Source organism: Bacteroides sp. D20 (genome assembly GCF_003436255.1).
GTDB lineage: Bacteria > Bacteroidota > Bacteroidia > Bacteroidales > Bacteroidaceae > Bacteroides > Bacteroides uniformis.
Window position 1 is genome coordinate 1 of sequence record NZ_QSOO01000001.1, and the last position, 115,343, is coordinate 115,343.

General features: G+C 42.5%; 100 protein-coding genes and 3 pseudogenes. 62 read left to right on the forward strand and 41 right to left on the reverse strand.

All coding sequences use genetic code 11. The features are described 5' to 3' along the window. Positions 1 to 45 precede the first annotated feature (45 nt). The 5 genes from DXD78_RS00005 to DXD78_RS00030 all read right to left on the reverse strand — a co-directional run bounded on the left by DXD78_RS00005 (position 46) and on the right by DXD78_RS00030 (position 3,419). Positions 46 to 903, reverse strand: a complete 858-nt coding sequence (locus DXD78_RS00005) for a DUF5712 family protein (RefSeq protein WP_220392994.1) — start codon at positions 901 to 903, stop codon at positions 46 to 48. A 4-nt stretch (positions 904 to 907) separates the two neighbouring features. Beyond that, on the reverse strand, positions 908 to 1,492 hold the full coding sequence (locus tag DXD78_RS00010; RefSeq protein WP_009037221.1) for a BfmA/BtgA family mobilization protein: 585 nt from the start codon (positions 1,490 to 1,492) through the stop codon (positions 908 to 910). A gap of 284 nt (positions 1,493 to 1,776) precedes the next feature. Continuing rightward, positions 1,777 to 2,109 carry a helix-turn-helix domain-containing protein gene (locus DXD78_RS00020; RefSeq protein ID WP_004293690.1) on the reverse strand — a complete coding sequence of 111 codons (333 nt, stop codon included), beginning with the start codon at positions 2,107 to 2,109 and terminating at the stop codon, positions 1,777 to 1,779. 146 nt (positions 2,110 to 2,255) lie between these two features. Then, positions 2,256 to 2,897 carry an RteC domain-containing protein gene (locus DXD78_RS00025; protein ID WP_009037220.1) on the reverse strand — a complete coding sequence of 214 codons (642 nt, stop codon included), beginning with the start codon at positions 2,895 to 2,897 and terminating at the stop codon, positions 2,256 to 2,258. Between the two features lie 30 nt (positions 2,898 to 2,927). Continuing rightward, complete coding sequence (locus DXD78_RS00030) at positions 2,928 to 3,419, reverse strand: hypothetical protein (protein WP_009037219.1); 492 nt, start codon at positions 3,417 to 3,419, stop codon at positions 2,928 to 2,930. Positions 3,420 to 3,586: 167 nt separating this feature from the next. Here DXD78_RS00030 and DXD78_RS00035 point away from each other — a divergent pair, with 167 nt between their 5' ends. The 4 genes from DXD78_RS00035 to DXD78_RS00050 all read left to right on the forward strand — a co-directional run bounded on the left by DXD78_RS00035 (position 3,587) and on the right by DXD78_RS00050 (position 5,626). Then, a complete protein-coding gene (locus DXD78_RS00035; RefSeq protein ID WP_009037218.1) occupies positions 3,587 to 4,372 on the forward strand; it encodes a LuxR C-terminal-related transcriptional regulator in 786 nt (261 codons plus the stop codon). Between the two features lie 316 nt (positions 4,373 to 4,688). Continuing rightward, positions 4,689 to 5,003: a helix-turn-helix domain-containing protein gene (locus DXD78_RS00040; protein ID WP_009037217.1), complete on the forward strand. Its 315-nt coding sequence runs from the start codon at positions 4,689 to 4,691 to the stop codon at positions 5,001 to 5,003. Beyond that, entirely contained in the window at positions 4,990 to 5,283 is a 294-nt protein-coding gene (locus DXD78_RS00045) for a DUF3876 domain-containing protein (protein ID WP_034528874.1), read from the forward strand. Before DXD78_RS00040 ends, DXD78_RS00045 begins: the two co-directional genes overlap by 14 nt. A gap of 49 nt (positions 5,284 to 5,332) precedes the next feature. Next, complete coding sequence (locus DXD78_RS00050) at positions 5,333 to 5,626, forward strand: helix-turn-helix domain-containing protein (protein WP_009037215.1); 294 nt, start codon at positions 5,333 to 5,335, stop codon at positions 5,624 to 5,626. A gap of 280 nt (positions 5,627 to 5,906) precedes the next feature. On the opposite strand, the gene DXD78_RS00055 is transcribed toward DXD78_RS00050, so the two are convergent. The 3 genes from DXD78_RS00055 to DXD78_RS00065 all read right to left on the reverse strand — a co-directional run bounded on the left by DXD78_RS00055 (position 5,907) and on the right by DXD78_RS00065 (position 8,133). Next, positions 5,907 to 7,127: a site-specific integrase gene (locus DXD78_RS00055; protein ID WP_009037214.1), complete on the reverse strand. Its 1,221-nt coding sequence runs from the start codon at positions 7,125 to 7,127 to the stop codon at positions 5,907 to 5,909. Between the two features lie 434 nt (positions 7,128 to 7,561). Further along, a complete protein-coding gene (locus DXD78_RS00060) occupies positions 7,562 to 7,855 on the reverse strand; it encodes a helix-turn-helix domain-containing protein (protein WP_005776824.1) in 294 nt (97 codons plus the stop codon). After that, positions 7,852 to 8,133 (reverse strand): helix-turn-helix domain-containing protein, encoded by a 282-nt coding sequence (locus tag DXD78_RS00065; protein ID WP_004326371.1) that lies wholly within the window; start codon positions 8,131 to 8,133, stop codon positions 7,852 to 7,854. Before DXD78_RS00065 ends, DXD78_RS00060 begins: the two co-directional genes overlap by 4 nt. Positions 8,134 to 8,451: 318 nt before the next feature. Between DXD78_RS00065 and DXD78_RS00070 the strand changes: the two genes are divergently transcribed. Further along, complete coding sequence (locus DXD78_RS00070; RefSeq protein ID WP_117652411.1) at positions 8,452 to 8,757, forward strand: helix-turn-helix domain-containing protein; 306 nt, start codon at positions 8,452 to 8,454, stop codon at positions 8,755 to 8,757. 54 nt (positions 8,758 to 8,811) lie between these two features. Here DXD78_RS00070 and DXD78_RS00075 read toward each other — a convergent pair whose 3' ends face one another. From DXD78_RS00075 to DXD78_RS00115, 10 genes are all read right to left on the reverse strand, one after another. Beyond that, the gene (locus DXD78_RS00075) at positions 8,812 to 9,594 is read right to left on the reverse strand and encodes a PRTRC system ThiF family protein (RefSeq protein ID WP_117652412.1); all 783 of its coding nucleotides are present in this window, start codon (positions 9,592 to 9,594) and stop codon (positions 8,812 to 8,814) included. After that, a complete protein-coding gene (locus tag DXD78_RS00080) occupies positions 9,591 to 10,292 on the reverse strand; it encodes a prokaryotic E2 ligase family D protein (protein WP_117652413.1) in 702 nt (233 codons plus the stop codon). Before DXD78_RS00080 ends, DXD78_RS00075 begins: the two co-directional genes overlap by 4 nt. Positions 10,293 to 10,297: 5 nt before the next feature. Next, positions 10,298 to 11,407, reverse strand: a complete 1,110-nt coding sequence (locus DXD78_RS00085; RefSeq protein WP_117652414.1) for a peptidase — start codon at positions 11,405 to 11,407, stop codon at positions 10,298 to 10,300. A 36-nt stretch (positions 11,408 to 11,443) separates the two neighbouring features. Next, entirely contained in the window at positions 11,444 to 11,665 is a 222-nt protein-coding gene (locus tag DXD78_RS00090; RefSeq protein WP_117652415.1) for a PRTRC system protein C, read from the reverse strand. 45 nt (positions 11,666 to 11,710) lie between these two features. After that, positions 11,711 to 12,772, reverse strand: coding sequence for a PRTRC system protein E (locus tag DXD78_RS00095; RefSeq protein WP_117652416.1), 1,062 nt, complete (start codon positions 12,770 to 12,772; stop codon positions 11,711 to 11,713). Positions 12,773 to 12,790: 18 nt separating this feature from the next. Further along, positions 12,791 to 13,000, reverse strand: a complete 210-nt coding sequence (locus DXD78_RS20945) for a hypothetical protein (protein WP_147327999.1) — start codon at positions 12,998 to 13,000, stop codon at positions 12,791 to 12,793. A 22-nt stretch (positions 13,001 to 13,022) separates the two neighbouring features. Next, positions 13,023 to 13,238 (reverse strand): hypothetical protein, encoded by a 216-nt coding sequence (locus DXD78_RS00100; RefSeq protein WP_117652417.1) that lies wholly within the window; start codon positions 13,236 to 13,238, stop codon positions 13,023 to 13,025. 292 nt (positions 13,239 to 13,530) lie between these two features. Continuing rightward, complete coding sequence (locus tag DXD78_RS00105) at positions 13,531 to 15,300, reverse strand: DNA topoisomerase (protein WP_007560996.1); 1,770 nt, start codon at positions 15,298 to 15,300, stop codon at positions 13,531 to 13,533. A gap of 75 nt (positions 15,301 to 15,375) precedes the next feature. Beyond that, positions 15,376 to 15,636, reverse strand: coding sequence for a DUF4099 domain-containing protein (locus DXD78_RS00110; RefSeq protein WP_007560994.1), 261 nt, complete (start codon positions 15,634 to 15,636; stop codon positions 15,376 to 15,378). 53 nt (positions 15,637 to 15,689) lie between these two features. Next, complete coding sequence (locus tag DXD78_RS00115; RefSeq protein ID WP_007560992.1) at positions 15,690 to 17,507, reverse strand: DUF3945 domain-containing protein; 1,818 nt, start codon at positions 17,505 to 17,507, stop codon at positions 15,690 to 15,692. 799 nt (positions 17,508 to 18,306) lie between these two features. Between DXD78_RS00115 and DXD78_RS00125 the strand changes: the two genes are divergently transcribed. From DXD78_RS00125 to DXD78_RS00135, 3 genes are all read left to right on the forward strand, one after another. Beyond that, positions 18,307 to 21,567: a glycoside hydrolase family 2 TIM barrel-domain containing protein gene (locus tag DXD78_RS00125; protein WP_007560987.1), complete on the forward strand. Its 3,261-nt coding sequence runs from the start codon at positions 18,307 to 18,309 to the stop codon at positions 21,565 to 21,567. 238 nt (positions 21,568 to 21,805) lie between these two features. After that, positions 21,806 to 24,868 (forward strand): TonB-dependent receptor, encoded by a 3,063-nt coding sequence (locus DXD78_RS00130; RefSeq protein WP_081458114.1) that lies wholly within the window; start codon positions 21,806 to 21,808, stop codon positions 24,866 to 24,868. 11 nt (positions 24,869 to 24,879) lie between these two features. Continuing rightward, positions 24,880 to 26,511: a RagB/SusD family nutrient uptake outer membrane protein gene (locus DXD78_RS00135; RefSeq protein ID WP_007560982.1), complete on the forward strand. Its 1,632-nt coding sequence runs from the start codon at positions 24,880 to 24,882 to the stop codon at positions 26,509 to 26,511. A gap of 103 nt (positions 26,512 to 26,614) precedes the next feature. On the opposite strand, the gene DXD78_RS00140 is transcribed toward DXD78_RS00135, so the two are convergent. Continuing rightward, complete coding sequence (locus tag DXD78_RS00140; protein WP_007560980.1) at positions 26,615 to 27,517, reverse strand: family 16 glycosylhydrolase; 903 nt, start codon at positions 27,515 to 27,517, stop codon at positions 26,615 to 26,617. A 295-nt stretch (positions 27,518 to 27,812) separates the two neighbouring features. Between DXD78_RS00140 and DXD78_RS00145 the strand changes: the two genes are divergently transcribed. The 33 genes from DXD78_RS00145 to DXD78_RS00300 all read left to right on the forward strand — a co-directional run bounded on the left by DXD78_RS00145 (position 27,813) and on the right by DXD78_RS00300 (position 78,587). Beyond that, entirely contained in the window at positions 27,813 to 29,606 is a 1,794-nt protein-coding gene (locus DXD78_RS00145) for an alpha-L-fucosidase (RefSeq protein ID WP_007560978.1), read from the forward strand. Continuing rightward, entirely contained in the window at positions 29,584 to 31,194 is a 1,611-nt protein-coding gene (locus DXD78_RS00150) for a sulfatase (protein ID WP_007560976.1), read from the forward strand. The genes DXD78_RS00145 and DXD78_RS00150 overlap by 23 nt, the downstream gene beginning before the upstream one ends. Before the next feature lie 24 nt (positions 31,195 to 31,218). Beyond that, positions 31,219 to 32,391 carry an iron-containing alcohol dehydrogenase gene (locus DXD78_RS00155; RefSeq protein WP_007560974.1) on the forward strand — a complete coding sequence of 391 codons (1,173 nt, stop codon included), beginning with the start codon at positions 31,219 to 31,221 and terminating at the stop codon, positions 32,389 to 32,391. A gap of 264 nt (positions 32,392 to 32,655) precedes the next feature. Continuing rightward, positions 32,656 to 36,627: an ATP-binding protein gene (locus DXD78_RS00160; RefSeq protein ID WP_117652421.1), complete on the forward strand. Its 3,972-nt coding sequence runs from the start codon at positions 32,656 to 32,658 to the stop codon at positions 36,625 to 36,627. Positions 36,628 to 36,831: 204 nt separating this feature from the next. Continuing rightward, a complete protein-coding gene (locus DXD78_RS00165; protein ID WP_233534004.1) occupies positions 36,832 to 39,858 on the forward strand; it encodes a TonB-dependent receptor in 3,027 nt (1,008 codons plus the stop codon). A gap of 19 nt (positions 39,859 to 39,877) precedes the next feature. Continuing rightward, entirely contained in the window at positions 39,878 to 41,914 is a 2,037-nt protein-coding gene (locus DXD78_RS00170; RefSeq protein ID WP_007560968.1) for a RagB/SusD family nutrient uptake outer membrane protein, read from the forward strand. Positions 41,915 to 42,090: 176 nt separating this feature from the next. After that, positions 42,091 to 43,644 (forward strand): hypothetical protein, encoded by a 1,554-nt coding sequence (locus tag DXD78_RS00175; protein ID WP_117652422.1) that lies wholly within the window; start codon positions 42,091 to 42,093, stop codon positions 43,642 to 43,644. A gap of 15 nt (positions 43,645 to 43,659) precedes the next feature. After that, complete coding sequence (locus DXD78_RS00180) at positions 43,660 to 44,214, forward strand: hypothetical protein (RefSeq protein WP_007560964.1); 555 nt, start codon at positions 43,660 to 43,662, stop codon at positions 44,212 to 44,214. Between the two features lie 95 nt (positions 44,215 to 44,309). After that, positions 44,310 to 46,133, forward strand: a complete 1,824-nt coding sequence (locus tag DXD78_RS00185; RefSeq protein ID WP_117892265.1) for a beta-porphyranase A — start codon at positions 44,310 to 44,312, stop codon at positions 46,131 to 46,133. Between the two features lie 50 nt (positions 46,134 to 46,183). Continuing rightward, positions 46,184 to 48,370 carry a carbohydrate binding domain-containing protein gene (locus DXD78_RS00190; protein ID WP_117652423.1) on the forward strand — a complete coding sequence of 729 codons (2,187 nt, stop codon included), beginning with the start codon at positions 46,184 to 46,186 and terminating at the stop codon, positions 48,368 to 48,370. A 5-nt stretch (positions 48,371 to 48,375) separates the two neighbouring features. Next, the gene (locus DXD78_RS00195; RefSeq protein WP_007560957.1) at positions 48,376 to 49,686 is read left to right on the forward strand and encodes a hypothetical protein; all 1,311 of its coding nucleotides are present in this window, start codon (positions 48,376 to 48,378) and stop codon (positions 49,684 to 49,686) included. 410 nt (positions 49,687 to 50,096) lie between these two features. Then, positions 50,097 to 50,291 carry a hypothetical protein gene (locus DXD78_RS20950; RefSeq protein WP_007560953.1) on the forward strand — a complete coding sequence of 65 codons (195 nt, stop codon included), beginning with the start codon at positions 50,097 to 50,099 and terminating at the stop codon, positions 50,289 to 50,291. 401 nt (positions 50,292 to 50,692) lie between these two features. Continuing rightward, positions 50,693 to 51,658: a family 16 glycosylhydrolase gene (locus DXD78_RS00205; RefSeq protein ID WP_007560951.1), complete on the forward strand. Its 966-nt coding sequence runs from the start codon at positions 50,693 to 50,695 to the stop codon at positions 51,656 to 51,658. Positions 51,659 to 51,704: 46 nt separating this feature from the next. Continuing rightward, a complete protein-coding gene (locus DXD78_RS00210) occupies positions 51,705 to 52,196 on the forward strand; it encodes a carbohydrate binding domain-containing protein (RefSeq protein ID WP_007560950.1) in 492 nt (163 codons plus the stop codon). A 237-nt stretch (positions 52,197 to 52,433) separates the two neighbouring features. Next, positions 52,434 to 52,946 (forward strand): hypothetical protein, encoded by a 513-nt coding sequence (locus DXD78_RS00215; RefSeq protein WP_007560946.1) that lies wholly within the window; start codon positions 52,434 to 52,436, stop codon positions 52,944 to 52,946. Between the two features lie 63 nt (positions 52,947 to 53,009). Continuing rightward, positions 53,010 to 54,740 (forward strand): fimbrillin family protein, encoded by a 1,731-nt coding sequence (locus DXD78_RS00220; protein ID WP_007560944.1) that lies wholly within the window; start codon positions 53,010 to 53,012, stop codon positions 54,738 to 54,740. A 111-nt stretch (positions 54,741 to 54,851) separates the two neighbouring features. Further along, entirely contained in the window at positions 54,852 to 57,140 is a 2,289-nt protein-coding gene (locus DXD78_RS00225) for a DUF2264 domain-containing protein (protein WP_007560942.1), read from the forward strand. Positions 57,141 to 57,160: 20 nt separating this feature from the next. After that, complete coding sequence (locus tag DXD78_RS00230; protein WP_007560940.1) at positions 57,161 to 58,732, forward strand: hypothetical protein; 1,572 nt, start codon at positions 57,161 to 57,163, stop codon at positions 58,730 to 58,732. Positions 58,733 to 58,895: 163 nt separating this feature from the next. After that, a complete protein-coding gene (locus DXD78_RS00235) occupies positions 58,896 to 59,324 on the forward strand; it encodes a hypothetical protein (RefSeq protein WP_117899356.1) in 429 nt (142 codons plus the stop codon). A gap of 62 nt (positions 59,325 to 59,386) precedes the next feature. Continuing rightward, entirely contained in the window at positions 59,387 to 59,560 is a 174-nt protein-coding gene (locus DXD78_RS20980; RefSeq protein ID WP_007560936.1) for a hypothetical protein, read from the forward strand. A gap of 193 nt (positions 59,561 to 59,753) precedes the next feature. Further along, positions 59,754 to 60,137, forward strand: coding sequence for an L-rhamnose mutarotase (locus tag DXD78_RS00240; protein ID WP_007560934.1), 384 nt, complete (start codon positions 59,754 to 59,756; stop codon positions 60,135 to 60,137). Between the two features lie 40 nt (positions 60,138 to 60,177). Then, on the forward strand, positions 60,178 to 61,110 hold the full coding sequence (locus tag DXD78_RS00245) for an aldo/keto reductase (protein ID WP_007560932.1): 933 nt from the start codon (positions 60,178 to 60,180) through the stop codon (positions 61,108 to 61,110). Between the two features lie 11 nt (positions 61,111 to 61,121). Beyond that, positions 61,122 to 62,045, forward strand: a complete 924-nt coding sequence (locus DXD78_RS00250; protein ID WP_025018820.1) for an amidohydrolase — start codon at positions 61,122 to 61,124, stop codon at positions 62,043 to 62,045. Next, positions 62,042 to 63,295, forward strand: a complete 1,254-nt coding sequence (fucP, locus tag DXD78_RS00255; protein WP_007560929.1) for an L-fucose:H+ symporter permease — start codon at positions 62,042 to 62,044, stop codon at positions 63,293 to 63,295. The genes DXD78_RS00250 and fucP overlap by 4 nt, the downstream gene beginning before the upstream one ends. A gap of 37 nt (positions 63,296 to 63,332) precedes the next feature. Further along, entirely contained in the window at positions 63,333 to 64,349 is a 1,017-nt protein-coding gene (locus tag DXD78_RS00260; RefSeq protein WP_007560927.1) for a zinc-binding alcohol dehydrogenase family protein, read from the forward strand. Positions 64,350 to 64,378: 29 nt separating this feature from the next. Continuing rightward, a complete protein-coding gene (locus DXD78_RS00265) occupies positions 64,379 to 65,821 on the forward strand; it encodes a tagaturonate reductase (RefSeq protein WP_007560925.1) in 1,443 nt (480 codons plus the stop codon). 42 nt (positions 65,822 to 65,863) lie between these two features. Next, positions 65,864 to 67,351: a UxaA family hydrolase gene (locus DXD78_RS00270; RefSeq protein ID WP_117652425.1), complete on the forward strand. Its 1,488-nt coding sequence runs from the start codon at positions 65,864 to 65,866 to the stop codon at positions 67,349 to 67,351. A 120-nt stretch (positions 67,352 to 67,471) separates the two neighbouring features. Then, complete coding sequence (locus DXD78_RS00275) at positions 67,472 to 70,027, forward strand: glycoside hydrolase family 2 TIM barrel-domain containing protein (RefSeq protein WP_007560921.1); 2,556 nt, start codon at positions 67,472 to 67,474, stop codon at positions 70,025 to 70,027. A 71-nt stretch (positions 70,028 to 70,098) separates the two neighbouring features. Continuing rightward, positions 70,099 to 72,621: a glycoside hydrolase family 2 gene (locus tag DXD78_RS00280; protein WP_040312738.1), complete on the forward strand. Its 2,523-nt coding sequence runs from the start codon at positions 70,099 to 70,101 to the stop codon at positions 72,619 to 72,621. An 8-nt stretch (positions 72,622 to 72,629) separates the two neighbouring features. Further along, positions 72,630 to 73,838 carry a family 43 glycosylhydrolase gene (locus tag DXD78_RS00285; protein WP_007560917.1) on the forward strand — a complete coding sequence of 403 codons (1,209 nt, stop codon included), beginning with the start codon at positions 72,630 to 72,632 and terminating at the stop codon, positions 73,836 to 73,838. A 26-nt stretch (positions 73,839 to 73,864) separates the two neighbouring features. Next, on the forward strand, positions 73,865 to 74,815 hold the full coding sequence (locus DXD78_RS00290; RefSeq protein WP_007560915.1) for a family 16 glycosylhydrolase: 951 nt from the start codon (positions 73,865 to 73,867) through the stop codon (positions 74,813 to 74,815). Between the two features lie 189 nt (positions 74,816 to 75,004). Beyond that, positions 75,005 to 77,323, forward strand: a complete 2,319-nt coding sequence (locus tag DXD78_RS00295) for a hybrid sensor histidine kinase/response regulator (RefSeq protein WP_229038314.1) — start codon at positions 75,005 to 75,007, stop codon at positions 77,321 to 77,323. Beyond that, the gene (locus tag DXD78_RS00300) at positions 77,304 to 78,587 is read left to right on the forward strand and encodes a sigma-54 dependent transcriptional regulator (RefSeq protein WP_007560909.1); all 1,284 of its coding nucleotides are present in this window, start codon (positions 77,304 to 77,306) and stop codon (positions 78,585 to 78,587) included. The genes DXD78_RS00295 and DXD78_RS00300 overlap by 20 nt, the downstream gene beginning before the upstream one ends. 3 nt (positions 78,588 to 78,590) lie before the next feature. Here DXD78_RS00300 and DXD78_RS00305 read toward each other — a convergent pair whose 3' ends face one another. From DXD78_RS00305 to mobA, 6 genes and pseudogenes are all read right to left on the reverse strand, one after another. Next, positions 78,591 to 79,004, reverse strand: coding sequence for a hypothetical protein (locus DXD78_RS00305; RefSeq protein ID WP_025018816.1), 414 nt, complete (start codon positions 79,002 to 79,004; stop codon positions 78,591 to 78,593). A 294-nt stretch (positions 79,005 to 79,298) separates the two neighbouring features. Beyond that, positions 79,299 to 80,534 (reverse strand): TraM recognition domain-containing protein, encoded by a 1,236-nt coding sequence (locus DXD78_RS00310; RefSeq protein ID WP_007560906.1) that lies wholly within the window; start codon positions 80,532 to 80,534, stop codon positions 79,299 to 79,301. 4 nt (positions 80,535 to 80,538) lie between these two features. After that, positions 80,539 to 82,191 (reverse strand): group II intron reverse transcriptase/maturase, encoded by a 1,653-nt coding sequence (ltrA, locus tag DXD78_RS00315; protein WP_007560904.1) that lies wholly within the window; start codon positions 82,189 to 82,191, stop codon positions 80,539 to 80,541. Between the two features lie 639 nt (positions 82,192 to 82,830). Beyond that, positions 82,831 to 83,751: pseudogene (locus DXD78_RS00320) on the reverse strand (YWFCY domain-containing protein); the annotation flags it as partial. Between the two features lie 62 nt (positions 83,752 to 83,813). Beyond that, positions 83,814 to 85,076 carry a conjugal transfer protein MobB gene (gene mobB, locus DXD78_RS00325; protein WP_007560899.1) on the reverse strand — a complete coding sequence of 421 codons (1,263 nt, stop codon included), beginning with the start codon at positions 85,074 to 85,076 and terminating at the stop codon, positions 83,814 to 83,816. Beyond that, positions 85,061 to 85,483: a conjugal transfer protein MobA gene (gene mobA, locus DXD78_RS00330; protein WP_040312737.1), complete on the reverse strand. Its 423-nt coding sequence runs from the start codon at positions 85,481 to 85,483 to the stop codon at positions 85,061 to 85,063. The genes mobB and mobA overlap by 16 nt, the downstream gene beginning before the upstream one ends. A gap of 96 nt (positions 85,484 to 85,579) precedes the next feature. Between mobA and DXD78_RS20985 the strand changes: the two genes are divergently transcribed. The 18 genes and pseudogenes from DXD78_RS20985 (at position 85,580) to DXD78_RS00420 (ending at position 100,651) form a co-directional block, all read left to right on the forward strand. Then, positions 85,580 to 85,738, forward strand: a complete 159-nt coding sequence (locus tag DXD78_RS20985; RefSeq protein ID WP_158561364.1) for a hypothetical protein — start codon at positions 85,580 to 85,582, stop codon at positions 85,736 to 85,738. Between the two features lie 485 nt (positions 85,739 to 86,223). Further along, entirely contained in the window at positions 86,224 to 86,976 is a 753-nt protein-coding gene (locus tag DXD78_RS00335; protein WP_004326326.1) for a ParA family protein, read from the forward strand. Positions 86,977 to 86,981: 5 nt separating this feature from the next. Then, positions 86,982 to 87,419, forward strand: a complete 438-nt coding sequence (locus tag DXD78_RS00340) for a DUF3408 domain-containing protein (RefSeq protein WP_117652470.1) — start codon at positions 86,982 to 86,984, stop codon at positions 87,417 to 87,419. A gap of 2 nt (positions 87,420 to 87,421) precedes the next feature. Continuing rightward, positions 87,422 to 87,796 (forward strand): DUF3408 domain-containing protein, encoded by a 375-nt coding sequence (locus DXD78_RS00345; RefSeq protein ID WP_117652427.1) that lies wholly within the window; start codon positions 87,422 to 87,424, stop codon positions 87,794 to 87,796. Further along, a complete protein-coding gene (locus DXD78_RS00350; protein ID WP_117652428.1) occupies positions 87,784 to 88,443 on the forward strand; it encodes a DUF4122 family protein in 660 nt (219 codons plus the stop codon). Before DXD78_RS00345 ends, DXD78_RS00350 begins: the two co-directional genes overlap by 13 nt. A gap of 184 nt (positions 88,444 to 88,627) precedes the next feature. After that, complete coding sequence (locus tag DXD78_RS00355) at positions 88,628 to 88,924, forward strand: DUF4134 domain-containing protein (protein WP_007843736.1); 297 nt, start codon at positions 88,628 to 88,630, stop codon at positions 88,922 to 88,924. Between the two features lie 3 nt (positions 88,925 to 88,927). Beyond that, positions 88,928 to 89,251, forward strand: coding sequence for a DUF4133 domain-containing protein (locus tag DXD78_RS00360; RefSeq protein ID WP_117652429.1), 324 nt, complete (start codon positions 88,928 to 88,930; stop codon positions 89,249 to 89,251). Further along, positions 89,248 to 91,332, forward strand: a pseudogene (locus DXD78_RS00365) (TraG family conjugative transposon ATPase); the annotation flags it as partial. The gene DXD78_RS00360 and the pseudogene DXD78_RS00365, both read left to right, overlap by 4 nt. Before the next feature lie 559 nt (positions 91,333 to 91,891). Next, complete coding sequence (locus DXD78_RS00370; RefSeq protein ID WP_117652430.1) at positions 91,892 to 93,706, forward strand: reverse transcriptase/maturase family protein; 1,815 nt, start codon at positions 91,892 to 91,894, stop codon at positions 93,704 to 93,706. Between the two features lie 101 nt (positions 93,707 to 93,807). Then, positions 93,808 to 94,260 (forward strand): annotated as a pseudogene (locus DXD78_RS00375) (conjugal transfer protein TraG); the annotation flags it as partial. 5 nt (positions 94,261 to 94,265) lie between these two features. Beyond that, a complete protein-coding gene (locus DXD78_RS00380) occupies positions 94,266 to 94,880 on the forward strand; it encodes a hypothetical protein (RefSeq protein ID WP_181986296.1) in 615 nt (204 codons plus the stop codon). Between the two features lie 43 nt (positions 94,881 to 94,923). Further along, positions 94,924 to 95,283, forward strand: a complete 360-nt coding sequence (locus tag DXD78_RS00385) for a DUF3876 domain-containing protein (protein WP_004294975.1) — start codon at positions 94,924 to 94,926, stop codon at positions 95,281 to 95,283. Further along, a complete protein-coding gene (locus DXD78_RS00390; RefSeq protein WP_009121388.1) occupies positions 95,280 to 95,909 on the forward strand; it encodes a DUF4141 domain-containing protein in 630 nt (209 codons plus the stop codon). The genes DXD78_RS00385 and DXD78_RS00390 overlap by 4 nt, the downstream gene beginning before the upstream one ends. 3 nt (positions 95,910 to 95,912) lie before the next feature. After that, entirely contained in the window at positions 95,913 to 96,926 is a 1,014-nt protein-coding gene (traJ, locus tag DXD78_RS00395; protein WP_117652432.1) for a conjugative transposon protein TraJ, read from the forward strand. A gap of 32 nt (positions 96,927 to 96,958) precedes the next feature. Beyond that, positions 96,959 to 97,582, forward strand: coding sequence for a conjugative transposon protein TraK (traK, locus tag DXD78_RS00400; RefSeq protein ID WP_117652433.1), 624 nt, complete (start codon positions 96,959 to 96,961; stop codon positions 97,580 to 97,582). Positions 97,583 to 97,807: 225 nt separating this feature from the next. Next, positions 97,808 to 99,139 carry a conjugative transposon protein TraM gene (gene traM / locus DXD78_RS00410; RefSeq protein WP_370448299.1) on the forward strand — a complete coding sequence of 444 codons (1,332 nt, stop codon included), beginning with the start codon at positions 97,808 to 97,810 and terminating at the stop codon, positions 99,137 to 99,139. A 46-nt stretch (positions 99,140 to 99,185) separates the two neighbouring features. After that, the gene (traN, locus tag DXD78_RS00415) at positions 99,186 to 100,100 is read left to right on the forward strand and encodes a conjugative transposon protein TraN (protein ID WP_117652471.1); all 915 of its coding nucleotides are present in this window, start codon (positions 99,186 to 99,188) and stop codon (positions 100,098 to 100,100) included. Beyond that, positions 100,097 to 100,651: a conjugal transfer protein TraO gene (locus DXD78_RS00420; protein ID WP_117652436.1), complete on the forward strand. Its 555-nt coding sequence runs from the start codon at positions 100,097 to 100,099 to the stop codon at positions 100,649 to 100,651. Before traN ends, DXD78_RS00420 begins: the two co-directional genes overlap by 4 nt. 93 nt (positions 100,652 to 100,744) lie before the next feature. Here DXD78_RS00420 and DXD78_RS00425 read toward each other — a convergent pair whose 3' ends face one another. The 3 genes from DXD78_RS00425 to DXD78_RS00435 are packed head-to-tail and all read right to left on the reverse strand — an operon-like array spanning position 100,745 to position 104,271. Next, positions 100,745 to 101,746: a tyrosine-type recombinase/integrase gene (locus tag DXD78_RS00425; RefSeq protein WP_117652437.1), complete on the reverse strand. Its 1,002-nt coding sequence runs from the start codon at positions 101,744 to 101,746 to the stop codon at positions 100,745 to 100,747. A gap of 6 nt (positions 101,747 to 101,752) precedes the next feature. Beyond that, positions 101,753 to 102,691, reverse strand: coding sequence for a tyrosine-type recombinase/integrase (locus DXD78_RS00430; protein ID WP_117652438.1), 939 nt, complete (start codon positions 102,689 to 102,691; stop codon positions 101,753 to 101,755). Then, positions 102,688 to 104,271 (reverse strand): tyrosine-type recombinase/integrase, encoded by a 1,584-nt coding sequence (locus tag DXD78_RS00435; RefSeq protein ID WP_158561365.1) that lies wholly within the window; start codon positions 104,269 to 104,271, stop codon positions 102,688 to 102,690. Before DXD78_RS00435 ends, DXD78_RS00430 begins: the two co-directional genes overlap by 4 nt. A 160-nt stretch (positions 104,272 to 104,431) precedes the next feature. Between DXD78_RS00435 and DXD78_RS00440 the strand changes: the two genes are divergently transcribed. From DXD78_RS00440 to DXD78_RS00450, 3 genes are read left to right on the forward strand one after another with little or no spacing between them, the layout of a single operon-like run. Further along, positions 104,432 to 105,292, forward strand: a complete 861-nt coding sequence (locus tag DXD78_RS00440) for a toprim domain-containing protein (protein ID WP_117652440.1) — start codon at positions 104,432 to 104,434, stop codon at positions 105,290 to 105,292. Continuing rightward, complete coding sequence (locus DXD78_RS00445) at positions 105,289 to 105,792, forward strand: DUF3872 domain-containing protein (protein ID WP_117652441.1); 504 nt, start codon at positions 105,289 to 105,291, stop codon at positions 105,790 to 105,792. The genes DXD78_RS00440 and DXD78_RS00445 overlap by 4 nt, the downstream gene beginning before the upstream one ends. A 47-nt stretch (positions 105,793 to 105,839) precedes the next feature. Continuing rightward, a complete protein-coding gene (locus DXD78_RS00450) occupies positions 105,840 to 106,295 on the forward strand; it encodes a glycoside hydrolase (protein WP_117652472.1) in 456 nt (151 codons plus the stop codon). 44 nt (positions 106,296 to 106,339) lie between these two features. Here DXD78_RS00450 and DXD78_RS00455 read toward each other — a convergent pair whose 3' ends face one another. The 13 genes from DXD78_RS00455 to DXD78_RS00520 all read right to left on the reverse strand — a co-directional run bounded on the left by DXD78_RS00455 (position 106,340) and on the right by DXD78_RS00520 (position 115,312). After that, a complete protein-coding gene (locus DXD78_RS00455) occupies positions 106,340 to 106,687 on the reverse strand; it encodes a hypothetical protein (protein WP_007560866.1) in 348 nt (115 codons plus the stop codon). Further along, positions 106,687 to 106,992: a helix-turn-helix domain-containing protein gene (locus tag DXD78_RS00460; RefSeq protein WP_004326306.1), complete on the reverse strand. Its 306-nt coding sequence runs from the start codon at positions 106,990 to 106,992 to the stop codon at positions 106,687 to 106,689. Before DXD78_RS00460 ends, DXD78_RS00455 begins: the two co-directional genes overlap by 1 nt. Then, complete coding sequence (locus DXD78_RS00465) at positions 106,976 to 107,311, reverse strand: type II toxin-antitoxin system RelE/ParE family toxin (protein WP_007560861.1); 336 nt, start codon at positions 107,309 to 107,311, stop codon at positions 106,976 to 106,978. Before DXD78_RS00465 ends, DXD78_RS00460 begins: the two co-directional genes overlap by 17 nt. 56 nt (positions 107,312 to 107,367) lie before the next feature. Further along, the gene (locus tag DXD78_RS00470; RefSeq protein ID WP_117652442.1) at positions 107,368 to 108,126 is read right to left on the reverse strand and encodes a hypothetical protein; all 759 of its coding nucleotides are present in this window, start codon (positions 108,124 to 108,126) and stop codon (positions 107,368 to 107,370) included. A 2-nt stretch (positions 108,127 to 108,128) separates the two neighbouring features. Next, positions 108,129 to 110,063: a hypothetical protein gene (locus DXD78_RS00475; protein ID WP_117652443.1), complete on the reverse strand. Its 1,935-nt coding sequence runs from the start codon at positions 110,061 to 110,063 to the stop codon at positions 108,129 to 108,131. Further along, on the reverse strand, positions 110,060 to 110,653 hold the full coding sequence (locus DXD78_RS00480) for a hypothetical protein (protein ID WP_004326298.1): 594 nt from the start codon (positions 110,651 to 110,653) through the stop codon (positions 110,060 to 110,062). The genes DXD78_RS00475 and DXD78_RS00480 overlap by 4 nt, the downstream gene beginning before the upstream one ends. Before the next feature lie 42 nt (positions 110,654 to 110,695). Further along, entirely contained in the window at positions 110,696 to 110,962 is a 267-nt protein-coding gene (locus DXD78_RS00485) for a hypothetical protein (RefSeq protein WP_117652444.1), read from the reverse strand. An 86-nt stretch (positions 110,963 to 111,048) separates the two neighbouring features. After that, positions 111,049 to 111,939 (reverse strand): hypothetical protein, encoded by an 891-nt coding sequence (locus DXD78_RS00490; protein WP_004326295.1) that lies wholly within the window; start codon positions 111,937 to 111,939, stop codon positions 111,049 to 111,051. A gap of 25 nt (positions 111,940 to 111,964) precedes the next feature. Next, the gene (locus tag DXD78_RS00495; protein ID WP_117652445.1) at positions 111,965 to 112,684 is read right to left on the reverse strand and encodes an N-6 DNA methylase; all 720 of its coding nucleotides are present in this window, start codon (positions 112,682 to 112,684) and stop codon (positions 111,965 to 111,967) included. Between the two features lie 21 nt (positions 112,685 to 112,705). Then, complete coding sequence (locus DXD78_RS00500; protein ID WP_117652446.1) at positions 112,706 to 113,518, reverse strand: DUF4121 family protein; 813 nt, start codon at positions 113,516 to 113,518, stop codon at positions 112,706 to 112,708. Then, positions 113,515 to 113,784 (reverse strand): hypothetical protein, encoded by a 270-nt coding sequence (locus tag DXD78_RS00505; RefSeq protein WP_004294953.1) that lies wholly within the window; start codon positions 113,782 to 113,784, stop codon positions 113,515 to 113,517. The genes DXD78_RS00500 and DXD78_RS00505 overlap by 4 nt, the downstream gene beginning before the upstream one ends. Then, a complete protein-coding gene (locus DXD78_RS00510) occupies positions 113,781 to 114,719 on the reverse strand; it encodes a hypothetical protein (RefSeq protein WP_117652447.1) in 939 nt (312 codons plus the stop codon). The genes DXD78_RS00505 and DXD78_RS00510 overlap by 4 nt, the downstream gene beginning before the upstream one ends. Before the next feature lie 299 nt (positions 114,720 to 115,018). Continuing rightward, positions 115,019 to 115,312: a DUF4120 family protein gene (locus tag DXD78_RS00520; protein WP_004326290.1), complete on the reverse strand. Its 294-nt coding sequence runs from the start codon at positions 115,310 to 115,312 to the stop codon at positions 115,019 to 115,021. Positions 115,313 to 115,343: the final 31 nt, after the last annotated feature.

Genomic DNA, 115,343 nt, shown 5'->3' on the forward strand with positions numbered 1-115,343 from the left:
TGAGTTTTCTAGAGATAAATAATGCGTGACACAGTTTATTTTACACTACCTTTCTTGATTATTAGATCGGTGGGTGGGAATTCGATTATCTTTTTCTTTATCAATATTATTGCCTGTATTGCAAGATGTATGGTCTATTTCCTTGCTTTCAAGCTTGATAGAAAATAAGTTTTCTTGATTGCTATCTTGATCGATTGCTGTTTTTTTATCATTGGATTGAAGTTCTTGTCCTTGCAAATTGAGCCTTTCAAATATAGTGCCGTTCTTCATAGTGTTGCAATAGTCGAATGATTCTACTAGTTGACGTTTATAATCAAACAGTTTATCAAAGCCCTGTTCCGCCTGTTGGAATAGGTTCACACGGTCAAAACCTCCTGTTACTGTTCCTTTCTTGGTATTCTTATGATTGGTGAGCGGTGATAGCTTCTTTTTGTTAGCTTGGTCTTTCCGGCTCACAATCAAATGACAGTGGATATTCAGCTTGTTGTCGGAACGACTACGGTCGAAATGAATCTTGCCGTAAAACTTTATATCTGCTTCGGATAGCCCTTTGTTGAAATTATTGGCATATTCAGGAATGAATACTTCCCTGATATACCGCTTCATCGCTTCGGCTTTCTCTTGCTCGGTGTTCCCCATTGCCCGAAGTTCACTTTCCGATGGGCTGATATGGATAGCGTAAAACTTAGCATCCGTTTTTAGGAGTTGCCCGATATTGCCGTCTATATCCTTAATAACCTTTGATTTATAGATATTATCATCCATCAGGTTGAAAAAGCCATCGGTATAGATTCCTTTCTCCATCCGCTCCAAATCCTCATGCTCCATGTAAGAGACTAATTGTCGGCTACTTCCTGCATTGTTATATGTTCCACCCGATGGCGGGGCAAAATCTATATGCATGGCTCTATGTGTTTATCAGATTGCTGATTTCAGACTTTAGGTTCTCTTTCTTCTTACTATCCATCACACCGCAAGCAGATAGTTCTGAATGGAGTTGTATCAGTTGAAGTAACCTTTTATAATCTCGTTGATGTATCTGGTAGAGTGCGTTAATCTTTTTGGATTGGTTGTTTATTACATCAGCATGATTGCCGAACTGCTCACTTAGCTTTTTAAGCACGGCTGTTTGTCTCTCCTGACTGGCTTCCAATTGGGAGAGAATTAGAGTTTCCAAAGTTTTGCCAATAGCATCGAAACGCAAAGCAATAGAATTTGTAACCCGTATCATGGGATTCAGTTGTTCTTCCTCGTAGTGACGGATGAACCGGATAATATCATCCTGTCTCTTATTTATTTTCGCCAGTTCTGATTTTACGGATTCAGGTGTTTCGGATGGGTTGATATGCGCCTTATCTATATACCCGAACGCCAGTTTTACAACTTCACTCTTTTTCAGTGAATAGCGTTTGCATATCTTCTCTACCAAAGCTGCCGTTTCCTTGTCTATGGAAATGGTAGTGAATATCGTTTTTCGACTGCTGTTTGGCATGGTAATTACTTTTTTATGGAAATATGAATAGATAAATACCTGATAATAAGCATTGCAAAGAAAATGCTTATTACAGGTGTCATTACAGCGTGTTCTTGTAACACGCTAAAGCCGAAGGCTTTGCCCCGCAGGGCGAGAGGGAAGAACAGGACTTGTCCAGTTCCCTCTTGCTCAATTTAGCGAAACGGGCTGAACCGATAGGTGAGGCAGTTTGTGCTAAATCGGGGTGATGGCACAAAGGAATAGCCTGAACACAGGCTTCTTTCCTCTGCTACTTTTTGCTATCAAGGTTGATTATCCAACTGATTGGCTTTTTCAAACTGCTTGTAGGTTTGAGAATCGGCACGTTCACGAACAAAAGCTCGAATATCTACAGCCCGATAATAGGTTTTCCTTCCGATAGTGAAATAGGGAAGTTGTTTATTTACTCTGTAGCGTTGAAGAGTTCGGAAAGATACTTTCAGGAGAAAAGCTAAATCTTGATTATCGAGAATCTTCTCATTATCATCTAGTACCGTATCAGTATTGATGAGTGATTTCAAGTCTTGTCCGATTTCGGTGAGTTTCTTGGATAGTTTTTCCATCCACCTCTCGAAGTTTTCGTTATCTATATACATTTTGCTTAATTTTTAAGTTCAACATTCTTGTTTTCAATCGATTGATGAAGCAAAGTTCGGCAAATGATTGCAAATAAGTTAGAGGAATACCAGTGGTACTCCCCCATAAATTGCATGTATATAATTGATTTTCAGATCAAATTACTTTATGAATGATAGTAACCTTCTTCTTTACTCTTCTGGATAATGGCGGCTTTCAACCTATCGAGAAATTCAGTTGTTTTCATTGGCTTTCGTTTGATTACTGCACTTTCTTTCTTATAAATATCACCAAAATTTATATTAAACATCTTTTCAAAGATACGAGCTACATCACTAAGAAAGATTTCCTTATGATCTATGCGAATAACACCATCCGATATATAGAAAATGCCACAAACTAGCTCCATCATATCTACGAGTTTTATTACTTCATTATTTAGATAAAATGGTGATTTCCATTCAGATTCAATATTAATAAAGAATTTGGGGTATTCCATCTGTCGATAAATTAATTCCTGTTCCATATTTATCAACGATAACAACTTATCTAGAAAAACTAATTTCAACTTACTGTTTTCTGTAGGACATGATTCTTCCAACGCTTTAAGTGTTCCAAAGTCAATATAGCTCATATTAAGCTGTCTAATACGTATTTTATTGTCACCTATTCTATTCAGGTAATCAAAGAGTTCCTCCACAAATTCCAAATAAGCAGAAGCCATATCTTCAACAACAGACTTATCTAATTGGTATGGATGTCTTAGCAATTTATATATACGTTTTTCAGTTAAATCCCAATCTGACATGGCTTTCTGTTTTTATCGCTCTATATGAATTTATAAACTCTTAGCTATCTTTTGCCATTTACGTTGTCTATGCTTATAGAATTTTAAAGTCCACCATGCAGTAATAGACGTTAAACAACCTGCATATAAATCCACAGTGTCAGTATATCGGGTTACTTGTTGGCTTATTTCTTCCATCTTAATATAGTGATTCCAAATGACTACAGTATTATCATATTCTTTTGTATCTATTTCTCGTGACGTTTTATCCATCTTGACAACATTAATTGTATGCCTACCTACTGGCAAAAAGCCATGCAAGTACATTTTGAAAACAAAAGTTTTGCCTTCTTTCCACTGTATAGGAGAATCATCACAAGCAATAAAACTAGCTTTAGGTTTACAAATTTCTCTCAAAGTATCAATATCTTGAATTTTATCCCATATATTCTCTATGTTAGAATGAAAATCCGAAGTAACAGTAACTCGGTAGCCCATAACTTTTTTACCTTCACGTGTTATTAACTTAACTTTCTGAATCATAATTGATAGTTTTTAATTGTTTATTATTGGCATGAATAACTATATGTAACCCTACACATGTTATTCATTATTAATTTATTAACTTTGTGCAAAGTTACAGGCAAGCCTTAACTGTTACAATAGTCATTTATAATGAGGAAAGACTTAATGGACTGAAAATGTGAGGTATGAAAAATGAATCAATAGATAAAATAGAAAAAGCAGTCGAAAATATTCTGCCAACATCAAGTGCTTTTATCAACGAGTTGGATTACTCTGTTATAGAACGGAAAAAAGCAGATTGGCTCAAATTGTCGGAATTAACTCATAGTATTGTGCTGGTCTTTGATTGCTGTACTAAAAAATTCGTTTTTGTATCAAATAATATCCCTCAATCATACGGAATTGACTCTGAAAGGTTATTTATCAATGGACATGAACCAGTCTTAGAAATTATTCATCCGGGTGATATATATTACGGCTTGCTTGTTAGAAAGAAAATCTACTCTTTATTAAGTAGTCTTTCCGCAGAAGAAAAAATGAAGCACAAGATGGTACATGAGATGAGAGTAAAAAATGTACGTGGTGAATATATCCGTATTATTGAACAGGAGCAAGCAATAGAATTGGATAAATCTGGTAATATTTGGCTTATGCTTTCGGTTATTGATGTTGATGCAAGTCATGAATCAGAAATAACCAAAAGCCACCTATATAATTTTGAAACAGGAGAACAGATATTTATTGATTTGTCAGATACCTTAGAAGAACCATTGACCAATAGGGAGTTGAGCGTCTTGCAATTAATGAAACAAGGCTTATTAAGCAAAGAAATTGCAAACTCTTTAAATGTTAGTATCAATACAATAAACACTCATAGGCAAAACATACTATTAAAATTAAAAGCAAACAATTCTATTGAAGCTGTTAATATTGCTCAAAGGTTGGGCTTATTAAACAGCTCGATTCAATAAAATATTTTTTCTGAGACGGATTAATAACATTAACTCTATCAGTGTATTATCCAGTTTGTGCAAGTTTTAAACTAGAATATAACCCGAAGCATAGCGCAGGTGTGGAGACTTAAAATCTACTTTTGATATTAATCTAGTATTTCCTAATAACAAAGCATATTTCAATTATATATCTGGCTTTTAAATTTTTGGAAGAAGCCATATATAGTCACATTCTACCACTTCCAGACAGTTTTGAAAACGGTTCTTAATTCTTCTTTCATTTGCCGATGAAAATAGAATCAATACGTTTTATGAAACATTTTAAATTAAAAGTATGGAAGTAGTAACCATTGAAAAGAGAACCTTTTCGTATGTCTGCGAACGGTTCACCGAGTTTGCCAAACGAATAGAAAGTTTGTGCAGCACTCACAACCAGAAAGTAGAAAACTGGCTGGATAGTCAGGAAGTGTGCCTGTTGTTAGGCTTTAGTAAACGAACGCTGCAATATTATAGAAGTAGCGGGCGGCTGGCTTATTCTCAAATCGGCAGCAAGATTTATTACAAATCTGCTGATATTGAAAAGATTATTTCAGACTGTGAAATACAGAATCAATCACCTAAACAAATCACGTCTTATGAAAAGAATTAGAAAAGATTATCCGTCTTTTAACCTGTTTTCCATTGTTGGCACATGGGAAAGCATTAATCTGAATCCTACGGTTATCATCTATCGGAGCGACAAAGAGTATCTCCTTTCTATTATATATGTATCGGAAACTACCAAACAGGCTTCACCCACTACTTATGAGATACAGCAAGATGGTAGCCAGTATTTTATTGCCACTGCATCCAAACGGCTTTATATAGATTATGATCTGGCAAAAGATGTACTTAGCATTTCATCACTGGGTGACTATCTGCGTAATTAGCTATCTAGCAATCTTGAAATCAATATTTTAATAAAACAATCTTTCAATTATGGAACTAATAAATAGAGATACACCGCAAGTCAAGGAATTTATTTCTTCTCTTGATTCAATGCTAAACGGTATTGAATCCATTGTCAAGCATTACAAACCCCACCTGAACGGGGAACGTTTTCTTTCCAACCATGAGGTTTCTAAGAAGCTGAATGTCAGTTTGCGAACCTTGCAAGAATGGAGAGATACAGGGCTAATCCCTTTTATTCAGATAAAAGGCAAAATTATCTATCGACAAAGTGATATTGATAAGTTGCTTCAAAAACACTACTTTGACAGTTGGAAAGAATAACCTGCCACCCTCGAAAACATTGTTTTTCGGAATTTAATTTGAATCATTGACTTTTCCAGTGAAGTATTTAGTCTGTGCAAGTCTTTAGATAAAAATACGCTCGAATGTAATGAGAGGAAGATTTTTATCTAAACCGAAGGCTTGGACTTGAACAGGCTAAATACGGAACTTACCTTTGTCAATGCTTCATATTGAGTTCTGGAAAACTTACCTTAAAAAAGGATTGAGAAAATGAAATTCATTCTTCCCAATCCTTTTTCTATATTAACTATTGTCTTTATTATATAGCCAATTCCGACAAACAGCTATTCACTTTCTGCATATCCTTTAGGATATTCTGATCCAGTACCCGTGCATAGTGTTTTGTTACACTGGTATCTGCATGACCTAACATCTTGGCAACATTCTCCATACTCACGCCATTTGCAAGGCAAATGCTTGTGGCATAGCTGTGACGGGCTGAATGTGTACACAGATTTTTCTGCAACCCGCATACATCGGCAATCTCTTTCAAATAACTGTTCATGCGCTGATTGCTTAATACAGGCAAAAGTTTCCCGGTACATTCTGCCACATTTTTATACTTTTCAAGTATAGAAGCTGCCACAGGTAACACAGGAATATTACACATAATTTTTGTCTTTTGGCGGTTCTTCCTTATCCAAAGTTCCCCTTTGTTGTCTTTTACCAAGTGTTCAGGTGATAAATCTTTCACATCGCTGAACGCCAAACCTGTAAAAATGCAAAAGACAAAAACATCCCGTACCTGTTCTACTCGTTTAATTGTGAACTCTTTAGCGAGAATGATTTTAATCTCGTCCATTGTCAGAAATTCAGGATCGGTTTCTTCCAGTTTGAAGCGGTAGTAAGCAAACGGATCTTTCTTTATCCAGTCGTTTTCCAAAGCAATACGGATAATCTTCTTCAAATTCTTCAATCGGGTGATAGCTGAATTCTGCGCACAACCTTTTTCAATCTTCAAAAAAGCATCGAACTTAGAAATGAAGTTGACTTCCAAGTTATTTAGGGCAATATCCGATAACTGATATTCTTTCTTAATGAATTCTTCCAAATATCGGGTAGTGGTTTCATACCGTTGAACGGTCTTACTTACGAAGTCCTTACCGATTAGCTTACGGCTTTGTTCGTTATGCTCTCTGAATACCTGCAATAGTGTTTTGTTATCTTCGTCCACACCATAAAACAACTTTCTCACAAGATCAACAGTGATAACCTTGCCGGAAGTTTCCAGTTCTCTATAAATTTGGTGTACGTGGGAGCGTGTGATTTCTAAGTAGTGATTCAGTTCCACCGACATACGGTCTTTGCCTTTTGAATTCTCTTTAGCCTGATTCCATAGGTTTACGGGACAGCTTCTTTTGATAGAAATATCTACCATACAGCCGTTTACAGTGATTCTCATGCACACGGGTGCTTCTCCGTTCTTTAATAATTTGCCTTTCTTGATGAAGAACAAAACAGAAAATGATTTACGAGCCATTTTTACATCGTTTTTAGAGTTACAAAACTATGTATTCTCTTCCAAAGTAAGTCTATGCAAAAAGCTATGAATCAGTGAGAAAGATCCAAATTCGTGGGACTTTTTTGAACTAAATTTTAGTCCCACGATTTATCCACCGATAATATGCTTGAAACGGCTATTTTCTGCTACCTGCTAGAAAAAAAGAAGTCCCTGATAATGTCTGATTATCAGGGATTTGCTTGATTTTTCTTTTGTTTTCAGTGATCCGCTTGGGGGCGGAACCTTATATTTTTTATCGCTAATAATCAGCTACTTATCTTGCTGTTTATCATTTAGTCCACCTATTTCACCTTGATTGAACTTCTTTGTTCTGCACTGATATACAACTCTTTGTCAGTACTGCAAAGATACGAATTTTTGCTTTGATAATCAACGAAAATTCCAAGAAATGTTTAACGGAATGCTTCCTGTCTGTTTTTCTCAAGAAGTTCTTCTATATCAGATTCCCGATATAAAATTTTACCTCCAATCTGATAATAGGATAAGATTCCATTATTTCTATATTCTTGTAAAGTGCGTCTTGATACTTTAAGGTAATTTGCCAATTCTGCATCATTCATATATCTATGCCCATTAAGTGTTGGGTTGTTGTTCTTCAGAATATCTTCGAGTCTTGTTAGTGTATCTTTTAACCTATTGTATATCTGAATAACTTGCTCATTATCTTGGGTAATTACTTTGCTCATAATTTTCTGTTGTGTTTTTCAATGAACTTCTGAATATCTTCTTTTTTATAATAAATCTTTTTTCCAATTTGAGAATAAGAGATTTGGTCTGTATCTCTAAGATTCTGTAATGTTCTGGGAGAAATTTTGAGGATCAGGCAAACTTCTTGGTTATCCAACCATTCCCCTATTGTTTTCTGTGAAGAAGCTGTTATCAATTTATCAATGGTATCAAGGAAGTTTTCAATTTCCTTTAATGTCTTTTCATATGTAGCTGTTTCAATTCCAATGATTTCCATATCCAAAAAAGTTGAGTTTGTACAAATGTATTTTGAATATTTATATGATACAAAATGTTGTCATTAGGTGTCGTCAGGTAGCATCAGATGTCATTGTTGGTGGCTGTGTTAACCGGTTTCCAATTCTTTATTATATAGTTTACACTTTTAGTTTACACTAAATATTAAGTAAAGAATTTTATACACCTGATTATCAGCGGTTAGCAAACTTATTAATCTTTATCTCAGATTTAGGCATACTATTTTCACTACTATAAGTATATACTCTTGAGTGCGCACGAAAAGAGTATCGATTTATTCACTTATAATATTGGAATTATGTCATATATAGATAATGAGATACTCGAAAGACTGATAGGAACTATGATAGAGGGATTTGCCCGCATTGAAAAGAAACTGGATCAGATGAACCGTCTGAAAGAATGTATGAATGGGGATAAACTGCTTGATAATGTGGATCTGGCAGAACTCCTTGGTGTGTCACAAAGAACTCTAGCACGTTACAGGCAAGAGGGCAAGATTAAATATTACTCGGTTGAAAAGAACGGGAAATCATTCTATCTCGCCTCAGAGATACAGAGTTTCCTGCTCCAGCGAGGTAAGAACGTAGTAAATAATAAGTAGCAAATAGACTAAGTGACCGTATTCTGATGGAAAGATGATACGGTCACTTATGCATTATACCTGGATTGCGGTCACTTTCAATGTCTCCAGATTGACATAGGCACCGCGATACAGTGTTTTTCCTTCCTTAAACATTCTCCATAATATGTCACATCCGATATGTGCCAGTGTGGAGTTAATGAACAGATCCTGTTTTTCCAAAGCTTCCGCGAGAGAACAGCTCGGTCCCGATTCTTTTTCCTTGATTTTTGCATAGTCCACTTCCTCGGTGATGACATTCATTTTAGGCATGGGAATATATTCCTGTGAAGAAGGCTGGAGAACTTTCTCACGTACCGTTCCGATGATGACCTGTCCTTTTGTCTGGCTGTTTCCGAAATCTATCCAGTATATGGGAGCGGAATGGTCACTGAAGTTTTCTTTGCGGACTTTCTTCAGGAACTTCCAAAGTGTAAGACGTGAACGTATATTGTCCGTACAGGTAATGATGATATTTGCTGTGCTTTCTCCAGAAAAGTTCCTGGTGGGGAAGCATTGCGGTTCGGCAGTCCATGCGTATCCGAAGAAACGGTTGATGCGTGTGACAAGTGATACGGCTTTGTTCAGTCCCAGTTCCGTCTCACTGAAAAGCTGACGTCCTATATTGGCCTGGCTTACTGTGTCGGGATCGAATACGGTGACATGCAGTCCGGGATGGCCCAATGCCTGAAGTGCCATGTTCATGCGTGCAAGATTGGTTATCACTTGTGAGCCGGTACCTCCTGCTCCGATGACGAATACCGTTACCGGATGACGCGGATTGAGCAGGTAGCGGTCGGTAAAATGTATCTTTTTCATGGAAGTATGTCTTTAAGTTTTTTATTCATGGGCTTGAGTTCGTTCATGTCGAACGGATTGTTTCTTATGTTCTCGGTAACGATGACAAGATTTGAAACGGTAGGATTCACATTTCCTCCCAGATGGGAGAATTCAGTCAGCCAGAACCGTTTTTCCCAGTATTCCAGCAGGGAAAGGAAAGTCGGGTTCTGTGGCTTTTCCAAAGAACTGCTGCCAAGGCAGACACTTGATCCGGTCACGTTGAAGAACGGGGCACGGAACAGCGGAGTCGTCTCCACCGGACGTTTTCCCTTGAAGGCGAATACGTCCATGCTTCCGTTTTTTACATGGTAGACAATTCCCGGCAGATTGAACATGCCGTCCTGTATATTGAGATCCTTGTGAAAGAACATCTGTCTCTTTCCGGGCGGATTGTACCAGATATATTCTTCCTGTCCTTTTCTTGGATTGCAGGCCAGCATGTTTTCGGGGACTCTGCCTGCCGGTATCCCGCTCATTTCCTCCGTATAGGATTCCAGCAGGGTATTCATGAATTCGTATGTGACGGGGATACCTGCTCCCATCTGTCCGTTTTTTCCGATGGGACGCAATTCTATGAAGTACCTGGTATCAAAATTTCTTCTGTCTTCATATTTGTAGGCTATGATAGCCGCCTTCGGTACCATCATTTTCTGTATGTTTTTTGTCAGTTCATTCATGATGTTTATAAATTATAGGTAACATGTTCTACAAATTTCTCAAACCAACTGGAGAACCGTTCCGGATAGTTGTCCGGCTTGAACAGTTCCTCTGTTTCCGGTGTGATGAAGGTAAATGATACGGGAGTCTGGTTATATGTCTCCTGACAATCGGTACTGAAACAGCTTTCCATGTCCTTGGTAACCGTATCCGTGATGGAATACGTAAGCAGAATCTGATATTCGAGCGGTGGCGGTTCGAAATCCCTTTCCTTTTCACTTGCATAATCATAGTCATAATTCAAGATATGAGGGCTGTCCTTTGCAATCAGGGACAGCCCTTCGGTAATCAGTTCCATAAGTCTTCTTTCTTTGTCGCTGGAAGGATTACAGTTGCGGATATGTTCTTCCAGATTCCTGCAGAAAGCCCTGGAGTGCATCCGGCACAGCTTCCTGTGGATTCTCTCTTTCTCATATGACCTGAAGAGCTTTTCCTTTCTGTACAAATCCTTTTTCTCTTCCTCATCAAGCTGTCCAAAGTCCACATAATCGATACAGACTTCCGACATCTCAAAATAAGGTGTATCGGTTATATCCATCATCCTGTGATATTTGATGAACCGTCTGATGAACTCCAGTGTGATCCTTTTGATTTCACCTTTCAGTCTTTCCGTAAAATCTATCGGTATCAGGAATAGGGTGTAATCAGGCCATTCATGGAAATGATAGATACAGAACTGGAGCCTGTCACCGACAAGTTCCAGATTTACATGATGAGATACTATGGAATCCAGCGCATTGTATAGCAGGCATATTTTTTCTCTTATGGAAGTCCTTCCTGTAGGATGGTATGGCAGCTCCACATCCAGGAGCTGCGCATACTTCATGGCTGAACGGTACAGGAAATCAAGATTCTCTTTGGTGGTGACATTTACCGTTACATCCCTGTCATTCTCAACATACAGATCGGGAGCGATGGAAGGTATTCTCGTGTTCAGAAAACCATAAGGCTTTCTGCGGAAGGGAGTCTTCTTTTCTTTCTGTTCCTGATACCCCGGCTTATGTCCGTATTTTCGAGTTCTGATATGATAAGTCTGGCTAAATTTTCCAAAGCCCGTTCCGTAAGTTGTGTACATGGTTTCTTATTTTTACGTTGTCCTTTTTTCATGTCCTTACCCTTTCACTCCGATGGTTGTCTTGAATTCATATACCGCCCGGTCGTCTTCGATTTTCGGTCCGTGTACGGTCGCGGTGGTCAGTTCCGGATAGTTCATGGAATAGAAGTCCATCACTTCAGCCGGAGACATGTTTACGTTCGGATCATCCAGTACGATTTCCTTACTGTTCTTCCTCATTTTGAAGACTCTTTTCATACCTTTAATTTCCAGTGCCATATTGCTTATTGTTTATTGGTTTTATAAGTCATTTATTTTTATATATCAGCAGTATACCATTTCTACCTGCGCCTCGTCCTTCATCCGGTACTCAGCCGGAAAATCCGGATATTCCGCATACGGGTCCTCTCTTAGAAGTTCCCTGTCATTTTCGTCTTCCGGATCGAAGCAGAATGTCTCATGGGTAGCCGGTGCAGTCTGATATTCCCGTCCGTTTCCGTTCTGTACCTGTGCCGTTCCGTTCGGTATATGGCCGTTTGTCGGCTGCCGTACCTGTTGTTGTGGATAAGGAGCCGCCTCAGGCTGGTAAGCCGGCTGCTGCGGATAGGGCTGCATTGTAGCTCCTTGTGGCATACCTGTTCCTTGCATTACGGGGCGGTTTGGAGCAGGTTGGATATATGCTCCGTTCGTTCCATATACCGGTTGAGGCATTTCCTGTGGAATCTGTTGTGGAGCAGGCTGCATGACAGGTTCAGGATTCATAGTATGGGTCTGCTGCTCCGGGAATATGCTTGTTTGCATACCGGGCTGTGGCTGACCGTTCATGCTGCCTTGTGGTTGGGGAATTACCGGTGCCGGTTCCTCTGCCATACCGAACAGACTTCCTGCACTGGCCTGTTTCTGTACTTCCTGCATCTTTTCGTCAATCTCCTTCTGTTTTTCTGAAGGAGCCAGTACCCGTGCCTGTTTCAGCCATGTCATTGCTTCGGAAAATCTTTTTGCGGCAGTTGCATCATCAGCCTTCTTTAGGAGTTTTTCCATCTTTTCCCGTTTTTCCCTGGCTTCCTTTGATTCGGCCGGTATTGTTGGAGCCTTTGATGATTTGGCCTGTGATGTAGCCTTTTCTGCCTGTTTCTCGAAATTTTCCGCATTGACAAGCAGTCCCTGTACCTTCTGTATCGGTTGGAGTATGGTCTGCAGGAAGCCCATATCCAGTTCTGCCGGTGTTCCGTTCACTACCAGCGGTACCATGTTCTGCCGTGTATCCTCTTTCAGGCTGTTCCGCCTTGGCATGACTGCCACACTCAGGCTGTTGTCCACTCTACGGATATTGATATTCAGATCCGTACCTGTTGTAATCATCTGATAAATTGATTGAAAAAACATAATTGAAAAATTTTATGGTTATACATAAGTTTCCTTGAAGAATTCTTTCAGAATATTCTCTCTGTTCGGATTGCTGGAAATATCACGTAACGTTTCCAGATAGTAGCCGATGTTTTTAGGCTCATCAACTGTATTGGGCAGACGTCTTTTAACCGGTCTGATATGTTCGCTCTGTGGCCATGCAGTCGGCATGACAGGAGCTTGTGAGGTTATAGCAATTGTTTCCATATATGTATATTTATATTTTAGGTTATGCGACAAATAATCCTACAATGAACAGAAGAATAAGAATCTTGAAAATCATGACCAGTATTCTGAACAGGAAACCGAAGAATCCTCCTGCAAGCAACAGCAGCGTAATCATCCCGGTGGGGACAATCCCTTTGCTTGTCAGCAGACATATTCCGGTAATCAGGAATATCGCTGTTGCATGTCTGCCGATCTTTCTGATAATCTGTAGTTTCATAATCCTTAATTTTATGAATGAATAATCCCATCGGGATGTGTTTTCCCGATTTTATAGGCCTCCGGCCTCTTGGATTGCCTTTTTGCGCAAGGCCTGGCAGGAAAAAATACCGGAGCGCAGCGAGGATGATTTTTTCCTGTCCAGCCAAGCCCTTGAGGGCAGCCTTGCGGCAAAAGGCAGGCAATCCAAGACCTTTGCCGCTTAAAAGCGGAAAAACATATTCTTTTCTGTACGGATACAAAAAAATGCAGACCTTCAGGCCTGCATTCTCTTGGTTGATTAGGTATAGATGTTATTCTTCTTTTGTGGAATAGGTGTTGAAAATGTCATCAGTCATTTCCTTGGCGAGAGTCCTGATCCTGTTCAGGAAGTCCTGTCCGGTTATCATTCCGCTTTCAAGTCCGGCCAGCTGTTTTTCCCAGTCTGCGGTGAGTGAAGTATCCGCAATTTTCTTTCCACGGATGGTTTCGTAGGTGAACATGCCTTTCGGGGTCGGAACGATATATTTCCCTGAATAACGGATATACTTACGGTTAACCAGTGTACGGATGATATTGGTACGTGAGGATACTGTACCCAGTCCGTTCTGTTCCATGTATTCCACCAGTTCTGCATCCGTGAACGGATTTACCGGCAGCTGTTTCTTGTGTACCATGTTGCATCCGCATACATTCAGAGTATCACTTTTCTCCACTTCGGGGAGTTCATTGACAGAATATCCTGATTTTGGAACCATGTCGGAACGCATAAACACATCATGCCAGCCGGCTTCAATGATTCTTGTTTGTTCGGCCTTGAAATGCTGTGCCGCACAAACCGCTTCAACATTTGTCGTTTCTATGCGGCATGGAGCCATGAATGTTTCAAGCATCCTTCCGGCTACAAGTCTGTAAACCTGCATTTCCTTTTCGGACATATTTCCGGGACGGATACCTGTAATGATGATGGCATGATGTACATTGGCTTTTTCTGCGTTTATTACGTGGCGGGACAAACTGGATATGTCAATACCTCCAGTTCCTTTAGCGGCAGGGAACAGCTCCCATGATAGCAGACGCGCCATGATTGGTGAAAGCGAGTCAAGCACATCCTCCGTCAGATAACGGCTGGAAGTCCGCGGATAGGAAATCAGTTTCTTTTCATAAAGAGACTGGGCGATGTCATACACCTCTGATGCGGTAAAACCATAGCGGATGTTCGCTTCCTTCTGAAGCTGTGTCAGGTCAAGCAGATCCGGTGGAAGTATTTCCTTTACGCTGTGACTGATACCTGTAATCTGTGCCTGATGTGCCAGCTTGCAGTCCTGAAAAAACATTGTTGCGGATTCTTTGTCGGGAAGATCCTGTGTGCGGCGCATCTTGAAGAGGATGCCGTCCTTTTGCAGGCTGATGTAGATGGGCCAGCTGTCCGATGAAATATGGTTCTCCCTTTCACGGTAGCGTCTGCTGATGGCAGCCAGTACCGGTGTCTGCACCCGTCCGAGGGAATTGTTGCCAAGGCCAGTCGCCTTACACATGGCATAGCTGGCGTTGATTCCGAGAATCCAGTCCGCCTTGTTGCGGCTGTCGGCAGAAAGGAACAGGCTGTCGTAGCAACTGTCCGGCTTCAGGTTTTCCATGCCTTTACGCACAGACTCGTCGGTAAGAGAGGAAATCCACAGACGGAAGCAAGGCAGTGTACAGTTCAGGTATTGATAGACATAGCGGAATGTCATTTCCCCGTCACGGCTGGCATCGGTAGCCGCAATGATGGTATCGCATGCCTGAAACACTCTCTCGATTACTTTAAGCTGGAGCACGGCATCAATGTCCGGTATCCATCCGTTCTCGGTGCGTGTATGCCGTACCATCAGTTCGAATTCGGACGGGATGAAAGGAAAGTCATTCCGTTCCAGCTTCTGGGTTCCGTAGTCCTTCGGCATGGCCAGTGACAGCATGTTCCCGAAAGTCCATGTAACCATGTAGCCGTTTCCTTCCACATATCCGTTTCTTACTTTGGTTGCACCGATGATTCTTCCGATTTCTTTTCCTACACTTGGTTTGTCTGTTAATATGGCAATCATGATAAATTCTGTTTTTATCTCTTTCCATACGGTAAGTCCGTATGGAAAGAGAGATGATACATTATGGTTTCTTATTTATTCACCTGAAGGGTTGATACCGTTTACGCTGATGACCGGATTTCCATTCTCGTCTTCAATCAGACTGAGTGTGGCGTCCATGGTCAGTGAAAATACAGGAGTCTTGATTTTAATGGACATGACATTGGTTTCCTCTCCCTGAAGGAGCAGGTCCATGTTTCCGTCCTTTTCAATTTGCGATCTGCTGATACCTACCGATTCCAGTTTCTCCCAGTCGATTTGTTCAGTCTTGTAGATATGATGATTGGTCTTGTTCATGTTCTTTCCTTTTTTAGTAATTGATGATTTGAATGATTTGAATCCCGTTCAGGTCAGACAGCCTGTTTTGCTCCCTTCTTCTGTTCCTGCTGCTGGGTATTGTCAGTCTGTGAAGCACGCTGTGAAGTATTGCGGCGCACATCCGGATTTTCCTGGAAATATTGCAGCTGTCCGGTGTTTGCGTTTACTTTCAGATAGGAATCGAACGGTTTGCCGTTGGGACCTTTCATACCCGTTACGAGGATAGCCTTTCCGTCCTGAAGATTAGCTCTTTCCTGTGCCGAAAGCAGGTGTCCGTAAACCTCAGCCGGGATGGCTGGTGCCTGTCGTTCGTTGAAACCGTCCGGAGTTCTGGAATACTGTGGTCTTCCGCTTGCCAGGTCCAGCTTGACGAATGACGAGAATTCCTCACCTTTACGGTTGATCATGTTCTCAAGATAGATGGGCTGCCCTTTGCGTAACGCTTCCTTGTCCTCCGGTGTGAGCTGTACCGAACAGATTTCCTTTGGTATGTAGATTTCTCCCGTTTCCGGATTGTGGCGCGTATATTGGAGCCCGCCTGTAACCTTGTCCATGGTAACAAAGGAAGAAAACAGTTCGCCGTTCTTTCGTTTCATATCCTCTACAAGGATGGTGTGTCCTTCGTTCAACGCTTTGAGCTGCATGGGGGAAAGCGGCACACCGCCGAGTGTCTGCTGGTTGAAGGCCTGGTCTTTCGGGAAGATAAATTCGATGCCTCTTCTTTCCGCACTATATTGCAGATTGGCATTAAACTCTTTACCTTGATTGGACTTCATTCCCTCTACGAATATCTGTTCTCCGTTTTTCAGTTTCTGGATTTCGTCCGGAGTCAAGGTTATCCCTTTGATTTCATTCGGGATATAGACATGCTCCTGCCGTACGGCTACCAGTTCGTTGGTATTCTTGTCAATGGAAATCAGACACGGCTCTGTCGTGTTGCCACGCAGGTTAAGGTCAGCCACGCGTCCCATGTTTCCACTTTCACGCAGGTTTTTCTTGTCCTCTTCCGTGAAGATATGTCCGAAATAAGGACGGTCCAGTTCAGGTTCCTTTCTGATACCGTGGATGCCCAGCATGACCTGCCCGCCGTTGGATATGAACGAAAGGCGTGCATCGAGCTTTGCGGTCAGTACCCCAGGAATGTTGAGTGTCAGCGGCATGGTTCTGTTGGTCTTGTATCCTTTCAACATGCTGTCAAGCTGTCCGGACTGCTCCAGCATTTCTTTGGATATGCCGAACTTACCCAGTTCCTCCCAATTAATCATGTTCTCGTTGTAGCGGTACGTGGGTGTCTGCTGACCTTGTGGTTCCTGCTGTTCGCGCCCCTGTGCGGCAGCTTCCACCTGTGATACCTGTTCAGGCTGAGCCTGTGTTGTCTGTTCCTGTTTCTTTGCCATTGTTGTTTCCTCCTCTTTTGTTTGACTGTTTTTCTGATTGTTTGCCTTCGGTACGATTTCATAGCGTTTCAGAAATTCCTTTACCGCGTCTGTCTTCTTGCCTTCGGCCAGGTCCTTGAGAGCCTGTTTGTTCTGCTTGTAATCGTTGAAGGTCATGCGGATAAGCCTGAAATGCGTAGGCTCCTTCAGCTGGCTCCAGAAGTTCTTGATGAAGTTTTCGAGAATACTCGAATTCTTGTCGAATTTCAAAAATGAGTTCTCGTTCTTCTCTTCCGGTGTAACCGTCTGATAATTGCCTTTCTCGTCCATCTTACTGATTACTCTCAAACCCTCCTTTGGGTCATTCTTGTTATGTACCAGCAGAAGTTCGTCAATTTGTTCCACATAAGGCTTTTCCGGTTTCTTAGTCCGGCCTTGCCTTTTTTCCTTGTCAGGACTGTTTTCTTGTGCCATAATCTTTTGTTTTGAGTGACTACTTGATTTGTTTCACAGTCCAAATGTAAAGTGATAAATTGAGTAAACAATTGATTTACAAATAGATGACATTAGATGTCATCAGGTGTCATCAAATGTCATACGAAGAATAGGAAAGAATGTAGAAACAGTAGAAAAAGAATGAAAAGAAGTAGGAAGAGTTGGAATAAAAGCATAGCAAAGCCACAGGACTATGCAGATCGGAGGGAGCTGAAATCCCTGTCTTATTTCGGGATTTGATAAACAGACTATGTTTTGTTATTTGGGAAAGTGGGTTTTCACAGTATTTGTGAGGCTATATATAGAATATAAGGATAGCCGCCTTTGATTCACGACTATGCGTCACGTCGGTCGCAGTTAATCCCTGTAATCTTTTCTTTAATGCCAATCCGTTTGCCGCCGCATTCTTTTTCAGGTGAATTTTCATGGCGATAGCCATAAAGAAAATTCTCCTGAAAAAAGAAATAAATGCGGCTGGCAAAGCTGGATTGGGATTTATCTTTGATGTAAGGGATAGGATGAGAATATATAAAAATTGTTTGAAAAGGCTTGTGACTTGGGAATATATAATATTTTCATATAGAGTGCTACATAGCATAGTATTCCGGACGATGTTCTGTAAAGTCTAAGCTCATATTTAAAAATACCACTCTATATAGATAGAAATACCCCCTATTCATTGTTCGTTATACTTATATATTTGCATAGAAACTTAAAATGCGAATTTATGAACTTGAACTTAAAATCTATTTTTTCATTTTCTGTGTTATTTTTCTTTATGCAATCTCTGTCTGCATCGGACAATGGTGCCAATCAGTGGAGAAACAATCAGAATGTATGGCAGGACCAGACCATAAACGGAATTAACCGTTTACCTTCCCGCAGTACTACTTATTCTTTCCGGAGAGTGGATTGGGCTTTGGATGGAGACAGAGAGAAATCGGAGTATATGTCGTTGAACGGCCAATGGAAGTTTAACTTTTCCGAGGATATGGCATTGGCTCCCGCCGGTTTTTATAAAGTGGAGTACAATTCATCATCATGGAAAACTATTCCTGTTCCTTCATGTTGGGAGATGCAGGGATATGGCTATCCTATATATACAAATACTATTTATCCTTTCCCTGATCGTCCGCCATATATTGACAGGAATAATCAGACGGGGTGTTATATCAAGGAGTTTGTTGTTCCTGACAAGTGGAAGAACGACAGGATTATACTCCATTTCGGAGGCGTCTATTCGGGATTTAATGTATGGATAAACGGACAGAAGGTGGGATATTCCGAAGACAGTTGTCTGCCTACTGAATTTGATATTACCGAATACGTTAAGAAGGGGGAGAATAAACTGGCGGTGCAAGTGTATAAGTGGACCGACGGAAGTTATATGGAAGATGCCGACCACTGGCGAATGGCTGGTATCCATCGTGAAGTATATATCATGTCCATTCCGCAGGTGGCAATATATGATTATGGAGTAAGGACACGCATCGATTTCCGGAAGAATATTGCACGGTTACAGATCCGTCCGGAAATAACAAATCAGAATATGGATGATTTGAAGGGATGGAATCTGTCAGCCCAATTATATGATGCCGATGGGAAACCGGTGTTTGGAAAAGATATTACCGTTACTGCCGATTATGTGGTGAACGAACCTTATCCTCAGCGCGATAATGTTTATTACGGAATGATGGAGGGAATCGTTTCCAAGCCGGAGTTATGGAATTCTGAACACCCTTATCTATATACTCTGGTTCTAAAGCTCACAGACAATAAGGGCAATGTGGTGGATGCGAGAAGTAGTAAGGTAGGCTTCAGGGATATTAAAATAAAAGGCAATCAGATTCTGGTGAATGACACTCCTATTAAACTCATTGGCGTAAACCGCCATGACCATAGCGAGACAGGAGGAAAGACTGTCACCCGCGAGGAGATGCTCGAAGACGTTCTGCTTATGAAACGTTATAACTTCAATACAGTCCGCACATCGCATTATCCTAACGACCCTTATTTCTATGAACTGTGCGATAAGTATGGTATATACGTAATGGATGAGGCTAATCTTGAAACTCATCATCAAAGGGGGTATCTGTCCAATAGGCCTGAGTGGGCTAACTCGTTCATGGAGAGAGTGGTAAGAATGGCTGTGAGAGACAGGAACCATCCTTCTGTGTTTATGTGGTCGTTGGGCAACGAGTCTGGATGCGGCCCTAATCATGCAGCTCTGTCAGGATGGCTGAAAGATTATGACCCAACCCGTCCTGTTCATTACGAGGGGGCGCAAGGACAGCCGGAAAATCCTTTATACAAACCTATCGGACGTAAGGAAGCGTCAATCGTTACTAGTGAGATAGATTTTAATGTGAACGAAGATGTCAAACCGGCAAAGAAAGAGCTTTGTGTGTATGCCAATCCCGATGATCCTTTATACGTCGATGTCATTAGCCGTATGTATCCTATGGTCGATGAGCTTATAGCAATGACTAAGAATCCGGTCATGAACCGTCCGATAATAATGTGTGAATATGCACATTCTATGGGAAACTCTACCGGCGGGCTGAAAGAATACTGGGATGCAATACGTTCTCATGATGCGCTTGCCGGCGGATATATTTGGGACTGGATAGACCAGGGATTGCTGGATAATGAACGGAAATATAATAAGAAATCATGGAATTATGGTGGTGACTATGAGAAAGGGGAGCACAACGACCAAAACTTCTGTATAAATGGTGTTATCAGTGCCGACCGCTCCATTAAACCTGCTACTGAGGAATGCAAGTACGTGTTTGCTCCTGTATCATTTACAACTGATAATGTCTATAGTGGAGAGATAACTGTAAAAAACAGAAACTTCTTCCTTTCAACAGATGAGTATCGTTATTTTTGGCAATTGAAGGACGAAGACAGTGTATTGCAGGAAGGTGAGATTATTGTGCCGACAACACCAGCTGGTGAGAGCTGTAAACTAAAACTTCCTATTCAGAATTTCAAGGCCGATGACGGTGCGGAATATTGGTTATGCCTGAGTGCCAGGCTCAAGAATGACAATCTGTATGCCAAAGCTGGATACGAGGTTGCCTGGGAACAGTTTAAGTATCTTTCTTTACCAAAGATAGTAGAATGCGTTGATACTACATTGGATATGGAAATCGATTCAGATAACAAGAAAGACATCAGCGTGAAGGGAAAGAACTTTTATCTGAATATCAGTGATGGTTATATCAGTCAGTATAAGATAGATAATGAAAGTATCATCACATCTGCTCTGAAACCAAACTTCTGGAGAGCGTCAACAGACAATGACTGGCGAGGATGGAAGGTCGATAGACTGTTTGCATTCTGGAAAGATGCTCCATTAAAGCTAAAGACAGTTTCTATAGATGTACGCAAATCGGAAGGCAATCTTGAGGTTAAGGTGCTAAAGGCTATAGATGAAAGACTGAGACTTACCTTGAATTATAAAGTAAAAGCAGACGGAACAATAGGCGTTCATTATTCAATGATGAAGTCTCCTGAAATATCAGAAATGTTGCGCGTAGGATTGCAATGCGAATGTACCAATCGTTTGTCGGATGTGACATATTATGGACGTGGCCCATGGGAAAACTATTCCGACAGAAAAGCCTCTGCAATGGTGTCTATATATAACTGCAAGGTGTCCGCTCTGGGATTTGACTATGTAATGCCGCAGGAAAACGGAAACCGTTGTGACGTGAGATGGTTTGCCTTGCAGTCGGATAAGGCAGGTGTGATGATTGTCGGCGATGAACCCCTATCTGTTTCAGTGTGGGAGATGTCGCAGAATGCGATTGATAAGGCTAAACATATAAATGAACTTGAAAAGGACTTGTATTCTAATACTCTTAATATCGACCTGGTTCAGGCTGGAGTGGGCGGAACAGATAGCTGGAGTCTGAAAGCCCGTCCTTCAATAGACAAGCGTCTTCTGAAGGGAAGCTATTCATACGGATTTACTTTTGTTCCACTGGGCAGGGATGCAAATCTTAAGGAAATGGGCAGAAAAATATATTGATTAACAGGCGATTGTTAGTGATAAAATGGCTGTTGGAGTCTGGGAATGGATTCTAACAGCCATTTTTCCTTAAAATATTTAGTTAATCTATTTCCCCCCCCCCCTATTTAAATGAAATTTTCCCCCTTTGGTTATATTACATAGTATATATATTTGCAAGTGTCAGTAAGTAGCGCGCAACTGATAGAACAAAACTTTTTATTTTAAGAAAAACACTAATTACAAAAAACTCTAGATTATGAACAGAACACTATCATTAATGTGTATGCTGATTCTTATAATGTTCAGCTTACCATTAAAAGCACAGAACGGGAGAGTTTCTGGTTGTATAACAGATTCCGATGGCTTACCTGTGATAGGTGCAAGCATTTTAGTTAAGGGTACAACAAACGGTATTATTTCGGATTTGGACGGAATTTATGTTTTGGAAAATGTACCAATGGAATCGACATTGATTTATAGCTTCGTAGGATATGATACACAGAATATTGTGTATAAAGGTCAGTCTACAATAGACGTTCAATTAAAAACCTCCGCCATTGCACTCGATGAAGTTGTAGCAATAGGATATGAGGTTAAGAAAAAAAGTGTTGTTACAGGTGCCATCAGCAGCATCGATTCCGATGATTTATTGCAATCCAAGCCTGCAAATGCCGTAAATGCATTGAGCGGTAGGGTTAGTGGTGTGAACGTTGTGACAAATTCAGGTCAGCCGGGATCAGCGCCCAAGCTGGTAATTCGTGGTGTCGGTACAAATGGAAACTCTAATCCTCTTTTTGTAATTGACGGACTGCCTATGGACGACATGAACAGTGTAAATCCCAACGACATTGAAAGCATGGAAGTCTTGAAGGATGCAACTTCAGCTGCTATTTATGGTGCCAGAGCCGCTAATGGTGTAGTCCTTATAACCACAAAGAAAGGAAAGAAAGGAAAGACATCGCTTGCTTATGATGGTTACTATGGTTTCTCTACAGTAGCAAAGAAACCAACCATGCTGAATGATGAACAGTACATTATGCTGATGAAAGAGTTTGCCGACAATGATGATATGCCGCTTGCCGGTGGTGTACCTACTGCTCCAACAGGTTATAATACAGACTGGTTTAATGAAATATTGAATACAGCTCCTGTTACTGAGCATAACATTACTGCTAACTTTGGCAGTGATAAGGGTTCAAGCTTGCTTTCATTGAATTATCTAGACCAGAATGGTATTATCGGTGAAGATGCGTCATTTTACAAACGATTCAGCACAAGGCTGAACAGTTCCTATTCTATAAATGATTTCTTAAGTGTAGGTGCAAACGTCAACTATGCATATATAGAGAATAGTGGAGTGGCAACCGGTATCAATGGTTATAATCCGATATCATACGCCTATAATATTGATCCTACTACTCCGGTTTATGATGAGAATAGCAACGATACTTTCGGATATGGAGTCTCTCCTGTACCTTATAGCCGTATGTGGAACCCTATTGCATTTATGGATGAGGCACCTAAGAATAAAAATATTACCCAGCAATTTTTTGGTAATGTTTATGCTGAGATCACTTTTATTAAAGACCTTGTTTTCCGCACAGATTTTGGTATTAATCATCGGAATTTCCGTGGAAGAATGTTTGCACCAAAGTTTTTTCATTCTGCAGAATGTAAAGAAGATAATTCTAGGGTAGAACAAAGTACAAATGCTAATAGTAGTTGGCAGTGGGAGAATACATTGCGATATAAAAAATCTTTTGGTGAACATTCTACATCTGTCCTGTTAGGTACTTCTGCATCAAGAGATGTTTATGAGTTTATGACCGGAACACGAAATAAATATCCAAATGAAGCAATGACCAATGAGAATTACTGGTATCTTAATGCTGGTGATGTTATGACATCAGCTAATAGTGGCGGTGCTAATCCTAGACATAGTATGTTCTCATATTTTGCTCGTCTAAGCTATAATTATGCTGAAAAATATATGGCGGAAGTTGTGGTCAGACGCGATGGGTCTTCAAATTTCGGTCCCAATAACAGATATGCTACTTTCCCGGGCGTTTCATTAGGTTGGAATGTTTCAAATGAGAAATTCTGGAAAATTAAGAACTTTGATGTCTTCAAACTTAGATTCTCTTGGGGACAGAACGGAAATGAGCGAATTTCTCCATTCTCCTATACTTCTATTATTGGCAATAATTATAATTACACGTTTGGTAATGCCATCACTGTGGGATCTGCTCCTAATAACCTTGTTAATCCAGACGTGAAATGGGAAACTTCTGAACAATTTAATGTTGGTGCCGATATGACATTCTATAATGGTATGATTAGAGCAAGTTTCGACTGGTTTAAAAAAAGTACTAAGGATTTGTTGTTCCAGCCAACAGTTGAAGCCATTAGAGGTAATAATGCAGCTTTTAGAAACCTTGGTAATATAACAAACCAGGGTGTGGAAATGCAGATGACATTTAATAAAAATTGGAACGAAATCAACTTCTCTATTTCCGCAAATGCCTCATATCTTAAAAATGAGGTTGTAAAGATAGGAAATGCAAATGGATATACTGATGGTGGTAGCTGGAGAACATCTGTTAATGTAACGCGTATGGAGGAAGGTCATGCTATGGGTTATTTCCGCCTTTATAAGAACTTAGGAATATTCCAAAATGAAGAGCAGATACAGAACTATAAATCAAAAGACGGTAAAGTGATACAACCTGATGCCGTTCCGGGTGACTTTATATGGCAAGATACAAATAACGATGGGCAGATTACAGATGAAGATAGAACCGATTGTGGCAATCCTTGGCCAAAATGGACATTCGGTTTGAATTTAGGTGCCGACTGGAGAGGTATTGATATGACAATCTTCTTAACAGGAAAAGCTGGATATAAAGTCTTCTCTGATATTTACCGACAGGAAGCATACGGACGCAGCAACCTTCCATCATTCTATCTTGACAGATGGCGGAAAGAAGGTGATGATAATGGAGTGCCTCGTCTTTCATCCAAAGATCCTAATGGAAACTTTGGCAAACCATCCGATTTTTATCTTTATGATGGTTCGCATTTAAAGATTTCTTCACTTGAGGTAGGCTATTCATTCCCAACTAAATTAATAAACAAGTTGATGCTGAATAAAGCAAGAATTTATGCAGCAATTGATAATCTTGCCACTTTCACCAGCTATCCGTTTATGGATCCTGAAGTAGGAAATATGGCAGGTGGCAATATTCTTAGCACAGGTATTGACTATGGTACTTACCCTCAGGCCCGTACATTCAGATTTGGTTTAAGTCTTAATTTCTAAAATTGAAAATTATGAAGTCGAAAATACATAATAATATTCTTGTCCTCATGTTTGCTGCTATTGCATCATCATCTTGCAGCGACAGTTTCCTGGATACAGCTCCTATAATGTCCGAAACAGAAAGTTCTTTTTATAGGACCGATGAACAGATGTTCAAAGCGCTTACTGCTTGTTATGATCCGTTAGCTCACATAGGTGGTGCTTCGGGTAATGCACTTGCTTCCATTGTACCTATGGGTGAAATCCGTTCGGATAATGCTCGTACTGGTGGTGGCTCTGATCAGGATCAGCCTTACATGCAGGCTATAGAGGATTATTCAAATACGAGTGTCAATTCTATTTCCGATAATTTGTGGAAAACTCGTTACCGTGGTATATATAGATGTAATCTTGTAATAAATTCAGAGTATGACAGTCCGGAAGCTAAAGTTTATAAAGCTGAAGCTAAGTTCTTACGTGCTTGGTATCATTTTGAATTGTTGAGATATTATGGTCCATGCTTTATCAGTCTTGAGACTCTTTATCCTGAAGGATTCAAGTTTACGAGAGATACTCGCGAAAATGTAAATAAAGCAATAGAGAAAGATCTTCTTGAAGCTATCCCTTCTCTAAAGGATAATTTCCCGGACACAATGAAAGGACGTATTACCAAGACTGCGGCTCAAGCCCTGTTGGCCAAGGTCTATCTTTATTGGGCTGACTGGAGCAACGATGATGCTAAGATTTTTGACAAAGCGAAACCTTTATTGGAGGATGTAATTTCAAGTGGTAATTATACTCTGACGGATGATTATTCTAAATTGTTTGCGGCTCATCAGGAGAATAACGAGGAATCTATATTTGAAATACAGACCTCTACCAAATCTGGTAATACAAACTGGGGTAATATTGATGCAGGCGAAGGTGCTATGTGGGTGACTTTCTGCGGACCGAGACAGTTGAAAAATAGTCCTGATTATGATAATGGATATGGCTTTTGTCTGCCTACTAAGGAATTGTATGATTATTTCCTTCCGGATGACCATGTGCGTCGTGATGCGGCGATATTTACTTACGATGAACTTGTAACCAAACCTAATGCCAATATTCAGGATGAATCAAAAAAAGTTGTTTGGGAGACAGGCTCTTACGGGCCTGATTTCCAGGGATATGCCCAGAAGAAATATCCTCCTTTCAAAAATTACGATATGATAGGAAACCCCAATCTAAACAAGCCTGGAAACGTAAGGGTCATCAGATATGGTGAAGTGTATCTGATGCTTGCCGAAGCATATCTCAGAGGTACTAATCCTGATGAAGCAAAAGCGAAGTATTACATAAATGAACTCAGAAAGAAGCATGTTCATGCAGACGACGGAAGTTATATTGATGTTGACAAGCTAATGCAGATGTATCCTGACAGATTTAAAAGCGTAATTGATGTTCTATGGTATGAGCGTCGTTGTGAACTGGCATGCGAGGGTGACAGATGGTTTGACCTCGTCCGCTCAGGACGTGCCGAGGAGGTCATGATGCCTATTCTTAGAAGAGATTATGGTATCTCTGCATGGAGCAAGAAGTTCAATTATCTTCCTATCGGCTCTATTGAAATAAGCAATTCGGGAAACTCGCTTACAGAGTATCCGGATGAAGTAAATGAGTGATAGGGCAGATTAAAATCTTTATCTTCTTGTTAAAAAGGCAGACTTTATCATCAGCATACTGATAATGAAGACTGCCTTTTATAATTTCAGATTATGTTATTTCTTATTTCTTGTACCACACCCTTACATAATCTATCAGATATTCAGAATCCATATTGTTGTCGTCCGGCAAGGCTCCGAACCATTTGTTCGATTCGTTGTTAAGATTGATGCGTAATGGCTGGTGCCAGTACTTGTTCTCTATTTCTCTGTACAGTACTCCGTCTATATATAGTCGGATATATTCCTTGCTCCAGTCAAGTCCCCATACGTGAAAGTCTTTCTGCAATTCGAATGGTATATAGTATTTGGCAGGGAAGTTGATATGTTTCTTTATATCACCCTTATCTGCTGGAGCTTTAAATACATGCACGTTCGAGTTCAGGTCATGTCTGTTGGCAGGATTGCCGGGGCAGTTCTCGCAAATGTCTATTTCAGTCCACCAGTTTCTTTCATTGTTCGACATCCAGAAACCGAAAACCCATGGCGAGTCGTTTGGTCTCAGTCTTGCTTCGAAATATCCGTAAAGGAAAAGTTCTTTGCTTACCAGGAAACCGGCAGTGTGAGTATATCCTTCGGGCAGTGATCCTGCTTCCGGCTTGTAAGTTCTCATCACGCAACAGCCGTCTTCAAATGTAGTATTCTCCTTTGCAAAGAAAGTAGGTTGTCTTCCTTTCCATTTAGGGTTGTTCGGGAACCATCTTTCCTCATTCAGCTTCTTTCCTTTGAACTCGTCAGAGGCCTTTTTGTTTAGAACCCATCCGCCTTCGTTCTTCTGGTCGGAAAGAGGGTACTTGTTGTTAAGTCTTTTCGGAGCATTGCTGAAATCAATGCTGTCCTTGTAGAACTTTTTCGGAATTGTAAGTTCTGTGGTTTCATTACCTGTTTTTGTACTGACTTGAGCATTTAGGTCTGCTACAGTTGTACACGATACTGCTGCGAGTAAGTAAATCAAATAGTTTTTCATAAATTTGTTTTTACAGTTTGTTATATTGGCAAATTTACTCTATATATATTTTATTCTTAGGGTGAAATTGTTGTGTAATAATAGGCTAAACCTTTTTTGTTGAAATATATATTTACTTGTAATTCGATATTGGCAGTTTATTATCATATATGAGAGGGGGTAAATTTGTTCAATAATAGGTGGTAAATATTTTACCCCTTACTATAGTAATTAAATTATTTATTGTAAATGGAACTCAAGTGTATCTTTGCTTACAGAAAAAATTAATGTCATTATTTAATGTAATAAGATTATTATGAATAAGAAATCCATGAAAACGGTTTTAGGAGTTGCGGCATTAAGCCTGTTGGCGTCGTGCAATTCTACATACGCTCCTAATGTAGATTCTACTGTATCTTTAAAAGGTACTGATGTGTTCAAGGCCGATTCGGCATCGATTGCTCAAAATTACACTATTCCTGAATGGTTTAAGGATGCCAAGTTCGGTATCTTTATCCACTGGGGAGTTTATTCCGTTCCTGCATACGGCAGTGAATGGTATTCCCGCTGGATGTACAAGGAAGGTCATCCTATTAATAAGTATCACGTACAGACTTACGGTCCTTTGACCAAATTCGGATATAAGGATTTCATCCCTATGTTCAAAGCCGAAAATTTCAATGCCGACGAGTGGCTGGCAGTGGTAAAATCATCTGGAGCACAATACATTGTTCCGGTGGCCGAGCATCACGACGGATTTGCCATGTACAGCAGTACTTTCAATAAGTGGAATGCTGTGGATATGGGACCGAAAAGGGATATAATCGGCGAATTGAAGGAAGCTACCAAGAAAGCCGGTCTGCGTTTCGGACTTTCTTCTCACAGATGCGAGAATGCATGGTTCTATGAATATGGAATGGAAACTCCTTCTGATGTTCAGGACACTACAATCACTCTGTATGGCGAAAGACTGCATGAGCCCGAAGGTCAGGGTATGACACCTTATTGTGGTAAGTATGAAGGCTCGAACGAACGTTCACGCCGTCAGTTCCTTATGCATACATACGAGCTTATCGACAAATATCAGCCTGAATTGATATGGTTCGACTGGACTGTGGGAAAATATCCGTTCCAGCCTACTTTCTATAAATTCATGGCTTATTATTACAATTCGGCTCTTGATTGGAATAAAGAAGTTGTGGTTAACACTAAATTCGGATATGGCGACAATATCCAGGTGTTCGATATAGAAAGAGGTAAGAGCGACAGAATCCGTGAATATCCATGGCAGACTGATACTTCTGTAGGCAAGAAATCGTGGAGCTATTGTGTGGGCGAGGAAAACAAGAGTCCTGACCATATCATCGACGACTTTGTTGATATTGTCAGCAAGAACGGTAACTTATTGCTGAATATAGGTCCTAAGGCCGACGGTACTATTACAGACGAACAGAAGAACGTACTTGCCGAGATAGGTAAATGGTTGAAGACTAACGGTGAGGCTATTTATGGCTCACGACCATGGGTGATTGCTTCCGAAGGACATAACGCAGGCACCGCAGGTTATATGACAGACAATACAAAAACTGAATATACAGCGGACGACATTCGCTTTACTACATGCGACAATAACCTCTATGCCGTGTCTCTGGCTTGGACAGATGGTAGTGTTACTATCAAGTCATTGGCTACTAAGTATTGCCGGAACGTAGAAATTGAGTCGGTTGAAATGCTTGGAAGCTCAGAGAAGATTGACTATAAGATGACTGACGAGGGTCTTGTAGTAAACTTCCCTAAGAACAAACCTACTGAATATGCACATGTGTTCAAGATTAAGCTTAAAGGGGTGGTGGTTTCCAAACCGCTATACGATAAGGTTGATAACGGATGCCTTATCACTGTACGTGTGGCAAACCATAATGCAGAGGATGCAAATGTCACTCTTAAAAGTGTAGTCGACGGTAATGAGGTTTCAACTCAGGTAGCTGTCAAGGCTAAATCAGAACAATGGGTTAAAATGCAGAATAAGGACGTAAAATCATTCGATGATATGTCTTGCAAGTTCTATTTCAATGATAATCTGACTTATGAAAACGAATTTAAAAAATAATATAATGAAGGGAATGGCTGTTATGCCATTCCTGTCTGTATGTGTTGGTGTCGCAGCACAGCAGAAACAGATGAATGTCATCTACATCATGTCGGACGACCATACTTCGCAGGCTATCGGCGCATACGGAAGTCGTCTTGCAGTACTGAACCCTACTCCTACAATTGATGAACTGGCAAGGGACGGTATGCTCTTCGAGAACTGTTTCTGTACAAACTCCATCAGTACCCCAAGCCGTGCATGTATCATGACCGGACAGTATTCCCATCGTAACAAGGTGCTCACTTTGGATGAAGTGCTTCAGCCGGACCAGGAATATCTGGTTGATGAGTTCCATAATATGGGATATCAGACTGCCATGATCGGTAAATGGCATTTGGGATGCGAACCGTCGCACTTCGACTATTATTCTGTATTCAACGGTCATGGCGGACAGGGCGAATACTTCGACCCTACTTTCCTTACAAGTGACGTAACTGACAAGAAATGGCCTAATAACCAGATAAAGAAAATGGGTTACTCCTCGGATATCGTGACCAACCTTGCTATTGACTGGTTGAAGAACAGACGCGACAAGTCCAAACCTTTCTTCATGATGCATCATTACAAGGCACCGCACGATATGTTCGAGTACGCACCGCGCTATGAATATTATCTTGACGATGTGGAAGTGCCTGTTCCATTGTCATTGTTCGATACAGACAAATGGGGCTCCGAAGGCACAAGAGGCAAGAACGATTCACTTCGTCACTTCATCGGAACTTCTGTCTCAAGCCGTCATGAAATCCGCAATTATGTAATGGAATATAAGTGCAATACAGGTGATGAAATGGAGAATACATACCTTGCCTACCAGCATTACCTGAAATCGTATCTGCGTTGCGTAAAGGGTGTGGATGACAACCTGAAACGTCTTTTCGACTATCTCAAGAAGGAAGGACTCTGGGAAAATACCATTATCGTATATACAGGCGACCAGGGTATGATGCTTGGCGAACACGACCTGCAGGACAAGAGATGGATGTATGAAGAATCTCAGAGAATGCCTTTCATAGTCCGCGACCCGAGATGTCCTTACAAGGGAGCCAAGTCGGACCTGATGATTAACAACATTGATTTTGCTCCAACTCTTATAGAGATGGTCGGTGGCAAAGAACCTTCATACATGGATGGAAAGAGCTTTGCCTCTGTGTTCGAAGGCAAAAAGCCAGAAAACTGGAAGGATGCTGTTTACTACAGATACTGGATGCACATGATTCATCACGACGTTCCGGCACACATAGGTATCCGCACGGAAAACTATAAGCTGATACTTTTCTATGGCCGTCATTACGACGACAAACGTTACGGACAGAAATCAATGTCATGGTTGAAGAACAGCCACAAGATTGTTCCTACTCTGGTTTCTTTCGAACTCTACGATGTGAAGAACGACCCTTACGAAATGGTAAACCTGGCTGATAATCCTAAATACGCCAAAGTTCTTAAGGACATGAAAAAGAAACTGCGTGAGTTGAGAAAACAGGTGGGCGATACAGATGAGGCTTATCCTGAACTCAAGAAAGTGATTGATAAGGCTTTAAGATAGTAAGTTGACTGACTGATAATATTTATGGACAATAATTTTGTTTTTGGTTATAATATTCCGACGAAGATTCTCTTCGGATGTGGCGAACTTAAACGTCTTTCAACAGAGACATTGCCCGGCAAAAAGGCTTTGATAGTCATTTCATCCGGAACATCAATGCGTAAATATGGTTATCTGGATAAGGTGATTGGTCTGCTGAAAGAAAATAATGTTGATGCCGTGGTGTACGACAAGATATTGCCTAACCCAATAAAAGACCATGTAATGGAAGGTGCGGCAATCTGTCGTGAGGAAAATTGCGATATGATTATAGGTTTGGGAGGCGGAAGTTCGATAGATACAGCCAAATCCATTGCAATCATGGCATGTAATGATGGCGATTATTGGGAATATGTTGAAGGAGGTATCGGCAAGGGGCTTCCTTACAGCAAAGCATTGCCCATCATAGCCATTCCTACAACAGCCGGAACCGGAACCGAGGCTGACCCATGGACTGTCATAACCAATCTGGAAACAAACGAAAAGATAGGTATCGGCTCCACTTTAACTTTCCCATGTCTGTCGATAATCGACCCGGAACTGATGGTTTCAGTTCCGCCACATCTGACTGCCTATCAGGGATTCGACGCATTCTTTCATGCAGCCGAAGGCTATATTGCCAATTGTGCAACCCCAATAAGTGATATTTTCGCTCTTGAGGCCATCAGACTGCTGTATAAATATTTACCTGTTGCGGTGAAGGATGGAAATAACCTGAAAGCGAGGGCAAAGGTGGCTTGGGCAAGTACGCTGGCGGGAATGGTTGAATCCACATCCAGTTGTACTTCCGAACATTCTCTCGAGCACGCTCTCAGCGCATACTATCCCGCTCTTCCTCATGGTGCTGGCCTGATAGCTATAAGCGAGGCCTATTTCTCTACTTTTATTTATGACAGGACAAAGAGATATATGCGCATGGCAGATGTTATGACCGGACGCAAGAACCTTAATCCCGAACATTTTATAGATGCTTTGGTGAGAATGCAGAAGGAATGCAATGTCCGCGATTTGAAGCTTAGCGACTGGGGAATAGTAAAGGAAGATTTCCCTAAGATGATTGATAATGCGCGAACTGCTATGGGTGCATTGTTCAGTCTGGACCCTCATGAACTGTCGGATACCGAAATACTCGACATATATATAAAGTCATACAGATAAGTCTTTTTAAGAACAATCCCAATACAGTCTGTTACTGTAATTTCTTTCGGGCATCGTATCTATTATTGAGTGTAATGGTACGATGCTTTTTTGTTTTATACTATGAAATGAAGTTAAAGATTTATTTTTTTCTTGATTGATTTTGATACGCATTCTAAAGTGGAAAATATCTATAATTATCTATTAACTACTGTAAATACTTGATGTTTTAGATAAAATCAATAACTTTGTAATCTTGATGAAATATAAAGAATACATAGTTATATGTTTAGATTAATCTTAAGTTTAATATCAGTTCTGATTATAGTTTGCAAATCCTTTGCATCCAATGAGTTTGTCACAAGAAAGTACACTACTCTTGATGGACTTTCCCAAAATGATGTGCAATGTATTTATCAAGACTCTAAAGGCTTTATATGGTTGGCCACGAACGACGGACTGAACAGGTTTGACGGATATGAATTTAAGGTTTACGGATATCAGTCAAACGGTTTTAACAGTAATCTGATAGTATGTATTGACGAAGATTCACATGGAAATCTGTGGATAGGTACAGCCGATAGAGGAGTGTTCCTGTTCAATTCTGTAAAGAACGAATTCGTTTCATTAAATCTTGGTCACAGCGGTATTGATAAAAATTTCACTTGCGATAAGATTCTTGTCGACTCTAAAGACAGAGTCTGGTTTCATTCCTCTGATGAGAGTATATACCTTGTAAATTATGATTTTCAAAATGGCAAAATAAATACTGTCTTAAGATCAACATTAAAATTACCATACATTTCCGACATCATAGAAATAGATAATACGATAATGCTCTCCTCCGAAGACGGCCTGTACGAATGTAACGTCGATGGAGATGAATTACTGCTTAACAAACTATTGGGATGCCCTATAGCTTCAGCCATAGTCATCTCATCTTCTCAAATATTGTACTCAAATCTGGAAAATCATCAATTATGTTTATACGACAAGCATACCTGCAAGGTAAGTACCCTGTTGGAAAACTGCGATATACGAAAAATGGTATATAAAAACAAAAGATTATTTTATGCCACTACAAGCACTGTGAATGTGTTGACTTTTGATGTATTGCATGCCATCGAGTCAAAACCACAGGTTATTGCTACATATTCTTACAGCTATCCGCAAACTGTAGTTCTTGATAAAAACGATATTCTTTGGATAGGATTTTTCAAGAGTGGCTTTATGAGTATACGCGAAAATAATAAACCTATAGATTTATTCAGAGGAATAGGAAATGACCATATATCGTCCGTTTATACATTTGCCAAATCCGATATATATTTAGGTACAGAAGGCTCAGGGCTATATCATTTTAATTCCATTACCGGTAATGCCAGACTTATTCCTTTCACGGCAAACAGGATAGTATACTCAACAGCATACTCAAACTACACCGACTGCATGTATGTGTCTCTGATGTACGATGGTATTTACAGTTTCACTTCTGATAATGATTATAAAAAGATCTCAGGCTTGAGAAATGTGCGCGCAATGCTTGCCGATGGAAAATATTTGTGGATTGGCACATATAATAAAGGTCTTTTTAGATATGATTTGTCCACAGGTGTGATGAAGGAAATCAAAACATCTGACAATAAAGAACTTAAGATAGTAAGAAACATCGTTAAAGATCATAAGGGTAATATATGGGTAGCTTCCAGCTTCGGTCTTAAAGTATTGGAATCTGCAGATTTGTATATAGATAATCCTGTTTTGAACTCAGTCAAGGGACTTGATGAACTCGACTATATAGTGCCTGTATGTGAAGACTTGAATCATAATATCTGGTATGGAACACTTGGACGCGGGTTAAGGAAAATCGTGGATTTGGATGAAAACCATAATGCCTGCGTTGAAAATTTTAGCTCTGCAGACGGGTTGAGCAGCAATACAATAAAATCAATTGTTAATGGCACGGATGGAACATTATGGATTTCTACCAATAAAGGAATTAATTCGTTGAATATCAACACACAGAGAATAAGATCTTATGATATTTTCGATGGTCTTCAGGATTATGAATTTATGGAACTTTCTGCTGGAGTAATGACGAATGGAACAATGATATTCGGTGGCGTAAACGGAATTAACGTCTTCAGACCTGACGACTTTGATGTGATAGATTTCAACGGTAGTCCTACACTCGTTGATTTTAAAATCTTCAATCACAGCGTTGAGGCAGATTCCACATATTCAGCTTATTTCGACAAAAGTGTAAGTTTTACAGAGCACATTGAATTGCCTTATAATTTAAACACTTTCTCATTCCAGTTCAGCTCCCTGGATTACAGAAGTCCTTATAAGGTTGGTTACGAATATATGCTCGAAGGCGTAGATGATTCATGGATTTCCACCTCCGCTTTTCATCGTGAGGCTTTCTACACAAAGCTTCCTTCAGGCGAATATATGTTCAGACTGAGGGTCAGGAATAGCGATGGAGTCTACAGTTTGAATGAACTTTCCATACCTGTCATTATTAACCCTCCTTTCTGGCGTACATGGTATGCCTATACACTCTATTTTATATCGCTTGTCTTGTCTTTATACCGGTTCAAGGTGTATTATACCTCACGGGTGCAGCGCAGAAATGCTCTATATATAGCAAACATGGAAAAACGCAAGACTGAAGAACTTCTTGAAAAGGAGACTACATTTTTTACCAACATATCGCATGAATTGAGGACACCACTCACACTTATTCATTCTCCACTTAGTATGATTATTGAATCGGGCAAGTATTCGTCCGACAAGTATCTTGCCGGCATGCTGCAGACAATGGAGCATAACAGTAAGTTCCTGTTAAGTCTTGTCAACCAGCTGATGAACTTCTCAAAGAGCGAGAAAGGAATGCTTAGTCTGAATCTCAAATATGGCAACTTCTCGTCTTTCTCAAAAGAAGTATTTCAGCAGTTCACGTATTGGGCAAAACAGAAAGGTGTAGGGCTGGAATATTCTGTCTCACGCAGTGATATAAGCTTTCTGTTCGACCCTCATCTTATGGAACAGATAATCTATAATCTCGTATCGAATGCCATTAAGCATACTCCTGCCGGAGGATTTGTATCGTTTACTGTCAATGAACAGGATAACAAAATAAACATCTCTGTGGCAGACTCGGGAAACGGAATATCCGACAACCTGAAAACACACCTCTTCGAGCGTTTCTACAGTCAGAATAAAAACTCTGCTGAAGGAGGTACCGGTATAGGTCTGTTTCTGACCAAGCGGCTTGTAGAGATACATAATGGAAATATTACGTTTGTATCAGAGGAAGGTAAAGGCACTGTTTTCCATGTTGTAATTCCTATGATAACTGAGGGGGACATGGTTACGGAGAATATCTCTGCCAACAGTGGGGAGGATGAAAAGTTTGCTGATGTGTTAAGAAGTGAATCGTGCGAGCATGAAGAGATGATAGACATAGAAGTGGACGGAGAATCTCCGGCTATATTGATTGTTGATGACAATAAGGATATATGTAATATGTTGTCATTACTGTTGTCGGATAAGTATAAGATAATGATAGCCCATGATGGGGAGATGGCATGGAACATGATTCCAGATTTGCAACCGGATCTTGTTTTATCCGATATAATGATGCCGGGCATGAATGGTCTGGAACTGTGTGAGAGAATCAAGCAGGATGTAAGGACATCTCATATTCCTGTAGTATTGCTTTCAGCCAAGACTACATTGCAGGATTATTTCATCGGATATAAATTCCATGCAGATGCTTATTGCCCTAAACCTTTCGACAACAAGATAATGAAAGAGCTGCTTAATTCCATTATAACCAACAGGAAGCGGATTCTTCAACACAAGAAAGTTCCGGCAATAAAGATTTCCGAGGTAAGCACTACATCTACCGACGATAAGTTCCTTGAGAAACTTGTAAAGATAATAGAGGACAACATTACAGACTCTTCGTTCCAGATAGAGGATATATGTAAAGGTCTTGGCGTGACGGCCTTGGTTCTGAACAAGAAGCTGAAAGCACTTATGGGAGTAACAGCCAATGCTTTTGTACGTTCAATAAGAATGAAGAGAGCGGCAGAACTGTTGAAGACAGGACGGTATTCTGTATCAGAGGTGACATACGATGTAGGGTTCAATGATTTGAAGTATTTCAGAGAATGTTTCAAGAAAGAATTCGGTGTATTGCCGCAACAGTACAAAGAACAGAGTATACAGACCGATTTGGATTCTTAATATAAGTGGGGGTAAAATTTTACCCCCTTTTTAAATATATAATTCTCCCCTTTTGTACCATTATAAATAAATAATTTAGCGTCAGTTATAAAAGGAATTTCATAACCTATTGCTAAATTAAAATTTTTACAAATGAGAAATCAGAAAAAATGGTACCATGGCAGGTACATGTTGTTCGTGATGCTTATCTTCTATACATTGTCTATGTATTCACAGAAGATAACAGTTAAAGGAAAGGTGATTGATGCTGCCAATAACCTTGAAGTTATAGGCGCAGCTGTTCAAGTTGAAGGTACTTCTCTTGGAACTATTACTGATATGGATGGTAATTTCGTTCTTCAAGGGGTACCGACTAAAGGTAACTTAGTGTTCAGTTTTGTTGGGTATAAAACTGTAAAAGCTGCAATCAAGAATGGTCAGATTTATAATATCAAGCTTCAGGAAGACACAAAAGTGTTGGATGAAGTGGTTGTTGTAGGTTATGGCTCAATGCGTAAAAAAGAGGTGACAGGTGCAGTGGCACGTGTAAACTCAGATGAGATTACTAAGATCAGTACTTCCGACTTGGGTACAGCTCTTCAGGGTATGGTTGCCGGAGTTAACGTTCAGGCAAGTTCTGGTGAGCCTGGAGCCAAATCCAACATCCAGATTCGTGGTTTAAGTTCTATCTCAGGCGACAGTTCTCCTTTATATGTTGTCGATGGTGTCCCGTTCGAGGGCGACCCGGGATTGAGTAGTAGCGAAATAGCAAGTATAGATATTCTTAAGGATGCTGCTTCGGCTGCCATTTATGGTACTCGCGGTGCTTCCGGTGTTATCCTTATTACCACAAAGAAGGGTAAGGAAGGAGAAATGAAGATAGCTGTCGACGGATATTATGGTGTACAGCACATTACTTCGAATATTCATTTGCTTGATGCCAACGAGAGTATATTTGTAAAAGTGATGTCTAACAGAATGATGGAAGGAAACCAGAATACAGACGACCTGGCCTGGTCTAATCTGAAAACATATCCTGTGAATTTCTTCAACAACTCTAGTTTATATGAATATGTAGTCAATAATAACGCGCCAATACAGAATTATTCTGTTACTGCGAATGGCGGCAAGAAAGATTTGACATATAACCTTACCGCGAACTATTTCGACCAGAAAGGTGTGTTGATAAATTCCGATTACAAAAGATATAATATTCGTTCGAATACACATTTTCAGCGCGGAAAATGGACTATCAACACTAACATCGCTATGAAGATAGAAAACCAGTTATCTCCGGCTTGGGGGTTATTGAACGAATGTTATGACTACTCGCCTACTCGTTCTCAGATTTATCCACAGGCAAGTATAGTAAATGCAGCTGGCGATCCTGCAGATTTACAGGGCGTAAGTTATACATTGGGAAGATTGAAAGAGGAAAATCATAAGGACACAGAATCATTTAACGGTAATTTTTATCTTGCTTATAATGTAATTCCCGGACTGAATGTTTCCACACGTTTGGGCTTTGGATATAACAATCAGAAAGCTGTCTCAATTCGACCTGAGTTTGAGGTATATAATCAGAAAGGCGAAAAGGTAACCAGCTCTAATTACCGTTCGCAATTAAAAGATACTCATTCAAAGAATACCAGTCTCACTTGGGAAACAATGGTAAATTATAATAAGAAGATAAAAAAGCATGATATTAAATTTACCGGAGTTTTCAGTATGGAGAAATATACATACGAGATGTTCTATGCCAGTATAATGGATTTGGTTACTAACGAGATTCCGAACCTAAATGCGGGAACATCCGATATGACTGTGGGTACAGGCAGTGGCCAGTGGGGACAGGACCGTATCAGTACAATGGTTGGTATGTTGGGTCGTCTACAATATAGCTATGCAGACAAATACATGGCAAGTGCCAGTATCAGGCGCGACGGTTCATCTAAGTTCTCCGAAGAAAATCGTTGGGGATTGTTCCCGTCATTGTCTGTAGGATGGAATATTTCTGAGGAATCATTCTTCGACAGATTCAGGTGGCTAGTAAATTCGTTAAAATTAAGATTCAGCTATGGTACTACCGGTAATCAGAACTTCCCTGATTATTCATACGCACCAGCTATATACAAAAACTACGACTATACTTTTGGTACCGGAACTTCCGAAATTCTTGCAAATGGTTTTACCCAATTGGGATTTGCCAATCCGAATGTGAAATGGGAAACAACCCAGCAGCTTAATGCCGGTATCGACATGGCTTTATATAATAACAAGCTTATCTTAGGTCTTGATTTGTACAAGAGTAACAAGAAGAATATGCTTTTCCCGATGGTCGTGCCACCGTCAAATGGAGGGGGCCAGAGTTCAACTGTTACATTGAATGCCGGAGATATGGAAAACCGTGGTGTTGAGTTTTCACTTACTCACCGCAACAAAATACGTGGTGTTAATTACAGCTTGACTGGTACATTTACCAAAAACGTGAATGAGATTGTGTCTATGGCAGGAAAAAATGAGTTATATTTCTTCCCCGACGGTAAACCTGTTTCATCAGGAAGTGATTATGTAACTGCAATCAAGAAAGGATATGAAGCCGGTGCTTTCTTTGTTATGCCAACCGCAGGGGTAATCAATACTGAACAGAAGCTTGCAGAATATCAGAAATTACAGTCAAGTGCCCGTATGGGTGACCTTATGTATATCGATACCAATAATGATGGTGTTCTTAATGATGACGACCGTGTTTATGCCGGTAGTGGTATGCCGGATTATGAACTTGGTTTGAACTTCTCGGCCGACTATAGAGGCTTCGATTTCTCTATGAACTGGTATGCTTCAGTTGGAAATGAAATAATAAACGGTACGAAGATATATACATATCAAAGAAGAACCAATAAGGAACTGATATACATGTGGACCCCTACCAACTATACCTCTACCATTCCTTCTTATCGTACAGAGGGTCATAACAACTATCGTGCTCATACTGATATGTGGATTGAGGACGGTTCATTTGTCAGACTTAAAAATATTATGTTAGGATATTCATTCCCCAAGAGTTGGGTATCAAAGCTTGGATTGGGCAAGTTCCGTTTATACGTTGCAGCCGATAATCTTCTTACACTGACAAAATACGACGGATACGACCCTGAGGTCGGTAGTAATGGATTGTCACGTCGTGGTTTGGACTATGGAACATATCCTATAAGTATCCAGATGCGTGGCGGATTCCAGATTAATTTCTAACTTTTAATAATATAAATATATGAACTTCAGATATAAAACAATAGTATTCAGTCTGTTGATGTCGGGCATGACATTGGTTTCATGCGACGATTTCCTTACGCAGGAAAACATACATCAGCTGACAACACAGAATTTTTATAAAACAATAGGCGACTGCGAGAAAGGACTGGCTGCTGTATATAATGCTTTGAAAAATACCAATATTTATCATCCGCTCGATGAGAACCGTAGAAGTGATATAGCAGTTGAAGGTAATAAGGACAGAAAGCAGTTTGATAACGAAGCCTATAAGCAAACCTTTAATGATTCATACGGAACAGTCCGTGGTAAATGGTCTGCACTGTATACTGGTGTGTTCCGTGCGAATCAGGTTCTGGCCAGTATAGAGAAAATCCGTCCAAATGTTACAGATGAACCTCAAATAACCAAGCTTGCTCAGATTGAGGCACAGGCATATTCTTTGCGTGGCTTGTTTTATTTTTATCTCAATAATTCATTCAATAATGGTAATGTTCCTTATATTAATGAAATTGCAGAGGTAGAAGAAGATTACTATAAAAAGGTTACACCAAGTGATGAAATCAAGAAATATTACAGAGAAGATTTACAGAAAGCTCTTGACCTTGGCTTGAATGACAAATGGGAGAAAACCGATTTGGGACGTATCACCTCTTGGGCTGTAAAGGCAATATTAGGCAAAAGCTACCTTTATGATAAAGAGTATAATAAAGCTGCCGAATATTTTAAGGATATTATTGATAATGGAGGTTTTGCTTTGGTTGATGACATAGTCGATAATTTTACTGCTGCCAATGAATTCAATTCGGAATCTATTCTCGAGGTTTCCTATTCTACACAGTATAATACAGAATTCGGTACATGGTCGGAGTCTACCTTATATAATATATGGGGAATGAATGTAAATGGCTTGGGCGATGCCTGGCTTAACACTGTTCCTGCTTTTTGGCTTGTTGAAGCATTCGAAACAGAGCCGGTGGACAGACTTGATGAACGTAACTGGATAAAAATGCAGTCCGACAATTATGGTGATCCTGAACATAGGGATATTATATACGACCAGTTGGGAACAACTTTCAGCTCGCAGGTGGACCGTCAGGGTGTCGTATATAACAGAACGTACGTTTATACGTGGGATGCAACAGCAGGAAAATATGTTGGAGTACGCGAACGACTCGTCTCAACTGTCGGAGATAATAAAGTTTTATACAATAAGATTACCGGCTACGATGACATAGTTCCGGAATTTAAATGGGAAGACGGTCAGGCATATCGCCTCAGAAGCTATTCCATGCGTGCATCTGCCTCTCTTGCAATAAACGGCGATGAAAGTCTGATATATTATCAGTCTCTCCCACAACAGGTATCAAAATTCAACCGTGGCTCTTCAGCGTATTTCAGAAAATTATCAAATTGGGATACACGTAAGAGTGAAACTGAATTTAAGCCTGCTATGGCCTCAGGAATAAACTATCGTCTTATCCGTTTGGCAGATATATATCTGATGTATGCAGAATGTCTGATTAAAGGCGGTGCAAGCGATGGAAATGTTCAGTCAGCTATCAATGCCATCAACAAGGTACGTCACCGTGCTGGAGTTGTGCTTATCGGAAAATCGGAACAGGGAGAATTCAAGAGATATACATACGATGAGAAGGAATATGCTGCAAGTGATGTAATGAATCATCTGATGTATGTGGAACGTCCTCTTGAACTGTGTATGGAAGGACATGCCATACGTGTCATTGATTTGAGACGCTGGAATATAACTAAGGAAAGGTTTGATCAGTTGGCATCCGACGAATATAAGTACTGTATGATTCAGACCAAATATCTTAAGCCTAATCCTGATGACCCTAATGCTTTGGTATCAGCATTCAACTTTGGAAAGCAGTACAGATTTTATGAGCTGCCGCCAGAAAAGAGAGGAAACGCTTTTGTGGATTATTTCCAAGCATCATTGAACTACGGTCCGCAAGTGGCATACTGGCCTATTCCAAATATAGAAATTACATCAAATCCTGATATTAATAAATAAATACGATGAAAAATAGATTTTTATATATTGCTCTTTCATTAATCTCGGTTCTGACATCTTGTAAGGATGATGAGTTTGAACCGTTGAATAACGTGGCTGAATGTACCTGGCATGTGAGTACAGATCAGGAAAACGTTTCACCTATTCAGCTGAATCTTAATAACTATATAAGTATAATGGACTTATCCCAAGGCATGTTGTCGCATCAGTGGGTTGTGTCGGATGATGGTACAAAGTTCCTTAATGGTAAGATGGAGTGGGGACAGACAGACTATACAAACCTGATTGATGAATCCATCCCTCATACCAACGATTTGAAAACCATACATGTGTATTTCACTAAACCCGGTGACCATACGGTACGTTTGTGCAATACTTTCCGCAGACAGGTTGTATATCCATATTCGGTGTATGACGACAATACCGGAGGATATATCAAAAAATATTGTTATGCTAAGCAGGAGGGTGATGTATATGTGATGGATACAACTTTCCATATCCGCGTGTATGATCCTAACCTCGTACCGGCCGTAAAGGTATACAGTGATCCGGAGTGTACACAGGAAATAAAGACCGGAATAGTCGGTGGAACTGAGGAAGCTCCCGAATACGAAAAATACGAACTTGAATATGGTAAGTCTGTCTATATTAAGGACGATTCATACGGATTGCCTAACAAATGGACTTTCAAATGTGCGGATACTGGCGTAAATGACGAATTAACCAGTTTTGACACTCCATACCAGTTCACTGCAAAGAAATTCAGCGATAAGCCATTGCTTCTTTCCATGACAATAGAAAGAACTTCTGCCAGTGAGGGTAAAGGTAAGTACACTCCAAAAGCTTCGCCAAAAACTCTTGTTGTGCCTTTGGCTATTACAGTAGTACCTAGTGATGATCCTATTACTTATAACATCCGTCAGATTGACCAAACACACATTGCTATAGATTTGGATAATTCTGAGTTTGGATATAAAGAGATAAATCCATCATCTCTAAAGCTTACTTACTCCAACTCGTATAACAGACCGTCAGCTGTCAGGGGTAGCGTAAACATCACAGCAGCAGAAGTAAACAAGCAAAGCAGATATGAACTGATTCTTACTTTGGTTGAGAAAATCTATAACACAGATGAACTGACCCTTACAGGAACTTTAACTGAAGCGTTGGTTGGAAATCAGAACCTTGAGATAAAGGCTACAGCTCCAAACGTAGCGACTACTTTTGGTGCGTTCCTGGATGAAGATTTTGAAAATCCTGACACATATGCCGACTGGAAAGTTATTGATGCCGATACCAAAACACATCCTGTAGTTCCTTCACAGGTTGTGGACAATCCTCTGAAGGATGGAATAAACAACAGTGCAAAATGTATGTTTGTCGAAGCATTTGACCGATGCAGGGCATTACTCTCCAAGACATTTACTGGTGGTAAAGGTACATATACTTTCAGCTACAAATATTATACACCGGGGTATAAACAGGGTAAGGGTATGAGTCCGTATTTCGTTCCGGCAGGTAAAGAAGGAGCTGAAGATATGACATGGCAGAGCAATAAACCATGGTGCGGCATTGTGAATGGCTCCGACAGCAAATGGATGTCGGCCACAACCACTGTGACTTCAAAGGCTGAAATGGACAATATATTGCTCAGTATGCGCTTTAATGCCTTTAAGGATAATATTTATTTTGACGATATATTCTTCGGATATATTGAAGTAAGACCATAATAAATTATAGTAACAATGAAGCTAATAGATAAAATTTATAAGACAATTACATTCTTATGTGCTTTGGTTTTGTTCGGAGCATGTGATAATGACAAATGGGCTGAGGTAGAACTTGATTCTACTCCCGTGTATGAACTTACCTATCTCAAGAATGTGGAAACAGGAAAGACAGGCGAGGTTTCCAAGTTTTCTGTTTATCGCGAATTGTTCGACCTCATTGCCTGGAAGAATGACTATCAGACTTTGAGAATGAATAAGATCGAGTTCTTTGCCGAGTCGTCTGAGGCTCCTTCGGAATTGCCCGAGTGGCTGAAAATCAATTCGGATACAGAAAAATATCTCTCATTCTCTTTCAATGAAGTCTATACTGAAAAGGAAGAAGTTATCAATCCTGAAACAGGCGATAAAGAAGAACAGGAAGTGACGAAGAAGAGAATGTTCATGTTTGAAGGTAAGAAAGAAAATAACTCAAGTGGCGGTTACGGCCATCTTACTGTTACTGAAAACGACGGAACAGAAGTTGAATATGAAGTGGTGCTGAACGATGTACTCAAACCGGCCGATTTCTGATATTAGTGTTTAAACAGAAGTGATAATCTTAATGGCAGGGAATACTTTAATTGAACTATCGGAGTGTTCTCTGCCTTTTAAATTTTGATAATACAATGAATAACATAATTCTTACAGCTTTGTCTGTGTGTTTGTCTTTCTCGGTTTTTCCTTTATCATCTTCCGAGAATAAGACTTATAACACTACTGTCACAGTGGATTATGCCACTCAGAGATACCTGAATGATGTATCGGCACTTGACAGAGGTAAATATTTCAATATACACACATCTAAAGATTCTGATCCAGATGTCAGGAAATTTCTTGCAGATTACGGTGTAGGAATCGGCCGCTCTTTCTGGGGACCGTTCTCTTATTCATATGGCAAGACAAAAAAGGTTGGCGAATATCCTTTTTCAGAAAAGCCTTTGAACTACACTGATTTGAAGGAAACAAAACGATATGTCGCTACGGAACATGCCAACGCGCGTACCATACAATGGGGCATAGACCCAGTGAAGGCGGGTGCATGGGCTGCCGAATACTATTCCAAGCATGTGAAAGGGGCAGTTCCTGAATTTTTCGAACCCATTAACGAACCCTTTGTCCATGCACGCGACAAATGTTTCAATATGCATGGTCAGGAAATGAGGATGCTCATGGCAGATTTTTATGCACAGACAGGAAAGCATATTCACGCTGAGCCAAGTCTGAAAAAAATGAAAATCATTGGATATGCCGCGGCATATCCGGCTATGGAGTTGCGCGATTTCGACCATTGGAATAATACTATGAAGATGTTCATTGACCGTGCCGGGGAGTACATGGATGGCTTGTCGGTACATCTTTACGATGGAATAAACATAGTAGGCAAGAGTTCCCGCCGTTCGGGAAGTAATTCCGAAGCTATTCTCGACCTTATGGAAAACTACTCGTTCATCCGCTTGGGGAAAGTTCTTCCTCTTGCCGTAACCGAATATGGAGGAATAGACAACACTTCCAAAGGATATCATCCGATAGCCTCTGTACGAACTGTCGCTTCGTTCAATCATATACTGTTCAATCTTCTTGAACGCGAAGACAAGATGCTCATCTCAATACCCTTTGTTTCTGACAAGGCCGAATGGCATATAACGAAACAATATAATTTCGAACCATACGGAGCTGCTTTATTTGTTGCCAACAATCCTTACGACTTGAAGAATACCGCATGGAAACTGAACGACAAGAAATATTTCTTCAAGTTATGGAAGGATGTGAAAGGCGAACGTGTAGATATTGTTTCCGACAATCCGGACATACAGGTGGCAGCTTTTAAGGACGATGACAGGCTTTACATAGCTATCGACAATCTTGATGACTATACACATAAGGTAAACTTGAAAAACGTACTGAATTGGAAGGGTGTAGATAATGTTTCAGTGCGCTCTTTGAAGATGATTTTCGATAAAGGTATAGTTTATGATGAAAAGACGCTGAACTCTATGCCTCAAAGTATTGACATTATAAAAGATGAGACAATAATATTGTGTGCCGACATCAGCCGTAAAAAGTATTCAAACAGAATAGTTCGTACTAAATATTATAGCAACACTTATCTTCAGCCGGTGGAAGCCGGAAAACCAATTGTGTTTGATTTCGATGGTCTGAAACCGGGTACAGGAAGAGCTGTTCTGCGTATGTCAATAGGCAGGAAGCACGAGATGTCGAAGAAACCTGAAATAATGGTTAATGGCAAGAAAGTCGACATGCCCGACAATTGGAGAGGATATGACCAGACTGGCAGAGACGATTTCTTCGGTATGATAGAAATACCTTTCGACTACCGGTTAATCAGAAAAGGAAAAAATTCGGTGTCAGTAACATTCCCGGATAATGGAGGCCGTGTGGCTACTATGATTCTTCAGACTGAACGCTACGATAAGAAAGTGAGAAAATAATGTATCCACATCAGGACTGACAAGTTTCTGTGTCTAAAAGGAAAGAAATTATGAGCTATAAATATATTTTTCTGTTATCGGCATTTACCCTAGGTGTTCCTCCCGGTATTTATTGTCAGGGAAGGAACGAGGTGGTTGTCGACTATAATACCCGTCGCTTTTTGAGCGGTGTTTCAGAACTCGACCGTTCTAAATATTTCAATATTCATTCCACCTCCGATGATGATAAGGATGTAGGCAAGTTTCTTGCCGACTATCAGGTCGGTCTTGGAAGAAAGTTCTGGGGACCATACTCGTATGCGTATAACAAGACGCATGAGGTAGGCAAATATCCTCAGATGAAACCATACAGCGGAAATATTTCCGTAAAAAGATATATTGCCACAGAGCATCCCTATGTACAGCACATACAGGGCGGCATAGACGTTCAGGCTGCAGGTGCATGGTCGGCTGAGTATTATTCCAACAGCGAGCTGGTACCTGAGTTTTTTGAACCCCTCAATGAACCGTTCGTTCATGCAAATGATGCCGGTTTTACCGTTCAGGGACAGGCTATGCGCGAACTGATGGTCGATTTTTATGCTTCAATAGGTAAACATATACACAATAATCCGCGTCTTAACGGAAAGATGAAGGTGATAGGCTATGCCGCAGCCTACCCCGCCTGGGAGGATGGGAACTTCAATTACTGGAACACCCGCATGAAAATGTTCATCGATCGTGCAGGTGCATATATGGATGGATTCTCTGTACATCTTTATGATGGAATAAATGTAACCGGCACCGATACGAAACGTTCAGGAAGTAACTCCGAAGCAGTTCTTGATATGGTTGAGGCGTATTCCTATATTAAGTTCGGACATGTCAAGCCTCTTGCCATTTCCGAGTTTGGAGGTATTGACAACAGCAAGCCCGACGACAGCTATGATGACATAAGCAGTGTGCGGAGTGTTTCGTCGTTTAATCATTTTCTGTTTAATCTGATGGAACGTCAGGACAATTTGTTTATCTCAATACCTTTTGTCTCAGATAAGGCTGAGTGGCATATCACCGCTGCAAACAATTATACTTCATATAGTGCGGCACTGTTTATTCCCGACAATCCTCAGAATCTGAAGAATACCACATGGAGGCTTAATGACAAAAAATATTTCTTCGAACTCTGGAAGAATGTAAAAGGCGAACGTGTTGATATAACCAGCAGTAATCCTGATATTCAGGTACAGGCATTCAAGGATGGAGGCAGACTCTATATCGCCCTTGATAATCTTGATGATAACCCGCAGACTGTATATCTGAACAATAAGAATAGCTGGAAGGATGTATCGAATGTCACAAAGCGTTCTCTATATGTCAATTATAACGCAGGTATAGAATATACGGAACAGAATGTCCCGTCCATGCCTGAAAGCATCTCAATTGTCCCAAATCAGACCATAGTCCTTGTAGCAGATGTGTCTTCGTCAGCATTCACGAACTCCATAATCCGCAATAAATATTACAGCAGTGAGTATCTGAAACCGATTTCCGCCGGATCATCCCTTTCGTTCCCCTTCACAGGAATCGAGTCCGGTTCGGGCAGAGCAAGCTTGCGTATGTCGATAGGCCGTCCTGTCTCTGCTTCCAAGAAACCGGTGGTAAAGATTAATGGTACCGCTGTGAGTGTTCCCGACAACTGGAAAGGCTACGGCCAGAGCAACCGCAATATATTTTTCGGTATGATAGAAGTACCGTTCGACATACTGCTGCTGAAGAATGGCGATAATAATGTCGACATCACCTTTTCCGACGGAGGAGGTCACGTATCGTCCATGATACTGCAGGTTGAGAAATATACTGTCTCTACCTTGCAGAATGGAACCTTCAGCGAAGGACTTTCAGCATGGCAGCCATTGGGTAACTATGGTACGGTTTGCGTACAGACTGACAATGCAGGCAATAATGTAGCCTGTATATCTGGTCATGCAGGACTCATGCAGAGGGTTGACATGGAGAGTGGCAGGACTTATCGCTTCTCTGCTGATGTAAAGACCGAAGGAGCATGTAAGTTGAAAGTCATGCTACAGGATATGTCTACAGGAACGGTATATACAGAGGAATTTTCTTCTCCCGGCAATTATAAAGCCGTATCTTTCGATTTTAATTCTACAGTGAAAAAAGTAGTGTGTGCCATTGTGTGCGAAAGACAGAACGACGCGGCTTGGATTGATAATATAGTCTTATTACCACAAAACTGATTGTTATGAGGAATTTTATTAGCTTTTATGTACTGATAGTTCTCTGTTTCACAATAATCTCGTGTAAGGATGAAACAGAAATTTCCGACTTTGAAGTGTCTGAAGTGACTTTTGATACAAAGTTACGCGATGTCTTGACCCGGAAAGGATTTAATTTCAGCGAAAACGGAGAGCTGATTTGTGACAATCAAGTTCTCAATACCACTTCTTTGGACTTGAGTAGATGCGAACTTACATCTATTAGCGGTTTGAGGAGTTTTCCTTCGCTCGCAGATGTCAATCTTGAGTGTAACAGTTTTTCTATATTCGACTTTGCTGACCTGCCCGAAGGAATAAAATCGGTAGCTTTACGCGGCAATGACGGCATAACTTCGTATCTCAATCTTATTTCAACCGATGGCACTACGGTGCTTTGTAAAAGTCTTACAAATCTGAAACTTCCTTACTTTGCAAAATGGAATACAGATGTCATACCTGCATTCTATAAAGCCATGACGGACAAATGTCTTGTCGTGATGTCGGACGAGGATGGAAATTACACTGAATATACAGTAAACCGAAGAGTACCGGATCCTTTGCTCCGTTCATATCTTTACAGAAACTTCCCGTCGGTGTTTGTCTCATCGTTGGAGATTGATGTCACGAAGAGGATAACCGAAGGGAACGACCTCATTTTCCTGTCGCAGACAGCTAACCTTGAGGGTGTGGAGTATATATTGTCAAATCCCGGTTTCAGAGGAAAAGTAGACATTTCGGGAGTGAAGTCCAAGCATTATTCCATGTCGTATGTCAAGCCGTCTTCGGGAGTTTCAGTATTTTCAATCTCTAATATTGATACACCTTTGGGAATGGATTTAAGTTCCGCATCATCATTGAAAGTACTTAGGGTGGAGAATAACAGTTCGCTTCAATTGGTAGTTGTTCCTTCTGTTATACTTAATGATGATGTTTCCGAAACTTCAATATTCGACAGTGAAATCCATATATCCGGTTGTTCTTCATTGGAGCGTGTCTCTCTTCAGGGCAGCAAAGGCGGCAATATGATAGGAAAATTGCACTTCGCAGATCTTCCGGCACTCGATTATCTTGATGTGTCAGCGGTGGAAGCTGTAAATACAGTCGTTCTGACTGACGTAAATCCAGGTATTGGCAGTATACTCCTCCCATCTGAGCTTACAGCGTTTCTTGACGGGACAGGACGTTTTTCGCCTACATCACAGATAGCTCTGTGTATAAATCATCCCAAGGTCTCTTCATTTATGGAGTATTGTAAAAATGTTGCAGATATTATTGATGTGAGCTTTTTTTATAAATAGATTTTGTTAACATTGTTTAGCGTGTTTATACCTATTTTTGAAATATGTGTTCTGTGAAGAACACATATTTTTTTCTTCGTTTTTTACTTGTTTTAAATGCGGTCGCATTCTATCTAAAATGCGGGCAAGTTTTACCTTAAACTTGCCCACATTTTATCCGGAACTTGCCCGCATTTTTTTCCTACTGCTTTTTCTTCATTTTATGGCGTGTAAATATATAGGTTCTGTATTCGCCATCGTTTACTGAAAATCTTTGCACCTTGTTTGTAATATATTTATATACAAGATGTTAAGTTTTTTACCCCTTGCCAAGACTTTACTGATTTTTACTGAAAGATACAACCCCGTCCGATACCTCATAATTTTGCATCAGACGAAAGTCAGAAACGTAATCATTAAAATGAAATATTATGAACACAGAATATCTACTGTTAAAATCGGTTAAATTATTTCCCCTGCTGCTGTTCAGTCTGTGCAGTAGTTTCAATGCCTCTTCGCAGACTGTATACAAGTCGGAAATCAATGAATTGAGAGTATCCGGTTATATCAGATCAGGATTTGCAAGAGAAGTAGGTGGTAAAATACCGGAAGGATTATCCGTCTGAACAACATACTTAGCACAGACGAGATAATATGGTTCGGAAAGAGATTCTATGACAGATACGCAATCCACATGCTCGACAGTTAGTGGTTGAATCCGAGGCAGAAAACCATAGATCTCGATATGGAAAACATATTGCCGGAGTCGAGGACTGAGGGTACGGACGTAAAGTGGGGTATATGGCGGTTTGAAAAGTTATTCTTATGTAAATTAGCCGGTAATACGGTATTATTCTTCTGTCGGGTTTTATATATCGTAAAAACACATGGTTTCATGAGTGAAATAATTGTGTTTCAGGGAGTGGTAGAATTTTACCCCACCTTTTACGATGTAAATCCCCCTTAATGCTTTCATGAAACTTATATACTTTTGTCGTGTAACAAAAAATCTAAAACGACAAAGTTTATGAGAAAAACAGTATTGTATTTATCTGCTGCATCTTTATTCCTGTCATCTTATACATTAAAAAATGATAAGGAATATTCTTTGGCTGAAGAGCATATAAAAAATTTGCCTGAGGCTCCTGAGGGTTATAAATGGGTAGTTAACGAAGATTATACTGATGAATTCAATGGTAAACGTCTTAATGCCGCTAAATGGCATGCTAAAAGTCCTTATTGGACTAACGGTCGGCCGCCTGCAACTTTCAAGGCAGAGAATGTTAGTGTCAAGAAAGGTTGTCTTCGTATAATCAATACCGTTTTGTCGCCAACAGAAGGACTTGATGGAAAGCCGGGCGATAAATATCGTCTTGCCGGTGGAGCGGTTGCTTCTGTAAAGAACCAGGCACATTATGGGTATTATGAAACAAGGATGAAGGCTTCGCTCACTACCATGTCGTCTACTTTTTGGCTTTCCAACCGCCCGGTAATGAAGGAAATAATGAAAGGCGGCAAGAAGATAAAGACATGGAGCAGTCAGGAACTTGATATTATAGAAACAATGGGTATAATAAGAAGTGTCAACCCTGATAATCCGTGGAACAAGACATGGAATATGCAGATGAACAGTAATACTCACTATTGGTATCAGGAACAAGGAGGCAAACGTACTGACAATACGGCGAAACGTTCGGATGTGGTTTCGTATATGACAGACCCATCGGCAGAAGATTTCCATACTTACGGTTGTTGGTGGGTGGATGCAAATACCGTGAAATTCTATTATGACGGAAAGTATATGTACACTATCAAGCCTACAACAAAATATACAGATACTCCGTTTGACCGACCTATGTTCATACATATAGTTACTGAAACATACGATTGGGAAAAACAAGTACCTACAGCTGAGGACTTGAAGGATAAGGACAAAAGTACTACTTATTATGACTGGGTCAGGGCTTATAAGTTGGTTCCAATAGAAGAGTGATTTTAATAGATACAACATAATACTTAAATTAAAAACCTTAGAAAAAATGAAAAAAGAAATTTTAGCAATGATGGCTTGCGGAATGATGATGACTTCTGCATACGCTCAGGAAATTAAGAACGGTGATTTTGAGTCAGGTGACTTGACATCATGGAATGTCTGGGAAAAGAAAGATAACAAAATAGTTGATGCGAAAAAGGCACATTCAGGCAACTATGCTGTTGAGGTGAAGGTTGGTATGTGGCAGGCTGTAAACATCAGCTATGAAACTGGAGCAGAATATCAGATTTCAGCTTATACCAAATACAGTTGGGGTGACAAACCTAACTTCAGGATTGAGTACTATAATCCGGATTCAAAGAAACTGGAAGAAATTGCCACTGCTGAGGTCAAGAAAGACCGTAAGAATTACAATCTTACAACAGTTAAATTCAAATTGCAGGAAAATGGTTTTGTATATCGTTTCACAGCTGTTCCGGGTTCAGGTAATGGTGGATGCTTCCTGCTTGATGATGTCAAGATAGAAAAGGTTAAATAACATTGTTTGAGGGTTTAGTTATAAGATTAGGTAATTAGATTTAGTTGTTGATTTATTTATTGTGATTGTAATCTGGCAAATCGGAAAAATATGTTCTAAATAAATAACATATTTTTCTGATTCCGGATTGAAAAAGGTAGATTGATTTGTTTTCATGGTAATAAGGCATATTCAGGGTTTCCTCTTATGCCTTTTGAATATTGAAAATTTTGTTTGGCGCTTAAATAACATTTTATTATGGTTGATATAAAACCACGGATTCTGTCAGTATACAACCTTTTCATACTTCTTTTTATACAGTTTACGGCAATCTCGTGTGATAAGGATGATGATGGCGTAGGTGGAGGTGATGGAACACCGGCTGAGGAGATAAAAATTGAATATGTAGTGTTCAAGGATGGGCAGACTGACAACAAACCTGTCAGTTATATAGAATTACCATATAGTGGCACTGTGGAGTTGGGTATTAATATAACCAAGGATAATCTCCCTTATACCGGTTACAAGTCAATAGTTTGGGGAACTTCTTTCCCTGATGTGTTGATGATTACACCATCGGACGATAAAATGAGATGTACGGTCGTGGCAATCGACGGGGGCAGAGATTCTAATATCGGTGCTTCTGTAGATACGGGTAATGGAATAAAAAGTGCGGTATGCCGAATATCAATACCTCCCGGAATTGTAGATGGCGGTCATGATGATTTTGAAGATGACGGTACTGAATGGAAACCTGATCCTAAAGAATAAGAATATGAATAACAAGTGATGTGATTTTTTATTATTGAAACTGTTTAACAAATAATTTATGTCATGAAAAATACGATGCTATTTTGTGGAGCGGCTTTGATGAGTATTGCAATGCTCCAGTCTTGTACAAAAGACGAACTGTCGAATGTAAATGCAGTCAGTGGTCCTCAGGATATGACTTTTGTTGCCGGTACGCCTTCAAGCCGTAGTTCGTTGCAGAATGGAACAACGGTGTGGTGGACAACAGGAGATGCAATCAATATCTTTTCAGGCCAAGAAAATAACAAGTTTACTACCGCTACAGGTGGTAGCACAGTTACAACGTTTACAGGTAAGGCTACACCTAACAATTCGTATACAGCTCTTTATCCTTATAATGCCGAAGCTGTGTGTCTTGAAGGTGTCGTAACTACTACACTGCCATCTGAACAGACAGCTCCGGCTTGGGGATTCGATGCAAATGCAAATATATCTTATGCTACTGCAACAGATAATAACAAATCTTTAACTTTCCAGAATACTTGTGGATTGGTTAAGTTTAAAAATAATCTTACTGACCTTACAGGTATTAAACTTACTGCTGGTGGTGATGTAAAGATTGCAGGGAACGTAAAAATTGATGCTTCAGCAAACCTGACAGTGGAATCCGGTTCTAATGTTATAACTCTAACCGCTAAAGAGGGAACATTTGTTGGTCCTAATGAACAAAATAAAAATGCCAAGGAATACTCAATGGTTGTAGCTCCGGTGACATTTACCGATGGATTTACTTTGGAACTTACAAGAAATTCTGGTACTAAAACTTATAACTTCAGTGGTGAAAACCTTATAGTTACTAAAGGACAGATTGTAACGATAGTATTGAATGATGATCAAGGAGGCGGTGAACCTCCTGTAGATTTGGAAAAACAAACTACTGTTGCCGTTTCTTCAGCTAAAGAAATTGTTCCTGATCAGACAACAGGTAATGACCGAATTGAACTTACACTCGATAAGGAAGTTTCTGGAACATTCACTGATGCTGTTAACAAAGCATTTACCATAACAGTAGCAGGAAAAACAATTCCTGTTGCTTCCGGTTCTGTGAATGGAACTACTATGACTCTTATTCTTGGTGATAAGATTTATAGTAATGACGCAAATATTAGCGTAAGTTATAACACTGATTATGCTGTTAGTGCTTTGACTGCTAAAAACGAAAACAACGAAGATGCTAATATCAAGATTGAATCTGCCAATGTTGCTTTGACTCATGCAGATGCTTTTGATTTTAACTTCGCTAACATAGATGCAGTTAAGGAATATCTTGCAGAAGGAGTTGCCGAAAAAATTAATGCAAGTGGAGAATTGGAAATTGTTCCAGCAGATAATCAATTCCCAGTTACTAAATCAATGTCATTCCGTGATGGTTGTACTTACAAATTTACTTATACATACGCATCTAACGACTGTGCAACAACATTCAGATTGGGAGCATCTGATAAATATAAATTCTGGATTGGAAGAAATACCGGAAGTGGAACCTATACAAATACATTCACAATCAGTAGTTCTACTTCTGCTGAAACTCCAGCTTCAAGAGCAGATGGTTCACTTGTGTGGCCGGTTCTTGAGAACGTTATTTTAACTGTACAGACTAATGTCCCTGGTGGTACTGATGCTACTGGAACCGCTAAAATCACTTCTTTTAAGATTGAAGAAATTACAGAAAGACCAAGTACAGGAGCAGATGCAAGTTTTGACTCTACAACAGAAGGTTTCAACAACGGAGCAGAATGGACTCCTAACAAATAAATATAATAATACAATTATTCGTGAAATGAGGGAGGAATATATATTCTTCCCCATTTCGTTTTAGAAAATGTAAACAATATCACAAAGATGAACTGTTATAGATACTACTGGATGTTATACATCCTTATAGCCGTTTTACCTTCATTTTCCTTCGCAAAAAAAACTGATGCTCAGCAAGTTAGGGAGATGATTGAACAAGTGAACGATGCCTGGCAGAAAAATCATGCCCCCGAAGCAAGGTCTTTCTGGGATTATGCGGCATATCACACCGGTAATATGGAAGCCTATTTCCTTACTGGGAAAGAAGAATACAGAAAGTATTCGGAGGCATGGGCTGAGTATAACCAGTGGATGGGTGCGAAAAGCAACAACAAATCTGAATGGAAGTATAAATACGGGGTAAAGGATGATTATGTGCTGTTCGGCGATTATCAGGTGTGCTTCCAGACTTATGCGGACTTGTATAACATCATGCCGGAGAATTATAAAATCAAGCGTGCACGCGAAGTCATGGAGTACCAGATGAGCACACCGCGTAAGGATTACTGGTGGTGGAGCGACGGACTTTATATGGTGATGCCGGTAATGACGAAGATGTATAAGATTACGCATAATCACCGGTATCTTAAGAAACTGTATGAATATCTTTGTACGTCGGACTCAATAATGTATGATGAGGAGGAAGGACTCTATTATCGCGACGCAAAATATGTTTATCCCAAGCATAAGAGTCTGAACGGAAAGAAGGATTTCTGGGCAAGAGGCGACGGATGGGTGCTTGCCGCTCTGGCAAAGGTGCTGAAGGACCTGCCGGAGGGTTATGAGCATCTGTCTTTTTTCGAGGATAAGTTTGTGCGTATGGCAAAGGCGGTTGCATGTCTGCAGCAGCCGGAGGGCTACTGGACAAGAAGTATGATGGATCCGGAACATGCTCCGGGACCGGAAACAAGCGGTACCGCTTTCTTCACTTACGGTATGCTTTGGGGGATAAACAACGGTTATCTTGACAAGGATGAATTTATGCCTGTAGTGGAGAAAGCATGGAAATATCTTACCAAGACTGCACTGCAGAAAGACTGGTCGGTGGGTTATGTCCAGCCAATCGGTGAAAAGGCTATTCCGGGACAGGTGGTTGACGCCAAGTCGACTGCCAACTTTGGGGTAGGCGCATTCCTTCTTGCCGCTTGCGAGTATGTGCGTTATCTCGAGGCAAACAACAACGAGACAAGAAAATACTGGACGGATATGGCTTACAGGATGGCTGCTCCTGTGTTGAGCAATATGGCGAAAGGGGAACTACAGAAAAATATGATTCTTGAGGTAAGTCCAAACTGGGATAACCGTAACAAGAAGGTTGCATATATGGAAACTTTCGGACGTCTCATGGCCGGTATAGCTCCATGGTTGAGCCTGCCTGACGATGATACAGCAGAAGGACAGCAGCGCAAGCAACTGAAAGAATGGGCATTGAAGAGTTATGCAAATGCGGTGGACCCTAATAGTCCGGATTATCTGTTGTGGAACGGTCATGGTCAGGCACTGGTTGATGCTGCCTATATTGCGGAAAGTTTCCTGCGCGCGTTCGACCAGCTGTGGAAACCGCTGGACCAGACAACAAAGGAACGCTACATAAAAGAGTTCAAAGGTCTCCGACGCATTGACCCTCCTTACACTAACTGGCTGCTGTTCTCGGCCACCATTGAAAGCTTCCTTGCCAAAATTGATGCCGGACAGGATACATATCGTATAAATTCTACTTTCCGCAAGGTGGAGGAATGGTATGTAGGCGACGGATGGTACGCAGACGGACAGCACTTTGCATTCGATTATTATAGCAGTTATGTGTTCCATCCTATGTATCTCGAATCTATACATGCAATAATGGAATCGGGCGTGAGGACACGTTTCGACTATCGCAAGTACTATGACAGGGCATTGATGAGGGCACAGAGGTTCGCCATGATTCTGGAGCGTTTCATATCTCCTGAAGGAACATTCCCTGTTTTCGGACGCTCTATACCTTACCGTATGGCAACAATACAGCCACTGGCTCTTATAGCATGGTATAATGAGTTGCCGGCGGGAGTATCGAAAGCACAGGTGAGATGTGCGCTGACAGCGTGTATGAAACGTATGTTCAAGTCGGGCAATAACTTTAATGAGGGCGGATTCCTCACCATAGGATTCTGCGGACATCAGACTGGCATTTCGAATCATTATACAAACAATGGCAGCCTGTATATGACTACACTTGCATTCCTTCCGTTGGGATTGCCTGCCTCTGACCCGTTCTGGACTGATGCCGACCAACCTTGGACTTCTGTTAAGGCATGGGGAGAAATGGAGTTCCCGATAGACCACCGATGGGGGGATACAATCAGGACATGGGATTTATATTAATTTACTAAATATTTGCAACAATGAAATATTCTACTATTATTACTAAAACCATTTGCTTGAGTGTTCCGTTCTTCGCTTTGTCATGTGAAGACCCTCAGGAAGAGTTCTCATATATTCCGCCTGAGGTTATTTACTCACAACCGGGGAATGTGGAGGACTATAATACTCCCGGCGACAATGCAGGCGATAATGACGATGATGATGTGGAACTGCAACTGCCTGTTCCCGGTCCTGCTGAAACCTATCCTAATAGCACCAAGCAGTATCAACCGATAATTGTCGAGTATGCGGAAAAACCTGACAAGGCTTTTATAGAGGCAAAGACAAGGATATTGCCATACCTGGTTGGTTATGAACAGCAGACAAAAACACAGGATGAGTATTTGCAAAGCGTGAATAAATATGGCTCATACGCAAAAGGGCAAAAATTCAAGGCTACCGGACGGTTCAGGGTTGAGAAAAACTCAAATGGAAGAAGTTGGATAGTCGACCCCGAAGGTTATCCATATTATGTAAGGGGTATCGCCTCATTCAGAATGGATGGCAACAGCTCAGCTTTCGGCAAGCTTTACAGTTCAGTAGATGACTGGGTGGCAAAGTCGCAGAAACAATTCTCTGAAATAGGATTTCATAGTGTCTGCGCTTTCGGTAAGGAAGAAGGCGACAAGGCTGTAAATGATTATAATAAATCGGCTTCAAGTCCTCTGACACAGGCTCCTTCCTTTTCATTCCTTGCAGAGTTCAAGAATAGCAAGGGAATTAGCTATCCGGGGCAGAACGTGAATCTTAAGATAGGTCTTGTGTTTTATGATGGATGGGATGAATGGTGCAAGGAGTATCTCAATTCGGATGCTTTCGGCATGTTCAGAAACAACCCGGATGTGTTGGGATTCTTCTCGGATAATGAGATAGACTTCTCTACATGGGGAAACAGGCTGCTCGACAGATTCCTGAAAATTTCAAACAAGCAGGATCCTGCTTATATTGCAGCCGCCAAGTTTATGACGGATAAGGACAAGAGTGCAAATGTTTCTGATGTAACGGATGAACTGAACAATGAGTTTGCCGGTATTTGTGCGGAAAAATATTATTCTGCCATAAAGAATGCGGTTAAGGCATCGAAGGACCCTGAATTGCTTTATCTGGGTTCACGCCTGCACAGCCTTCCTAAATACAACAGTTATATAATTAAGGCAGCGGGAAAATATTGTGATGTCATTTCCATAAATTATTATAGTAAATGGTCGCCTGAAAAAGGCTACATGGATGGCTGGAAGAACCAGGCGGGCGGTACTCCTTTCATGGTAACGGAATTCTATACCAAGGGTGAGGATACTAAGCTTGACAACTCAAGTGGAGCCGGTTTCGTGGTACGCGACCAGCAAAACCGTGGATTCGCTTACCAGCATTTTACCTTGGGACTGCTCGAAGCCAAGAATTGTGTAGGATGGGTTTTCTTCAAGTATCTGGATGATGAGGATTGCAATAAAGGTATGCTCGATTATAACTATAAACCTTATACATCATTGACCAAATACATGTCGGATATTAACTGGAATGTTTATAATCTTATAGATTATTTCGACAAATAAATCCATAATAATAATTTAAAACCGATTTTCTACTGCTCTGAGTATGATACATATATTATCATTGGATACCTGTAAGTATAAAAAGCGACTGTTAATTCCAGTATTTATATTTTTGTCAGCAAATGTTCAGGCTCAGCTTCATTTCAGTACTACTCTACAGAACATGATTCTATGGCGTGGCATTGAAGTGGCCGACGGACTGATTCTCTCGTCCGATTTGTCGGTTTCCGACCCATCGGGGAGGTTTACCGTCGGTTTCCTTGGCGGATCGAACACCAGGGGGAGTTATAAGGAGCTGAGCCAGTATATAATATATACTCATGGCAGGTTTCAGATTAAGGCTATAGATACATATAATTTCTCGCCGGGGGCTACATATAATAATAAGGAGTTCTTCAACTATAAGCCTGATGAGACGGGACGTTTTATAGACCTTATGCTCAATTATACGGGCGACAGGAAATTTCCGCTGGAGTTGAGCCTCTCTACACTTGTTTACGGTCGCGACAGGGATCTGGACAACAGCAAGAACATATACTCCAGTTTCGTATATGTGGGCTATACCATCTCATCTATCAGAACGAAAAGCTAAGGGTCGGTCCTGGTATTGGAACAGCTTTCGCATTAAGAAATTCAAGAAATGAAAGTGGGGAAATGGTGAACAGAACCATGTATGCCGAATCGGCAGGAATTACTCAGGTGTCCTTGAATGTAATTTATAAACTTCGGGTAATGAAATATGAAATCCCGTTGACGGTGATGACGTATTGGAATCCGAAATCCAACCAGGGATTTTTCTACACAGGAATGCAGTTCAATCTGTTTTGATTTTTATAGAGTTTGGGGTGACTTTTTATCTCCTTCATGAGGGGTAAAAATGTCGAAAAAGAGGGGGTATAATATCCCCTCTTTCTTTTTTAAAAATCTCCTCTATTGTTTTGATGGATACTTCATACTTTAGCATCATCGAAAATATAAAGAAAGTGAAATGTAATACTAACATAATAATATTAATAATATCATGAAGACAGAAGGATATAAAGTGAAAAGTTATTCTCAGCCAGTGAAAAGATATTGTCAGACTTTGAGTCTGCGTGACAATCCGGAATTGATTGAAGCCTACAGGAAGGCTCACAGTAAGGAAGAGTCATGGCCTGAGATACGTGCCGGAATACGTGAAGTGGGAATTCTGGAAATGGAAATATACATATTGGGGTCTAAACTTTTTATGATAGTGGAAACTCCTCTGAATTTTGACTGGGATAAAGCAATGGCAAAGCTTGCCACTCTGCCTCGTCAGGCCGAATGGGAGGAATATGTGGCAAAATTTCAGCAGTGTGCCGAGGGAGCCACATCGGACGAGAAATGGCAGATGATGGAACGTATGTTCTATCTGTATGAATAATAAATAGAGTAAAAAATTAACCTTTAAATTCTTTTTCAAAATGGAATATCGTGAATTGGGAAAGACAGGACTGAAAGTGCCTGTATTGAGTTATGGTGCATCTTCGTTGGGTGGAGTTTTTCATTCTATTAAAGAAAGTGAGGCTATACAGTCTGTTTTTACAGCAGTAGAACATGGACTGAACTTTATTGATGTTTCTCCATATTACGGACATTATAAGGCAGAAACAGTACTGGGTAAGGCTCTTAAGGAGTTGCCAAGAGAATCGTTCATACTTTCAACCAAGGTGGGACGTTATGGCAAGGATGGTGTTAATACATGGGACTACTCGGGCAAGCGCGCACAGGAAAGTGTATACGAAAGTATGGAACGTCTGAATATAGATCATATTGACCTTATCAATGTTCACGATGTTGAGTTTTCGGATATGAACCAGGTGGTGAACGAAACATTGCCTGCTCTGGTGGAACTGAAGGAGAAAGGCCTGGTGGGTCATGTGGGTATAACCGACCTTCAGCTTGAAAACCTGAAATGGGTTATTGACCATGCAGCTCCGGACACAGTTGAGGCGGTGCTTAATTTCTGTCACTATTCGCTTAACGATGACAAACTTGTTGACTTCCTCGATTATTTCGATGAAAAGGGTGTAGGGGTGATAAACGCTTCACCATTTGGTATGGGACTTCTCACACAGAGAGGTGTTCCTGAATGGCATCCAGCCCCAAAATCACTGATTGAGGCATGTGCAAAGGCTGCGAAGTTTTGTAAGGAACAGGGATATCCTATTGAGAAGCTTGCAGTACAGTTCTCTGTTAGTAACCCAAGAATACCTACAACACTGTTCAGTTCGGCAAAATCAGAATCTGTACTTCAGAATATTAAATACATTGAGGAACCTATCGACTGGAGTCTTGTGGAAAAGGTTAAGGAGATAATAGGTGATCAACAAAGAGTAAGTTGGGCAAATTCATAAATACTGTTGCTATGGATTATACAATAATTGACGCTCACTCACATCTGTGGCTTTATCAGGATACTGAAGTAGATGGCCTGAAAATAAAAACTACAGAGAATGGTCAATCATTGTTTATGGGGGAGGTGAGACAAATGCTTCCTCCCTTTATGATTGACGGAAGAAATACGGCAGAGGTTTTCCTGGCAAATATGAACTATGCCCAGGTTGGAGGAGCTGTTGTTACTCAGGAGTATATCGATGGTATACAGAATGACTATCTACTAGAGGTCATGACAAATTATCCCGACAGGTTTTTTGTGTGCGGTATGTGTGAATTCAGGAAGCAGGGTTACTTTAATCAGACTGTTGAACTTATAGACAAAGGGTTTAAGGCCATAAAGATTCCAGGACACCGTCTGCAGCTAAAGGACGGAAGGGTGATGCTCAATTCGGACGAAATGATGAAGATGTTTCATTTGATGGAAGATAAAGGAGTGATTCTTTCCATAGATATGATAGAGGGAGACCTTCAGGTTGGCGAGATGGAAGAAATCATTTCAGAATGTCCGGGTTTGAAAATAGCCATCGGTCATTTCGGCATGGTTACAAAACCGGACTGGAAGAAGCAGATAATGCTTGCCCGCCATAAAAATGTAATGATTGAGTCTGGCGGTATCACATGGCTGTTCAATGACGAGTTCTATCCGTTCAACGGTGCTATAAGGGCTATCAACGAAGCTGCCGACCTTGTCGGTTTCGAGAAACTGATGTGGGGTTCCGACTATCCGCGCACAATTACAGCCATCACCTACAAAATGTCGTACGACTTTGTGATTAAATCAAAAGAATTGGAAGAGAGAAGCAAAAAACTTTTCTTGGGCGAGAACGCGAAAGCCTTTTACGGTTTCAAGAATCTGCCTGAGTTACCTTATATTAAAAACATGTCAGAATGAAAAACAAATATTTTATACCGCTTTTACTGATATTCAGCTTGTTCTTCATGTGGGCTATCAGCAGTAATCTGTTGCCTACAATGATCAGGCAGTTGATGAAAACCTGTGAACTGAATGCTTTCGAGGCCTCGTTCACTGAATCTGCCTATTGGCTGGCCTACTTCCTGTTTCCCATACCGATAGCAATGTTCATGAAACGTTTCAGCTATAAGTCGGGTATAATAGTCGGTCTCATTCTTGCTGCTATCGGAGGTCTGCTTTTCTTCCCTGCAGCTGAGATAAAGGAATACTGGGCATATCTTGTAATCTTCTTTATTATGGCAACGGGAATGTGCTTTCTTGAGACGGCTGCCAATCCGTATGTGACAGCTTTGGGTACACATGACACGGCTTCGCGAAGATTGAATCTTGCACAGTCGTTCAACGGTCTTGGTGCTTTCATCTCCGCAATGTTTCTGAGCAAGCTTATACTTACCGGACAGAACTATACGCGCGAAACGCTGCCTGCCGACTTCCCGGGAGGCTGGGAAGGATTTATCCAGATGGAGACAGACTCCATGAAGATGCCTTATCTGGTTCTTGCCGTGTTACTCATCATTCTTGCAGTAGTGTTTACACTGTGTAAACTTCCAGACATAGATAACGAAGAATCGCACGGAGAGAAGGGCAAGCTTATCAATTTTGCAGTGTTGAAACGCAAGCATCTGAGATGGGGAGTCATCGCACAGTTCTTCTATAACGGAGGGCAGACAGCCATCAACAGCCTGTTCCTGGTTTACTGCTGCATGTATGCAGGTCTGTCGGAGGATGAGGCGACCACATTCTTCGGACTGTATATGCTGGCTTTCCTTGGCGGCAGATGGATAGGTACTATGCTAATGTCGAAATTCAGACCTCAGGATATGCTGCTTACATACGCTATAGTAAATATCATACTGTGTGGAGTAATTATTATGTTCGGTGGTATGACAGGACTTTATGCCATGCTTGCAGTGTCGTTTTTCATGTCAATCATGTATCCTACCCAATTCTCACTTGCTCTACGCGACCTCGGCGAGGACACCAAGAGTGGTTCGGCATTCCTTGTAATGGCTATTATAGGTAATGCATGTATCCCTCAGTTTACCGCATTTGTGATGAATCATAACGCGGATTTCTATCAGGTGGCATATATAATACCTCTGATATGTTTCTTCTTTACAGCATATTATGGCTGGAAAGGTTATAAGATAGAGAAAAAACATCATTAAAATAATACAATAACAAATTTAAATAAATACATAGATTATGAAAGCTGTTCAAATTACTGAAGCCGGAAAGGTTCAAGTAGCTGATATAGTTAAACCAACACTTGGAGTCGGAGAAATTTTACTTCGTATCAAATATGTCGGATTCTGTGGTTCCGACCTTAATACTTACCTTGGAAGAAATCCTATGGTCAAGATGCCTGTTATCCCGGGACATGAAGTGGGTGCTGTGATAGAGGAAATAGGCGAAGGCGTTCCTGTCGGTTTCGAGAAGGGAATGAACGTGACTGTAAATCCATATACCAACTGCGGAAAGTGTGCCTCATGCCGCAACGGACGTGTCAATGCCTGCGAACACAACGAGACTTTGGGCGTTCAGCGTAACGGTTCGATGCAGGAGTTCCTTGTCCTCCCTTGGACAAAGGTTATTCCGGCTGCCGGCCTCTCGGATAAGGAATGTGCATTGATTGAGCCTATGAGCGTAGGTTTCCATGCCGTCTCAAGAGCACAGGTAACTGACATTGATACTGTGGCCGTGATAGGTTGCGGAATGATTGGACTTGGTGCCATAGTAAGGGCATCGCTTCGTGGAGCAAGAGTAATAGCCATGGATATTGATGACGAGAAACTTGAACTGGCAAAACGTCTCGGTGCATCGATGGTTATCAATTCTAAGACAGAAAATGTGGTTGAAAGAGTAAGGGAACTTACTGACGGTTATATGGCTGATGTGGTGATAGAAGCTGTGGGCAGTCCTGTCACATACGTAACTGCCATTGATATTGTTGCTTTCACAGGTCGTGTGGCATGTATAGGCTATGCCAAGAGTGAAGTGGCTTTCCAGACAAAATATTTTGTTCAGAAGGAACTCGACATACGCGGTTCGCGCAATGCAATGCCTGAGGATTTCCGTGCCGTGATACATTATCTTCAGAATGGAAATTGCCCGATGAACGAACTTATCTCTGCCGTAGTGAAACCTGAAGAGGCAGGTGAGGCTCTGCAGAAATGGTCGGAAAATCCAGGTAAGGTATTCAGAATGTTGGTTGAATTTTAATTTTATCAATTTTAATTTTTGACATTACAATGAAAGCTTTAAATAATAAGACTGCAGTAAAGGCAGTACGTCCGGAACGTATCATACAGTTTGGTGAAGGCAATTTCCTTCGTGCGTTCGTTGACTGGATTATCTCGAATATGAATGAAAAGACAGATTTCAACAGCAGTGTTGTTGTGGTGCAACCTATAGATAAAGGTATGGTTGATGCCCTCAATGCTCAGGACTGTCTTTATCATGTCAATCTTCAGGGACTTAACAATGGCGAGGTGGTGAACTCATTCAGAATGATTGATGTCATCAGCCGTGCCCTGAATCCATATAGCCAGTATAATGATTTCATGGCACTGGCAGAACAGCCTGAGATGAGATTCGTAATCTCGAACACTACTGAAGCAGGTATCAACTTCGATCCGTCGTGCAAGCTCGAAGATGCTCCTGCAAACTCTTATCCGGGCAAGCTGACACAGTTGCTTTATCACAGATTCAAACATTTCAACGGCGACAAGTCGAAAGGACTTATCATCTTCCCATGCGAGCTTATCTTCCTCAACGGTCACAAACTGAAGGAAACAATCTATCAGTATATTGAATTGTGGAACCTTGGTGAAGAGTTCAAGTCATGGTTTGAAACAGTATGTGGTGTATATGCCACACTGGTGGACCGCATCGTACCGGGATTCCCTCGTAAAGACATAGATAACATAAAAACTAAACTAGACTTTGATGACAATTTAGTTGTACAGGGTGAGGCTTTTCACCTGTGGGTAATCGAAGCACCGGAATCGGTTGCCGAAGAATTTCCTGCAAACAAGGCGGGGCTGAACGTTCTGTTCGTCCCGTCGGAGGAGCCATATCATGAACGCAAGGTGACTCTCCTGAACGGTCCTCACACTGTATTGTCGCCGGTGGCATTCCTTTCGGGCGTCAATATCGTGAGAGATGCTTGCCGGCATGAGGTGATAGGTAAGTTCATCAAACGTGTGATGTTCGACGAGCTGATGGAAACCCTTAACTTACCGAAAGAAGAACTTAAGAAGTTTGCAGATGACGTTCTTGAACGTTTCAACAATCCTTTCGTGGATCATCAGGTGACATCAATCATGCTTAACTCATTCCCTAAGTATGCCACACGCGACCTTCCGGGAGTGAAGGAATATCTGAAACGCAAGGGTGTTCTTCCTGAAGGACTCGTCCTCGGTCTTGCAGCCATCATAGTATACTACAAAGGTGGAAAGCGTGCCGATGGTGTAGAGATAGTTCCTAACGATGCACCGGAAATCATGGCGATGCTTACAAGTTTGTGGAACGATGGCTCGGTAGAAAATCTTGTGAAGACAGTTCTCGCCGATACTTCCATCTGGGGTGAAGACCTTAATACCATCCCGGGACTGGCAGACCGTGTAATTTACTATATCAACAAAATCCAGAGCGAAGAAATGCTTCAGACAGTAAAAGACCTTGTAGATTGATACTTCTACCTGTATTCTTCAATTTATAAATGTTAGTTTGTTATGACTGAATATATCCAGATAAACCCTGCGGACAATGTGGCTGTGGCACTGCACCCATTGTCCAAGGGTACTATAATAGAGGTAAACGGCAATTTTATAGAACTGGCTGAGGATATACCTGCCGGTCATAAGATTGCCTTGAAGGATTTTGCAGAAGGTGATATGGTGATAAAATACGGTTTCCCTATATCGCACACTGTGAAAGAAGTCAGGAAAGGACATCTGCTGAACGAGAAAACTGTTAAGACTAACCTTTCCGGTCTGAGTACATATACTTACACTCCGAAGTTCGAGAAACAGACTTTTTCGAACGAGAACCGTACATTCAAAGGATATTTGCGTGCCAACGGAGAAGCCGGCATACGTAATGAGATATGGATTATCCCTACGGTGGGTTGCGTGAACGGAATAGCAAACCAGTTGGCCGAACAGCTTCGCAAGGAAACAGATTGCGAGGGGGTTGACTCCATTATATCTTTCCCTCATAACTACGGATGCTCGCAGTTGGGTGACGACCATGAGAATACCCGTAAGATATTGCGCGACATGGTCCTTCATCCCAATGCCGGAGCTGTCCTTGTCGTAGGTCTTGGCTGTGAGAACAACCAGCCTGATGCCTTTCGCGAGTTTATAGGTGACTATGATACCCAAAGGATCCGTTTCCTTGTTTCTCAGAAAGTAGATGATGAGATAGAAGAGGGTATGAAACTTCTTCGTGAGATGTATGCCATAGCCAGGGAAGACAAGCGGACTGATGTCCCCCTGTCAAAACTGCGTATAGGACTCAAGTGCGGCGGGTCTGACGGACTGTCCGGTATCACGGCCAATCCGATGCTTGGGGTGTTCTCTGACTATCTTGTTGCCCAGGGTGGGACAACAGTCCTCACGGAGGTACCTGAAATGTTCGGAGCCGAGACACTGCTCATGAACCGTTGCCGTACGCAGGAGATATTCGACGATACAGTGACCATGATAAACGACTTCAAGAACTACTTCATCTGCAATGACCAGCCTATATATGAAAATCCTTCGCCGGGAAACAAGGCGGGAGGTATTTCTACACTTGAGGAGAAATCATTGGGATGTACACAGAAGTCGGGAAGCTCGATGGTGGAGGATGTTCTGAAATATGGCGACCATGTCACAACACACGGACTTAATCTGTTGAGCGCACCGGGCAACGACCTTGTGGCAAGTACGGCTCTTGCTTCTGCCGGATGCCATATCGTACTGTTCACAACAGGTCGAGGAACACCGTTCGGAACATTCGTTCCAACCGTGAAGGTATCGACCAACACACCGCTGTACGAGCAGAAACATACGTGGATTGATTTCAATGCCGGAACTCTGGTAGAGGGAGAAAGCATGGAATCTTTAAGCAGACGTTTTATAGACTTTGTGGTGGAAGTGGCAAGCGGAAAGCAGGCACTGAACGAAAAGAAGGGATACCGGGAAATAGCTATCCTTAAGCAAGGAGTAACTTTATAAAATGTTTTATTTTTTTAAATGATGAAACTCTCCGTTGATATCTGAAATATAAATGGAGAGTTTTTTTGTTTTTACACTTTTGAAATTATTTTTGTCATTAATATTAATCTGAAAATCGATATGACCATAAAAAACATTATCACAGTCTTAACTATCTTTCTGTCCGGATTCTGTTATGCCGGAACCTCCACTAAAGTGGATTTCAACTTCGATTGGAAATTCAGCAAACCAGCAGGCTTCGTGCCTCAGGACACTTTGTTCCTGAGTCCAGATATAAAGTGGGAGGATGTGTGTCTGCCTCACGACTGGAGTATCAGCGAAGGATATACCAAGACTCAGACAGCCGGAAGCAATGGTTTTCTGCCTGGCGGTGTGGGGATTTACATGAAGAATTTTCTCACCTCGGATGATATGAATGGGAAAAAAGTGTTCATTCATTTCGAAGGTGTATATAATAACTCAAAGGTTTGGATAAACGGGCATCTGTTGGGATTCCGTCCTAACGGATATGTGGGATTTGAATATGAACTTACTCAATATCTGAAACCAAAAGGTTCGATGAATACAATAACTGTCTGCGTTGACAGAAGAGCGTATGCCGACAGCAGATGGTATGTCGGTGCCGGTATATACAGGAATGTGAGTCTTATTCTAAGAAACGAGCTCTATATTCCTTCAGACGGAATATTCGTTACCACACCACAGGTAGGCAACCGTTCGATGGTGAATGTGGTATGCGAGGTGAAGAATGCTGGAACAGGTGTAAAAGGAGTCACCGTGAAGCACGAAGTAGTGTACGACGGCAAGACAATAGCTTCTGTTTCCGATGATTTTGTTGCCCTGAAAGGCGATTTCAATGAGTTCACTGCATCTGTTGAACTGGAGAATTGTCATCTCTGGAGTCTTGAAACGCCTTCGATGTATGAGCTTCATACTACTCTGATTGCTTCTGACGGATATGTGATGGATAAGAAAACAACAAAATTTGGTATCCGCAACATTAAATTCGATGCGGATGAAGGCTTCCTTCTAAACGGAAAATCCGTAAAAATAAAAGGAGTGAACATACACCACGACTTGGGATGTATGGGTGTTGCCGCATACGATGATGCCCTGTTGCGACGCCTTCTGAAACTTCGTTCCATAGGCTGCAATGCCATACGTACAGCCCATAATCCGCATTCGGAAAGTCTGCTGGAAATGTGCGACAGTCTGGGACTTCTTGTAATGAATGAATTTATCGACGAATGGAAGGTAGCAAAGAAAAAGTGGATTACTGAGCGAGCTAAGGAAGATGCGCCCGACAGCATATCAATAGGATATACCAGATACTTCGATACGCATGCCGAGCACGACCTCAAGTCGTTCATCAGGCGAGACAGAAATCATCCTTGCGTGATACTCTGGAGTATAGGCAATGAAATAGAATGGACCTATCCATATTACTGGGCATCGAGCAAAGACAATAAAGGGTTCAAGGGGCTTATCCATACGGGCGACCCGGAAACAGACAACAAGTCTATACTGAAAGAGTTCAACCGTCTGTCAGGAGGAAAAGACGATTTGGCTGAAACAGCCGCTGTCCTTGCCGGTTGGGTTAAGGATGTGGACACTACCCGTCCCGTCTCTTCAGGAGTCGTTGTTCCGTCAGTTTCGCGTCTCTCCGGATATACAGACGTGCTTGATGTAGTGGGATATAACTATAAAGACAAATATTATGAAATCGACCATAAGCTATATCCATATCAGCCTATTATCGGTTCGGAGAATGTTGGTCAGCTCTTTGAATGGACAGCCGTGGCCGACAAGAAGTACATAGCGGGCATCTTCGTGTGGACAGGATTCGACTATCTTGGCGAGAACGGTCCATGGCCTGCAAGGGGTGGAGACTGTTCTTTCTTCGATTTCGTGGGCAACAAGACAGCGCGTGGCCATTTCTTTGAATGTCTGTGGAAAGACACACCGAAAACCCATATTGTAACAATACCTGAAAAAGAAAGCGAGTTCAAGATGGATGCTGACGGAAGTTTCACCTACACTCCACGCCCGGGATGGATCAGACGCTGGGAGTGGTACGACACACGCGATAAATGGAAGTACCGCAGGGACGAGGACATACTGGTACAGGTATATACCAACGCCCCAGAAGTGGAACTGTTTCTGAACGGCAAATCGTTGGGAACAAAGAAACGCAGCGATTTCATGGAGCATAATATACTGATGTGGAAGGTGGCATACAAGGAAGGAACACTCCTTGCGGTAGGCAAGGACGGCGACAGAATATTGTCGAAAGACACTTTGTCCACAAGCGGCAAGCCGTGCCGTCTGGCACTGAACTGCGACCGCAAAACAGCTACCGACAACGGTTATGACCTTATCCATGTAGAAGTATCCATTGAAGATAAAAAAGGAAACACAGTAGTCGATATACCTTCGGATGTGAGGATAATCCTCGACGACAAGTTTGAACTTGCCGGACTCGACAATGGATCGCCTTCGATAGAAGATTTGAACATCAACGTCATAAACAATAGTGTAAGGACATATAACGGAAAGTGTCTGTTTGTCCTGAGAACCATAAGAGGGAAGAAAGGAACATCCTTTGTAAAGGTTGTAGGTGACGGTGGAATACAGGGCAGATGTAAAATTCTGATTTCCCACCCTATATCACATTAATATCCCCCTCATATATTATAAGTGAAAGATATAGTTTTATGACATCAAAAAAACATGTAAAACCTAAGATTATGAGAAATAAAAATCTTTTAGCTTTAATAATCCTATTATCAACCCTAAAGGTTTCAGCATCTGATTCAAATGTTGATTTCAATAAAGATTGGAAATTCGTACTGAAAGATTCTGCTCATTATTCATATACTTCTTATGTCCCTGGTGATGAATGGAAGAAAGTGAACCTGCCACACGACTGGAGTGTTGGTCTGCCTTACGACTCCATCTCTGGCGAAGGGTGTGTAGCTTTCCTTCAGGGAGGAATAGGATGGTATAGCAAATCATTTCCCACAACAATCAGCGCAAATCAGAAATGCTATATAGTGTTCGATGGAGTATATAATAATTCTGAGTATTGGATAAATGGCAAAAAACTTGGATATCATCTTTCGGGATATGCTCCTTTTTATTTTGATGTCACAGACTATCTCAATCCCAATGAGGATAACCGCATGACTGTAAGGGTCGACCACAGCCATTATGCCGACAGCAGATGGTACACCGGTTCAGGTATATACAGGGATGTGAAAATGATTGTAACCGACAGACTGCATATTCCGGTTTGGGGAACATTTGTCACTACTCCCGTGGTTACTGATAAATATGCTAAAGTAAACAACCAAATTACCGTGCGCAACAGTTACTCTGAACCCAGAACAGCTGTTGTTGAGATAGTGTATAAAGATAATAAAGGCAATATCGCAGCCTTTGAGGTCTTCAGTATAAAACTGAATGCTGGTGAGGAGAAAATTATCGACATCGTATCGGAGATAAAACAGCCGGATTTGTGGAGCGTCGAGATACCAGTCCTCTATACAGCCGAGACCCGTATTAAGAATGGCGATGAAGTCATTTCTGAAAACACTGTCAGGTTCGGTATACGAACATTCCACTTTGATGCAGACAAAGGTTTCTTCCTTAACGGAAAAAATATGAAGATAAAAGGAGTATGCCTGCATCATGATGCCGGTATAGTTGGCACAGCAATGATACGCGATGTGTGGTACCGACGTCTGAAAACCCTTAAGGAAGGAGGATGTAACGCCATCCGCCTTTCGCACAATCCGGGAGCGGATGAGTTTCTGTCTTTGTGCGATGAGATAGGTCTTCTGGTCCAGGAAGAGTTCTTCGATGAGTGGGATTATCCCAAAGATAAAAGGCTCAATATGAAGGAAACGGTAGAAGACTATCCTACTCATGGTTATTGTGAGCATTTCCAGGAATGGGCTGAAAGGGATTTGAAAAACGTAATGAGGAGAAGCCGTAATCATGCCTGTATCTTCCAGTGGAGTATAGGTAATGAAATAGAATGGACTTATACCGGATGCCGTGAGGCAACAGGTTTCTTTGGAGCCGATTCCAACGGTAATTACTTCTGGAACCAGCCTCCATACTCTAAAGAAAAAATCAGAGAAATGTGGAAAATCCAGCCTAAACAAGCATACGACATTGGTCGTACAGCGCAAAAATTAGCAGCATGGACACGCCAGATGGATACTACACGAGTGGTTACCGCCAACTGCATCCTGCCTTCCATAAGTTTTGAGACAGGATATATCGATGCACTTGATGTGGCTGGTTTCAGCTACAGACGCGTGATGTATGATTATGCTAAGAAGAATTATCCTGACAAACCTATAATGGGTACAGAAAATCTTGGTCAGTGGCACGAATGGAAGGCGGTGATTGAAAGAGATTTCGTTCCGGGTATGTTTATATGGACAGGAGTCGATTATCTGGGAGAAAGTGGAAGCCGCCTTTCAAGATGGCCTCAAAAGTCAATAGGATGTGGTCTCCTGGATATGTGCGGCTATGTGAAGCCTTCGTACGACATGATGAAATCATTGTGGACTGACAAGCCTTTTATTGCTATATATTCACAGACTCCAGACAAATCTTCGTATCTCCAGGTAAAAGATGGCTTTACTGATAAGAAAGGACATGAATGGGATAGAAGATTATGGGTTTGGGATGATGTAAACTCTCACTGGAATTATCAGAAAGGTGACTCGGTAATAGTAGAAATATATTCCAATTGTGATGAAGTGGAACTTTTCGTTAACGGCAAGTCGATGGGAAAGAAGTATATAGACGATTTTGAGGATCATATCTATAAATGGGCAGTTCAGTACAAGCCTGGCACTATTACCGCAAAAGGAAAAAATAAGTTAGGTAATACCACTACAGCTATAAGGACTTCAGGCAAAGAACATTCGATATTGCTAGCGGTTGACAAACAAAGTATCGCAGCAAATGGAAAGGATGTTCTGCATGTCACAGCCCAGCTTACAGACAAAAAAGGTAATCCTGTAAAGACAACAGAACAGATGCTTAAGTTCAACATCGATGGAGAGTACCGTCTGTTGGGTATAGACAATGGAAATGTAAAGAACGTATCTCCATATCAAAGCAAGGAGATTATGACATATCAGGGAAGATGTATGCTGATGCTTCAGTCAACAGAAAAAACATCGGTACTGAATATCAGTGCAGAAACAAGTGAATTACAGTCGAATAAACTAACAATTAATATAAAATAAAGTCTAGTATGAGAAAAATTATTTTTGCAGCCGGCATGATGTCGCTATTGGCAGCATGCGGAAATACAGGCAATACACAGACTATTGCCGTTGACGACACTCAGAATTATGATGAGCGTAAGGCCGATTCATTGGGAATACCTAAGGGAAATAAGTTAAGTGCAGCTATGAAACGTGCCATGAAATGGGAAAATCACGACAATAAATGGTTCTTTGAGTATAAGATGGAACCACTTAAAGGTGATCTTGCTTATGAAGAGGGCGTAGTAAGAAGAGACCCGAGTGCAATGCTGAAAATAGGTGATACATATTATGTGTGGTATTCAAAGAGCTATGGACCTACCCAGGGATTTGCTGGAGATATAGAGAAAGATAAGGTTTTCCCGTGGGACAGATGCGATATATGGTATGCCACATCAAAGGATGGATTGACATGGAAAGAGCAGGGAATTGCAGTGAAGCGTGGTGAAAAGGGTGCTTACGACGATCGTTCTGTTTTCACTCCTGAGGTAATGGAATGGAAAGGAAAGTATTATCTTTGCTATCAGGCTGTAAAATCTCCTTATACAGTCCGTGTTAAGAATACTATCGGTATGGCATGTGCTGATTCCCCCGAAGGACTGTGGACCAAGACAGACAAGCCAGTACTGGAACCTTCTGATACCGGCGAATGGGAAGGCGATGAGGATAACAGATTCAAGGTTGTATCGAAAGGCGATTTCGACAGTCATAAGGTACACGACCCGTGTATAATACCTTATAATGGTAAGTTCTATATGTATTACAAAGGAGAACGTATGGGAGAAGAAATAACATGGGGTGGTCGTGAAATCAAACACGGTGTGGCTATTGCTGAAAATCCTATGGGTCCGTATGTGAAATCGGAATATAATCCTATTTCAAACAGTGGGCATGAAGTCTGCGTCTGGCCTTATAAAGGAGGTATAGCTTCTCTTATTACTACCGATGGTCCTGAAAAGAATACACTTCAGTGGTCGCCTGACGGAATAAACTTTGAGATAATGTCTGTAGTAAAGGGTGCACCACATGCCATTGGTCTGAACCGTAGTGCAGATGCCGAAAAAGAACCTACCGAAATATTGAGATGGGGTCTTACTCATATATACAACAGTTCTGATTACCAGAGTATAATGAGATTTTCTACTTGGACATTGCAGACACATACTGCTAAGGGTGAATCAAAAGAACGTAAATAAATTATTCTAATTTAAATTAAGATACCATGAAGAGAAAACTGTTTACTATTTGTTTAGCATCGTTGCAATTTGCATGTGCAGCAGAAAATTTAAATAATAAATCATACGAGTGGGACATCTATCCTGTACCAGCTAATGCTGGTGACGGTATGGTGTGGAAACTTCATCCACAGTCGGACGACTTTAATTATATTGCTGACGAAAAGGATAAAGGAAAAGAGTTCTATGCCAAATGGACTGATTTCTATCATAATCATTGGACAGGGCCTGCTCCTACAATATGGCAGAGAGACCATGTTTCCGTTTCAGACGGATTCCTTAAAATCAGAGCCAGCCGTCCTGAAGATGTCCCTCTAAAGAAAGTTGTAAGCGGACCTAACACAAAGGAACTCCCGGGAACCTATACAGGATGTATTACATCGAAGACTCGTGTAAAATATCCGGTTTATGTAGAAGCATACGCCAAACTTTCAAATTCAACCATGGCATCCGATGTATGGATGCTTAGCCCTGATGATACTCAGGAAATCGATATTATAGAGGCATACGGTGGTGATAGAGACGGTGGAGGTTATGGTGCCGACAGACTTCACTTAAGCCATCACATATTCATCCGTCAGCCATTCAAGGATTATCAGCCAAAGGATTCAGGTTCATGGTATAAGGATGACAAGGGAACATTGTGGCGCGATGATTTTCATCGTGTTGGAGTATTCTGGAAAGATCCTTTCACACTTGAATATTATGTAGATGGAGAACTCGTCAGAACTATAAGCGGTAAGGATATTATTGATCCCAACAACTACACTGGTGGCACGGGGTTGGTTAAGGATATGGACATCATAATAAATATGGAAGACCAAAGCTGGAGGGCCGTTAAAGGTTTAAGCCCTACGGATGAGGAACTGAAAAATGTGGAAGATCACACTTTCCTTGTCGACTGGATAAGGGTTTATACACTGGTCCCAGAAGAATAGGATTTTTATAGTTTATATCGTAATTTAATAAACACTTCATATATTCAACTTTTTCATTAATGAGTTTCAGTTGTAATATGAAGTGCTTTTTTATTGCTTGAATTTGAAATAAATATTTGAGAATGATATATACTATGACTAGTTAAATATATAAAATTATGATGTCAAAAAATCAATAGAATGTTCCTGATGACTTCATTATTGCGTAAAAGACTATTTATTGGATATTTTATTACTGGATTTATAGTCATAAGTATGGTTACTGCGATGATAAATGAACGTTGTCGGTTAAAAGAACTTAAGAATCTGATAATTCAAATTAATGAAGCTTATGAGAATTCCAATAAAGTTCATTTGTATATTACTAAGTTGGCAACTTTAGGTGAATCGGTTATAGCATGGGATGAGTCTGATTATAACATATTTCATAATCACCTTTTTAAAACAGATAGTGTTTTACTTGAAATTAAATTAAGGAGTGGTGATTTTTTATGTCCGGTTCAAATTGATTCTTTACGGGGATTGCTTAGAACGAAAGAAATGTACTTGTTTCGAATAATGAAAGCAATCCAATTTGCGAATAAATCTGATAGTATTCTTACTAATGAATTGCCTATAATAGCTACTCAAACAGTAAAAGTGAAGACAATAACTCAGAAAAAGAAAGGAATTGCCGGATTATTTGGAAAGAAGGAAAAGATACAAGTTCCCTATATTACTAATGAAATACAAGATTTTAATAATAGATTGGTTTCTGCCAGAGATTTGCGAAACAATCAGATTGAAACCTATGTGGATAGCCTGCGTTTGCATAATAGGATGTTAAATCAGAAGTTATATGATTTTGTATCGTTTTTAGATAATCAGGTACAGTTGTCATTTACAGAACGAAACTCAGAGGTAACAGAAGTCAAACAAGAATCCTTCCGATTATTTATCGTAATGATGAGTATTGCGGTTTTTATAATATTAATTTCATTTTTAATTATACAATCAGATTTACGTAAAGAAGAAATAATTAAAGCCAAATTACAACAAGCTATTCAGGAAAACGAGAATTTGCTTGATATGCGCAAGAAAATCATCCTGACAGTTTCACATGATATTAGAGGCCCACTTGGTAATATCCATAACTGTGCCGATCTAGTATCGGAAACGCGAGAGAAGAAAAAGCGTGAAATATATTTAGATGACATCCGCCATTCTTGCCAGCACGTCTTGCATTTGGTCAATAATCTGATGGATGCTTACCGTATTAATGAAGCTGGAGATTTACATAATGATATACCTTTTTATCTTAACCGTTTTTTAAAACGAATTTCAGATGAGTTTTCTCGTAAAGCGACTTCAAAAGGTCTTATTTTATATTCTGAACACAAAGGATTAAATGTAACTGTAAAAGGTGATGCGGACAAACTCGAACAGGTACTGGCCAATCTACTTACAAACGCTATCAAATTTACTTCCAGAGGAAACGTCAATTTTCATACTGAATATTCAGAGGGAAAACTTCGGATTGAAATTAGAGATACCGGTATAGGGATGGACGAGGAAACAATGAAAAGAATATTTGCTCCATTTGAGCGTGCCGCACAGGATGTCAATTCTGAAGGTTTTGGTTTGGGACTTTTTCTTACCAAAGGATTAATTAAGGTTTTGGAAGGAAAAATGGATGTGGAAAGTACACTCGGTAAAGGAAGCGTATTCAGGCTGGAACTTCCTTTGCCTGAAACGGATGAGTTAGTTGAGGAAGACAAATCGGACCATAATACAATAACTATATTGCCTAAGAATGTTCTTGTAGTGGACGATGATCCTATACAACTGAAAATAGCAGAAGATATGCTCGGGCGCAAAGGTATATCCTGTAAAACCTGTAAGAATGCACGTGAAGTAGTGGCCGCTCTTGAAAATTCTGAATATGATTTGGTCTTGACAGATGTACAAATGCCTGATACTGACGGATTCTGTTTGTTAAGATTGCTTCGCAATTCGGACATCGGCAATTTTAGAACTGTTCCAGTAGCAGTCATGACTGCCCGTGGTGATGGAAATTCCGGAATTTATGAAAAAGAAGGATTTGCAGGCTGTATTCATAAACCGTTCAATATCCACGGACTGCTCGCTTTTTTATCCACCATTGTATCTCGTACACAAGTTTCAGTTTCCGGAGATTTTGATTTTTCCAGTTTACTGGAGAATACGGATGATTATAGTCATATGCTTTCTCTCGTTGTTATGGAATCTGAAAAAGAACTGGAGGAGATGGAATCTGCTGACAGGATAACCGACCGTGAGACCATGAGAAAAATAATACACCGGATGATGCCTGTATGGGAAATGCTCGAGAAAGATAATATTTTACGTGATTTTCAAAGAATATTGCATGACAGTGATAGCCAAAACGAAACTGTTCATGAACATGCAATACAAATCATGGAGTGGCTTAAAAAATTAATAGAAGAAACAAAAAAGGAACTGAAGAAATATGAAAATCCTCATAGTTGAAGATAATATGATACTCTGCGGTATGATTGAAAAATGGTTGCAAAAAGCCGGTTACGAAGTTCTAACCGCAATGGACGAGCCCGGAGCACGTAGTATTCTGAAGAAAAACGAAATCAATCTTGTGTTGGGAGACGTACGTCTGCCGGAAGGAAATGGTATCAGCCTTCTGGAATGGATGATGCGTTCTAATGTGGAAGTTCCATTTATTGTCATGACAGATTATGCCTGTATCACGGATGCGGTCCGTGCCATCAAGCTCGGTGCTAAGGATTATTTGCAAAAGCCTGTTCATCAAGAGCAACTGATAGAATTAGTACATAGCATGCTTAAACAACCTGTTATTGTACGTAAAGAATGTTCTTTTGTTGAACGTACCAGTGAAGCAGCAAGAAAATCCGCTTCACTGGCTCGTCGTGTGGCACCGTCGGATCTTTCTGTTATGATATTTGGTTCGAGTGGAAGCGGTAAAGAGGTGATAGCCCAGATGATACACCGTTATAGTGACAGACGTGACAAACCATTCGTTGCCGTCAATTGTGGAAGTATACCTAACGATTTGCAGGCTTCTGAATTTTTCGGTGTAGTCAAAGGAGCTTTTACAGGAGCTGTTGCTGATAGGAAAGGACATTTTGAGACGGCCAATGGAGGAACCTTATTCCTGGATGAAGTTGGTAATATGCCGTATTCCATGCAGATTCTTCTTCTACGTGTCCTTCAGGAAAAGGAGTTTAATCCGGTAGGAAGTGATAAAGTGAAACATACGGATGTACGTATCATTTCTGCTACCAATGAGGATATGAAAAAAGCGGTGGAGGAAGGTCGCTTTCGTGAGGATTTGTATTATCGCCTTGCAGAACTCGAAATTGTTCAACCGCCATTAAAAGATTGCAAAGACGATATTCTTCCGCTTGCCGAATTCTTCAGAAGAGAACATTCCTGTAGAATCCGTGTCAAGAATGAGGGATTTACCGAAGAAGCGAAAGCATGCATGCTGGGATATGACTGGCCTGGTAATGTGCGGGAATTGAACGCAAAAATCAAACGTGCGGTAATTGTTGCGGATAATGTATTATTGGATGTTTGTGACTTGGGACTGGACAATGTAGATTGTAGTGACAATCCGGATATTCGTATCATTCAGGAAAAGGAAAAGATACGAAACCTGCTTGAGAAAAATCATGGTAATGTCAGCAAGACAGCAGTGGAACTCGGTTGCAGTCGTACAGCCCTGTACAAGAAAATGAAGAAACTTGGTCTGAAGTAATCTTTATTCTTTAAGGCGGTATACCAGTCTGCATACATTGTTTCGGAATGTTTTGGACTCACGCAAAGTCCATTGTCCGAATTGAATCTTTCCGGTTATGTTTTTCCCGCTTTTGTATGATATTGGAAGCAGGTAAATGACCAGTTCATCTGCGAGTCGGAAGAGAAATACACCACCCACATATTCTGCACTTTTTTCATCTTCTACCTTCATGAAAAATGTGCAGTCTTTTTCATGTCTTTCCTTGGCATCCATCAAATCAAGCATACCGTAATGCGGATACATGTTAAATGTAGCCCGCTCTTCCCAATAAGGGAAACCGTTCCGGTCTGTCCTGAGCCATTCCATCAGTTCCTCATTTTTATCCGGTAGAAATCCGTCCAATGTGACGGGCATAATAATCTGTACTTTTGCCATACCTCTGCTTGTTAAAAATAAAAGCATGAAACCCATGCTTATTTCGAACAGAGGCTCTGACAAAGCCCAACACAGAAACTCGCATGGGCTCACGCTATAAGGTATAGCATAAGCCTCACGCAATAGCCTCCGTGTTTTTGAATTTGTCAGATTCCTGTTCGAGACATCTTGCGACTTATGTATATAATCGACGGAAACATCCCGTAATCCGCCGTTATGTTCTATTTCAATTTCAAAGATAAGGAATGTTCCCTGAAAATCAAACTGATTCAGGATTTATTTGTCATTCTGTATCTATTCAGCTTTTCTTTTCTCCTCTTCTGCACTTTCTATTCCCAGCCGTTCACATAGTTCCGGGTCGCTCTTGATACGTTCCATCTCATCGTTGATGATAGCCTGTGCATCCGCCTTTATCTGGTCATAATTGCGCTGTATCTGTTGGAGCATGATGTCATTTCCTTCACTGTCCTTGAACCTGTTGATAACCGGGATTTTTTTATAAGCCTTTTCTTCCGCACTTACTTTGGCATGGTCCACGATAATTTCCGCATGGAAAATCTTTTGGTCGATTTTCTCACCGAAATTATCCGATACGGAACCGACAAACGTACCCTGTGAGAGGTTGGAAATTTTGGATGCTGGAATCAGTGAGTCCAGCTGGGTGTTGATAGATGTAGAGACATCCTGACGGTTGATGGATATGGACTGCCGTTTCTGCAAAATCTTTCCGAAGCGTTCGGAAAGTGTCTTGGCCGTTTCGCCGACCACCTGACCGCTGAATATGTTGCCGACTGTATTTTGAATCACCTTGCTTTCCTTTTCACCGTAGTCACGGTTAAGCTGGCTGAAGTCCTGGAATCCCAGACAGACCGCCACCTTGTTGGAACGTGCCGTTGCAATCAGGTTGTCCAGTCCTCGGAAATAGATGGTAGGAAGCTCGTCTATAATGACCGTGCTTTTAAGCTGCCCTTTCTTGTTTATCAGTTTGACGATTCTGGAATTATACAGTCCGAGCGCTGCGGAATAGATGTTCTGTCGGTCCGGATTATTGCCCACACAAAGGATTTTAGGTTCCTTCGGATTATTGATGTCCAGAGAAAAATCATTGCCTGTCATGACCCAGTACAGTTGTGGAGAAATCATTCTGGTAAGCGGAATTTTCGCCGAAGCTATCTGGCCCTGAAGCTGGTCTTGTGCCCCACCCTTCCAGGCATCCATGAAAGGAGAAAGGTAGTTCTCCAGTTCCGGATAGGAAGTCAATATGGTAAACAAATCAGAATAAGGTTTGTTCAGCAGTTCCACGGCATGAGGGAAGCTGCAATAGATACCATTTTTGTATATTTTCAAATACCAGATTATAGCTGCCAAAAGGATAATAGGAGACTCTACAAAGAAGTCACCCTGTTTTTCAATATCGGGTAAGTCAAGGGCATTGCTGCCCCCTTCTCCCCTAAGAACCGTACATGAGAGTTTCCCCTCATACGGCTCAAGCAACTCAATATTTCTATTTGTTGTTAGAAATCGGCTCATACTTTCAACATTTTCGTTTATTTCGCTTGTAGCAGTTGTTGTGGACAAGTTGCCGTACAATCGAACCACCAACAGATATTTCGTTGACGTTCCATGCTTTTGTACAATCTATTTCCTTGCCACATAACGGACAAATCCGGTTCTGCTTGTTCCATAAATATAAGAGAGACTTACGTCCCTTGAGAGATTCCAGCATTTGTTGCTCCTTTCGCTGAAAGAAATAATCATCGTATTCCGGGTCGAAAGGGTTTGCCTCACCTTTGATTTGCTTGTACGGAGTATAATGTATATCCGACAACCTTTTAAGGGTCAGGTAGTTCACTTTCTTGCTCTTGGTTTCATATTTCCATGCAAACGTCCATTTACGCCCCCGAATTTCATGCCAATATTTGTCTGCAACCCAAGACTTGCGTTTCTTTGGATGGCGACGTAAAGCCCATTTCTTCGTGAGATTGTAAATGTGATTGTCACAACCATGAAAAGCATCGGTTGATGCACCATATCGGTAATAGTTGCCCCAACCTGTGATTACAGGATTAAGCATTCGTATCAGCGATTCCTGCTTACACATTTTATGTCCTTTAACGATGTCACCGATTTTTGCCCTGAAGCGTTTCTGTGCATCTTTGGACGGGGATGTGTATAGCCTTTTGCCAAACTTCCTCACATTGAAACCTAAGAAATCAAAACCGTCGTATATGTTCGTAATGGTAGTTTTCTCTTCGGATAAGGTTAGCCCTCTTTCTTTGAGAAATTCTATCACGATAGGTTTGACTTCGTTTTCCAATAGCTCCTTTTCTCGACCTGTGATTATAAAGTCATCCGCATAACGAATAAGGTTTACCTTGTAGTGGAATGTCTTATTGTTGCGCCATAATCTTTTGAATCTTTCAGCCAAGAGTGGTTGAAGTCCGTCAAGTGCTATATTTGCAAGTGTCGGTGATATGATACCTCCTTGTGGTGTACCCTCTTCTGTCGGGAATAGTTTGCCATTGAATACAGCTCCACATTTCAGCCATTTTCTGAGTATCGTCTTATCCATAGGGATATGATTAAGAAGCCAGTCGTGGCTGATATGGTCGAAGCAGCCTTTAATGTCTCCCTCCAAAATCCATTCGGGAGAATGCTGGCGGTTTAGAACCGTATCAATCTGACGGATAGCGTCCATTGTCCTGCGTCTCTTGCGGAAACCATAAGAAAAGCGGTCGCCTGTCGTTTCGGCTATCGGTTCCAATGCCATGAGATATAATGCCTGCATCGCCCTGTCTTTCATTGTCGGTATTCCCAGCGGTCGGAGTTTACCGTTCTTTTTCTTGATGTGAACCCTACGAAGCGGCTGCGGATTGTAACCACGACGTTTCAGTTCACCGATTGCTTTGTACTTGCGCTTGGGAGAATCCCAAAGCTGTTTATCTACTCCAGACGTTTTCTTCCCTTTGTTGGAAGTAACCCTCTTTACCGCCAATGCCTTGGCGTAAAAAGAGTGGGTCAGCATCCACTGCAAGGCTTTCACCTTGTTATGTCTGCCTTCCTTTTGAGCCTTTACAATACGCGCTTGTAGCTTTCGGACATAGGCTTCACACTTGGACCAGTCCATTCCGTCCCAAGTTAGATTCCTACTATCAGCAGGCGCACACGATGTTTTAGTTTCGTTCATTTGCTTTCCTCCTTTTGAAAGTTCTAAAAGTTATCTTGTAAAGAGTTACCATATACGGAAGTCTGCCCACTTTCGTGTCGGATGATGTCACCAATAACAACCCGTGATGTTGATTCAATCCGTATCCACCCCATTACAGGGTGGCATTCGCTTTTTCCGTTATCTCATACCTGCACCCCATTCGGCTTGCCTTGCGGTTCGCTTACTCGCATTCTTACGAGAGAGATACAGGCTTGCCCTGTTCCACGTAATTGACAAACGGATAGTTTAGGTTCTGCCAAGTCCGCCGGCAGTGCTGTGTCCGTGTAACCCCAACATGGGCAAGGGTTATCCGACTGCTTACCTTTTGGTGAGAGCTAAAGTATCTTGCGCTCCTTCAAACCTTACGACGGCTAAAGTCAGTTCACTTACGTTAACCATGCTATCCAGCCTCGCCACTCAACGGTATGATACTAACCGCCCTTGACATTCCCTCACGGTTCAGTCTTGTCCTTTCGGAAAGTGTACTTTGTCCTATAAGCTTGGCACAACCCATCACTGGAGATGCACCTTATAGTAGGCTACCGCTGACGGAACAGCGGGTTAAATCATGCAATTAATATTACTGTCTAACAATCAATTACGTGACTTTACAGGTCACACCCAGGTCTTGTTCAAATTTAACATGATGGTATAGCTTGCTTCGTATGCGTCAGATATGTCTGTCATGAACTCCGGATTGATGGGATTGCAGCGGTGTGAACGGTGCGGATCATCAAAATTGATGACGTAAAAATGCGGTTTTACCTTATATTTGTCCATATTGTGCAACAATGTATTATAGGCAATGGTTGAAAGGTCATCGAATTTGTAATCATAGATATATACACTGAAACCTTTGGAAATCATCTGTTTGATGTAGTTGTTCACCACTGCGTAGGATTTACCGGAACCCGGTGTTCCCAATACGATGGTCGCGCGGAAAGGATTGACCACGTTGATCCAGCCGTCGTTGAGCTTGCCGCCATACTGGAATCTGGTGGGCAGATTGACAGAATATTCATTCTCCATCAGCCTTGTCTCCTGCATGAAGGATTCGTTTTCCATATTGAACACATCCTCCATCAGGTTATGCCTGTAAAGCCTGCTGATCCACAGTCCCGCCATGAGCAGGCATAGATAACCGGCTGCAAGTGTCACCACATACAGGGCAGTAATCGCTTCGTGTGGAAAAGGCAGGTCAAGCAGCCACCAGTTCATGAAAAACAGAACCGCCCCGGCAGTGAGTACCGCCCATATACGCTGCCATGTAATCTTCTCACCCTTGACTCCGATAGTACCCATACAGGATATGGCCAGCAGAAGCACTGCCATCAGTTTTGTCCAAAGGATACAGCCGAATATACCGGTTGTCCTGTCAAAGTTCATCAGTATCCGGTCTATGACATCCAGATTCAGATGCCAGGCACTCATACTGGGATAGCAGTATACATAAACGTGGACTACCAGAATAAAAATACTGACAGCCCTGCCGAATTCCATAATCTTGGCAAGGGCTCTCAAATCGTCTTCCTGTTGCATAATGATGTAGATGATTGTGGGGGAATCCGTTGTTCCCCCTGTTGTTGACTCATTTTGATTGATCAGATACCGCGTGATTTGCGTTTCTGCGGTTTCTTTTTCCGTTTCATGCGGCGACGGAACGCTTCTTCCTCGTAATCGACTGCCGGATTTGCCTCAAAGGAGAAGATGCCTGCCGCCTGTTCAAGCGCACTGTTTTCTTCCATACGGTGGCCGTACCGTTTCCAAAGTTCCTCCGGACCGGACTGTTGTCTGTCCTGCCAGGGTATTCCTTCCCACCAGTTGACAAGGCCGTTGAATACGTTGGCGGAAAACTCCTTTCCCATACGTGAACCGTTGAACGCCTCGCGCCGTTCATGGTCTATGAATGTGACACCGTAGATACGTCCGGTATCGTTCCTTCGGAATACCACATCAATGTGCTCCTGTTTCAGCAGTTCCCTGAATTCCTGTTCCGATTTTGCGTTACGCATGGCCCATACGACCTTGCCGGATATGGCAGGAGCCCATCTGCCTTCCTTGAAGTCCTGTGTATGCCGTAACATACGTTCGGACAGTCCCGTATTTCCGAAACGCTTGCCGAACCTTGCACTTTTTATCGGAGGGCTGACTACTTTTCCAATATCATCTGTAGCCGAATAGATGATACCCGTATAGGGTGTTCCCATGTAATCGCCTAGTAGTTGTCGGGCTTCAATGTTCAGTGTGGAAAGCAGTGCGGAATACTCTCCGAAAGTCTGGAAACGGTAGCTTTCCAGTACGGCCTTTAGTGTGTTTCCTATCTGATGGCGTATATCCCCCTGTGAGGCATCCACCTTTTTCAGTTCCGCTTTCGGATTCCGTCTTTCCGCATCCGCACTGTTACGCAGTCCGAATTCCTGTTCCAGTTCCCGGCAGGCTGTCATTGAACGGCGGTGTTCATAGGAGTCATTGATTTTCCTTCCTTCATCGTCAATGCATACACTCACGATATGTATGTGCGTGTTGCAGGTATCTCCATGTCTGTACACGATGAACGGCTGGTCACCATAACCCATTTTCTGCATGTATTTCTCTGCCAGTTCCGCCAGCCTGTCATTGTCCAGCCTGTCTTCCGGTGCCGGGCTGAGGGCGATATGCAGGACCGGCTTATCCGTCCTCCTGTTTGCCGTCAGATGGTTTTCAAATGAAAGGAGAGCTAGACGCATGTCCTCGCTCGGCAGTCCCGGGCGGTCGGAAATCATCCGGTGTCCGGAAAGGATTTCCGCCGTCCCCTGAAATACCTTTTCATGATTATAGGCCAGTGCCCCGTAAAGACTTTCTCCGTGACTTATCTTTGCAACCATTTCTTTTCATATTCTTTAGTTAAGGCCATAATCTGTTTGTTGAGCAGTATCAGTTCCAGGGTAGCCTTTTCAAGTTTGTAAAGCAAGGACATCGCCCTTTTTTCCCCGAAGTTTTTCTGTACGGCCCTTACGACCTGATTGTAATTGTTGCCTATTGCCTGGAATTGTCTGTAAAATTCCCCGAGCCGGATGTAATAGTCCATGGAAACCTTGTCCACCTTGATTACCTTCAGCTGTTCTGAAAAGATTGATTTCTTGATAAAGATTGTCCTGTCCCTTGCTCCGGATTCCAGAAACAGTCTTTCAAATCTGCTTTTCTCCTGTGCGTTCAGACGGAAATTGTACTTGTAGTCCGCCGGATCAGTCTTCGGTTTTCTGCCTGTCCTTCTTGCCTGTTTTTTCTCCATGCTTTTCTGCTTTTGGGTTATTTTTCTTTCTCCGTCAGATTTTCCGACTTTGGAGGAAAATCTCCCGACCGTTAGGGAGGGCAAGTTGGTTTTTGTATGGCAGAATACTTTCTGTCGTACAAAAACACAACTTGCTCTGTTCGTTTGAACAGAGAATCCACCTCCAGCGGATTGCTGCGCGACGTGAGCGGCGTGCTGCTGTCCGTCGGAAGATGTTCCAAGCCGTTCATCGGTTCTGACTTTGCAAAATTATGACCGTGTAAACAGTTGTGAAATAGCGGATTGTATGACATATAATGACGCCTGATGACATCTGATGTCATGGTATTGGTTACATATTACCTGTATGCTTGAAAGACCTTATTTTTGACGCGATTTAAGCGTGCAATATTGCAATAACATAATGACATAATAACATAACAACATGGTATTGCAATAATATAAGGACATAATAACATGGCAACATAGTATTACAATAACATAATGACATAATAACATGGCAATATAGCATTGCAATAACATAATGACATAATAACGTAACAACATAGTATTGCAATAACATAAGGACATAATAACATGGCAACATAGTATTGCAATAACATAAGGACATAATAACGCGGCAACATAATATTGTAATAACATGAGGACATAATAACATGGCAATATAGTATCACAATAGCGTAATGCCATTGTAAGATTAGTGAAAGAAAAAGTGAATATTAACCCCAAAAACAAAAGGTATGAACAAACGTCCGATTCTTGTCGCCTTCAGCAATCAGAAAGGCGGTGTGGGCAAGTCCACGGTAACAGCGGTTCTTGCCAGTTATTTTAATTATGTAAGAGGTCTGAAAGTTGCTGTCGTTGACTGTGACTATCCCCAGTTCAGTCTGGAAAAACTAAGGGGAAGGGATTTGAAGAACCTTGAGAAAAGCGAGTATCACCAGCGACTTTTCTGCCGTCAGTTTGAAGACGGTTCCCGTAAGGCCTATCCGATCGTCACTTCCACGCCGGAGGCAGCCGCAGAGATTCCCGGCAAACTGGAAGGCGACTATGACCTGATATTCTTCGATCTTCCCGGAACGGTGAACTCCCGTGGTGTATTCGAGTCCGTCATGAACATGGATTTTATCTTTACTCCCATTGTAAAGGACCGTATGGTCATGCAGAGCAGCCTTTCCTTTGTATCGACCGTTCAGGATTTTATCGGACAGCATCCGGAAGCTCCCCTGAAGGACATACGTTTATTCTGGAACCGTATGGACAGCCGTACTTCAAAAGAACTGTATGTAATGTATAATGCAATAGTGCTTCGTATGGGGTTGAAGGTCTTTGAAACCGTACTTCCGGATCTTGAACGTTTTAACAAGGAAATGACACCTTCTTCCAGGCAGCATTTCCGCTGCACCCTTCTTCCTCCTTCCGAATCACTACTGAAAGACAGCCGTCTTGAGGCGTTTGCCCAGGAGATGGAACGTATCATATTTCCGGGATAATGGCTATGGCAAAGAAAAGAGAGATATTCAAGGTGGACGAGGATGCCTTGAAAGACATGATGGCCAGTGAATCCATTTCCTGCGGTAAATCTGGAACTGATGTCGGCGAGAATGTTCTTCCTGTCACAGAAAAGGAAAAAAATGTACCGGATGTAAAGACACAGGGACAGGAAAAGTCCCGGAAAACGATACGCGCCGATCCCGGACTGGAAGAGAAGGTGGAAATGTATAAGGAACTGTTTCTGGACAGAAAGAAGTCCGTACACAGAAAGCAGACCTATATCAGCTATGACATGTATTGCAGGCTGGCCCGTATCCTTCCCCTTCTGAGTGATGACATGAGTGTGCCCGCTTTTTTGGATAATGTGCTGGCACACCATCTTGAGACTTACAGTGAAGAGCTTGGCGAGCTGTTTCGCCGAAAAACCCCAAAAACATTCTGAAAATGATATGGATTGTATTGACTGTTGCCGTATTGGTTTGCGGTCTGCTGTTATGTTGCGTTTATTTACTGTCCAATAAGATTTGTTCACTGAAAAGACAGGTCAGAGAGTTGAATGAGAAAATAGGAATAGCGAACTGCTTTCCCGAATATAGCCGTGTGTATCTGAACGATACTCCAGTCGGGAAAGGACGTCAGATTCGTATCCGTTGCGGTTTGTACAACAAGGCAAGCCGCCTTATTCCGTTTATGGCTCCCGGCATGAGTGTTTCAGTCTATGTGAGCAATATCGTGGAGGAGCACTTGAAACGCCACGGAGAATTGCTGAAGAATGAACTTGAATGTTTTCTCTATAAGGATTCTTTATGGAAGAACTGATATACTTCTGTGTACGGATTGTCTGTATAGGCTATTTGCTGTACAGCGTGTATGGCTGGAGAAGGCGTATCGAAACTGTTTGTACCCTGCTTTATGGGAAACCTTGCGTGAAGAAGGAAAATAAAGAAGCTGCCGGAACGGAATCTGCGGTTTCAGATGCAGAAGTGATGGGAAGTACCCGTTATGTCTATCTGGACGAGAATGCCGGAAAGACTGCCGCTCCCTTCATGAGCCAGCCACTTGAAAGGAATTTTATCGGTGAGGAGGAGGATGTGCAGCAGGAAGATGTGGAATGCAACCTTCAGCTGGATAAAATGAAACTCCTGCAGGAAGTCCAGGAAGACCTTGATGAGGAGTCTCCCGAAGTGGAATCCGTATCACCTGTTCTGTCCAGCAGGGACATGGAAGTACTCGGCGAATATCTGACACATCAGGATGAAGCCGACCATGAGAAGGCCATGCAGGCGGCCCGTGTCCTGTTCTCCATCAGGCAGACCAGCCTGATTGATGTGTTCCTTTCCAATATGGAGAATTCCGCGATTGTAGAGGAACTGATAGACAGGTATCTTGATGAGGACGGCAATCCCAAACCGCTTAAAGTAAAGGATGGGAATGAACCGTCTGACGAGTGGCGGAAATATATCTGACACCGATATATTCAGGCATCCCGGAAATCTTTTCGGGATGCTTTTTTTATGTCTGTAAGGCTTCCTGAATGACATCTGATGACATCTGGTGACACCTGATGACGGTGTTGTATCACAGCGGTTTAAGCCTTATATATTTGCAGTCGAATTCAACATTTATGTCAAACCCCAAAATGATTCAACAATGAAGAGAAGAATCCTATTTTCAGTATTATGTGTGCTGGCAGCGGCAGGTGCCTTCGCACAGGGACAGGGTCTTGCCGGCATCAATGAGGCTACCAGCCTTATGACTTCGTATTTCGATCCGGCCACCAAATTGTGTTATGCCATCGGAGCCGTACTCGGTCTGGTCGGCGGTATCAAGACGTATGGCAAGTTCAGCAGCGGTGACCCGGATACGTCCAAGACTGCGGCAAGCTGGTTCTTCGCCTGCATCTTCCTGATTGTGGCCGCCACCATTCTCCGTTCCTTCTTCCTATAAGCCATGGATTACCGTATCAACAAAGGAGCAGGCCGTCCGATTGAGTTCAAGGGCTTGAAATCACAGTACCTGTTCTTTTTTGCCGGAGGCCTTGTATCGGTCTTTCTTGCGGTGGTTGTCCTGTATATGGCCGGTGTCAGCCAGCTGGTATGCCTGTCTTTCGGGGCGATATCCGGTACCCTTGCCGTATGGCTGACTTTCCGCATGAATGCCCGCTACGGTGAGCATGGGCTGATGAAGATGCTGGCCGAGAAACGCCATCCGCGCTATCTGTCAGCCCGTCGCAGAATATTCAGAGCATTAACCAAAAAGAAGAGAAAGAAATGAGAAGTGTATTGAAGGCCTGTGATCTGGAAGACAGATTCCCGATTCTGGCCGTGGAAAACAACTGCATCGTAAGCAAGGATGCGGACATTACGGTAGCCTTCGAGGTCGAGCTGCCTGAACTGTACACGGTGACGGCGGCGGAATATGAAGCCATTCACGGTACCTGGGTAAAGGCCATGAAGGTGCTTCCAAATTATTCGGTCGTGTACAAGCAGGACTGGTTCGTCAAGGAAAACTACCGGAGCGAAGGAAACGGGACGGAAAGTTTCCTGTCCCGCAGCTATGAGCGTCATTTCAACGAACGCCCGTATCTCAGACACCGCTGCTTCCTGTATCTGACAAAGACCACACGCGAACGTGCCCGTCGCCGCAGTGATTTCAGTACCCTGTGCCGCGGCTATATCCTTCCCAAGGAAATCACGGACTGGGATTCGGTCGTGAAATTCCTGGAGGCGGTGGAGCAGTTCGAGCGTATCATGAACGATTCGGGGCATGTCAGGATGAAGCGTCTCAGAACGGAAGAGGTGGTCGGAACGGAAGAATGTCCCGGGCTGATTGAAAGATACCTGACTCTCGGTATGGAGGACACGCACCCCGTATTACAGGACATCTGCCTTGATCCGGAACGTATGCGCATCGGTGACAAACGTCTTTGCCTGCATGTACTTTCCGATACGGAAGACCTTCCCGGCAGTGTGGGCACGGACATGCGCTATGAGCGCTTATCCACGGACCGTAGCGACTGCCGTCTTTCGTTTGCGGCTCCGGTAGGACTCCTGCTTTCATGCAACCATGTCTATTCGCAGTACGTGTTCATCGATGACGCGCAGGAAATCCTGCAACGCATGGAAAAGACCTCACGCAACATGCTGTCCCTGTCGAAATACAGCCGCAGCAATGCCGTGAACTATGAATGGGCAGAAATGTATCTTGACGAGGCGCATACGAAAGGGCTTGTTCCGGTACGGTGCCACTGTAACGTACTGGCCTGGGCGGAAGACGAGGAAGAGTTAAGGCGTATCAAGAACGATACCGGCAGCCAGCTTGCCCTGATGGGATGCGTACCCCATTACAACACGATAGATACTCCGGTGCTGTACTGGTCTGGTATTCCCGGCAATGCGGGCGATTTTCCGGCTGAGGAAAGTTTCTATACCTTTCTGGAACAGGCTGTCTGCCTGTTTGCTTCGGAAACGAATTACCGCAGTTCGCCCAGCCCGTTCGGTATCCGTATGACGGACAGGCAGAGCGGCGTACCGCTTCATCTGGACATCAGTGACCTGCCCATGCGCAAGGGAATCATCACCAACCGCAACAAGTTCATACTCGGTCCCTCCGGCAGCGGTAAATCCTTCTTAACGAACCATCTTGTCCGCCAGTATTATGAACAGGGTACCCATATCCTGCTGGTGGATACCGGAAACAGCTATCAGGGACTTTGCAGCCTGATTCATGACCGGACACATGGCGAGGACGGTATCTATATCACCTATGAGGAGGACAATCCCATCGCCTTCAATCCGTTCTATACGGATTCCGGGGAATTTGACGTGGAAAAGCGTGAAAGCATCAAGACACTGATACTCACACTCTGGAAACGTGAGGATGAAGCCCCAAGGCGTTCTGAAGAAGTGGCCCTTTCTGGAGCGGTGAACGCATACATCCGCAGGATAACGGAAAACAGGGATGTCAGACCCGATTTCAACGGATTCTACGAGTTTGTGCGTGATGACTACCGCCGGATGATTGAGGAGAAGAAAGTCCGTGAGAAGGATTTTGACATCGACGGTTTCCTGAACGTGCTGGAACCGTTCTACCGTGGCGGTGATTATGATTTCCTGCTTAATTCGGACAAGGAACTGGATCTTACCAACAAGCGCTTTATCGTATTTGAACTGGACAATATCAGCGGAAACAAGGTGCTTCTGCCCGTGGTCACGCTGATAATCATGGAAACCTTCATCGCTAAGATGCGCCGTTTGAAAGGCATCCGTAAGATGATACTCATTGAGGAATGCTGGAAAGCCCTGATGTCCGCCAATATGAGTGAGTACATAAAGTATCTTTGTGCGCCCGTAAAGGTTGCATCGTAAATATCTCTTTGGCAAGAGATTAGGAACGTGTTCTTTGAAAAATAACCTATCATCAGCCGACTTATCTGTTTCGGGAAAACTTAACCGAGCAGGGAGTGTAGCATGTCGGAAAAGTCATAAGTCAGTTAGTTACCAAACTGCGACTGAATGGCGAGATGAAAAGATAGATATGAGGATAAAGTCCGAATTGATTGAACGATAGTCTGAGTGGTCCCCCTTGAGGCTATGGCGTAAGGTAACTATCAACCGCCATATCGTGATAATACTTCAGTGAATAGGTATGAATGTAGCAAGAACTTATCACGACACAAGCGCAGTAAGCGATTAAAGGACGGAAGTCGTATCCGACAATCTATCATGCCAACAGTTACGATGTGATAAACGGGGATTACCTATCCCGAAGTGCCGAAAGGCTATTAGGTTTGACCTATGAAAATTCGGAGTGGTAACGGAGCTTCCATAGTAGTCCGAGCAAGGTAACACCTTGTACATGGCGAAGGGAAGCAGCTAATTATTAATACAATTAACGGAAAATGTGAGAGACATTATGAGAAGTCCAGAAAGAGTATTAAACAGTCTGTCAGAACACAGTAAGGATGCAAGCTATAAGTTTGAACGCCTTTACAGAATTTTGTTCAATGAGGAAATGTTCTATGTTGCCTATCAGCGTATTTATGCTAAAGAAGGTAACATGACTAAAGGTTCGGACGGTCAGACCATTGACAACATGAGCCTGAAACGAATTAAAAAGTTGATTGATACGTTAAAAGACGAAACGTACCAGCCCCAACCGTCAAAGAGAGTGTACATACCGAAGAAAAACGGTAAGAAAAGACCTCTTGGCGTACCGACTTTCAATGACAAGTTGATACAGGAAGTGGTAAGAATGGTATTGGAAGCCATATACGAGGGGAGTTTTGAATATACCTCGCATGGGTTTCGTCCCAATCGAAGCTGCCATACTGCATTAACTCATATCCAAAAGGAGTTTAGCGGTGCAAAATGGTTTGTAGAGGGAGATATAAAAGGCTTCTTTGATAATATAAACCATGATGTATTGATAAGCATTCTTTCGGAACGCATTGCGGATGAACGATTCATCCGATTGATACGCAAGTTTTTGAAAGCTGGATATATTGAAGAATGGCAATTCCACAATACTTACAGTGGCACACCGCAAGGTGGTATCATCAGCCCGATATTGGCTAATATATACCTTGACAAGCTGGATAAGTATATAAAGGAATACACTGCCAAATTCGACAAAGGGAAGAAACGAAAATTCAGTAGAGAAAGTATGGACTATAAAAATGCAAGAAGCCGTACTGTGCGAAGATTGAAGTCCGTAAAAGACGAAAGGCAAAGGACAAAGCTAATCCTTGAACTGAAAGCAATAGAACAAGGACGGGCTAAATATCCCAACGGCGAAGAAATGGATGCCGATTACAGAAGGATGAAATATGCAAGATATGCAGATGATTTTCTTGTGGGAATTATCGGAAGCAAGCAGGATGCGCTACAGATAAAGGAAGATATTAAAAACTTCCTTGCTGATAAATTGGCATTGGAACTGTCCGATGAAAAGACACTTGTCACCCACACGGAAAGACCTGCCAAATTTCTCGGATATGAAATCACTGTAAGAAAGTCCAACGACCAAAAAAGGGATAAACGGGGTAGATTAAGAAGAAGAACCTATGGTAAAAGGGTCTGCTTAAATGTCAGTATGGAAACTGTCCGTAAAAAACTTTTCAATTTGGGAGTCTTGGAACTGACAAACCGTAACGGAAAGGAAATATGGAAACCGAAATGTAAATCGGGACTGATATTCAATGACGACCTTGAAATCCTTGATAGTTATAATCGAGAAATCGTGGGTTTCTATAACTATTACTCCATAGCTAACAACTGCGCCCATGCCTTGAATAATTTCAGTTACATCATGGAATACAGCATGTACAAAACGTTTGCAGGCAAATACAAGTGCCGCACACGTGAGGTAAACAAGAAATATCGCAAGAACGGTAGGTTTACCATAAAGCACATGACTAAAACAGGTGTAAAGGAAAGATACTTTTATAATGGTGGGTTCAAACGAAAAAAGCCCACCTATAAATCGGAATGTGACACTATGCCACGGACAATTTATACCGCAGGGCGGACAAGCCTTGTTGAAAGACTAAAAGCCCGTGAGTGTGAATTATGTGAAGCGACAGACGACCTTGTTATGCATCATGTAAGGAAACTAAAGAACTTACAGGGCAAGGAAAGCTGGGAACGACACATGATTGCCCGTAAACGCAAGACGATTGCCGTGTGCAGGAGTTGTCACAAGAAGATACATGACGGAAAGATAGACTGAAATTAGTGGAGAGCCGGATACGCTGAGAGGTGTAAGTCCGGTTCGGGGGCGAGCTTTTGGAAACCTGCCATAGAAATATGATAAGGCGCCGGGTGCTTAGCCTACTTAAGACCGTCAGAAAATATTTCGGTGAGGCCGTGGTGGTCACCCAGGAAGTGGATGACATCATCAGTTCCCCTGTCGTAAAGGAAGCTATCATCAACAACAGTGACTGCAAGATTCTTCTTGACCAGCGGAAATACATGAACAAGTTCGACCATATCCAGCGGCTTCTCGGACTGACCGACAAGGAACGCGGACAGATCCTGTCCATTAACCAAGCCAACCATCCCGGACGTTTCTACCGTGAGGTCTGGATCGGTCTTGGCGGTACCCACTCGGCCGTGTATGCCACGGAAGTCAGCGATGAGGAATATGCCGTATATACCACGGAAGAGTCGGAAAAGCTGGAATTGCAGAAGCTGGCCAGGGAACTGGGCGGAAATCTGGAACTGGCCGTGAAACGCATTGCGGAAATGAGAAGGGAAAGGAAAAGGTCAAACGGTAAAGCATGACGGTTATGAATGACAGTTTTGAATCGGATGAAAGAAAGCGTAAGGAGACCATTGAATGTCTCTACTGGTCCCTGATGAACGGATGGGACATACCGAAGGATATCCGTGAATATTACGGATTTTCAGAAGACTATGAGCTGTATCACCGGCTTGAAAGTATGGAACCGGAAGATTACAGGGAAAGAAGGCTCAGAGGCGAGATACCTGATGCCGTAGAGGTCGATGTAAGACTGACACATGCTGTGGAGAAGGTCTTCGAGCGGCTTTGTTCCCCTCCTCCCGTACAGTATCTCGACAAGCTGTACGGGGAACTGGAAAAGCTGGGAGGTTTCATCGCCAACCCGAAGAATATTGACAGCCCTTTCATTAATTCCTGTTTTCTCATGAAATACGGCATTGACCGGAATTCCCCGGATGAAATCAGGCGGCAACAGTCAGAAAAGGCCTATAAGGAACTTTATGCCAGGTTTGAAACCATGGTTGGCCTGAAGTCCCCAAACAAAAAGGACGATGCCATTATCCGCAAGGAATGCCGGCAGCCAGCCTGTAAGGACAGGCCGACCGGAAAAGTCCGCATCCCTGTCAGTCCGAAGCCAAAGAGACGCAAGATGGGACTTTGAGAGATTCAGTAAAACAAGAACAACATCATTAAAAAGACAAGACATGAAAAACAGACAGTTGTACAGACTGGCCGCCTGCCTGATCGGGGCGGCATCACTGCTGTTGCAGAGCTGTAGTGAAAGCAGGTTCAAGGACTGTGACCGCCTGTGCGGTTCATGGAGCAGTGTGGAAGGCAAGCCCGATGTCCTTATATATAAGGAAGGGGACGCCTACAAGGTGACGGTTTTCGCCCGCAGCGGAAAGACACGGAAGCTGAAGCCGGAAACCTATCTGCTGGTGGAAGAAAACGGTAACCTGTTCATCAATACCGGCTACCGCATAGACATCGCCTACAATGAGGCGGCTGACGTATTGACCTTTTCTCCGAACGGTGACTATGTAAGGAAGGAGGTGCGTCCATGAGAAAAAGACTGCTGCTGCTTTGTGCAGGAACCTTTTTTCTTGCCGGACAGATACGGGCACAGTGGGTGGTGACCGATCCGGGAAACCTTGCCCAGAGTATCATCAACATGTCGGACAATATCGTGCATACCTCTTCAACCGCGACAAGTACCGCCCAGAATTTTGCGGAGACGGTGAAGATATACCAGCAGTACAAGAAATACTATGATGCCCTGAAGTCCGTCAACAATCTGGTGAAGGATGCCCGTAAGGTCAGTGAGATCATCCTGATGGTCGGTGACGTGTCGGAAATCTACGTGACCAATTTCCAAAAGATGCTGGGTGACGAGAACTTTTCTCCCGAAGAACTGGATGCCATCGCTTTCGGTTATACCAAACTTCTGGAAGAGAGCAACGGGGTGTTGCAGGACCTCAAGCAGGTAATCAACGTCAGCACCCTTTCCATGACCGACAAGGACCGTATGGACGTGGTGGATGACTGTTATGCCAGTATGCGCCGTTACCGCAATCTCGTGAATTACTATACGAACAGGAATATAGCCGTGAGTTTTCTGCGTGCCCGCAAGAAGAATGACCTTGACCGTGTCCTGAAGCTCTATGGCAATGACACCTCCAAATACTGGTAACCTATGGTATTGTTATCCGTGGATTTCTCGAATCTCCATACCATTCTGGAGAGCCTTTACAATGAAATGATGCCCCTTTGCGGGGATATGCTGGATGTGGCCAAGGGACTTGCCGGACTCGGTGCCCTGTTTTATGTGGCCGTCCGTGTCTGGCAGTCGCTTGCCCGTGCCGAACCGATAGACGTGTATCCGCTTCTGCGCCCGTTTGCGATAGGCATCTGCATCATGCTTTTCCCGACTCTGGTACTCGGAACGATGAATACGGTGCTGAGTCCGATTGTGCAGGGAACCCACAAGATGCTTGAGGGGCAGACGATGGACATGCAGCAGTACCGTGAACAGAAGGACAGGCTGGAACGTGAAGCCATGCTCCGTAATCCGGAAACGGCCTATCTGGTCAGCGATGAGGAGTTTGACCGTCAGCTGGACGAGCTCGGATGGTCGCCCGATGCCATGGCAACCCGCATGGGCATGTATATGGAAGTGGGCATGTACAATCTGGAAAAGAATATCCGTGACGCCTTCCGCAGTCTGCTGGAACTGCTTTTTGCCGCGGCATCCCTGCTTATAGATACGGTAAGGACCTTTTTTCTGGTTGTATTGTCCATCCTCGGTCCCATTGCCTTTGCCTTCAGTGTGTGGGACGGTTTCCAGTCCACGCTCAGCCAGTGGTTCACACGTTACATTTCCGTCTATCTGTGGCTTCCCGTGAGTGACCTTTTCAGCTGTATGCTGGCCAAGATTCAGGTACTTATGCTGCAGAACGACATCCTGGAGCTCCAGAACAATCCGAACTATTCGTTGGACAACTCCAATTCGGTATATGTGATCTTCATGCTGATAGGTATCATCGGATATTTTACCGTGCCGACCGTGGCCGGATGGATTGTGCAGGCAGGCGGTGCCGGAAACTACAACCGAAACATCAACCGTACCGCGACCAAGACCGGAGGATTTGCAGCCGGTGCCGCAGGTTCCGGACTGGGAAATATCGGAGGGCGTCTGCGTGGAAAATAAACTGAACAGGAACATTAAAATCATGAAAACAGATGGATTTCAAATCACTGACCAATATTGAAAGCAGTTTCAGACGGATACGCCTGATGCTTGCGGTCTTTGTCGGATGCTGCACGCTCGTGACCGTCTTTGCCCTGTGGAACTCATACCGCTTTGCGGAGAAACAGCGTGAGAAAATTTATGTACTCGATGGCGGCAAGTCACTGATGCTTGCCCTTTCACAGGATCTTTCACAGAACCGTCCGGCTGAAGCTAGGGAGCATGTAAGAAGGTTCCATGAGCTTTTTTTCGGGCTGTCACCACAGAAGGATGCCATCGAGCACAATATCAACCGTGCCTTGCAGCTGGCGGACAAAAGCGCCTATCATTACTATGTGGATTTTGCCGAGAAAGGATATTACAACCGTCTCATTTCCGGTAATATCAATCAGGTGGTACGGGTGGACAGCGTGGTCTGCGACTTTTCCGGATACCCCTACAGGGCCAGGACGTATGCCCGCCAGATGATTATCCGTGAGAGTAATGTGACGGAACGTTCGCTGGTGACTGACTGCCAGCTTCAGAATACGTCCCGTTCCGATGACAACCCCAACGGCTTTATCATCGAACATCTGACCATACTGGAAAACAAGGACATAAGGAGCGTAGAGCGATGAAAAGGAACCTGACGAGACAGGCGAACCTTCAACTCAGGAGGTTCTGCCACAGACTTACCGTTAAACAGCGCAAGGCCGTTCTCTGGATACTGTTTGTCCCGTTTACCGCCGCATGTGTCTATACGGCATGCAGACCGTTTATAGGCAGTAATAATCGGGAGTCCGGAATGGAATTTATGGAAAAGGATTCACTCCGTATGGAGTTCATTCAATCTATTGTAAGAAATGGAGAAAGAAAAAGTCAAGAAAGTAATGGAACGGCTGATGAAACCGTTCAGGCTCCGGTCTTCAAAGGACAGGAAGCCGCTGAGTGAGGAACAGAAACGCAAACGCGCCGGATTTGTGGTGTATCCGCTGATGTTCCTGCTGTGTCTGGGAAGTTTCTATCTGATATTCTCACCTTCCGGACAGGAACGGGAGCGGCAGGATAAAGGACAGGGATTCAATACGGAAATCCCTTCTCCCGAGGACAGCCGCCTGGAAGGAAACAAGAAGGATGCCTATGAAAAGGCTCTGATGGAACAGGAAAGCAGGAAAAGGAAGACATTCTTTGAAGCTGCGGAGTCCATGTTTGCCAAAGAGGAACGGAAAGACAGTGTCCGTCTTCCCGATAACATTCCACCGGAGAGGCAAACAAACACGGAAACGGAAACAGAAAAAGGAAATGCCGGACCGGTCAGTTCCTCGGCCGGAGCCTACCGTGAGATGAACCGTACGCTGGGAAGCATCTATGAACCGCGGACCGATCCGGAAAAGGAAAGGCTTCTGGAAAGGATTGAGGAACTGGAGCGTATGCAGCAACAGCAGCAGAAACAGGAGCCACTGTCAGGCATGGAGGAAAAGATGGCCCTGATGGAAAAATCATACGAACTGGCCGCCAAATACAATAACCGTCAGGCAGTGGAGACTCCTTCTCCCGTCAGAAAAGCGGAGGACAAAAAAGCCATACCGGTGAAACAGGTTCACAATGAGGTGGTATCCTCGCTTTCCAGACCTATGAGCGACGAAGAGTTCATATCCGCCTTTTCGGGAGAACGCAATGCCGGTTTCAATACGGCTGTCGGCCGGAAGACAGTAACGGAAGGCAATACCATTGCTGCCTGTGTACACGGAACACAGACCGTATCCGACGGACAGGCCTTGCGCCTGCGGCTTACCGAGCCCATGTCCGTTGCCGGACGTTTCATACCGAAAGGGACCGTACTGGTAGGTGGCACACGCATACAGGGTGAACGGCTGGAAATCATGGTCAATGCCGTGGAATACAAGAGAACTATCCTGCCGGTGGAGCTAGAAGTCTATGATCTAGACGGACAGCAGGGAATCCTGGTGCCGGGTTCACTGGAATATGACGCTGCCAGGGAGATTGCCGCCAACATGGGAACCTCGATGAACAGCAGCATCAACATTTCCACAGATGCCGGGGCGCAGATTGCCTCCGATCTGGGAAAAGGTGTGATACAGGGCGTTTCCCAGTACATATCCAAACGGATGCGTACGGTAAAGATTACTTTGAAGGCCGGACACCGGGTACTGCTCCATTCACCGGAGAAATGAAATACAGGAAACTATGAAAGAAAAGACAACCATTAAACAAAAGCACATGAAGAAGATTCTGATGATGTTTGCCCTTTTACTGGGCGTATCGGCTGCCTGGGCGCAGCAGAGTAGCGGTGATTATTATGAGGGGCTGACCCGCAAGATCGGTTTCAGCCAGATGATTCCGCCGCATGGACTGGAAATAACGTATGACAAGACTGTCCATGTCATTTTCCCTGCTCCGGTCAAGTATGTGGATCTTGGTTCTACAAACCTGATAGCCGGCAAGGCCGACGGTGCCGAGAATGTAATCCGAGTAAAGGCCACGACACGAAATTTCAGGGAGGAGACCAATATGTCTGTAATAACCGAAGACGGGAACTTCTATACCTTCAACGTGAAGTATGCCGATGAGCCGCTGCTGCTGAATGTGGAGATGTGTGATTTCATCCATGACGGAGAATCGGTGAACCGTCCCAACAATGCCATGGAAATCTATCTGACCGAGCTGGATAACGAGTCACCCCGTCTGGTACGTCTTATCATGAAATCCGTGTATGAGAATGACAAGCGCCGTATCCGTCATATCGGCTGCAAGCGTTTCGGTATCCAGTATCTGCTCAAAGGACTGTACACCCATAATGACCTGCTTTATTTCCATACCCAGGTAAAGAACTCCTCGAATGTGCCCTTTGACGTGGATTTCATTACGTTCAAGGTGGTGGACAAAAAGGTGATGAAGCGTACGGCCATGCAGGAGCAGGTGATTTATCCGCTGCGTGCCTACAATTATGTGACACGTGTAAACGGCAGGGATTCGGAATGTACGGTATTTGCCCTTCCCAAGTTTACAATACCGAACGATAAGAAACTGGTTGTGGAGATGTATGAGAAACAGGGTGGCCGTCACCAGAGTTTTGAGGTGGTCAACGAAGACCTGGTGCGTGCGGAAACCATCAACGAACTGAAGGTACGATGAGAACGAAAGTATTGTATATGCTGGCATTGCTGCTTGTCCTTTCCGTAGGACAGGCAGAAGCCCAGCGGATTCTGCCAAGGATGCAGGGTGTGGAAATGCGTGGAGGTATGGCTTCCGATAACGGATACTATATGGGAATGATACTTTCAAGCTATGCCAAAGGCGGGAACAAATGGGTATATGGAGCGGATTACCTGCATATGAAACACGGTTACCGTCATGTGACCATCCCTTCGGCGCAGTTTACGGCAGAAGGCGGATATTACCTGAATTTCCTTTCCGATGCGGGAAAAGTGTTCTTCCTCAATCTGGGAGGATCGGCACTGGCTGGATATGAGACGGTAAACTGGTCCGATAAAAAACTCTATGACGGGGCCACTCTGAAAAACGGCGATGCCTTTGTGTACGGCTGTGCCCTGACGCTGGAGATGGAACTATACCTTGCCGACCGTGTGGCATTGACGGCTTCCTTGCGTGAACGTTTCCTGTGGGGCGGAAGTCTCGGACATTGCCATACCCAGTATGGAATCGGCATCAAATGTTATATATAACATTTGATTCCATATGTTAGTTTTCAATTTATGTTGTATAATAATTGTATTTAACTCGTGAACAGTTAGTTGTGTATTTTGGGGACAACATATTTATTTATATAACCCATTGAGAAAAGCCATGATGTCAGGATTATCTTTCCAGCACTTTTGTTTTGTGGAACTAATCACTTCGCAACAATCAAGTGCTTCAGATTTGGCTTTCATGCTAACTTCTGCATAGACATTGGTTGTATCCACAGAAACATGTCCAAGCCATGCTCGGATAGTATTAATGTCTACTCCAGCTTGAAGAAGATGTGTAGCTGTCGTGTGCCTTATCACATGAGGCGTTACATTCTTTTTTCTAAGAGAGGTGCATTTTTTAGCAGCTTCAGCGGCATATTTTGTTATCAGTCCATATATACCAAAGCGGGTAAGTGGGGCGTGATGGCGATTTATAAATATGCTTTGTGTAGGAGCCAAGTTTTTGACAAGTTTCCGTATTTCACGGTTGGTACTTTTCCAAAGAGGACACCTACGTGTTTTATTGCCTTTTCCATGCAGTATAACAGTAGAGGTGGTATAGTCATAATCGGCAACAACCAGTTTGGAAACTTCATCCACTCTGGCTCCCGTATTATACATGAACAGGATAATGACATAGTCCCTATAACCATATTGTGTAGTTTTATCCGGGGCATCAAGCAATGCTTCCATCTCGTCCCTCTCCAAATAACCAATCATTGGTTTCTGGTGCTTTTTCATGGGTATGAGTCTAAGTTCCCGATAAAGTTCTGCATGTTCCGGGTTATAAGTTGAGAGATATTTGGCAAATGCAAGTATGCTGGTAAGCCGTTGGTTCCTGCTTGCAGAGGATATTTGGCGCGAGGCTTCAAGATTTTTCAGGAAGTCTTGCACATTGTCCTTTGTAAGGAGGTTCACGGAAAGTCTTTCTATCCCGATCTTGTTCATTTTTGACAAGTACGGCAGCAGCAGCTTGAACGTGTCACGATAACTCAACAAAGTGTTCTTTGACAGATTGCGAACAGTTGTGGCATATTCCAGTAAGAACCGGCGTAGCCAATAGCTTATGTATTCATTATGGGTATTCATATTTTATTATTTTGATAGTCTGTAATTCTCAAAAAGTTGCAATGCCGTTTCCAGTAATTCAGGAGTCATCGTTAGATAAACACTTGTATACTTGATAGAAGTATGTCCGAGATAGGTGGAAAGGATAGGTAACATCTGCTGTACATCTACTCCTTCCTTGTACCATTGAATCAAACGATGGATTGCAAACGTGTGCCGGAGGTCATGTATCCGTGGCTGGTATCTATCCGAGTCCGTGCGGATTATTCCTGCCTTTTTCCGTATCAGTTTAAAACTGTTCCGGAAAGTATGGAGGTTGACAGCCTGAGCTTGCTTGGTTACAAAAAAGGGAGCGTCCTTATCAACCGAAAAACCGGACTCTTTGAGCCAGTCAAAATAACTCAAAAGTCTTTTTTTTGCTTGAGTGTTGAATGGGACAATCCTTGATTTGTAAAATTTTGTAGTACGTACAATGATGTAAGACTCTTCCCAAATTATATCGCCTACCCTCAGTGCTATGACTTCACAAGTGCGAAGTCCCATCGTATACATGGTAATCAGCATTGTCTGATATACAAAAGGGATGATTACATTCTGAGTTCTCCTGGTATAGTTCAAAGCAGAACTGAACAACCGCTTGAGTTCATCCCGGCTATAGATATAGGGAACAAGTCCGGCAGGTCTCTTCGGCATATCCAATGTCAATGGAATTGTTTCAATAAGGCTTCGTTGAAAAGCCCATTGAAAGAATCCCTTCAGGGACGTGTGACGAGCAAACCACATAGCCGTAACCTTGTTCCCCTTATAGAGGAACGAGTTCACGGATTCCATATTGATTGAGGAAATATCGGTCGTATCACCGATAAACTTGCTAAAGCTCACAAGAAGAATACCGGCAGATTTGAACTTTTCTCCAAGGCTGTGTCTGTACTCAATATATTTGATTACAGCTTCTTTGACAGTCATAGCAAATCCTCCCAATTCATTTCTGCGACCATACTTAGTGTTTTCAGATTCACTTTGGCATATATCCTTGTGGAATCCGGGCTTTCATGTCCGAGTTGTCGACTGACATTATATAACGGGAATCCTTCGTTGACAAGCCGTGTGGCAGTCCAATGTCTCAGTGCGTGGGGACCATAGTGTCTAAGTTCCATCCCCTGACTTCTTAGAGCCTTGCTCACAATAGCATATACTGCATTGTGGCTAACTCCTCTATATGGTGGTACCATACATTGGAACAATGATTTTTGCGAAGAATCATTTACTCTTACTTCTGTCAGATAACGTATGATGGCATTACCGACGTTCACGGTAAGCGGAAAGACTTGAGCCCGTTCACCTTTGGAGCGACGGAACAGGATTGTCTCCTTGTCCCAGTCTATATCATTCAGTTGTAGACTGACCAGTTCATGCGTGCGGATTCCATAAACGGACAGAAGCATCATTATAGCATAGTTCCGAATGTTTGTTTTACTATTGAAGTCTGAATAAAATTGAACGGCTCCGAGTACATGTTCTTTCTCTGGAGCGGAAGGAAGACCGTCCTCTGAGTACAAACGTGGTGCTTTGAGTGCCAAGGATAACTTGTCTGAACACCAGCTTTGAGTAGCGGCATATCGAAGGAACGAACGCAGATGGCTGATGTATTCGGCTAATGTTCTACGATTGATATACCATTCCTTATGGATTCTTGTAAAGAACATATCAATATGTTTGGGTTGCATAGAGAACAACTCTGGATGTATTTGACCAAGGACGGGTAACATACAACATAGAACCTTACGTTTACCTTTAATGGTATGTTTTGAATAGTTTTTCTCGTCAGAAAGAAAACGTAAATATTCTTCTGCATATTCATTAAAACAAAAAGAAGTGCTCTTGGTGACTTGTATGCCTAAAAAATCAAGCCAGCCCATAGCAACTCTTGTAAATACCCCTTTTCGGTATATTACATTAGAATCTGTTTGTTTACCTCCACATGCGTATTTTTCTGCGCTTGAAATGATTTCTTTTGTTGAAAATGAAATCCGAGTGCATATGGATAAATTTTGAACGACATGAAGTTGGATATACGCTATCAGTCTGAGATAATTGTCAGAATATCCCAAGTTGCGACTATGCTTTAGAAAAGCTTCCCTTTCTACAAGCATTGGAGCAGACGCCATTTTTACACGTGACTGACGTCGAGGAAACAAGCTGTTTAAAACAGGGGCTTCCATAAGTCCGTCAAGATTAGACAAGCCAATAAAGCGTATCCATTTCATTGCCGTTCTGATCATATGTTTTTCAGAAGTGATTCCAAGTTGATTCTGCTGGCAGAAACATTTAATGGATACAGAAACGGTCTCAAATACGAGAGGTTTGTTGTCAATTGGGAGAATACGAACTATTCTTAACAGGAATAGTGATGTTTTCTTTAGATAATCGTCTTTGCCTCCCTTGCTTCTGAGGTATTCAATATATGACTCCCTTTCAGATAGCATCGGAGCTTCAAGATACTCTTGATGACGACTCTTGTCTTTGATAAGTTCTGTTATTATCATAAGCACAGTTTTTTTAATTAGTAATAAAGCATAGGTAGACATCCAGAAATATGTTGTCCAAAAAACACACAACTAACCGTTCGCAAGTTAAATACAATTATTATACAACATAAATTGAAAGCTAACATATGGCATCCGTTTTATGATAAATTAGTGGGTTATGGAACTGGAAGAGATTAGACAGATTTCCCTTGTCGGTTTTCTTGAAAATCTGGGGCATATGCCTGTATCCCGTAAAGGAAATGATGTCTGGTTCAGATCCCCTTTCAGAAATGAGAGAACCGCATCCTTCAAGGTGGATACGCAGCGGAATGTCTGGTTTGATTTTGGCCTCGGAAAGGGAGGTGACATCTTCCATCTTGCCGGAGAACTGACCGGAAGTACCGGTTTCATGGAACAGCTGGAGTTCCTTTCAGGGAAATCCGGCATCCTTCCCCTCCGGCCTTTACAGGAACGTAAGAAGATACCCCGCGTTTCCGGATTCGAGGACGTGAAAGTGACGGAACTGAGTCATGAGGCATTGAAAGGTTACCTGAAAGAGAGAGGCATTGATCCGGCCATAGCCGGGAGATTCTGCAAGGAAGTGGCATACGGAATACGGGGCAAACGGTATTTTGCCATAGGCTTCATGAACCGGAGCGGCGGCTATGAACTCCGTAACCCGATGTTCAAGGGATGCATCTCTCCCAAGGACATTTCCTGTGTGTCCCTGTCCGGAAAGAAACAGGATACGTGCTGTGTGTTTGAAGGATTTGTGGATTTCCTTTCGGCATTGGTATTGCGGATTGTGAAGGACGAGGACTGCCTGGTGCTGAACTCTGTATCCAATCTGGAACGGTCGTATGCCGTTCTGGAGGGTTACGGTAAAATCCTGTGCTTTCTTGACCGTGATCGGGCCGGGATTACTGCACTGGAGACTTTGAACATACATTTCGGGAATAAGGTTATGGACTGTTCCGGTTTGTATGATGGATTAAAGGACTTGAATGAATATCTGACAAAAACAAAGGAAAACAAATGAAGACAGAAAAGAATATAAGAAAAGGATTTGGGCTGGCAGGCAAGATTGCCATGTTCTGCATAGTTCTGGTCAGTCTTGTACTGACCTCGTGCGAATCCGAGCTGGAAATCCAGCAGAGTTATCCGTTTACCGTGGAAACAATGCCGGTTCCCAAGGAACTGAACAGGAATGAGACGGCGGAAATACGGTGTGAACTCAAAAGTGAGGGCGATTTTGACGGTACGGTCTATACGATCCGTTATTTCCAATATGACGGGGAAGGTTCCCTGAAACTGGACAACGGTCTTGAATTCAAACCGAATGACCGTTATCTGTTGGAGAACCGGAAGTTCAGGATGTATTATACTTCACTATGTGACGAGGCGCAGAACTTCATTGTCGTTGTCGAGGACAATTGGGGAAACATGACGGAAATGGAATTTGACTTCAATGATGCAGGCGATGAAGAGACGGATGCCGTGGAAGATTCTTTGTCAGTTCAGGAAGGAGGTGCCCTATAATAACCGTTAGACTTCTAAGGTCAGTACTGCCATTGGTGGTACTGGCCATGACGGTAACTTCCCTGCGTGCACAGGAGAATGTGGAAGACTCACGTTGGGAAACGGCTGTCAGGTGTATCAAGAAATACGAAGGATGGCATGGTCCGGAACATTATCCGTATGTTGCATACGGTCACCGTATCAGAAAAGGGGAAAAGTTTCCCGTCAGTCTGACAGAAAGTGAGGGAGACAGTATTCTGAGAAAAGACCTGAAGGAAATGTGTGCGTTGTTCCGTCATCTGGGAAAGGATTCGCTTTTGGTTGCATGTCTGGCATACCAGGTGGGACCATATAGGTTGCTCGGTTATGGCAGGATACCCAAAAGCACGTTGATAAGGAAACTGGAAGCCGGTAACCGGGACATTTATGCGGACTTCATACGATATTGTCACTATAAGGGAAAGAAAATTCCGTCAATTGAAAGGAGAAGAAAAGAAGAATACAGATTACTGTTTATGCCATAGAAAACAAGACAGCCGTGAATTTATCATGATTCACGGCTGTCTTGTTATAATATCCTGTCTAAAAAAAGTGACAGGGGATAAATGAACCGATTATACTGTTTCAGAGCATCCATATCCAGCTTCATGTTTTTGTAAGGATTTGAATCGTCTGTATAGAAATAGATGTCTGTTGTCTGGTTACCATTTTTTATAATTTTCCCGTTCAATGGTATCGCGTCCACATCCTCGAACTTTTCAAGGGGAAGGCCTTCAATAGAACCGGTTTCCTGTTTGCCGAGACTATTTGTATAGTGATTGAACAGTACAAATCCTTTTCGGGCATAATCAATGTGAATGCCGTATGGACGGTTGCGGTAAAAGTTTTCTCTGGCTTTTTCCTGATAATTTTCCATTATAATACCGGTTTGACAATTTCAATCTTCAATCCGAGTGCATCAATGATACGGCAGAACGTACTGATACCCGGATCTACAATACCTTTTTCTATTCTGGAGATATAGGACTTGTTGGTCCCGATTTTTTCAGCCAGTTCGGACTGGGTCATCTTTTCCTTCTTTCTGGCATCGCATATAATCTGTCCCATGCAGTAGGCGTATGCCTCCTTACGGAACTCCTCACGTTCAGGTGTTCCCGGCTTGCCGAATTCCGCATCCATGATAGCATCGATGCTGGTCAGGTTTTCATTTCTTGCTTTCATAATACTCCTCCTTTATCTTTAATGCTTTTTCTATTTCAGAAGGCGGTGTCTTCTGTGTCTTTTTCTGAAATCCGTTGAACAGGATTACGATGTTCCCGTCATCAAATATGAAGAATACCCGGAAGATGTTGCCTCCATATTCAGCACGGATTTCATAGAGCTCTTCGCGCAGATACTTTACGAACTTGCTGCTTACCCTTTCCTGTACTTTCAGCATATCAAGAATGTAGTATATCTTACGGGCTTCCTCTTTTCTGAGAGATGAGATAAAGTCCATGAAATAATTCTTGTAGGCTGATATGGTCCTTTCCTGTTTCATGCTGCAAATATATATAAAGTTTACATATCAGGCAACTTTGAAAAGATGAAAATAAATTATTCCTCATTTTCCAAGTTGGTAAAGTTAAAACATTCCGTAACGATGAAGTCTTCTCCTCCGTATTCTGCCAACGCCATGAAATCGGACAGGCTGTCGCAATAGAAGAAGATGGCATCATCATGCTCTTCCGGAATGTTTTCGAGTGCTATGGAAACTTCCGTTTCTTTCATATCATCTTTCCAGATGATACGGCATAAGGCCAGTTGCGGTTCGGTATTGTAAGTCTCTGTAAACTCTTTATATTTCTGAGATATTCCCTTCTTTACTTCAGATGTGTCGCTTATGACTACTCCGGTTTTACAGTTGTCGCACCACCCATACTGAAAAGAGTCATCTGTATAGTGGTCAAAGTCCTTTGTATTGGGATTTATCATCGCTTCACAGGTTACGTTTGTACTTCCGCATTTGCAGCATATAACATTATCTTCTTTTATATGGAAGATGTTTGTTATGGCTTCCAGAATATCGTTAAGCCATACCGGATTGGCTAGAGCCGCCTCATGGCGGCTTGTTACCTTGTAATTTTCTCCGGTTATCTTATCATGGACTTCAAGTGTGATTCCTTTTCCGACAGCAGTTACCTTGTGTACGGAACATTCGCACGGATCACCTATCTTGTCAAACCAGATTACGTAAACCGGATTGTCATTGTCTGTCAGTATTACTTCGGAAACCGAGTTTACCTTCATCAGTGCAAGTATCCTGCCGATGATTTCATCGCACAGGTTTTCAATTCTTTTTTGGAGAATATTCATATTCAGATAAGATTTAGATGTTGGACTTCTTTTTTGTATTTCTCCAGTGAAGGCTTGTATCCCTGTTCATGGATAACGTCCTTCAGCTCTTTCAGGGTATAGGTCCGGGCTATGTCCAGTCCGTAGTCTTCCGCAAAGGCTTCTATTCCAATCAGACAATACCCCATATTGCGGTGTACCGTTTCTGCATTGATTTCCATAGAGTCATCTGTTCCTTTGGGGAGTACAGCCTGCTCCTTCAATTGACGGATCTTGTATTGCAGGCCGGAGGCGAGCCTTTCCATGTTCCTGTCATGGTAGGTCAGCCCGTCCTTGCGGATACAGTATTCCACTGTCTGCCCCATGAAAGAGTTGCGGAATATTTCGCAACCCAGTATGGTACGGATATGTTCCACCTCATAATACCGCATGGCCTGTACATCCTTCAAATCCTTTTGAATCTTCGGAATCCGGAATTGCGGGTCGTTGTCACATATTGTCTTTTCCAGCCATGTCCGGTGGAATGTAGTAATCTGTTTTCTGAACACTGTCTTGGCAGGCATATATCGGTTGGGATGGCGTGTCATGATAAGATAGTATTCACTTTCATGCCATCCGCGTTTACATTTTTGTAAGGCGATGTAAGCGAGTCCTATACGGCAGTATCGGCGGCTGTTATCACGGTCCCTGATATGCTTGAAATCCGTTTCACATCCATAGAATTCGGCTGGAAGCCCTGTATATTTTTGGAATTCCATGACCCGTTCCTTGAAATACCGGATATTATCCTGGTCTTTTTGACATAACAGCCTGGACATTTCAGGTGTGATGAATTCCATCCGCAGATAATGGAAGTATTGAGGTTTCTCCTTGAGAACCTTCTCGGCAAGTTTTCTGGTCTGTAGTTTCTTCGGCAGTTGAGGGAGCCAGCGCAGACTATGGCCGTATTCGGTGAAATATTCCACAAGTTCCCTGTTCCAGCGTTCCGATGGAATATCAGGGTAGAACGAATCCCTTCTGGCCAGTGCCATACAAACCTCTTTCGTCATCAGGTTCGGTTCAAGAATGAAGTTGTAACTGTTGATTTCTCTTTTTACTTCAAGTGTATGAATAAGTCTTTCCGGTGTCCGGAACCGTCTGGGAAGTTTGTTAAACAGGTTAGGTTCCAGCTCCATTGCTTTGTCAGCCATGGCATCATCCGCATGTTTGGAGAACCACTCGTAATGTCCGTATGAATCGAAAATGCCATGCAGGTTGCCTGTCTTGTGACAGATGGCCTTCCATACGGTGTCATAGTCAAGCCAGCGTGTATCCACTTCCTTGATACAGCGTATGGCCCATTCCTTGTAGTATGCTGCCTGTTTGAAACATTTAGGCATCATTTTGTCGATAGTCATGGTTGCGATACGTCCGTCATGGATCAGTTCTTTCCAAAGTCTGAAATCCTTGGCTTGTCGCGGAACGAAAGAAAGCATGACGCTTGTTTCATATAAGAACTGCTGTTCATACCTCTCTGAACAGTACCGGTAACCTCCGTTTTGCTGTACGTCACGGTAAAGGGAGTATATTGCATCACGGACTGTTCCGTTGTTCCATGAGGATGAAGGTATCAGATGCAGGTAGTGCATGAAATTCCTGTGTGCGAACAGCGATTCAAGTATGTCACTGTTCCTGTATTTTTCCGGTATGTCAGGAAAATTACTCTTTTCGGCCTTTATTGCCCTTAGACAAATCTGGCGATTACGTTTTTCTTCAGGTATCTTCGAAAGCTGCCAGGAACGCCATCCGTAATCATCTGTTTTGAATATACTGTCAAGTATTTCAGAGGTAATATATTTCTCCGGCAGATAGTTGACCAGTTCCGGACGGTGTTCGGTCGCGGCCAGTTCAACCATTTCCATTGTGATGAATTTGTCCGGCATACATGATATAGCCTTTGTCATATTGATTTCTTTCATGATTCCAATTTTTTAGGTTTGATGACTTTTATAAGTTGTGTTTTGCGGAATACATATACCGTTTTTCCTTTTTCACTGACTCTTTTGGGAAGGCTTTTCCAGGTATCCCATCCGTTGACAATTTCCGGAGTGAATTCCAGTTTTCCCGTTTCGCCGATTACGGCAAAGGAAAGTCCTTTGTCCAGAGGGGAAGGTGTATGATCCTTGTCGGGAACAAAGACAGAAAATTCAGGATTGCTGATTTCATAGATTTTTCCTTCATAGCCCAGAAACCATCTGCCATTTTCATACAGGTAAGTCCAGTCACCGAGCAGGAAGAACTTTTCCTTGCCTGATATTTCCTTTGCTTCGTGAATGGGATTCCCATTATTCAAAGGCCAACAGCTTGTCTTGTTTTCATTTGATGAGAGACTGCCTCCCAGATGGAGCAGGTTCCCCAAAGCGAGCAATTTTCTCACCCTGTCTTCCGTACGATAGAATGTCCTGAGTATTCTTCCGCAGTTTTCAAAATCCCCTTTTTCAAAAACGGTGATGTACCGTATTCCTTCCGGCAGGGACATTCCGATGTAAGTGTTTTCATCATTTGTCATAGTCGTATATTTTTATATGATTGTTTATGAATGGATTCTTTGTCATTCCAAGTCTCTTGCGCGGACTGGATTGTAGGGACAGGACTGTACCAGGTAATTGGTATTCCTGCCCTGAGTCTGACTGTGCTGTCTGAAACATTCGACGTCATCTTCCTCCAGTTTCAGTTTTCTTCTGTTCTTTTGCAGGAAGTCTGCTGCCTTTTCTAGGGAAGAGAAAACCGCCTTTGGCTCGAATGAACTGTATTCGTGCCATGCGTTGCAGCTGAAAAGGATATACATTTCAGCCTTTTTTCTGTTACTTGCTGCCATATCTTATCTGATTATTACAGTTAATAAAATACAAAGCCCGATTCCGCTGGTGACGGAACCGGGTCTGTTGTCTTCGGTCTCAGATTCTAATTCTGGTTATATGAAAGCAGGAAATCGGCCATTGCTCCATTTTGTGGAATCATGGCAGGAAAATCAGTCTTTCCAGGCTTGTAGATTTCTGTCGCTACATTGTAGACATCCCACGCTGTAATGCGTGGCTGTTCAAGTGAGAGTTTGAGCAGTTCTTCCGTAAATACGGAAATCTGTCCCTGGTTAAGCGGATAGGTGTCCACCTGTGATGCCAGTCTTTTGTCTGCACTGTCATGGGATACACGCAGAGCCGTCAGCATACCGATGATCATGTACAATTCACCGGGTGTCAACACCTTTTCCTTGAGCCTTTGGATTCGGCTTCTGTCCGCATCCATGTCACGCTCAAAATTGCGCATCCAGTCATCTACCTTCCCGAACAGTTCCTCGGTAGTCACCTTGTCCTTACCGTAGTTGGCAACGCTTCGTTCGGGTGAAAGGATACACTGATTGTGGCAGATACGTACGCAGGGACCTATTGCCGCCTGGATACCGTCCTGATGGTAGGCTACCACGAGTGTGGTTGTCAGTTCGTCGGTATCTCCGTTCAGAATACGGATGGTGGTGAATATTCTGCGCAGTACATGTGCTTCTACCGCCTTCTCTCCATAGGTCTGTTCCACCTGCGGCAAGATGACCACTCCGGGCTGTGTCCGGTTCTTGTTCTGGGCGGCGAAGATTTCCTCCACCTCGTAGTTCAGGTTGTGACGGCGGCAGATGTCCGTCATGCGCTGGATGACCTGGTAGTGGTAGATTCCCCTTACCGGATTGCCGTAGATGTCGTTCTCCTTGTAGGTACGCTGTAGTGTTTCAAGGTCCATTACTTCGATTCCGTTGTTCTGGAAATCAAACTGTCTCTGATTGTTCAATGTTGCTAAAGCTTCCATAATTATATTTTTAAATGGTTGGTAATTATTTGTTCAATAGGTTGATGATACGGACTGCCTCTTTGAAGCGTCCGATATTTTCCGGAAGAGGATTCCTGTATTCCTCTTCCTTCATGCGTCTTATAGAAGGTATTCCCGTCAAGGGCAGAGCCTGGTTGACTTTCCATCCGTCGGTGAATGCCTTCGGCTGGAGACTGTCATGACAGATCACTTCCCCGACACATCCGTGGACGAGCATGTTGCATACGGTCATCATGCAGCAGGTCCGGCTGATGTCTTCTCCGACCAGATAGTTTCCCGGATTGTGCGCATGGTATGCCAGCAGGAGCCTTCCGCTGCCGCATGTAGGGTCTCCCATCCTCTGTCCGGTCTCTTTTTTACCTGCCGCGCACATGACCATGAGTTCACAGATATGTGACGGCGTGAAGAACTGTCCGTTTGCCTGCTGTCCCGGTTTTGAGCAGTAGGCCATGTGGAGTTCACCGAAAGCGTCGAACCAGCCCGACCTGCCTATCTGCCTCTGCATGATACGTATCCATTCGGCTGTCATTTCCATGAACGAGGCGTTTTGCTGACGCTTGTATTTCCAGTTGCTTATTGGCGGTGCTCCAGGAGAGAAACCGTGGATGATGAAACGCAGCAGGTCGTTGAATACGGTCTGTATTTCATAGCCGCATGAGGAGGCAAAGCCTGTGATGAGCCTGTCGAGCGGCCTGACTTCGTTGGAGATTTCATATCGTGCCATATTCCTTTATTTTATAATTGGTTATAGACTGTCGTTGATTCTGTATACTGTTACGGTATGGTTTTCATTGTCCGTGTGGATTCTGACCGGACCGTATCCCATGAATTTCATGCGGATTTGTCCGTGCTGTTCCATACCGTTCCACTGCTCACGTGATATTTCCTTAATATCCATGCGGTATCCCCAAAGTACAAGAGAGTCTGGCAGGATTCCCTTGTAGAGTCTGCCTTTCAGGATTGCGGCCAGCTCGTCCAGCTCGCTCCGGCTGTACAGCGTGAATGAATCGCTGCGGAAGGTGTATTCGCCTGTCCTTTCCCTGTCCCGGTGTTTCATGATATGATAGCGGAACCAGTTACGGGTGGTGTAACCGTCATACAACGGATTCGGTTCTCTGTATTCCCATTTCCTGACCGGAGCATCGAACCTTAGACTGCCCGTACTGCTGCGCTTCCCGAATCCCCATGTCCTGAATATGCGGATTTCTGTACCTACGAGTTTCATGTTCCGGATATTGACCTGCGTCCAGGGACTTCCGGTGGTATCATAGGCGGCTTTTCCCATGTCATCGAAACAGAATACCGTTTCCGGTATCAGGCATATATCCGCATATTTTCCTGTTATCCGTTCTATATGAGCTTTTCCGAAATAGTCACCAGAACGTGAGACAAATTCCACGCAGTCTCCTTCTGTCGGGCACATCTGTCTGCTTCGGACATTCTCCATCAGTTCCAGCATACGGTTCACTTTCCGTACTTCCTTTTCTGTAATGGGATATCCGAAGTCACCGTTTGCCAGTTCAAGACTGTCAAGGTCATATCGTATCTTTGTATTCATCCTGTTCTCCTCCTGTTTTGTGTATAGCGTTCAACCTGTCGGGTGATCATATCACAGAATTTCTGGCCGTTTTCTTCCTCACCCCTGAAATAGGCGGCCATCATCAGCAGGTTCTTGTTGTAATAATGCACCCATTTGTCATGGAAATGTGCGCCGGGAACCTGTCCGAATGTTTCCTGAAACAGTTCCAGGGTCAGATCCTCGTCCTGTCTTCTGTTGTATTCCCATATTGCCAGAAGCAGTATGTCATTGTAATTCAGTCTCATATTGCGTTGGTATTTGAAATGGCTATTATGATGTTGCAGCAACCTGTCTTCCTGATATTCTCCTTCAGCTTTCCGTTGTTTACCAGTCTGTCGTATGCCTCATGCACGAACCTGTATGCCGGTGAATCATATCCGATACCGTGCAGATGTGATGTCGTCGCCACATTTATCCGTGATGCCATCATGGAAAGGGTGTCTTCTTTCCCTGCCCGGCGGTTATTGAAGGCATCCAGTATATTCCTGTGGATGCACGTTCCGTATCTGGCACGGTAATATTCCATTTCTTCTTCATCGGTGAAGGAATACACCTCTTCCGCTATCGTATCCTTTACGAGACGGAATGTACGGCCTCCTTTTTTCAGTATGGCTGTAATCTGTGGAATATGCAGTGTTTCACAGTAGCCGCTTATTTCCATCGGATGCACGTACAGGCGTGTCTTTCCTTTTACAAGATACATGGCCTGTGATGTACAGCCTGTTCTGTCCGTGTCGAATCCCTCTCCATGAAATTTCTCTTTTATTTCCTTGTAGAATGCGTCCGTTTTCTCATGGGAAAGACCTTTTCCCCATTCATATCCGCTTTCCAGACTGAAAAGCAGATGGAAGAGGGTTGTCCGCCCGGTCTTGCTTTCCCAGTAGCCGTAAAGGTCGGCCGTGCCGGATTTAGGTCCGAACCTGTATCCGTCCGGAGTATAGCTTTCCATCACTTCCAGGAGTGAGTTCATGAAATTTTCCGATTCTTCCGAATTCCACCATTCTAACGTATCGTCATCCATGGCATAAGCCGGTATATGGTTCATAACCTGCAGGTATTCCGGAGTTTCTTTCAGAATGTCCAGCATCCTTGTGACGGCTTCCTTCCTTTGTCTGATGGAGAACAGTTCTGTTCCGGTATCCGCATGAAGCCTGTTCTGTGTCTTCTGGTCTGTAATCATGACTTCTGATATTTATTGTTATACATTGTCTGCCTGTAAGGTACAGGCATTCTTATTTCTTGTTGTCCCTGTTGTCTGTTTGCCCGCATCCCTGCAAGGCTTGGCGGAAAAAAATACCGGAGCGAAGCGAGGATGATTTTTTTCCAGACAACCAGCCCGGCAGGGCCGCCTTGCGGGAGTTGCGCGGCAAACAGCTATTTTTGCAGCAAGAAATGAGGATGCTGTCATCATGTCTGCGGCATAAAAAAAGGGAACCCCATATTGCATGAGGCTCCCCAATACAGACTGTTGCATATATGTCAGGTATGTATGCTCCATCCGTGGAAACGTTCCATGGTGACGGCAAAGGACTCGTCCGGATTTCCATGATACAGCAGTCCTCCGACAATGCCTGTATTTCCGTCCGGATAACGTTCGCAGAATCCGAACGAATACGGCGCATGGTCGTAATAGAGTTCGATTTCGCATGGACGGTTCTCGTTCTTCTCCCATTGTTTTAGACGTTCAAGACAGTTTTCCAGTGTCTTGTCATTGATTGATTTTGCATACTGTACGACCTTGTCGTAATGCTCTTGTGAACAGCAGATTTTCATATCGTTTGAATTTATTGGTTGGTAAATGTTT

Excerpts from the sequence above, each read along its gene's own strand:
- DXD78_RS00005 (WP_220392994.1), bottom strand. The coding sequence starts at position 903 with ATGCATATAGATTTTGCCCCGCCATCGGGTGGAACATATAACAATGCA.
- DXD78_RS00010 (WP_009037221.1), bottom strand. The coding sequence starts at position 1,492 with ATGCCAAACAGCAGTCGAAAAACGATATTCACTACCATTTCCATAGAC.
- DXD78_RS00020 (WP_004293690.1), bottom strand. The coding sequence starts at position 2,109 with ATGTATATAGATAACGAAAACTTCGAGAGGTGGATGGAAAAACTATCC.
- DXD78_RS00025 (WP_009037220.1), bottom strand. The coding sequence starts at position 2,897 with ATGTCAGATTGGGATTTAACTGAAAAACGTATATATAAATTGCTAAGA.
- DXD78_RS00030 (WP_009037219.1), bottom strand. The coding sequence starts at position 3,419 with ATGATTCAGAAAGTTAAGTTAATAACACGTGAAGGTAAAAAAGTTATG.
- DXD78_RS00035 (WP_009037218.1), top strand. The coding sequence starts at position 3,587 with ATGAAAAATGAATCAATAGATAAAATAGAAAAAGCAGTCGAAAATATT.
- DXD78_RS00040 (WP_009037217.1), top strand. The coding sequence starts at position 4,689 with ATGGAAGTAGTAACCATTGAAAAGAGAACCTTTTCGTATGTCTGCGAA.
- DXD78_RS00045 (WP_034528874.1), top strand. The coding sequence starts at position 4,990 with ATGAAAAGAATTAGAAAAGATTATCCGTCTTTTAACCTGTTTTCCATT.
- DXD78_RS00050 (WP_009037215.1), top strand. The coding sequence starts at position 5,333 with ATGGAACTAATAAATAGAGATACACCGCAAGTCAAGGAATTTATTTCT.
- DXD78_RS00055 (WP_009037214.1), bottom strand. The coding sequence starts at position 7,127 with ATGGCTCGTAAATCATTTTCTGTTTTGTTCTTCATCAAGAAAGGCAAA.
- DXD78_RS00060 (WP_005776824.1), bottom strand. The coding sequence starts at position 7,855 with ATGAGCAAAGTAATTACCCAAGATAATGAGCAAGTTATTCAGATATAC.
- DXD78_RS00065 (WP_004326371.1), bottom strand. The coding sequence starts at position 8,133 with ATGGAAATCATTGGAATTGAAACAGCTACATATGAAAAGACATTAAAG.
- DXD78_RS00070 (WP_117652411.1), top strand. The coding sequence starts at position 8,452 with ATGTCATATATAGATAATGAGATACTCGAAAGACTGATAGGAACTATG.
- DXD78_RS00075 (WP_117652412.1), bottom strand. The coding sequence starts at position 9,594 with ATGAAAAAGATACATTTTACCGACCGCTACCTGCTCAATCCGCGTCAT.
- DXD78_RS00080 (WP_117652413.1), bottom strand. The coding sequence starts at position 10,292 with ATGAATGAACTGACAAAAAACATACAGAAAATGATGGTACCGAAGGCG.
- DXD78_RS00085 (WP_117652414.1), bottom strand. The coding sequence starts at position 11,407 with ATGTACACAACTTACGGAACGGGCTTTGGAAAATTTAGCCAGACTTAT.
- DXD78_RS00090 (WP_117652415.1), bottom strand. The coding sequence starts at position 11,665 with ATGGCACTGGAAATTAAAGGTATGAAAAGAGTCTTCAAAATGAGGAAG.
- DXD78_RS00095 (WP_117652416.1), bottom strand. The coding sequence starts at position 12,772 with ATGTTTTTTCAATCAATTTATCAGATGATTACAACAGGTACGGATCTG.
- DXD78_RS20945 (WP_147327999.1), bottom strand. The coding sequence starts at position 13,000 with ATGGAAACAATTGCTATAACCTCACAAGCTCCTGTCATGCCGACTGCA.
- DXD78_RS00100 (WP_117652417.1), bottom strand. The coding sequence starts at position 13,238 with ATGAAACTACAGATTATCAGAAAGATCGGCAGACATGCAACAGCGATA.
- DXD78_RS00105 (WP_007560996.1), bottom strand. The coding sequence starts at position 15,300 with ATGATTGCCATATTAACAGACAAACCAAGTGTAGGAAAAGAAATCGGA.
- DXD78_RS00110 (WP_007560994.1), bottom strand. The coding sequence starts at position 15,636 with ATGAACAAGACCAATCATCATATCTACAAGACTGAACAAATCGACTGG.
- DXD78_RS00115 (WP_007560992.1), bottom strand. The coding sequence starts at position 17,507 with ATGGCACAAGAAAACAGTCCTGACAAGGAAAAAAGGCAAGGCCGGACT.
- DXD78_RS00125 (WP_007560987.1), top strand. The coding sequence starts at position 18,307 with ATGCAATCTCTGTCTGCATCGGACAATGGTGCCAATCAGTGGAGAAAC.
- DXD78_RS00130 (WP_081458114.1), top strand. The coding sequence starts at position 21,806 with ATGAACAGAACACTATCATTAATGTGTATGCTGATTCTTATAATGTTC.
- DXD78_RS00135 (WP_007560982.1), top strand. The coding sequence starts at position 24,880 with ATGAAGTCGAAAATACATAATAATATTCTTGTCCTCATGTTTGCTGCT.
- DXD78_RS00140 (WP_007560980.1), bottom strand. The coding sequence starts at position 27,517 with ATGAAAAACTATTTGATTTACTTACTCGCAGCAGTATCGTGTACAACT.
- DXD78_RS00145 (WP_007560978.1), top strand. The coding sequence starts at position 27,813 with ATGAATAAGAAATCCATGAAAACGGTTTTAGGAGTTGCGGCATTAAGC.
- DXD78_RS00150 (WP_007560976.1), top strand. The coding sequence starts at position 29,584 with ATGAAAACGAATTTAAAAAATAATATAATGAAGGGAATGGCTGTTATG.
- DXD78_RS00155 (WP_007560974.1), top strand. The coding sequence starts at position 31,219 with ATGGACAATAATTTTGTTTTTGGTTATAATATTCCGACGAAGATTCTC.
- DXD78_RS00160 (WP_117652421.1), top strand. The coding sequence starts at position 32,656 with ATGTTTAGATTAATCTTAAGTTTAATATCAGTTCTGATTATAGTTTGC.
- DXD78_RS00165 (WP_233534004.1), top strand. The coding sequence starts at position 36,832 with ATGTATTCACAGAAGATAACAGTTAAAGGAAAGGTGATTGATGCTGCC.
- DXD78_RS00170 (WP_007560968.1), top strand. The coding sequence starts at position 39,878 with ATGAACTTCAGATATAAAACAATAGTATTCAGTCTGTTGATGTCGGGC.
- DXD78_RS00175 (WP_117652422.1), top strand. The coding sequence starts at position 42,091 with ATGGACTTATCCCAAGGCATGTTGTCGCATCAGTGGGTTGTGTCGGAT.
- DXD78_RS00180 (WP_007560964.1), top strand. The coding sequence starts at position 43,660 with ATGAAGCTAATAGATAAAATTTATAAGACAATTACATTCTTATGTGCT.
- DXD78_RS00185 (WP_117892265.1), top strand. The coding sequence starts at position 44,310 with ATGAATAACATAATTCTTACAGCTTTGTCTGTGTGTTTGTCTTTCTCG.
- DXD78_RS00190 (WP_117652423.1), top strand. The coding sequence starts at position 46,184 with ATGAGCTATAAATATATTTTTCTGTTATCGGCATTTACCCTAGGTGTT.
- DXD78_RS00195 (WP_007560957.1), top strand. The coding sequence starts at position 48,376 with ATGAGGAATTTTATTAGCTTTTATGTACTGATAGTTCTCTGTTTCACA.
- DXD78_RS20950 (WP_007560953.1), top strand. The coding sequence starts at position 50,097 with ATGAACACAGAATATCTACTGTTAAAATCGGTTAAATTATTTCCCCTG.
- DXD78_RS00205 (WP_007560951.1), top strand. The coding sequence starts at position 50,693 with ATGAGAAAAACAGTATTGTATTTATCTGCTGCATCTTTATTCCTGTCA.
- DXD78_RS00210 (WP_007560950.1), top strand. The coding sequence starts at position 51,705 with ATGAAAAAAGAAATTTTAGCAATGATGGCTTGCGGAATGATGATGACT.
- DXD78_RS00215 (WP_007560946.1), top strand. The coding sequence starts at position 52,434 with ATGGTTGATATAAAACCACGGATTCTGTCAGTATACAACCTTTTCATA.
- DXD78_RS00220 (WP_007560944.1), top strand. The coding sequence starts at position 53,010 with ATGAAAAATACGATGCTATTTTGTGGAGCGGCTTTGATGAGTATTGCA.
- DXD78_RS00225 (WP_007560942.1), top strand. The coding sequence starts at position 54,852 with ATGTTATACATCCTTATAGCCGTTTTACCTTCATTTTCCTTCGCAAAA.
- DXD78_RS00230 (WP_007560940.1), top strand. The coding sequence starts at position 57,161 with ATGAAATATTCTACTATTATTACTAAAACCATTTGCTTGAGTGTTCCG.
- DXD78_RS00235 (WP_117899356.1), top strand. The coding sequence starts at position 58,896 with ATGATTCTATGGCGTGGCATTGAAGTGGCCGACGGACTGATTCTCTCG.
- DXD78_RS20980 (WP_007560936.1), top strand. The coding sequence starts at position 59,387 with ATGGTGAACAGAACCATGTATGCCGAATCGGCAGGAATTACTCAGGTG.
- DXD78_RS00240 (WP_007560934.1), top strand. The coding sequence starts at position 59,754 with ATGAAGACAGAAGGATATAAAGTGAAAAGTTATTCTCAGCCAGTGAAA.
- DXD78_RS00245 (WP_007560932.1), top strand. The coding sequence starts at position 60,178 with ATGGAATATCGTGAATTGGGAAAGACAGGACTGAAAGTGCCTGTATTG.
- DXD78_RS00250 (WP_025018820.1), top strand. The coding sequence starts at position 61,122 with ATGGATTATACAATAATTGACGCTCACTCACATCTGTGGCTTTATCAG.
- fucP (WP_007560929.1), top strand. The coding sequence starts at position 62,042 with ATGAAAAACAAATATTTTATACCGCTTTTACTGATATTCAGCTTGTTC.
- DXD78_RS00260 (WP_007560927.1), top strand. The coding sequence starts at position 63,333 with ATGAAAGCTGTTCAAATTACTGAAGCCGGAAAGGTTCAAGTAGCTGAT.
- DXD78_RS00265 (WP_007560925.1), top strand. The coding sequence starts at position 64,379 with ATGAAAGCTTTAAATAATAAGACTGCAGTAAAGGCAGTACGTCCGGAA.
- DXD78_RS00270 (WP_117652425.1), top strand. The coding sequence starts at position 65,864 with ATGACTGAATATATCCAGATAAACCCTGCGGACAATGTGGCTGTGGCA.
- DXD78_RS00275 (WP_007560921.1), top strand. The coding sequence starts at position 67,472 with ATGACCATAAAAAACATTATCACAGTCTTAACTATCTTTCTGTCCGGA.
- DXD78_RS00280 (WP_040312738.1), top strand. The coding sequence starts at position 70,099 with ATGAGAAATAAAAATCTTTTAGCTTTAATAATCCTATTATCAACCCTA.
- DXD78_RS00285 (WP_007560917.1), top strand. The coding sequence starts at position 72,630 with ATGAGAAAAATTATTTTTGCAGCCGGCATGATGTCGCTATTGGCAGCA.
- DXD78_RS00290 (WP_007560915.1), top strand. The coding sequence starts at position 73,865 with ATGAAGAGAAAACTGTTTACTATTTGTTTAGCATCGTTGCAATTTGCA.
- DXD78_RS00295 (WP_229038314.1), top strand. The coding sequence starts at position 75,005 with ATGACTTCATTATTGCGTAAAAGACTATTTATTGGATATTTTATTACT.
- DXD78_RS00300 (WP_007560909.1), top strand. The coding sequence starts at position 77,304 with ATGAAAATCCTCATAGTTGAAGATAATATGATACTCTGCGGTATGATT.
- DXD78_RS00305 (WP_025018816.1), bottom strand. The coding sequence starts at position 79,004 with ATGGCAAAAGTACAGATTATTATGCCCGTCACATTGGACGGATTTCTA.
- DXD78_RS00310 (WP_007560906.1), bottom strand. The coding sequence starts at position 80,534 with ATGAGCCGATTTCTAACAACAAATAGAAATATTGAGTTGCTTGAGCCG.
- ltrA (WP_007560904.1), bottom strand. The coding sequence starts at position 82,191 with ATGAACGAAACTAAAACATCGTGTGCGCCTGCTGATAGTAGGAATCTA.
- mobB (WP_007560899.1), bottom strand. The coding sequence starts at position 85,076 with ATGGTTGCAAAGATAAGTCACGGAGAAAGTCTTTACGGGGCACTGGCC.
- mobA (WP_040312737.1), bottom strand. The coding sequence starts at position 85,483 with ATGGAGAAAAAACAGGCAAGAAGGACAGGCAGAAAACCGAAGACTGAT.
- DXD78_RS20985 (WP_158561364.1), top strand. The coding sequence starts at position 85,580 with ATGGCAGAATACTTTCTGTCGTACAAAAACACAACTTGCTCTGTTCGT.
- DXD78_RS00335 (WP_004326326.1), top strand. The coding sequence starts at position 86,224 with ATGAACAAACGTCCGATTCTTGTCGCCTTCAGCAATCAGAAAGGCGGT.
- DXD78_RS00340 (WP_117652470.1), top strand. The coding sequence starts at position 86,982 with ATGGCAAAGAAAAGAGAGATATTCAAGGTGGACGAGGATGCCTTGAAA.
- DXD78_RS00345 (WP_117652427.1), top strand. The coding sequence starts at position 87,422 with ATGATATGGATTGTATTGACTGTTGCCGTATTGGTTTGCGGTCTGCTG.
- DXD78_RS00350 (WP_117652428.1), top strand. The coding sequence starts at position 87,784 with ATGGAAGAACTGATATACTTCTGTGTACGGATTGTCTGTATAGGCTAT.
- DXD78_RS00355 (WP_007843736.1), top strand. The coding sequence starts at position 88,628 with ATGAAGAGAAGAATCCTATTTTCAGTATTATGTGTGCTGGCAGCGGCA.
- DXD78_RS00360 (WP_117652429.1), top strand. The coding sequence starts at position 88,928 with ATGGATTACCGTATCAACAAAGGAGCAGGCCGTCCGATTGAGTTCAAG.
- DXD78_RS00370 (WP_117652430.1), top strand. The coding sequence starts at position 91,892 with ATGAGAAGTCCAGAAAGAGTATTAAACAGTCTGTCAGAACACAGTAAG.
- DXD78_RS00380 (WP_181986296.1), top strand. The coding sequence starts at position 94,266 with ATGAATGACAGTTTTGAATCGGATGAAAGAAAGCGTAAGGAGACCATT.
- DXD78_RS00385 (WP_004294975.1), top strand. The coding sequence starts at position 94,924 with ATGAAAAACAGACAGTTGTACAGACTGGCCGCCTGCCTGATCGGGGCG.
- DXD78_RS00390 (WP_009121388.1), top strand. The coding sequence starts at position 95,280 with ATGAGAAAAAGACTGCTGCTGCTTTGTGCAGGAACCTTTTTTCTTGCC.
- traJ (WP_117652432.1), top strand. The coding sequence starts at position 95,913 with ATGGTATTGTTATCCGTGGATTTCTCGAATCTCCATACCATTCTGGAG.
- traK (WP_117652433.1), top strand. The coding sequence starts at position 96,959 with ATGGATTTCAAATCACTGACCAATATTGAAAGCAGTTTCAGACGGATA.
- traM (WP_370448299.1), top strand. The coding sequence starts at position 97,808 with ATGGAGAAAGAAAAAGTCAAGAAAGTAATGGAACGGCTGATGAAACCG.
- traN (WP_117652471.1), top strand. The coding sequence starts at position 99,186 with ATGAAGAAGATTCTGATGATGTTTGCCCTTTTACTGGGCGTATCGGCT.
- DXD78_RS00420 (WP_117652436.1), top strand. The coding sequence starts at position 100,097 with ATGAGAACGAAAGTATTGTATATGCTGGCATTGCTGCTTGTCCTTTCC.
- DXD78_RS00425 (WP_117652437.1), bottom strand. The coding sequence starts at position 101,746 with ATGAATACCCATAATGAATACATAAGCTATTGGCTACGCCGGTTCTTA.
- DXD78_RS00430 (WP_117652438.1), bottom strand. The coding sequence starts at position 102,691 with ATGACTGTCAAAGAAGCTGTAATCAAATATATTGAGTACAGACACAGC.
- DXD78_RS00435 (WP_158561365.1), bottom strand. The coding sequence starts at position 104,271 with ATGATAATAACAGAACTTATCAAAGACAAGAGTCGTCATCAAGAGTAT.
- DXD78_RS00440 (WP_117652440.1), top strand. The coding sequence starts at position 104,432 with ATGGAACTGGAAGAGATTAGACAGATTTCCCTTGTCGGTTTTCTTGAA.
- DXD78_RS00445 (WP_117652441.1), top strand. The coding sequence starts at position 105,289 with ATGAAGACAGAAAAGAATATAAGAAAAGGATTTGGGCTGGCAGGCAAG.
- DXD78_RS00450 (WP_117652472.1), top strand. The coding sequence starts at position 105,840 with ATGACGGTAACTTCCCTGCGTGCACAGGAGAATGTGGAAGACTCACGT.
- DXD78_RS00455 (WP_007560866.1), bottom strand. The coding sequence starts at position 106,687 with ATGGAAAATTATCAGGAAAAAGCCAGAGAAAACTTTTACCGCAACCGT.
- DXD78_RS00460 (WP_004326306.1), bottom strand. The coding sequence starts at position 106,992 with ATGAAAGCAAGAAATGAAAACCTGACCAGCATCGATGCTATCATGGAT.
- DXD78_RS00465 (WP_007560861.1), bottom strand. The coding sequence starts at position 107,311 with ATGAAACAGGAAAGGACCATATCAGCCTACAAGAATTATTTCATGGAC.
- DXD78_RS00470 (WP_117652442.1), bottom strand. The coding sequence starts at position 108,126 with ATGAATATTCTCCAAAAAAGAATTGAAAACCTGTGCGATGAAATCATC.
- DXD78_RS00475 (WP_117652443.1), bottom strand. The coding sequence starts at position 110,063 with ATGAAAGAAATCAATATGACAAAGGCTATATCATGTATGCCGGACAAA.
- DXD78_RS00480 (WP_004326298.1), bottom strand. The coding sequence starts at position 110,653 with ATGACAAATGATGAAAACACTTACATCGGAATGTCCCTGCCGGAAGGA.
- DXD78_RS00485 (WP_117652444.1), bottom strand. The coding sequence starts at position 110,962 with ATGGCAGCAAGTAACAGAAAAAAGGCTGAAATGTATATCCTTTTCAGC.
- DXD78_RS00490 (WP_004326295.1), bottom strand. The coding sequence starts at position 111,939 with ATGGAAGCTTTAGCAACATTGAACAATCAGAGACAGTTTGATTTCCAG.
- DXD78_RS00495 (WP_117652445.1), bottom strand. The coding sequence starts at position 112,684 with ATGGCACGATATGAAATCTCCAACGAAGTCAGGCCGCTCGACAGGCTC.
- DXD78_RS00500 (WP_117652446.1), bottom strand. The coding sequence starts at position 113,518 with ATGAATACAAAGATACGATATGACCTTGACAGTCTTGAACTGGCAAAC.
- DXD78_RS00505 (WP_004294953.1), bottom strand. The coding sequence starts at position 113,784 with ATGAGACTGAATTACAATGACATACTGCTTCTGGCAATATGGGAATAC.
- DXD78_RS00510 (WP_117652447.1), bottom strand. The coding sequence starts at position 114,719 with ATGATTACAGACCAGAAGACACAGAACAGGCTTCATGCGGATACCGGA.
- DXD78_RS00520 (WP_004326290.1), bottom strand. The coding sequence starts at position 115,312 with ATGAAAATCTGCTGTTCACAAGAGCATTACGACAAGGTCGTACAGTAT.